The sequence below is a fragment of the Agrobacterium sp. M50-1 genome (genome assembly GCF_049843495.1).
GTDB lineage: Bacteria > Pseudomonadota > Alphaproteobacteria > Rhizobiales > Rhizobiaceae > Agrobacterium > Agrobacterium radiobacter.
In genome coordinates, this window is record NZ_JBBHZH010000004.1 from 56,865 (window position 1) to 167,835 (window position 110,971).

Annotated in this window: 110 protein-coding genes (2 of these 110 only partly in view); 61 read left to right on the forward strand and 49 right to left on the reverse strand. The window is 60.5% G+C overall.

What is annotated here, in order from left to right:
• On the reverse strand, positions 1 to 1,015 hold the 5' portion of the coding sequence (locus WDZ78_RS10675; RefSeq protein WP_425672999.1) for a monovalent cation:proton antiporter-2 (CPA2) family protein. 815 nt of this gene lie to the left of the window's left edge; only the first 1,015 of its 1,830 coding nucleotides appear in the window; it begins with the start codon at positions 1,013 to 1,015; the stop codon falls past the left edge of the window.
• 116 nt (positions 1,016 to 1,131) lie between these two features.
• Between WDZ78_RS10675 and WDZ78_RS10680 the strand changes: the two genes are divergently transcribed.
• From WDZ78_RS10680 to lpxK, 6 genes are all read left to right on the forward strand, one after another.
• Positions 1,132 to 2,478, forward strand: a complete 1,347-nt coding sequence (locus WDZ78_RS10680; protein WP_026363681.1) for a TldD/PmbA family protein — start codon at positions 1,132 to 1,134, stop codon at positions 2,476 to 2,478.
• 93 nt (positions 2,479 to 2,571) lie between these two features.
• Positions 2,572 to 3,378, forward strand: a complete 807-nt coding sequence (locus tag WDZ78_RS10685; RefSeq protein WP_425673000.1) for a 3'(2'),5'-bisphosphate nucleotidase CysQ — start codon at positions 2,572 to 2,574, stop codon at positions 3,376 to 3,378.
• Positions 3,379 to 3,439: 61 nt separating this feature from the next.
• Complete coding sequence (locus WDZ78_RS10690; RefSeq protein ID WP_003503155.1) at positions 3,440 to 3,679, forward strand: DUF4170 domain-containing protein; 240 nt, start codon at positions 3,440 to 3,442, stop codon at positions 3,677 to 3,679.
• 215 nt (positions 3,680 to 3,894) lie between these two features.
• Positions 3,895 to 5,217 carry a lipid IV(A) 3-deoxy-D-manno-octulosonic acid transferase gene (gene waaA, locus WDZ78_RS10695; RefSeq protein WP_020010543.1) on the forward strand — a complete coding sequence of 441 codons (1,323 nt, stop codon included), beginning with the start codon at positions 3,895 to 3,897 and terminating at the stop codon, positions 5,215 to 5,217.
• The gene (locus WDZ78_RS10700; RefSeq protein ID WP_020010544.1) at positions 5,211 to 5,948 is read left to right on the forward strand and encodes an HAD family hydrolase; all 738 of its coding nucleotides are present in this window, start codon (positions 5,211 to 5,213) and stop codon (positions 5,946 to 5,948) included. Before waaA ends, WDZ78_RS10700 begins: the two co-directional genes overlap by 7 nt.
• Positions 5,949 to 6,096: 148 nt before the next feature.
• Positions 6,097 to 7,143, forward strand: a complete 1,047-nt coding sequence (gene lpxK / locus WDZ78_RS10705; RefSeq protein WP_425673001.1) for a tetraacyldisaccharide 4'-kinase — start codon at positions 6,097 to 6,099, stop codon at positions 7,141 to 7,143.
• A 211-nt stretch (positions 7,144 to 7,354) separates the two neighbouring features.
• Here lpxK and WDZ78_RS10710 read toward each other — a convergent pair whose 3' ends face one another.
• A complete protein-coding gene (locus WDZ78_RS10710) occupies positions 7,355 to 7,576 on the reverse strand; it encodes a DUF2093 domain-containing protein (protein ID WP_425673002.1) in 222 nt (73 codons plus the stop codon).
• Positions 7,577 to 7,727: 151 nt separating this feature from the next.
• The gene (gene mutL / locus WDZ78_RS10715; protein WP_026363682.1) at positions 7,728 to 9,560 is read right to left on the reverse strand and encodes a DNA mismatch repair endonuclease MutL; all 1,833 of its coding nucleotides are present in this window, start codon (positions 9,558 to 9,560) and stop codon (positions 7,728 to 7,730) included.
• 410 nt (positions 9,561 to 9,970) lie between these two features.
• Here mutL and WDZ78_RS10720 point away from each other — a divergent pair, with 410 nt between their 5' ends.
• Positions 9,971 to 11,590 carry a response regulator gene (locus tag WDZ78_RS10720; protein ID WP_425673270.1) on the forward strand — a complete coding sequence of 540 codons (1,620 nt, stop codon included), beginning with the start codon at positions 9,971 to 9,973 and terminating at the stop codon, positions 11,588 to 11,590.
• A gap of 86 nt (positions 11,591 to 11,676) precedes the next feature.
• Entirely contained in the window at positions 11,677 to 13,029 is a 1,353-nt protein-coding gene (locus WDZ78_RS10725; RefSeq protein ID WP_003503140.1) for a putative bifunctional diguanylate cyclase/phosphodiesterase, read from the forward strand.
• Positions 13,030 to 13,134: 105 nt separating this feature from the next.
• Here the strand turns inward: WDZ78_RS10725 and WDZ78_RS10730 are convergent, their stop codons facing one another.
• From WDZ78_RS10730 to WDZ78_RS10745, 4 genes are read right to left on the reverse strand one after another with little or no spacing between them, the layout of a single operon-like run.
• Positions 13,135 to 14,022, reverse strand: coding sequence for an SMP-30/gluconolactonase/LRE family protein (locus tag WDZ78_RS10730; protein WP_425673003.1), 888 nt, complete (start codon positions 14,020 to 14,022; stop codon positions 13,135 to 13,137).
• A 4-nt stretch (positions 14,023 to 14,026) separates the two neighbouring features.
• Positions 14,027 to 14,656: a 2-dehydro-3-deoxy-6-phosphogalactonate aldolase gene (locus tag WDZ78_RS10735; RefSeq protein WP_425673004.1), complete on the reverse strand. Its 630-nt coding sequence runs from the start codon at positions 14,654 to 14,656 to the stop codon at positions 14,027 to 14,029.
• 14 nt (positions 14,657 to 14,670) lie between these two features.
• Entirely contained in the window at positions 14,671 to 15,585 is a 915-nt protein-coding gene (locus WDZ78_RS10740) for a 2-dehydro-3-deoxygalactonokinase (RefSeq protein WP_425673005.1), read from the reverse strand.
• Positions 15,585 to 16,367, reverse strand: coding sequence for an SDR family NAD(P)-dependent oxidoreductase (locus WDZ78_RS10745; protein WP_425673272.1), 783 nt, complete (start codon positions 16,365 to 16,367; stop codon positions 15,585 to 15,587). The genes WDZ78_RS10740 and WDZ78_RS10745 overlap by 1 nt, the downstream gene beginning before the upstream one ends.
• Positions 16,368 to 16,439: 72 nt before the next feature.
• Here WDZ78_RS10745 and WDZ78_RS10750 point away from each other — a divergent pair, with 72 nt between their 5' ends.
• The 13 genes from WDZ78_RS10750 to WDZ78_RS10810 all read left to right on the forward strand — a co-directional run bounded on the left by WDZ78_RS10750 (position 16,440) and on the right by WDZ78_RS10810 (position 30,530).
• A complete protein-coding gene (locus WDZ78_RS10750; RefSeq protein WP_425673006.1) occupies positions 16,440 to 17,309 on the forward strand; it encodes an IclR family transcriptional regulator in 870 nt (289 codons plus the stop codon).
• Between the two features lie 212 nt (positions 17,310 to 17,521).
• A complete protein-coding gene (locus WDZ78_RS10755) occupies positions 17,522 to 18,262 on the forward strand; it encodes a helix-turn-helix transcriptional regulator (RefSeq protein WP_020010554.1) in 741 nt (246 codons plus the stop codon).
• Positions 18,263 to 18,340: 78 nt separating this feature from the next.
• On the forward strand, positions 18,341 to 19,564 hold the full coding sequence (locus WDZ78_RS10760; protein ID WP_026363685.1) for a CmpA/NrtA family ABC transporter substrate-binding protein: 1,224 nt from the start codon (positions 18,341 to 18,343) through the stop codon (positions 19,562 to 19,564).
• Positions 19,565 to 19,684: 120 nt separating this feature from the next.
• Positions 19,685 to 20,815, forward strand: a complete 1,131-nt coding sequence (locus WDZ78_RS10765; RefSeq protein ID WP_425673007.1) for an Mrp/NBP35 family ATP-binding protein — start codon at positions 19,685 to 19,687, stop codon at positions 20,813 to 20,815.
• Between the two features lie 336 nt (positions 20,816 to 21,151).
• The gene (locus WDZ78_RS10770) at positions 21,152 to 22,129 is read left to right on the forward strand and encodes a magnesium transporter CorA family protein (protein ID WP_425673008.1); all 978 of its coding nucleotides are present in this window, start codon (positions 21,152 to 21,154) and stop codon (positions 22,127 to 22,129) included.
• A 15-nt stretch (positions 22,130 to 22,144) separates the two neighbouring features.
• On the forward strand, positions 22,145 to 24,064 hold the full coding sequence (locus WDZ78_RS10775) for a potassium transporter Kup (protein ID WP_425673009.1): 1,920 nt from the start codon (positions 22,145 to 22,147) through the stop codon (positions 24,062 to 24,064).
• A 280-nt stretch (positions 24,065 to 24,344) separates the two neighbouring features.
• Positions 24,345 to 25,508, forward strand: a complete 1,164-nt coding sequence (locus tag WDZ78_RS10780; protein WP_425673010.1) for a cell wall hydrolase — start codon at positions 24,345 to 24,347, stop codon at positions 25,506 to 25,508.
• A 270-nt stretch (positions 25,509 to 25,778) separates the two neighbouring features.
• Entirely contained in the window at positions 25,779 to 26,144 is a 366-nt protein-coding gene (locus WDZ78_RS10785) for an AtpZ/AtpI family protein (protein WP_020010559.1), read from the forward strand.
• A 60-nt stretch (positions 26,145 to 26,204) separates the two neighbouring features.
• Positions 26,205 to 26,954: a F0F1 ATP synthase subunit A gene (locus tag WDZ78_RS10790; RefSeq protein WP_003503121.1), complete on the forward strand. Its 750-nt coding sequence runs from the start codon at positions 26,205 to 26,207 to the stop codon at positions 26,952 to 26,954.
• A 72-nt stretch (positions 26,955 to 27,026) separates the two neighbouring features.
• Positions 27,027 to 27,254: a F0F1 ATP synthase subunit C gene (locus WDZ78_RS10795; RefSeq protein WP_003494147.1), complete on the forward strand. Its 228-nt coding sequence runs from the start codon at positions 27,027 to 27,029 to the stop codon at positions 27,252 to 27,254.
• 80 nt (positions 27,255 to 27,334) lie between these two features.
• A complete protein-coding gene (locus WDZ78_RS10800; protein ID WP_020010561.1) occupies positions 27,335 to 27,976 on the forward strand; it encodes a F0F1 ATP synthase subunit B in 642 nt (213 codons plus the stop codon).
• A gap of 1 nt (position 27,977) precedes the next feature.
• Entirely contained in the window at positions 27,978 to 28,463 is a 486-nt protein-coding gene (locus WDZ78_RS10805) for a F0F1 ATP synthase subunit B (RefSeq protein WP_425673011.1), read from the forward strand.
• A 345-nt stretch (positions 28,464 to 28,808) separates the two neighbouring features.
• Positions 28,809 to 30,530, forward strand: coding sequence for a hypothetical protein (locus tag WDZ78_RS10810; RefSeq protein ID WP_425673012.1), 1,722 nt, complete (start codon positions 28,809 to 28,811; stop codon positions 30,528 to 30,530).
• A gap of 98 nt (positions 30,531 to 30,628) precedes the next feature.
• Here WDZ78_RS10810 and WDZ78_RS10815 read toward each other — a convergent pair whose 3' ends face one another.
• On the reverse strand, positions 30,629 to 31,282 hold the full coding sequence (locus WDZ78_RS10815; protein WP_425673274.1) for a ribonuclease HII: 654 nt from the start codon (positions 31,280 to 31,282) through the stop codon (positions 30,629 to 30,631).
• Between the two features lie 449 nt (positions 31,283 to 31,731).
• Positions 31,732 to 32,889 (reverse strand): PA0069 family radical SAM protein, encoded by a 1,158-nt coding sequence (locus WDZ78_RS10820; protein ID WP_425673013.1) that lies wholly within the window; start codon positions 32,887 to 32,889, stop codon positions 31,732 to 31,734.
• A gap of 288 nt (positions 32,890 to 33,177) precedes the next feature.
• Here WDZ78_RS10820 and WDZ78_RS10825 point away from each other — a divergent pair, with 288 nt between their 5' ends.
• A complete protein-coding gene (locus WDZ78_RS10825; protein ID WP_026363689.1) occupies positions 33,178 to 33,696 on the forward strand; it encodes a glycosyl transferase in 519 nt (172 codons plus the stop codon).
• A gap of 10 nt (positions 33,697 to 33,706) precedes the next feature.
• On the opposite strand, the gene WDZ78_RS10830 is transcribed toward WDZ78_RS10825, so the two are convergent.
• From WDZ78_RS10830 to WDZ78_RS10840, 3 genes are all read right to left on the reverse strand, one after another.
• Positions 33,707 to 35,140 (reverse strand): FAD-binding oxidoreductase, encoded by a 1,434-nt coding sequence (locus WDZ78_RS10830; protein WP_425673014.1) that lies wholly within the window; start codon positions 35,138 to 35,140, stop codon positions 33,707 to 33,709.
• Between the two features lie 49 nt (positions 35,141 to 35,189).
• On the reverse strand, positions 35,190 to 36,167 hold the full coding sequence (locus WDZ78_RS10835; protein WP_026363691.1) for an L-threonylcarbamoyladenylate synthase: 978 nt from the start codon (positions 36,165 to 36,167) through the stop codon (positions 35,190 to 35,192).
• A gap of 145 nt (positions 36,168 to 36,312) precedes the next feature.
• Positions 36,313 to 36,921 carry a DUF6656 family protein gene (locus WDZ78_RS10840; RefSeq protein ID WP_020010570.1) on the reverse strand — a complete coding sequence of 203 codons (609 nt, stop codon included), beginning with the start codon at positions 36,919 to 36,921 and terminating at the stop codon, positions 36,313 to 36,315.
• A gap of 332 nt (positions 36,922 to 37,253) precedes the next feature.
• On the opposite strand from WDZ78_RS10840, the gene WDZ78_RS10845 reads away from it, so the two are divergent.
• The 4 genes from WDZ78_RS10845 (at position 37,254) to WDZ78_RS10860 (ending at position 40,983) form a co-directional block, all read left to right on the forward strand.
• The gene (locus WDZ78_RS10845) at positions 37,254 to 38,498 is read left to right on the forward strand and encodes an aromatic ring-hydroxylating oxygenase subunit alpha (RefSeq protein ID WP_026363692.1); all 1,245 of its coding nucleotides are present in this window, start codon (positions 37,254 to 37,256) and stop codon (positions 38,496 to 38,498) included.
• A 7-nt stretch (positions 38,499 to 38,505) separates the two neighbouring features.
• Positions 38,506 to 39,588, forward strand: a complete 1,083-nt coding sequence (locus tag WDZ78_RS10850) for a hybrid-cluster NAD(P)-dependent oxidoreductase (protein WP_020010572.1) — start codon at positions 38,506 to 38,508, stop codon at positions 39,586 to 39,588.
• Between the two features lie 183 nt (positions 39,589 to 39,771).
• Positions 39,772 to 40,239: a BA14K family protein gene (locus WDZ78_RS10855; RefSeq protein ID WP_026363693.1), complete on the forward strand. Its 468-nt coding sequence runs from the start codon at positions 39,772 to 39,774 to the stop codon at positions 40,237 to 40,239.
• A 225-nt stretch (positions 40,240 to 40,464) separates the two neighbouring features.
• A complete protein-coding gene (locus WDZ78_RS10860; protein WP_026363694.1) occupies positions 40,465 to 40,983 on the forward strand; it encodes a BA14K family protein in 519 nt (172 codons plus the stop codon).
• 58 nt (positions 40,984 to 41,041) lie between these two features.
• On the opposite strand, the gene WDZ78_RS10865 is transcribed toward WDZ78_RS10860, so the two are convergent.
• The gene (locus tag WDZ78_RS10865) at positions 41,042 to 42,037 is read right to left on the reverse strand and encodes a transporter (RefSeq protein ID WP_020010576.1); all 996 of its coding nucleotides are present in this window, start codon (positions 42,035 to 42,037) and stop codon (positions 41,042 to 41,044) included.
• 223 nt (positions 42,038 to 42,260) lie between these two features.
• On the opposite strand from WDZ78_RS10865, the gene WDZ78_RS10870 reads away from it, so the two are divergent.
• The 3 genes from WDZ78_RS10870 to WDZ78_RS10880 all read left to right on the forward strand — a co-directional run bounded on the left by WDZ78_RS10870 (position 42,261) and on the right by WDZ78_RS10880 (position 45,412).
• Entirely contained in the window at positions 42,261 to 44,045 is a 1,785-nt protein-coding gene (locus tag WDZ78_RS10870; RefSeq protein WP_020010577.1) for an acyl-CoA dehydrogenase, read from the forward strand.
• Between the two features lie 10 nt (positions 44,046 to 44,055).
• Complete coding sequence (locus tag WDZ78_RS10875) at positions 44,056 to 44,814, forward strand: crotonase/enoyl-CoA hydratase family protein (protein ID WP_425673017.1); 759 nt, start codon at positions 44,056 to 44,058, stop codon at positions 44,812 to 44,814.
• 274 nt (positions 44,815 to 45,088) lie between these two features.
• Positions 45,089 to 45,412: a hypothetical protein gene (locus tag WDZ78_RS10880; RefSeq protein ID WP_425673018.1), complete on the forward strand. Its 324-nt coding sequence runs from the start codon at positions 45,089 to 45,091 to the stop codon at positions 45,410 to 45,412.
• Positions 45,413 to 45,522: 110 nt separating this feature from the next.
• Here WDZ78_RS10880 and WDZ78_RS10885 read toward each other — a convergent pair whose 3' ends face one another.
• Both WDZ78_RS10885 and WDZ78_RS10890 read right to left on the reverse strand, forming a co-directional pair.
• Positions 45,523 to 46,773 carry a class I SAM-dependent RNA methyltransferase gene (locus WDZ78_RS10885; protein ID WP_425673019.1) on the reverse strand — a complete coding sequence of 417 codons (1,251 nt, stop codon included), beginning with the start codon at positions 46,771 to 46,773 and terminating at the stop codon, positions 45,523 to 45,525.
• Entirely contained in the window at positions 46,770 to 47,522 is a 753-nt protein-coding gene (locus WDZ78_RS10890) for a TlyA family RNA methyltransferase (RefSeq protein WP_425673020.1), read from the reverse strand. Before WDZ78_RS10890 ends, WDZ78_RS10885 begins: the two co-directional genes overlap by 4 nt.
• Before the next feature lie 273 nt (positions 47,523 to 47,795).
• On the opposite strand from WDZ78_RS10890, the gene WDZ78_RS10895 reads away from it, so the two are divergent.
• Positions 47,796 to 49,817, forward strand: coding sequence for a methyl-accepting chemotaxis protein (locus WDZ78_RS10895; RefSeq protein WP_425673022.1), 2,022 nt, complete (start codon positions 47,796 to 47,798; stop codon positions 49,815 to 49,817).
• Positions 49,818 to 50,002: 185 nt separating this feature from the next.
• Here WDZ78_RS10895 and WDZ78_RS10900 read toward each other — a convergent pair whose 3' ends face one another.
• Positions 50,003 to 50,965, reverse strand: coding sequence for a nucleoside recognition domain-containing protein (locus tag WDZ78_RS10900; RefSeq protein WP_425673023.1), 963 nt, complete (start codon positions 50,963 to 50,965; stop codon positions 50,003 to 50,005).
• Between the two features lie 119 nt (positions 50,966 to 51,084).
• Here WDZ78_RS10900 and WDZ78_RS10905 point away from each other — a divergent pair, with 119 nt between their 5' ends.
• Together WDZ78_RS10905 and WDZ78_RS10910 are read left to right on the forward strand one after the other, a co-directional pair.
• Positions 51,085 to 51,537 (forward strand): Lrp/AsnC family transcriptional regulator, encoded by a 453-nt coding sequence (locus tag WDZ78_RS10905; protein WP_060726071.1) that lies wholly within the window; start codon positions 51,085 to 51,087, stop codon positions 51,535 to 51,537.
• A gap of 90 nt (positions 51,538 to 51,627) precedes the next feature.
• Positions 51,628 to 52,011 (forward strand): ACT domain-containing protein, encoded by a 384-nt coding sequence (locus WDZ78_RS10910; RefSeq protein ID WP_425673024.1) that lies wholly within the window; start codon positions 51,628 to 51,630, stop codon positions 52,009 to 52,011.
• Here the strand turns inward: WDZ78_RS10910 and WDZ78_RS10915 are convergent.
• Positions 52,008 to 52,322, reverse strand: a complete 315-nt coding sequence (locus WDZ78_RS10915; protein WP_003503068.1) for a putative quinol monooxygenase — start codon at positions 52,320 to 52,322, stop codon at positions 52,008 to 52,010. The genes WDZ78_RS10910 and WDZ78_RS10915 overlap by 4 nt on opposite strands.
• Before the next feature lie 3 nt (positions 52,323 to 52,325).
• The gene (locus WDZ78_RS10920; protein ID WP_425673025.1) at positions 52,326 to 53,117 is read right to left on the reverse strand and encodes a helix-turn-helix domain-containing protein; all 792 of its coding nucleotides are present in this window, start codon (positions 53,115 to 53,117) and stop codon (positions 52,326 to 52,328) included.
• Between the two features lie 107 nt (positions 53,118 to 53,224).
• On the opposite strand from WDZ78_RS10920, the gene WDZ78_RS10925 reads away from it, so the two are divergent.
• Positions 53,225 to 53,587 (forward strand): nuclear transport factor 2 family protein, encoded by a 363-nt coding sequence (locus WDZ78_RS10925; protein WP_020010587.1) that lies wholly within the window; start codon positions 53,225 to 53,227, stop codon positions 53,585 to 53,587.
• A gap of 43 nt (positions 53,588 to 53,630) precedes the next feature.
• Here WDZ78_RS10925 and dxs read toward each other — a convergent pair whose 3' ends face one another.
• The 7 genes from dxs to WDZ78_RS10960 all read right to left on the reverse strand — a co-directional run bounded on the left by dxs (position 53,631) and on the right by WDZ78_RS10960 (position 59,967).
• Positions 53,631 to 55,550, reverse strand: coding sequence for a 1-deoxy-D-xylulose-5-phosphate synthase (dxs, locus tag WDZ78_RS10930; protein WP_425673026.1), 1,920 nt, complete (start codon positions 55,548 to 55,550; stop codon positions 53,631 to 53,633).
• A 98-nt stretch (positions 55,551 to 55,648) separates the two neighbouring features.
• A complete protein-coding gene (locus tag WDZ78_RS10935; protein ID WP_425673027.1) occupies positions 55,649 to 56,572 on the reverse strand; it encodes a pirin family protein in 924 nt (307 codons plus the stop codon).
• A 299-nt stretch (positions 56,573 to 56,871) separates the two neighbouring features.
• The gene (locus tag WDZ78_RS10940) at positions 56,872 to 57,126 is read right to left on the reverse strand and encodes an exodeoxyribonuclease VII small subunit (RefSeq protein WP_003503059.1); all 255 of its coding nucleotides are present in this window, start codon (positions 57,124 to 57,126) and stop codon (positions 56,872 to 56,874) included.
• A 2-nt stretch (positions 57,127 to 57,128) separates the two neighbouring features.
• On the reverse strand, positions 57,129 to 58,064 hold the full coding sequence (locus WDZ78_RS10945; RefSeq protein ID WP_425673028.1) for a histone deacetylase family protein: 936 nt from the start codon (positions 58,062 to 58,064) through the stop codon (positions 57,129 to 57,131).
• Between the two features lie 25 nt (positions 58,065 to 58,089).
• Positions 58,090 to 58,653, reverse strand: a complete 564-nt coding sequence (locus tag WDZ78_RS10950; protein ID WP_003494206.1) for a biotin transporter BioY — start codon at positions 58,651 to 58,653, stop codon at positions 58,090 to 58,092.
• Between the two features lie 31 nt (positions 58,654 to 58,684).
• Complete coding sequence (locus WDZ78_RS10955) at positions 58,685 to 59,290, reverse strand: CbiQ family ECF transporter T component (protein WP_425673029.1); 606 nt, start codon at positions 59,288 to 59,290, stop codon at positions 58,685 to 58,687.
• Complete coding sequence (locus tag WDZ78_RS10960; RefSeq protein WP_425673030.1) at positions 59,287 to 59,967, reverse strand: energy-coupling factor ABC transporter ATP-binding protein; 681 nt, start codon at positions 59,965 to 59,967, stop codon at positions 59,287 to 59,289. Before WDZ78_RS10960 ends, WDZ78_RS10955 begins: the two co-directional genes overlap by 4 nt.
• A gap of 113 nt (positions 59,968 to 60,080) precedes the next feature.
• On the opposite strand from WDZ78_RS10960, the gene WDZ78_RS10965 reads away from it, so the two are divergent.
• Complete coding sequence (locus WDZ78_RS10965) at positions 60,081 to 61,277, forward strand: winged helix-turn-helix domain-containing protein (RefSeq protein ID WP_216330854.1); 1,197 nt, start codon at positions 60,081 to 60,083, stop codon at positions 61,275 to 61,277.
• Between the two features lie 271 nt (positions 61,278 to 61,548).
• On the opposite strand, the gene ribB is transcribed toward WDZ78_RS10965, so the two are convergent.
• The 3 genes from ribB to WDZ78_RS10980 are packed head-to-tail and all read right to left on the reverse strand — an operon-like array spanning position 61,549 to position 64,123.
• Complete coding sequence (ribB, locus tag WDZ78_RS10970) at positions 61,549 to 62,649, reverse strand: 3,4-dihydroxy-2-butanone-4-phosphate synthase (protein ID WP_425673031.1); 1,101 nt, start codon at positions 62,647 to 62,649, stop codon at positions 61,549 to 61,551.
• A gap of 11 nt (positions 62,650 to 62,660) precedes the next feature.
• A complete protein-coding gene (gene aroC, locus WDZ78_RS10975; protein ID WP_425673033.1) occupies positions 62,661 to 63,758 on the reverse strand; it encodes a chorismate synthase in 1,098 nt (365 codons plus the stop codon).
• 5 nt (positions 63,759 to 63,763) lie between these two features.
• Positions 63,764 to 64,123, reverse strand: a complete 360-nt coding sequence (locus WDZ78_RS10980; RefSeq protein WP_425673034.1) for a hypothetical protein — start codon at positions 64,121 to 64,123, stop codon at positions 63,764 to 63,766.
• An 83-nt stretch (positions 64,124 to 64,206) separates the two neighbouring features.
• Here WDZ78_RS10980 and WDZ78_RS10985 point away from each other — a divergent pair, with 83 nt between their 5' ends.
• Positions 64,207 to 64,467 carry a DUF1344 domain-containing protein gene (locus tag WDZ78_RS10985; protein ID WP_425673035.1) on the forward strand — a complete coding sequence of 87 codons (261 nt, stop codon included), beginning with the start codon at positions 64,207 to 64,209 and terminating at the stop codon, positions 64,465 to 64,467.
• Between the two features lie 288 nt (positions 64,468 to 64,755).
• On the opposite strand, the gene WDZ78_RS10990 is transcribed toward WDZ78_RS10985, so the two are convergent.
• From WDZ78_RS10990 to WDZ78_RS11005, 4 genes are all read right to left on the reverse strand, one after another.
• Positions 64,756 to 65,349: a histidine phosphatase family protein gene (locus WDZ78_RS10990; protein ID WP_425673036.1), complete on the reverse strand. Its 594-nt coding sequence runs from the start codon at positions 65,347 to 65,349 to the stop codon at positions 64,756 to 64,758.
• A 29-nt stretch (positions 65,350 to 65,378) separates the two neighbouring features.
• A complete protein-coding gene (gene fabI / locus WDZ78_RS10995; protein ID WP_003509163.1) occupies positions 65,379 to 66,197 on the reverse strand; it encodes an enoyl-ACP reductase FabI in 819 nt (272 codons plus the stop codon).
• Positions 66,198 to 66,328: 131 nt separating this feature from the next.
• Positions 66,329 to 67,441 (reverse strand): DnaJ C-terminal domain-containing protein, encoded by a 1,113-nt coding sequence (locus WDZ78_RS11000; protein ID WP_425673037.1) that lies wholly within the window; start codon positions 67,439 to 67,441, stop codon positions 66,329 to 66,331.
• A gap of 212 nt (positions 67,442 to 67,653) precedes the next feature.
• On the reverse strand, positions 67,654 to 68,103 hold the full coding sequence (locus WDZ78_RS11005) for an RT0821/Lpp0805 family surface protein (RefSeq protein ID WP_026363698.1): 450 nt from the start codon (positions 68,101 to 68,103) through the stop codon (positions 67,654 to 67,656).
• 56 nt (positions 68,104 to 68,159) lie between these two features.
• Between WDZ78_RS11005 and pdxH the strand changes: the two genes are divergently transcribed.
• Entirely contained in the window at positions 68,160 to 68,780 is a 621-nt protein-coding gene (gene pdxH / locus WDZ78_RS11010; protein WP_020010602.1) for a pyridoxamine 5'-phosphate oxidase, read from the forward strand.
• A 30-nt stretch (positions 68,781 to 68,810) separates the two neighbouring features.
• Here pdxH and WDZ78_RS11015 read toward each other — a convergent pair whose 3' ends face one another.
• On the reverse strand, positions 68,811 to 69,590 hold the full coding sequence (locus WDZ78_RS11015; RefSeq protein ID WP_425673038.1) for a TSUP family transporter: 780 nt from the start codon (positions 69,588 to 69,590) through the stop codon (positions 68,811 to 68,813).
• Between the two features lie 154 nt (positions 69,591 to 69,744).
• On the opposite strand from WDZ78_RS11015, the gene WDZ78_RS11020 reads away from it, so the two are divergent.
• Positions 69,745 to 70,050 (forward strand): MazG nucleotide pyrophosphohydrolase domain-containing protein, encoded by a 306-nt coding sequence (locus WDZ78_RS11020; protein WP_020010604.1) that lies wholly within the window; start codon positions 69,745 to 69,747, stop codon positions 70,048 to 70,050.
• A gap of 53 nt (positions 70,051 to 70,103) precedes the next feature.
• On the opposite strand, the gene WDZ78_RS11025 is transcribed toward WDZ78_RS11020, so the two are convergent.
• From WDZ78_RS11025 to WDZ78_RS11045, 5 genes are all read right to left on the reverse strand, one after another.
• A complete protein-coding gene (locus WDZ78_RS11025; protein ID WP_020010605.1) occupies positions 70,104 to 70,481 on the reverse strand; it encodes a hypothetical protein in 378 nt (125 codons plus the stop codon).
• A gap of 142 nt (positions 70,482 to 70,623) precedes the next feature.
• Entirely contained in the window at positions 70,624 to 71,289 is a 666-nt protein-coding gene (locus tag WDZ78_RS11030) for an HAD family hydrolase (RefSeq protein WP_425673039.1), read from the reverse strand.
• Between the two features lie 3 nt (positions 71,290 to 71,292).
• Complete coding sequence (locus WDZ78_RS11035; RefSeq protein ID WP_020010607.1) at positions 71,293 to 71,730, reverse strand: bleomycin resistance protein; 438 nt, start codon at positions 71,728 to 71,730, stop codon at positions 71,293 to 71,295.
• A gap of 228 nt (positions 71,731 to 71,958) precedes the next feature.
• A complete protein-coding gene (gene tldD / locus WDZ78_RS11040; protein WP_425673040.1) occupies positions 71,959 to 73,374 on the reverse strand; it encodes a metalloprotease TldD in 1,416 nt (471 codons plus the stop codon).
• Positions 73,375 to 73,455: 81 nt separating this feature from the next.
• The gene (locus tag WDZ78_RS11045) at positions 73,456 to 73,980 is read right to left on the reverse strand and encodes an invasion associated locus B family protein (protein ID WP_003521101.1); all 525 of its coding nucleotides are present in this window, start codon (positions 73,978 to 73,980) and stop codon (positions 73,456 to 73,458) included.
• 431 nt (positions 73,981 to 74,411) lie between these two features.
• On the opposite strand from WDZ78_RS11045, the gene coxB reads away from it, so the two are divergent.
• The 12 genes from coxB (at position 74,412) to WDZ78_RS11105 (ending at position 84,499) form a co-directional block, all read left to right on the forward strand.
• Positions 74,412 to 75,275 carry a cytochrome c oxidase subunit II gene (coxB, locus tag WDZ78_RS11050; RefSeq protein ID WP_003509143.1) on the forward strand — a complete coding sequence of 288 codons (864 nt, stop codon included), beginning with the start codon at positions 74,412 to 74,414 and terminating at the stop codon, positions 75,273 to 75,275.
• A 17-nt stretch (positions 75,276 to 75,292) separates the two neighbouring features.
• On the forward strand, positions 75,293 to 76,993 hold the full coding sequence (ctaD, locus tag WDZ78_RS11055) for a cytochrome c oxidase subunit I (protein ID WP_425673041.1): 1,701 nt from the start codon (positions 75,293 to 75,295) through the stop codon (positions 76,991 to 76,993).
• Between the two features lie 394 nt (positions 76,994 to 77,387).
• A complete protein-coding gene (locus tag WDZ78_RS11060; protein WP_026363699.1) occupies positions 77,388 to 78,341 on the forward strand; it encodes a heme o synthase in 954 nt (317 codons plus the stop codon).
• Positions 78,341 to 78,472 carry a hypothetical protein gene (locus WDZ78_RS11065; protein WP_003509137.1) on the forward strand — a complete coding sequence of 44 codons (132 nt, stop codon included), beginning with the start codon at positions 78,341 to 78,343 and terminating at the stop codon, positions 78,470 to 78,472. Before WDZ78_RS11060 ends, WDZ78_RS11065 begins: the two co-directional genes overlap by 1 nt.
• Before the next feature lie 29 nt (positions 78,473 to 78,501).
• Positions 78,502 to 79,119, forward strand: coding sequence for a cytochrome c oxidase assembly protein (locus tag WDZ78_RS11070; protein WP_020010612.1), 618 nt, complete (start codon positions 78,502 to 78,504; stop codon positions 79,117 to 79,119).
• 61 nt (positions 79,120 to 79,180) lie between these two features.
• Positions 79,181 to 80,056, forward strand: coding sequence for a cytochrome c oxidase subunit 3 (locus tag WDZ78_RS11075; RefSeq protein ID WP_003509131.1), 876 nt, complete (start codon positions 79,181 to 79,183; stop codon positions 80,054 to 80,056).
• A 240-nt stretch (positions 80,057 to 80,296) separates the two neighbouring features.
• On the forward strand, positions 80,297 to 80,683 hold the full coding sequence (locus WDZ78_RS11080) for a DUF983 domain-containing protein (protein ID WP_425673043.1): 387 nt from the start codon (positions 80,297 to 80,299) through the stop codon (positions 80,681 to 80,683).
• A 10-nt stretch (positions 80,684 to 80,693) separates the two neighbouring features.
• Positions 80,694 to 81,428 (forward strand): SURF1 family protein, encoded by a 735-nt coding sequence (locus tag WDZ78_RS11085; protein WP_425673276.1) that lies wholly within the window; start codon positions 80,694 to 80,696, stop codon positions 81,426 to 81,428.
• A gap of 75 nt (positions 81,429 to 81,503) precedes the next feature.
• Positions 81,504 to 82,550 carry a 4-hydroxy-3-methylbut-2-enyl diphosphate reductase gene (gene ispH / locus WDZ78_RS11090; RefSeq protein ID WP_425673044.1) on the forward strand — a complete coding sequence of 349 codons (1,047 nt, stop codon included), beginning with the start codon at positions 81,504 to 81,506 and terminating at the stop codon, positions 82,548 to 82,550.
• 89 nt (positions 82,551 to 82,639) lie between these two features.
• Positions 82,640 to 83,608 (forward strand): homoserine kinase, encoded by a 969-nt coding sequence (locus WDZ78_RS11095; RefSeq protein ID WP_425673046.1) that lies wholly within the window; start codon positions 82,640 to 82,642, stop codon positions 83,606 to 83,608.
• A complete protein-coding gene (rnhA, locus tag WDZ78_RS11100) occupies positions 83,605 to 84,045 on the forward strand; it encodes a ribonuclease HI (RefSeq protein ID WP_020010617.1) in 441 nt (146 codons plus the stop codon). The genes WDZ78_RS11095 and rnhA overlap by 4 nt, the downstream gene beginning before the upstream one ends.
• Positions 84,046 to 84,190: 145 nt before the next feature.
• Positions 84,191 to 84,499 carry a Dabb family protein gene (locus WDZ78_RS11105; RefSeq protein ID WP_003494265.1) on the forward strand — a complete coding sequence of 103 codons (309 nt, stop codon included), beginning with the start codon at positions 84,191 to 84,193 and terminating at the stop codon, positions 84,497 to 84,499.
• A gap of 147 nt (positions 84,500 to 84,646) precedes the next feature.
• On the opposite strand, the gene WDZ78_RS11110 is transcribed toward WDZ78_RS11105, so the two are convergent.
• Both WDZ78_RS11110 and WDZ78_RS11115 read right to left on the reverse strand, forming a co-directional pair.
• Positions 84,647 to 85,132, reverse strand: a complete 486-nt coding sequence (locus tag WDZ78_RS11110) for a peroxiredoxin (protein WP_003509120.1) — start codon at positions 85,130 to 85,132, stop codon at positions 84,647 to 84,649.
• Positions 85,133 to 85,231: 99 nt separating this feature from the next.
• Positions 85,232 to 86,080, reverse strand: coding sequence for a protein-disulfide reductase DsbD domain-containing protein (locus WDZ78_RS11115; RefSeq protein ID WP_425673047.1), 849 nt, complete (start codon positions 86,078 to 86,080; stop codon positions 85,232 to 85,234).
• Positions 86,081 to 86,241: 161 nt separating this feature from the next.
• Between WDZ78_RS11115 and WDZ78_RS11120 the strand changes: the two genes are divergently transcribed.
• The 3 genes from WDZ78_RS11120 (at position 86,242) to WDZ78_RS11130 (ending at position 88,409) form a co-directional block, all read left to right on the forward strand.
• Complete coding sequence (locus WDZ78_RS11120) at positions 86,242 to 86,847, forward strand: YqgE/AlgH family protein (protein WP_003521117.1); 606 nt, start codon at positions 86,242 to 86,244, stop codon at positions 86,845 to 86,847.
• 107 nt (positions 86,848 to 86,954) lie between these two features.
• Positions 86,955 to 87,146 carry a CsbD family protein gene (locus WDZ78_RS11125; RefSeq protein ID WP_003509115.1) on the forward strand — a complete coding sequence of 64 codons (192 nt, stop codon included), beginning with the start codon at positions 86,955 to 86,957 and terminating at the stop codon, positions 87,144 to 87,146.
• A gap of 168 nt (positions 87,147 to 87,314) precedes the next feature.
• Entirely contained in the window at positions 87,315 to 88,409 is a 1,095-nt protein-coding gene (locus tag WDZ78_RS11130) for a zinc-binding metallopeptidase family protein (RefSeq protein WP_020010619.1), read from the forward strand.
• A 196-nt stretch (positions 88,410 to 88,605) separates the two neighbouring features.
• On the opposite strand, the gene WDZ78_RS11135 is transcribed toward WDZ78_RS11130, so the two are convergent.
• From WDZ78_RS11135 to thrC, 4 genes are all read right to left on the reverse strand, one after another.
• Positions 88,606 to 91,521 (reverse strand): EAL domain-containing protein, encoded by a 2,916-nt coding sequence (locus WDZ78_RS11135; RefSeq protein WP_020010620.1) that lies wholly within the window; start codon positions 91,519 to 91,521, stop codon positions 88,606 to 88,608.
• Complete coding sequence (locus WDZ78_RS11140; protein ID WP_020010621.1) at positions 91,518 to 92,117, reverse strand: GNAT family N-acetyltransferase; 600 nt, start codon at positions 92,115 to 92,117, stop codon at positions 91,518 to 91,520. The genes WDZ78_RS11135 and WDZ78_RS11140 overlap by 4 nt, the downstream gene beginning before the upstream one ends.
• 93 nt (positions 92,118 to 92,210) lie before the next feature.
• Positions 92,211 to 93,509 carry a M16 family metallopeptidase gene (locus tag WDZ78_RS11145; protein ID WP_020812170.1) on the reverse strand — a complete coding sequence of 433 codons (1,299 nt, stop codon included), beginning with the start codon at positions 93,507 to 93,509 and terminating at the stop codon, positions 92,211 to 92,213.
• A gap of 21 nt (positions 93,510 to 93,530) precedes the next feature.
• The gene (gene thrC / locus WDZ78_RS11150) at positions 93,531 to 94,928 is read right to left on the reverse strand and encodes a threonine synthase (protein ID WP_020010623.1); all 1,398 of its coding nucleotides are present in this window, start codon (positions 94,926 to 94,928) and stop codon (positions 93,531 to 93,533) included.
• 263 nt (positions 94,929 to 95,191) lie between these two features.
• On the opposite strand from thrC, the gene WDZ78_RS11155 reads away from it, so the two are divergent.
• Positions 95,192 to 95,731 (forward strand): hypothetical protein, encoded by a 540-nt coding sequence (locus WDZ78_RS11155; protein ID WP_003509103.1) that lies wholly within the window; start codon positions 95,192 to 95,194, stop codon positions 95,729 to 95,731.
• Between the two features lie 193 nt (positions 95,732 to 95,924).
• Here the strand turns inward: WDZ78_RS11155 and WDZ78_RS11160 are convergent, their stop codons facing one another.
• Complete coding sequence (locus WDZ78_RS11160) at positions 95,925 to 96,614, reverse strand: HAD family hydrolase (RefSeq protein ID WP_003509098.1); 690 nt, start codon at positions 96,612 to 96,614, stop codon at positions 95,925 to 95,927.
• Positions 96,615 to 96,832: 218 nt separating this feature from the next.
• Between WDZ78_RS11160 and WDZ78_RS11165 the strand changes: the two genes are divergently transcribed.
• Together WDZ78_RS11165 and WDZ78_RS11170 are read left to right on the forward strand one after the other, a co-directional pair.
• Positions 96,833 to 97,513 (forward strand): GntR family transcriptional regulator, encoded by a 681-nt coding sequence (locus WDZ78_RS11165; RefSeq protein ID WP_003509096.1) that lies wholly within the window; start codon positions 96,833 to 96,835, stop codon positions 97,511 to 97,513.
• A gap of 45 nt (positions 97,514 to 97,558) precedes the next feature.
• A complete protein-coding gene (locus WDZ78_RS11170) occupies positions 97,559 to 98,035 on the forward strand; it encodes a DUF1284 domain-containing protein (protein ID WP_425673278.1) in 477 nt (158 codons plus the stop codon).
• A 171-nt stretch (positions 98,036 to 98,206) separates the two neighbouring features.
• Here WDZ78_RS11170 and WDZ78_RS11175 read toward each other — a convergent pair whose 3' ends face one another.
• Positions 98,207 to 99,307, reverse strand: a complete 1,101-nt coding sequence (locus tag WDZ78_RS11175) for a hypothetical protein (RefSeq protein WP_425673048.1) — start codon at positions 99,305 to 99,307, stop codon at positions 98,207 to 98,209.
• A gap of 237 nt (positions 99,308 to 99,544) precedes the next feature.
• On the opposite strand from WDZ78_RS11175, the gene WDZ78_RS11180 reads away from it, so the two are divergent.
• Positions 99,545 to 100,690 carry a site-specific DNA-methyltransferase gene (locus tag WDZ78_RS11180; RefSeq protein WP_020010628.1) on the forward strand — a complete coding sequence of 382 codons (1,146 nt, stop codon included), beginning with the start codon at positions 99,545 to 99,547 and terminating at the stop codon, positions 100,688 to 100,690.
• A gap of 331 nt (positions 100,691 to 101,021) precedes the next feature.
• Here WDZ78_RS11180 and WDZ78_RS11185 read toward each other — a convergent pair whose 3' ends face one another.
• Both WDZ78_RS11185 and mutY read right to left on the reverse strand, forming a co-directional pair.
• Entirely contained in the window at positions 101,022 to 101,636 is a 615-nt protein-coding gene (locus tag WDZ78_RS11185; protein ID WP_425673049.1) for an HAD family hydrolase, read from the reverse strand.
• The gene (gene mutY / locus WDZ78_RS11190; protein WP_425673050.1) at positions 101,633 to 102,745 is read right to left on the reverse strand and encodes an A/G-specific adenine glycosylase; all 1,113 of its coding nucleotides are present in this window, start codon (positions 102,743 to 102,745) and stop codon (positions 101,633 to 101,635) included. Before mutY ends, WDZ78_RS11185 begins: the two co-directional genes overlap by 4 nt.
• Before the next feature lie 76 nt (positions 102,746 to 102,821).
• Between mutY and WDZ78_RS11195 the strand changes: the two genes are divergently transcribed.
• The 4 genes from WDZ78_RS11195 (at position 102,822) to WDZ78_RS11210 (ending at position 108,247) form a co-directional block, all read left to right on the forward strand.
• Positions 102,822 to 103,334, forward strand: a complete 513-nt coding sequence (locus tag WDZ78_RS11195; protein WP_244559862.1) for a hypothetical protein — start codon at positions 102,822 to 102,824, stop codon at positions 103,332 to 103,334.
• Between the two features lie 30 nt (positions 103,335 to 103,364).
• Positions 103,365 to 103,886 (forward strand): DUF721 domain-containing protein, encoded by a 522-nt coding sequence (locus WDZ78_RS11200; RefSeq protein WP_020010635.1) that lies wholly within the window; start codon positions 103,365 to 103,367, stop codon positions 103,884 to 103,886.
• Between the two features lie 128 nt (positions 103,887 to 104,014).
• The gene (locus WDZ78_RS11205; protein ID WP_020010636.1) at positions 104,015 to 104,695 is read left to right on the forward strand and encodes a DsbA family protein; all 681 of its coding nucleotides are present in this window, start codon (positions 104,015 to 104,017) and stop codon (positions 104,693 to 104,695) included.
• 84 nt (positions 104,696 to 104,779) lie between these two features.
• Positions 104,780 to 108,247 carry a chromosome segregation SMC family protein gene (locus tag WDZ78_RS11210; RefSeq protein WP_425673053.1) on the forward strand — a complete coding sequence of 1,156 codons (3,468 nt, stop codon included), beginning with the start codon at positions 104,780 to 104,782 and terminating at the stop codon, positions 108,245 to 108,247.
• Positions 108,248 to 108,733: 486 nt separating this feature from the next.
• Here WDZ78_RS11210 and WDZ78_RS11215 read toward each other — a convergent pair whose 3' ends face one another.
• Positions 108,734 to 109,711, reverse strand: a complete 978-nt coding sequence (locus tag WDZ78_RS11215; RefSeq protein ID WP_425673054.1) for a VOC family protein — start codon at positions 109,709 to 109,711, stop codon at positions 108,734 to 108,736.
• Between the two features lie 228 nt (positions 109,712 to 109,939).
• On the opposite strand from WDZ78_RS11215, the gene ppdK reads away from it, so the two are divergent.
• Positions 109,940 to 110,971 carry the 5' portion of a pyruvate, phosphate dikinase gene (gene ppdK / locus WDZ78_RS11220; RefSeq protein WP_425673055.1) on the forward strand. It continues 1,695 nt past the right edge of the window, so the window shows 1,032 of its 2,727 coding nt (coding positions 1-1,032); it begins with the start codon at positions 109,940 to 109,942; the stop codon falls past the right edge of the window.

Consider the following 110,971-nt stretch of genomic DNA (forward strand, 5'->3'; position numbering starts at 1 on the left):
ATTCGCCGCCCTGCGCCAGAAGCAGCGCAATCCGGCTTGATGCATAACGCGAAGAGCCGGCGATGCGGCAGAGGCCATAGATCAGGGCAGCCTTCACCGCCATCATCGCCGGCACGGCGATCAGAATGAGGACGATGTGCTCATAAACGATATGGATGTGCAGCGACATGCCGACGGCCATGAAGAACAGCGCCAGAAACAGGCCGCGAAATGGCTCGATATCGGCCTCCAGCTCATGGCGATAGGAAGATTCCGACAGCATCAGCCCCGCAAGCAGCGCACCCATGCCCATGGAAAGCCCGACCATCTCCATGATGGCGGCAGCACCGATGACGACAAAAAGGGCGGCCGCGATCATCACCTCACGCGCACCCGTGCGGGCGATGATCTGGAACATCGGCGTGAGCAGGTAACGCCCGGCCAGCACCATGCCCGCCACAGCAACGACGGAGGCGACGAGATCGGACACCATCGAATCCGTCGGCACATCCGGGCGGTTGGAAAGAATGGTGACGAGGGCGAGAAGCGGCACGATGGCAAGGTCCTGAAACAGCAGGATAGAGAAGGACCGGTTGCCGTGCCGCGTGTTCATGTCGCCGTCATCGGCAAGGATTTGCAGCGCAAAGGCGGTGGAGGAAAGCGCAAGACCGAAACCCGCAACCACGCTTCCCCGCCAGTCGATCAGCCCCGCCCACCATGCAACGGCCGCCAGCACGCTGCCGGTCACCAGCACCTGCGCCAGCCCGAGGCCTAAAATATCGCGCCGCATCTGCCAGATGCGTGAAGGCTTGAGTTCAAGGCCGATGATGAAGAGCAGGAAAACGACGCCCAGTTCCGAGACGTTGAAGATGTCCTTCGCATCCGTGACCAGATGCAGGAACGGGCCGATGATGATGCCGGCGACCAGATAACCGAGCACGGTGCCAAGCCCGAGCTTGCGGAAAACGGAGGCCGCAATGACCGCGCCGGCCAGAAGCAGCAATGGTTCGGAAAAGAGAGCGTCGTGCTCGGTCATGCGGGCGGACTTTCGAATAGGGTGGCGACAATACCGTCCGAATGGAGAAAGCGGCGTTTCGCCCTTGATGCGGGGTTGCTGGCACAATAAATGGAACAGGAATGAAAGGCCAACTCATGTCCTCAGAAATAGATTCTTCCAAACTTCTCGATCGCGCCAGCGAACTTGTCGATCTTGCCCGTGCCGCCGGCGCGGATGAGGCGGATGCCGTTGTCGTCCGCTCCCGCTCGCAGTCGGTCGGCGTGCGGCTCGGCAAGGTGGAAAGCACCGAATCCTCCGAAAGTGACGATTTTTCCCTGCGCGTCTTCGTTGGCCGCCGGGTGGCGAGCGTTTCGGCCAATCCCGGCTTTGACCTGAAGACGCTGGCGGAACGGGCCGTCGCCATGGCCAAGGTCTCGCCGGAAGATCCCTTTGCCTGCCTGGCGGACAAGGAGCGGCTTGCGACGTCCTACGACGATCTCGAGCTTTTCGATGCGACCGAAGTCTCGGCCGATCAGCTGCGTGAGGCAGCCCTTGCGTCGGAAGAGGCAGCGCTTGCGGTCAAGGGCGTCAGCAATTCCTCCGGCGCCGGCGCATCAAGCGGCATGGGCGGCCTCGTCCTCGCTACGTCACACGGTTTTTCCGGCAGCTATATGGGCAGCCGCTTCAGCCGCTCCGTCAGCGTCATCGCCGGCGAAGGCACCAAGATGGAGCGCGACTACGATTTCGACAGCCGCCTCTATTATGCCGATCTCGATGCGGCCGAGGAAATCGGTCGCCGCGCCGGTGAAAAAGTCGTGCGGCGTGTCGGCCCGCGTCAGGTCGATACCGGCAGCAACATCACGGTGGTTTTCGATCCACGCATCGCCCGCGGTTTCGTCGGCGCGATCGCCGGCGCGATCAACGGTGCTTCGGTCGCCCGCAAGACCAGCTTTCTGCGCGATAAAATGGGTCAGCAGGTTCTAAAAAAGGGTCTTTATCTCACCGACGACCCGCAGATCGTGCGCGGCCCGTCCTCGCGTCCCTTTGATGGCGAGGGTGTTCGCGGCGAGAAGATGACGATGATCGAGGACGGGGTGCTGAAGCACTGGTTCCTCTCCACCTCGGCGGCGCGCGAACTTGGCCTTGAAACCAACGGTCGCGGCGTGCGCGGCGGCACGGCGGTTTCGCCGGCTTCTACCAATCTCGCGCTGGAGCCGGGCGATCTCTCGCCGGAGGACTTGCTGAGGCAGGTCGGAACCGGCTTTTACGTCACCGAGCTGATCGGCCACGGCGCCAACATGATCACGGGTGAGTATAGCTGCGGCGCCAGCGGTTTCTGGATCGAGAATGGCGAAAAGACCTTCGCGGTTTCCGAGGTCACCATCGCCTCGAACCTGAAGGACATGTTCATGCGGGTCACGCCGGCCAATGATATTGACCGCAAATACGGCGTCGCGGCCCCGACGCTTGCCATTGAAGGCATGACGATCGCGGGCAAGTGAGGCGGCCTGCGGGTTGTTTTCGCCGGCGCTTTATGTGCAAGTGCGAAGAGAAAAACGGGCGCGCCGTTTGAGGCGCGCGGAAAAGACGGCAAAATGAACGATATGGCTGAGGCCCGCTGGGCCTCCGATCTGAGGCTGGTCCTTGAAGCCGCCCGCAAGGCGGGCGAGACGGCCCTCGGTTTCTTCCGCAAGGATCCCGAGGTCTGGTGGAAAAATGGCGGGCTTTCGCCGGTCAGCGCGGCCGACTACGCCGCCAATGAAATCCTCGAAACCATCCTGCGCTCCGCCCGGCCGGATTATGGCTGGCTTTCCGAAGAGACGGATGACGATACCGACAGGCTGTCCCGTTCCACGGTCTTCGTCGTTGATCCCATTGACGGCACCCGCGCCTTCATCGGCGGGCGGGATACATGGTGCGTCAGCGTTGCGGTGGTGCATGAGGGCCGACCGGTGGTCGCGGCGCTCGTCGCACCGGCGCTTGCCGAGGAGTTTACCGCATTTGAAGGCGGTGAAGCTCTGAAGAACGGGTCGCCCGTTTTTGCCGCGCGCGAAAATGCCGGCATCTTCCATCTGGCGGCGCCCGAAGACGTGATCACGCATCTGCCGGAAGGGGTGCGGGGCAGCGTCAAGCGCATTCCGCACGTGCCCTCTCTCGCCTACAGGCTGGCGATGGTGGCGGATGGCCGCATTGATGGAACGCTGGTCAAGGCCAACTCGCACGAGTGGGATCTGGCCGCCGCTGACCTCATTCTGGAGAAGGCGGGCGGTCGTCTGGTCGGGCTTGATGGAAAACCTCTGATGTATAATCGCCGGCAGGTTAACCACCCCGCATTGTGCGCTGCAGCAGATTATGCGCTGCCTGCACTTTTGAAAGCGTTTTCACATCTGTCTGACAGTTGACGTTTGCCGGGAAATCCCGCAGATGAAGGCCTCTCTCAGCGTTTAAGAAAGAGACTAAGACATGACGGAATCTGGCAAACCGAAACAGCTGCTGCACCTCGTATTCGGCGGCGAACTTGAAAACCTTCAGGATGTTCAGTTCCGGGATTTGAACGCGCTCGATATCGTCGGCATCTATCCGGACTATGCTTCCGCGCTGACCGCATGGAAGTCCAAGGCGCAAATGACTGTTGATAACGCCCATATGCGTTATTTTATCGTGCATATGCACCGTCTTCTCAATCCGGACGATAAAATTTGAGTCCTTTTGCCCTTGCGTTGTAATACTATTGGGTGAAAGCGAGCTTTCCCGTGATTCCTGCGCGAGCGGCGCAGGCCGGGAATGCCGGGGCGAGAAAATGTGATCGCGCTTTCGTTTCCGATGACAAAAAATGACGCAATTTGAGAAGAAGTAGGCGGCGATAACAACCAGAACAGGGGCAGGGCATTGCGCGGAATGATCAAGGGCAGAATGTCATGAGCAGCCGTCTCGCACGTTTCGCTCTTTCCGGTTACCGCATTGCCGGTATCGCCGCTTACCCGTTCGCCAAGCCCTATCTTTCCTATCGGGCAGCGAAGGGCAAGGAAGACAAGCGCCGCCGGCTCGAACGTTTCGGTTATGCGAGCGCCGAGCGCCCGCGCGGGCCGCTCGTCTGGTTCCATGCCGCAAGTGTCGGTGAAACGCTTGCCCTCATCCCGCTGATCCGTGAAATCCGCAAGCGCGATATCTTCGTGCTTCTGACCACCGGCACCGTCACGTCGGCCGAGTTGACCCGCACCCGGCTTGGCGATGACGTGATCCACCAATATGTGCCGCTCGACATCAAGATCGCGGTCAATCGCTTCCTCACCTATTGGGCGCCGGATGCCGCCATAACGGCGGAATCGGAAATCTGGCCGGTGACGATGATGGAGCTGGAGCGCCGGCACATTCCGCAGATCCGTGTCAATGCGCGTCTCTCCGACCGTTCCTTTGACCGCTGGAAAGCCCGGCATGATATTGCGGAATCGCTGTTTTCCAAGCTGGCGCTGGTGGTTGCGCAGTCCGATCTCGATGCCGAACGTTTCCGCGATCTCGGCTCATGGCCGGTGGTGATTTCGGGCAATCTCAAGGGCGATACCGACCCGCCGCCCTGTGACGAGGCGCTTTTGGAGCACTATCGCAAGCAGGTCGGCAATCGCAAGACATGGGCCGCCATCTCCACCTTCGACGGCGAGGAGAAGGCTGCCGCCACCGTTCATGCGGCGATCAAGTCGCGCAACGGCCAACTGACCATCATCGTGCCGCGCCATCCCGAGCGCGGCGATGATGTGGAAGCCATGCTGAAAGGCATGGGGCTTACCGTGGCGCGTCGCAGCCGCAATGACGTGATCACGCCGGAAACCGATATTTTCCTTGGCGATTCCATCGGTGAAATGGGGCTTTACCTGCGGCTGACCGAACTTGCCTTCGTCGGCCGGTCACTGACGGCCGAAGGCGGGCAGAACCCGCTGGAGCCGGCGATGCTCGGCTGCGCCGTCCTGTCAGGCGCGCATGTGCAGAATTTCCGCGAAGCCTATCAGAAGCTGATCCGCGCCGGCGGCGGGCGTATCATCCGCGATGTCGAGATGTTGGCCAAGGCGGTGCATTACCTCTTGGTCAATGACAATGAGCGTTACAAGATGATCGATGCCGGCAACCGGGTCATTCAGGATATGCGCGGCGCTCTTTCTTCCACCGTCAAGGCGCTGGAGCCCTATATCAACCCGCTCACCGTTTCCGCCAAGCTGCAACCGCGGAGCGCCATCGGTTCATGGTAGCGGATATCGAACTCAACGCGGCGCAATCGATCGCCGCAGTCCTTTTCGACAAGGACGGAACGCTTTTAGGCTATGACGCCAGCTGGGGACCGGTGAACCGCGAACTTGCGGCCATCGCGGCCAATGGCGATCCCGTTCTCGCTGACCGGCTTCTCTCCGCCTGCGGCATGGACCCCGTTACCGGTCATGTGGTGCCGGACAGCCTTCTGGCCGCCGGCAATACGGCGGAAATCGCCGCCGGTCTGGTTGCCGCCGGCTCGCCCTGCGATGTCGGGGAGCTGACGGCGCGCCTCGACCGGTTGTTTACCGAGGCTGCGGATAAATCCGTGCCGGTGACCGATCTCAAGGCATTTTTCGCAAGGCTGAAGGCGCGGGGCTACAAGCTCGGCATCGCCTCCAGCGACAATGAAAACTCCATCCGCCAGACCGCCATCCGCTTCGGTTTCGAAAACGACGTCGATTTCGTCGCGGGATATGACAGCGGTTACGGCACCAAGCCGCAGCCCGGCATGGTGCTGGGCTTCTGCGAGGCGATCGGCTTTCCACCCGAACGCGTGGCTGTTGTCGGCGACAATAACCACGATCTGCATATGGCGAAAAATGCCGGTGCCGGTCTGCGGATCGCCGTTCTGACCGGAACAGGCTCGCGCGAGAGCCTTGGCGCGGATGCCGATTATTGTTTCGATGACATTACCGCGCTCGAAGCGCTTTTGCCGGAACGGGCTCTCTGAACCCGGTGGGGTTTCCGCCGGGTCCGGTGTCGCCCCGTGGAACCGTCTAATCCATTTTTGCAATTTACGGTTTTTTCTGGCAAACAACCTCCTGACATGTGACAGGCGAACGGAATGCCGTGGGCGACGCGGCCGGGAGCGGGAATAGATGGTTTCTGAAGCGCCGCCGTTCTGGTGGCAGAAAGCGGGCTGGCAGGCGTGGCTCCTGTCACCTTTCTCGCTTCTTTACGGCAAGGTTGCCGGCCGGCGGATGCGAACGGCAAAAAGGGCAAGCGTTCCCGTTCCGGTTATCTGCATCGGCAACTTCACCGTGGGTGGGGCCGGCAAGACGCCGACGGCGATGGCAATTGCGAGAGCCGCCGTTGCAAAAGGCCTGAAACCCGGATTTCTCAGCCGCGGTTATGGCGGCACGCTTGACGTTACCACCCTTGTCGATCCCGGACAGCACCGCTCCGCCGATGTCGGCGATGAGCCGCTGCTCCTGGCGCGCGAGGCCGTCACGGTCATCTCCCGCAAGCGGGTGGAAGGCGCACACCGGCTGGTGAAGGAAGGCGTCGATCTCATCATCATGGATGATGGTTTCCAGAGCGCGCGCCTGACGCTGGATTATGCGCTTGTTGTCATCGATACGATGCGCGGCATCGGCAATGGCCATCTCGTGCCGGGCGGTCCGGTAAGAGCGCCGCTTGCCGAACAGATGCGGCATATGACCGGGCTCCTGAAGGTCGGCAATGGCCATGCGGCCGACGCGCTGGTCAGGCAGGCGGCAAAGGCTGCCAAACCCGTCTTCGTTGCGGCGATCACGCCGCAGGAGCCGCAGGATTTCAGGGGAAGGCGCGTGCTGGCCTATGCGGGCATCGCCGACCCGGCCAAGTTTTATCGAACCGTCGAGGCGCTCGGCGGCGACATCGTGCTGCAGCGCTCTTTCCCGGATCACCACCACTTCAGCGATGACGAGATCGCCGATCTTCTGCAGGACGCCGGTAAAGAGAAGCTGCAACTGGTGACCACGGCCAAGGATGCGGTGCGGCTCAACGGCCACCACGGCCGGGCGGAAGAATTGCTGTGGAACAGCCTGCTGATCGAAATCGACATGGTGTTCGACGACCCCAATGCCGCCGCGACCATTATCGATACGGCGGTAGGGAACTGCCGCGCGCGTTTGCTGCGGGAAAATGCACGAACGTCGGTTTAGAGGGTGATGGCAAAGTGCGAAAACCTCTCCTCCGTCATGCTCGGGCCTGTCCCGAGCATCTGCGGCCTATCGATTTTACGATAGGTGATTGGATCCTCGGGACAGGCCCGAGGATGACGCCGGGTGTTGAAGGCGTTTGCAGTCTTTTGGAATTTTTCCCGGACGAAAACCGCTATGTATTTACTGGAAATACTCTGCGCGCCGTTCCCGCTTACACCGGCAAATTACCAGCCTTCTTTTCGGCCTCCAGCGAAGCCGCCGCATCCACATAGGCTTCCTGCCTCGCTACGCTCCAGTAGCGCAGCTCATCAACCGGGATTGTCTTGCCTGTCGTGGCGCAGATGACATGCGAGCCGGTCTGGACGATGCGGAAGTCACCGTCGAGATATTCGATGACGGCGAGGCGGTTGCCGCCTCCTTCAAATCTGTTCATCCGTTTTCGTCTCCTGCTCTGTCCTGTCAGGGCACCCAGTCCGAAACGGCGTAGCGTTTTCCTGAACAATGCGGATGCTCCAGTATCCTGAATTTATATAGGCCGGCGCGGCGCAAGGCCAGCCCCGCCTGCTTGCGGCTGGATGAAGGCGTCAGCTGCGGCCGAAGAGCCGTTCTATATCGGAAAGTTTCAGTTCGATATAGGTCGGACGGCCATGATTGCACTGGCCCGAGCCCGGCGTGTTTTCCATCTGCCGCAGAAGCGCGTTCATCTCTTCCGGCCGCATGCGCCGGCCGGAGCGCACCGAGCCGTGGCAGGCCATGGTGGCCGCGACATATTCCAGCTTGTTGGCAAGCGTGGAGGCGGCGTCCCATTCGGCGATCTCGTCGGCGAGCTGACGCACCAGCCCCTGCACATTGACTTCGCCCAGCATGGCGGGCGTTTCCCGGACGGCGACCGCGCCCGGTCCGAAACGTTCGATGACGAGCCCCAGCGCATCGAACCCGGCGGCGTGATCCATCAACCGGTCGCAATCCTCTTCCGGCAAATCGATGATTTCAGGGATGAGCAGCACCTGCGACGGCGGACGCCGGGAATGCAGGGCATTGCGCATTTCCTCGAACACCAGCCGCTCATGCGCGGCATGCTGGTCGACGATGACAAGGCCGTTTTCCGTCTGCGCGATGATGTAGTTCTCGTGCAGCTGCGCCCGCGCAGCTCCGAGCGGGTAAAGCACGGGTTCCGGCGAGGGGCTCGCGGCGGTCTCGTAAATCTCCCGAGGCTCGGTCCGCGCCGTCGGCATGGTGATATCGGAAAAGCGCGACTGCACCGCCTCGGCAAATTGCATGTCCCCGGAAACCGCAAGCGGTCGCGAAGGCGAGGTGGCGGCGGACCATGGCGCGGCGGCTGCCATGGAAGGCGAGGGTCGAAGGCCGGAGGGGCTGTAGCCGGGGCGGAAGGCGTTCATCATCTGGCTCGCACCCGTCGTTGCGGCCCTGTCGCCGTCGCGCGTCAGCGCCTGCCGGATCGCGCCGACAATCAGCCCGCGAATGAGGCCGGGATCGCGAAAACGCACGTCGGATTTCGCCGGATGCACGTTCACATCCACAAAGGCGGGGTCGAGCGTGATGGACAGCACCGCGACCGGATACCGCCCATGCGGCACGGTTTCGGCATAAGCGCCGCGAATGGCGGATAAAAGCAGTTTGTCCTGCACCGGGCGGCCGTTGACGAAGACATATTGATGCGCCGAGTTGCCGCGATTGAAGGTCGGAACACCGGCAAAACCGGAGAGCGTCACGTCCTCGCGCCCGGCATCGATCTCGATGGCGTTGTCCTTGAACTCGGCGCCCAGAATCTGCGCCATGCGGGCCAGATGATCATCGCCGGTCGAAGGAATTTCGAGCGTCGAACGGTCCGTGCCTGATAACACGAAACGGATATGCGGGAAGGCGATCGCCATGCGCTTGACGACTTCGGTGATCGCGGCCGCCTCGGCCCGTTCCGTCTTCAGGAATTTCAGCCGCGCTGGGGTGGCGAAAAACAGGTCGCGCACCTCGACGATTGTACCGGCATTCGAGGCGGCGGGCCGGACATCGGACACCTTGCCGCCGGTGACGGATATCACCGAACCCTGTTCAGCGCCCTGTTGCCGGCTGGTAATCGTCAGCTTGGCGACAGAGCCGATGGAGGGCAACGCCTCCCCACGAAACCCGAGCGTGCGGATATCATCCAGCGTATCGGAAATTTTCGAGGTGCAGTGACGCCTGACCGCAAGCTCCAGATCGGCAGGTGACATGCCGGAACCGTTATCGGTAATCCGCACCAGTCCCTTGCCGCCGCCCGCCGTGGCGATCTCGATCCGGGTCGCGCCCGCGTCGATGGCGTTTTCCACCAGTTCCTTCGTGGCGCTGGAGGGTCTTTCGATGACCTCACCGGCGGCGATCTGGTTGATAAGGGTTTCTGAAAGCTGCTTGATGGCCATGATTGTCATTTTCGCGGATTCGCTACGGCTTCGAAAGCAAAAAACTCGGGCTACGGAAATTTGCACATGTTTTACGGTCCCTTGGGCATTTGATCATTTCCGTCAACATGGCGCTAAGCGTTAATCCGCCTTTAATCGGCCTTGATTATGGTGAGGCGGCTTGAAATGACCGCAGGAACGGGGGCCGCCTTCGCCGGGTGGCGTGTGACGTCGACTATGGGTGAGCGTCATCTTCCCCTCAAGACTGCTTCAAGTTGCAAACCCTGATGTCTCTTTTGCGGAATTTTTCGTTTCATCCCGGCATTTGCCCTGGACGATTCCACTAGAAACATAAGCCTGACCCCTGAAAAACAGGCGGGAGTTTGCAGTTGAGTGATTTGGCGTCCTCTGGCGCGGGCGTTCATACGGTGATGCTTGATGCCCTTTGCGACGCGCTTGGCGCGGCGATCGTCGTTTACGACCGTAATGATCACATTATTTTCGCAAGCCGGAAACTCCTCAGCTTTTTTCCGCTGGAAGAGGCCGTCATCGGCCCGGGCGCGCGGCTGCGCGACTATCTGAGCGCGCTTTACGATTGTTATCTGCTCGAGGCGGAAAGCCTCTCCGCCAATGCCCGCCCGCTCGGCCGGGAGGAATGGATCGGCGAGCGGCTGGCACTGCACTGGAAGGAAAGATCGGAAAAAACCGAACGGCTGAAGGGAGAGCGCTTCCTGCGCTTCGTCATGAACCGCCTGCCGTCCGGCCTCGGCATCAGCGTGGTTGCGGATATTTCCGAACAGAAGAAACGTGAAGAGCAATGGCGCATCGATCTCGAGCGCGTGCAGCTCATCGAGGATATTCTCGACAATCTGCCATTTCCCGTCTTCGTCAAGGATCGGAACATGGCCTATGCCGCTGTCAACAAATCCGCCTGCGCCCTTGTTGAGACAAGTCCCGAGAGCATTCTTGGCCGGACCGTTTTCGATCTCCACTCGCGCAAGGTTGCCGGACGGATCGATATCGCCGATCGTATGGTGCTGGATAGCGGCACGCCGACTGTCATCCCCGAAAGGGTGCGGCGTCTTAGTGGCGAAGAGGTGCTGACCATCACCCGTAAGCAGCGTGTGGGCAGGCCCGGCCGGTATTTTCTGGTGACGACGATGGAGGACGTGACCGCTCTTGCCACCATCGATGCCAATGGCATGCCCGTCATTCCCTCGCTCGAACATGTTCCTTTCGTGGCCTCCATCTATGGCAAGGACGAGGAAACGGACAATCGCGGCGGGGTTTTAAAGAGCAAGGCGGTGCTGGTCGTCTCTGAAAACGGGCGTTTTGCGGAAGCCGCCGGTCGTCTTTTGACCGCGGGCGGCATGGACCATGCAGCGGTGAAGAGCGAGGACGAGCAGCGTGCATTCATCGATGTTGCTGCTTCCGCCGGTGTGAGCATCGATGTGGTCGTTGTCGACGCCCAGATGAGCGTTGCATGCCTCGATATTGCCGCCGCGCATGATCTGCCCGTCGTTACCATCGAGGAAGAGGAGATAGACGCTTCCCTGCTGCATTATCTTGCCGCCGGGTTGAAATCCTCCCCGAAGGAGAAAGCCGCTGACGAGGACTGGGAGATCATGACGGAGGATCTGCCTGAAATACTCAAGACCGGCGGCGTCTGCGAGATACTTCTCGTCGAGGACAACAGGGTCAACCAGATCGTCTTTTCGCAGATACTCGAAGGCCTGGGGCTTTCCTGGCGGCTCGCCACCTCGGGCGAGGAGGCGCTGCGCCTCTTCGCTGAACAGCCGCCTTCCGCCGTCCTGCTCGACACGACGCTGGGCGATATCGACGGCTTCGAGGTCGCCCGACGCATGCGCGGCCTGGGCGGCGAGAAACACATTCCCATCGTCGGCGTCATCACCCACGCATTCGAGGGCGATCTCGACAAGTGCCAAGCCTCCGGCATGGACGACATGCTGCTGAAACCCGTCAGCCCTGACATGGTCGAGGCGGTTTTCCTGCGGCTTTTCGGCAAGGACGCCTTGCGACTGCAGGCCTGAAATTGCCATTGCCGGGAGGCTATGGCTTTTTTAATACTTGCCCTGCATTGTGAGCGCGGTCGACACAGGATTCACGAGATGCAGGAATGAAACGGGCAGAGCCGCAATCGTTGCAGGTCAGCCAGAACGAGTTGCAGGCGATGGCCTACAGCGACCCGCTGACGGGGCTCGGCAACCGCTACCGTCTGCGGGACAAGATTCGCATGCTTGCCAGCGAGCGCTCCAGCGATCCCGCTCCCTTCACGGTCGGCATTGCCAATATAGACGGCTTCAAACCCATCAACGATCTTTTCGGCGTGCAGGCGGGCGATGAAATCCTCTGCCAGGTCGCGCACCGGCTGAAGGCCTGCATTCCCGATGGCGCGGTCGTGACGCGTCATGACGGTGACGAATTCGCCTTCGTGCTGCCGCTGGTGTTCGAGCGCACCGGAGCGGAGCGCATCGGTAACATGATCAAGGACGTGCTTTCCGCCCCTTATGATCTCGGCGACCGCAACGTCCGGCTTTCTTCCTCCTTCGGTTTCGCCATCTATCCCTTCGCCGGCGATGAATTCGAGGATTTGCTGAAAAGCGCCGAGACGGCGCTCTACCGGTCCAAGAGACGTGGCCGCGGCCAGATCACGGTTTATTCGCGCGAGATCGCGCAGGAGATGAAGCGCGCCACGCAGCTGGAACAGGCGCTCAGAAACGCCATCATTACAGATGCCATCGATGTGCATTTCCAGCCCATCGTCAGGCTGGAAGAGGCGAAGGTCATCGGTTTCGAGGCGCTGGCTCGCTGGAACGATCCGGACCTCGGTTTCGTATCGCCCGCCGTTTTTGTGCCGCTCGCCGAAGAGCGCGGTTTCATCGATGCGCTGTCGGAAGCGCTGCTTAGAAAGGCGGCGGAAGCGGCCCTGTTCTGGCCGCGTGAACTCTTTCTGTCCTTCAATCTCTCTTCCGCGCAATTGATGGACCCCAGCACGGCGGACAATATTCTGTCCATCCTCTCGCGTGTCGGCCTCGATCCGCATCGGCTGGAGCTTGAAATCACCGAAACGGCCGTCATGACGTCTGCCGATACCGCGCAGCGCATCATCAGCGAGTTGCAGAGCGCCGGCGTTCGCATTTCGCTTGACGATTTCGGAACCGGCCAGTCCAGCCTCGGCCGCCTGCGGGATTTCACCTTCGACAAGGTGAAGATCGACCGCGCCTTCGTGTCGCGCATCAGCAGCGACCGCCCTTCCGAACATATCATCAAGGCCATCGTCGCCATGTGCGAAGGGCTCGATCTTGAAGTCGTGGCCGAGGGAATAGAAGAACGGGCGGAAGAGGAAAAGCTGCGTGCGCTCGGCTGCGCCATGGGGCAGGGGTACTTCTACGGCCGCCCCGCCGATGCCGCGGCGACCCAGCGATATCTGCACGAGAATTACCGCGAGATATTGTCGGATATTTCCTGAGACAGAGCGGTCTGGCCGCGGCTGCAAGGCGGCGGACGCAATCTCCACCTTCCCTCATTCCTGTGACAAGCGCAGGAATGAGGAGAGTGCGGTGTGTGCCGCGTCTCAGAGCCTGTAAAGCGGCTCGAACCGGCCCTTGACCTCAACCCCAAGCTCGAACGTCAACCCATGCTGCGGATTGGCGGCAAGGGCGTCTTCATCAAGATGTTCGCGCGCCGAGGTGACGAGAAGGCGCGATGCGTCGGGGCCGATGAAGGCCGGGCAGGTCGTCTGTTTGCCGGGTACTTCATATCGGGCGATGTGGTTGCCGTCCGTATCGTAACGATCCACCGCACCCTCGCCCCAGCGGGCGTTCCAGATATGCCCTTCGGCATCGCAGACGGATCCGTCCACGCCGCCTTTGACCCCAGTGGAATCGATGAAGACTTCCGCCTTGCCGGAGGGCAGGCCGGTCCCGGCGTCAAGCGGCACCCGCATCAGTTTGTTCACCTTGGTATCGACGTAGTATCCCGTCGCGCCATCGGGCGAGAAGCAGATCGAATTCGGAATGCTGATCTCGGCAAACAGCTTCGTCACGATGCCTTTGGAAACATGGTAGATGCTGCCCGCGCCGATTTCCGCCTTGCGGCCCATGGTGCCGATCCACAGCGCGCCGGACGGGTGCATGCGCCCGTCATTGGAGCGGTTGCCGGGCAGGTCCTTTTCCAGCTCCGCATGCAGGGTCAGCACGCCGGTGGCCGTATCACGCAGGAAAAGTCCGTCATCGGAGGCGATCAGCTGCCTGCTGTCGCTGACCTTGGCGAGCGCGCTGCCCATGAAGGGCAGGGCGTGCACGGTCTTGCGGCCGGAGGCGAGATGCAGCTCGTGCAGTTCCCGCTCGAGAATATTGAACCACCAGGCGGTGCCGGTCGCAGGGTCGAAGGTCGGGCCTTCGCCGAGCAGCATCGGCGTCTCGTCCAGAACACGTCCGGCAAAGGGAAAAACAGTCGCCAAGCTCTTATCCTCCGATGGCTGCGTCATAGGCTGAAAGTGTGACAATGGCGCGTTCGCGCACCTCCGCCGCCGTCATGCCCGGCTTGTAAAGGCTGGTTCCGAGACCGAAAGCGGTAATGCCGGCCGAGGTATATTCGGCGAAATTCCTGTCCGAGACGCCGCCGACGGCGGCAATGACCAGATCCTTCGGCAGGATCGTCCTGATGGCATTGATGCCCGCGGGGCCGATGATGCTGGCGGGGAAAAATTTAAGCCCGGTCGCCCCGGCCTTCGCGGCCACCAGCGCTTCGGTGGGGGTCAGAACACCCGGCATCGTCACCATGCCCTTGACGCGGGCGGCGACGATCACATCGGCATCGGCATTGGGGCTCACCATCAGCTTGCCGCCGGCCGCATCCAGCGAGGCGACGTCTTCCACGCTGAGAACTGTGCCCGCGCCGATCAGGCAATCGGCGGGCGCCATCTTGGCGGCGATCTCGATTGAGCGGAACGGATCGGGCGAATTGAGCGGGATCTCAATGGCGCGGAAGCCGGTTTCGATCAGCGCGCCGACGACGCCTTCGGTTTCCTCGGGCTTCAGACCGCGCAGGATGGCGATCAGCGGATATTTGATTGAAGGGAAGGGAATACGCATGATGTCTCTTTATCCTATGGCCAGATGGCATTTGCAGCGGCGAGCAATCCGCGCCGCACGGCCTCGTCGGCGTCGATGACCGTATATTGAATCTCGAGGGCTGCGAAGGCGCCCTCATAAAGCGCGCCGAGCGCACCGGAGCCGATCAGCACCACGGGCGTCTCCCGCCGTGCCGTCGAATGCGCACCCGCGATTTCCAGCCCGATCATGATGCCGGAGAGCTTGGCCTTGGCGTCGGTGGCGGTAAGCCCGTGCAGCAATTGCCCGGAGCGCAGGGTGAAAAGGCGATTGGTCGCAAGCGCGGGATGGGCGTAAATATCGCGCACCGCCGCCGTGAAAGCGTCATGTGCGCCGGTGAAGGCTTCGGCCTCGGCCACCGCATGGGAAAGTATCGTCTGCTTCGAGACGACTTCGAAGAGTTCACCGGTCATGAAAGTGGCAAAGCCCGTCACGCCGCCGTCCTTGACGGTCACCCATTTGGAATGGGTGCCGGGCATGCAGACGAGTTTTTCACCGGCGTCCGAAGAAGCGAGAGCGCCGAGCAATTGCGTTTCCTCGCCGCGCATCACGTCGGGCGCGTTTTTATCCCGCTGCGCCAGCCCCGGCAGAATGCGCACATCCCGCACCTGGCCCGGCACGCGAACCGCGCCATCGAGAACCGCCGAAAGCGATGCCGGCACGTCGATATAACCCGCTTCGACCCAGCCTTGCCGCGCGCCCGCCATGCCGCAGACGAGAACCGGCAAATCTTCCGGCGCGCCGATGGCGTCCAGATGCGATTGCAATACGTCGGCAAAACCGGTCCGCATGGCGGTGGTCATGCCTTCCGCGCTTCGGCGCTCCGCCAGCACCGCGCCCGATCGGCTCATGAGCCAGAGCCGGAAACTGGTCGTACCCCAGTCGACGGCGATGAAAGCGGGTTCAGACATTATAGAAGGCCTCCGTCTACGATTATGGATTGCGCCGTGATGGCGCTTGATGCCGATGATGCGAGAAACAGGCACGGACCCGCCAGATCGGCGGCGACGAGCGTGCGTTTCAGGCATTGCCGCGCCGTGGTGGCGCTAATGCTCTCATCCGTCAGCCATAGCTCCTTCTGCCGCTCCGTCACGATCATGCCGGGCAGCAGCGTGTTGACGCGGATGTTTTCCGGCCCCAGCCGGCCGGCGAGGCTTTTTGTCAGCCCGATGATACCGGCCTTGGCCGCCGCATAGGACGGCAGCTCGCCCATGTTGAGCAGAAACGAGATGGACGAAAAATTGACGATGGACGCGTCCTTCGCCTGCCGGAGATGGGGAAGTGCGGCCTGAACGGTGAAGAACATCTGCTTGAGATTGACCGCCTGATTGGCGTCCCAATAGGCTTCGGTCACCGTTTCTATATCATGACGATCGTCCCAGGCGGCGTTGTTGACCAGCACCCTGATGCCGCCGGTGGCCAAGGACGCCGCCTCCACCGTCTTTCCGATCGCCGCGATATCGCGAAGGTCGGTTTTGAAGAAGTGGACCGGATGCTGCGCCGTTGTCGCAAGCCGCTTTACGAGCGCCAAGCTAGGCTCTTCGGCAATGTCGATGAACGAAACCTTCGCTCCCTGCATCGCGAAGGCTTCCACCAGCGATGCCCCTATGCCGGAACCGCCGCCGGTTACAAGCACGCCCGCATCCTTTAGGTCCGGAAATTGGGCTTGCGTCATTGGCGTCATCTCGTCCATTGAAAGGCTTGATTGTTCCATTATTTGGAACTAGATTTTACTAAATGGAATTATTCTCTTGGCGTCACGCTTATGTCAAGGCAGATGACGGTGGATGTTGCCATGCCCGACAATAAAAAACCCAATGGGCAAAAGCCTGAAACGGTTCCGATGCCGCAACGGAAAGCCGGAGTTGAGACGGGCACGCTTGGCAAGGCTGTCTCGCTGCTGGAACTGATCGCCTTTGCCGACAAGCCGATGCGCTTTACCGATGTGGTCGAAGCCTGCGGCCAGCCGCGCGGCACGGTTCACCGCCAGCTCGCCCATCTCGTCGCCGAAGGCCTTGTCGATCACGCTGCCGATCAGACCTATGCCGTGGGGCTGAGGCTGCTGCAACTGGCCGCGAAAGCCTGGAGCGGCAACGACCTGCGCAGCATCGCGGCCCCACATCTGGCAGCGTTGCAGGAAATGACGCAGGAATCCGTACATCTCGCCGTGTTGAACGGCAGGCAGGTGACCTATCTCGACAAGATGGAGGGGCAGCACACATTGCGCATGCATTCGCAGGTCGGCAAAACCTCACCGGTCTATTGCACGGGGGTGGGCAAGGCGGCGCTGTCGCTGCTCGCCGGTGATGAACTGGCGGCGCTGACTGCGGAACTCGATTTTCATCGCTTCACGGAAAACACGATCACGACGACGGACGCGCTGATGGCTGACGTGGCGACCATTCGCGACAATGGCTACGGTTTCGACCTTCAGGAGCACGAGATCGGGATTCATTGCGTTGCCGCACCGGTCCGGGCGCCCGGGCGCAATTTTCGCGCGGCGATCTCCGTCACCGGTCCGGCCTATCGTGTGGATGTGGAACAGCTTCGCAAATGGGCCCCTCTGGTGCGCGAGACTGCCGATAGAATTTCCGATGATCTTGCCTGCAGATTATCCCCGGTTGCGGATGGTTGAGGAAAACACGGGGGCGCAGATAGGGGGATTTTCCCTGATGGAAGCGCGGGGACACGTCCATACAGATGCATTTGATATTATTTTCGACTATTCTGAATTAAGTTTTCAACTTTTGTTTGCATGAATCATTTTGGTGAGTAACATCCGCAACAATTTCCGGGCAAAGGCGGGCCTTTGCGGCGGCATTTTCTCATTCTCGAAGAACAGCTTTGATGCAGAAAACAGAGACGGCCGCCGTTCAGTCGATTGGTGTTGATTGCGTTCGCGAGATCGCCGATCTCAACACGCAATTCGATATATTCCGGTTTCTGAAGCGGCTGACGGAGGCCTGGGAATTCAGGGCTTTCATGGTGCTCGACCTGTCCTCGGAAGTGGCGAGCGAACTGTCGCAATATACTGTCATCACCAGCTGGCCGGCCGAGCTTTTGCAGCGCTACGATGAAGAGGGCATGCTGCAGACCAGCCTGGTGATGGCGCAGTTAAAAAAATCGACCGTCCCCTTTTCCGTCTCGATGGATTTTCTGGCCAGAGGCGAGGGAGAAACCGCCAAGAAAACCGTGATCAACCTTTTCGAACGTTTCGAGATGATCAATTCGGTATGGTTTCCCGTTCACGACATCACCATGCGACGCGGCGCGGTCTCGTTTTCAGGCAACAAGGCAGCTCTGCCCGCCAGCCGGCTTGCCGAGCTCTTCTACATTTCCAGCCATGTCTTTGCCCGGCTATCTGAAATACGACGCCTCGATCTCAGGGTTCCCGAAACTTTGAGCGAGCGGGAGATCGACTGTCTGAACTGGACCGCCGCCGGCAAGACCAGCGCTGAAATTGCGGAAATCATGATGCTGTCGGAACATACCATCAATCATTACCTGAACCGCGCGACGAAAAAACTCGACACGGTCAACCGCACCCAGGCTGTCGCCAAAGCGCTGCGGGTTGGCCTGATAAAATAGCGAAACCGTAATTTTATCATTGTGATAAAGCGCTTCCTGGGCGATCCTCCTTTCGAATCACCGGAAAGGAGAAATCGTTTGCCGGAACGGCATAGGGTAAAAGCGGGATTTTCTCCGACTATCGACTGCGCCGTGCTGATAGCCGCTGCCGAAAAAGGCTTTGCTGCCGATGAGGGCATAGAACTCGAACTTTTCCGAAAACAGTCCGCGCGCGCCGTGCTTGCGGCGCTTGGCGAGGATGGCGTTCATGTCGCGCATCTGCCTGCTCCGGTTCCCGTTGGTTCCGCTGTTGGCCTGGATGACCTGCCGGCCGATATTGTCGGCGTTTTCACACTCTCCCTTGGCGGATCGGCAACGACCGTTTCACACGGATTTTACGACGAACTTTATCGCGAAGGACTGAAGCTGCCGGATCCGGCGGCTTTTGGGCGGGCCATGGCCCGTGTCTGCGCCGCACGCCGGGCGGCAGGTGGAACCCCGCCGGTCTTTGCGGTCGAGGATATTGTCTCCACGCCATTTTACGCCCTGCGTTATCTGCTCGGAAGCTGCGGCGTGCTGCTCGGCCGGGACATGGAAATCGTCGAAGCCCTGCCGAAGGCGATGCCATCGCTGCTGGAAAGCGGCAAGGTCGATGCGCTCTGTACCGCCGAACCGGCGGGCAGCGCCGTGGTGCTGGGCGGCGCCGGCCGTATCGTCACCACGGGCGCGCTGATCTGGCACAATGCGCCGGAAAAGATACTGGCCGTGAAGACGCGCTGGGCAGAGGAAAACGCCGCCCTTCTGGAAGGGCTGCTGCGGGCGCTTTATCGCGCCGGCGAATGGTGCGCCAACGCCGCCAACATAGAAGAACTGGCCGGCATCCTCGCCGCGCCTCAATATCTGGATGAGAACGGCGAATTCCTGCTGCCGGCGCTGACGGGCTATATTTCCACCTCGCAGCGGGACATGCAGCGCTTTCAGGAGTTTTTCGTGACGAGCGCCAAGGCCGCCAATTTCCCTTGGCAGAGCCAGGCCCTGTGGTTCTTCAGCCAGATGTTGCGCTGGGGCGAGGTTTCCGCCGATTACCGGCTCGATGCCGCCGTGGTGGAGGCCGCCCGCAACGCCTACCGGCCGGACATTTTCCGCAAGGCCATGAAGCCGCTTTTCGTGCCGGTGCCGGGTGCCAATCTGAAACTCGAAGGCACGTTGCGCGAGCCTGTTCATGTCGGCGCGTCGCGCACGGGTCTGGTGCTCGGGCCCGACTGTTTTTTCGACGGCCATGTTTTCGATCCTGAAACGCTGGCGATGGACGACGAAATCTGAAACGGCAGCGTTAAATCGTCGCGAATGCCTGACTGGCGCGCTTTGGCATTGGCGAAGCGCTCCGGCTTGTCTATGGATGGCACGCAATACCCCGGTCGGACGATGTAGCGGAGCAGGAATATGGCAGAGGTCAGCAAGAGCCAGGTGGAAAAGGCGCTGGAAGCGGTGATCTATCCCGGCAGCGGTAAGAGCATCATCGCACTCGGCATGGTCTCGGAAATCTTCATCGCCGATGCGAAGGCCTATTTCTCGATCACCGTACCGGCCGACAAGGCTGCGGAGATGGAGCCGCTGCGGCTTTCCGCGGAACAGGCGGCCAAAAGCGTTGAGGGCATCGTCGGCGCCGTCGTCGCGCTGACGGCCGATCGCAAGCCCGGCCAGCAGCAACCGGCGCCGGCGCGCCCCGCTGCCGCACCCGGCCGGCCGGCCACACAGCCCGGCTCGTCAAAGGTGGGCGTACCGGGCGTGCGGGCCATCATCGCCGTGGCCTCGGGCAAGGGCGGGGTGGGCAAGTCCACGACCGCGGTCAATCTGGCGCTCGGTCTCCAGTCGCTCGGCCTCAAGGTGGGCATGCTCGATGCCGATATTTACGGCCCTTCGCTGCCGCGATTGCTGAAAATTTCCGGCCGTCCGCAGCAGCAGGAAGACCGCATCATCCTGCCCATGGAAAATTATGGCCTGAAGGTCATGTCCATGGGCTTTCTGGTGGATGAGGAAGCGGCGATGATCTGGCGCGGGCCGATGGTGCAGTCGGCATTGATGCAGATGCTGCGCGAAGTCGCCTGGGGCGAACTGGATGTGCTGGTGCTGGACATGCCGCCCGGCACGGGCGATGCGCAGCTCACCATCGCCCAGCAGGTGCCGCTCGCCGGCGCGGTCATCGTCTCCACGCCGCAGGATCTGGCGCTAATCGATGCGCGCAAGGGCATCACCATGTTCCGCAAGGTGGAGGTGCCGCTGCTCGGCGTCATCGAGAATATGAGCTATTTCATCGCGCCCGATACCGGTGCGCGCTACGATATTTTCGGCCATGGCGGCGCGAAGGCGGAAGCGGAACGGATCGGCGTGCCTTTCCTCGGCGAAGTGCCGCTCACGATCTCCATCCGCGAAATGTCGGATGCCGGAACGCCTGTTGTCGCCGCCGAGCCTGATGGCCCGCAGGCTGCGATCTACCGCGATATCGCGCAAAAAGTCTGGGCGCGCATTGGTGCGAGCGAGCAAAAAGCGGCGCCGAGGATCGTTTTCGAATAATGCGTCAATTACAGGCGCAAAGCGGGCAGGCATCTGCCCGCTTTGAATAATCATTTGAAAACAGAAGATTAACCGGAAGTATCGGGCAGCATGTCAGGATTTGAACTCCAGAGATGCTTCGCCTGCAATGCTGTCGCGAAAAAATATTGCTTGATTGCATCTCGCTTTGGGCGCATACGCCTGCGCCGTTTGGCTCTTGGTCCATCGGGCTGGCGAGATTGTGAAATCCCGCCTGGTCCGGCGCTCCCTGAAGTGTCGTCCAAAGGTTTGCCGACCGCAAACAGGATATGTTAAGCAGCATTGCGGCAAGCCTGCGATGTGGAGCGGAGAAGCGGATTGATAAAAGCCTATCGCGCCAATTGCGAGGCGATCAGCCTGTCGGCAGTCGACGGCTCCGGACCGATTCCCGACGACATCGTCTGGGTCGATCTCGTCAATCCGGACAGGGCGGAAGAGCAGCATGTGGAAAAGCTGCTGGGCGTGGAACTGCCGACGCGCGAAGACCTGAAGGATATCGAGCCTTCCAGTCGTCTCTATATGGAAGACGCCAATGTCTTCATGACCGCATCTCTGGTGTGGAAGGCGGATTCGGATGATCCGCGCCTCACCGATGTCGCCTTCGTTCTGGTTGGCAAACGTCTGGTGACAATCCGTTATGCCGAGCCGAAATCGTTCCACCTTTTCATTGCCGCCATTACCCGCGCGCCGCACGAAATGCGCAGCGGCACGGCGCTGCTTTTGAAACTGCTCGAAACAATCGTCGACCGCACGGCGGAAATTCTTGAAAACTCGGTCGCCGGCATCGACAATCTCGCCGCCGACATTCTCGGCAGCCAGGCTCGTTCCAAACGCAAGGCGCCGCGCTATCTCGAAGACCGCCTGACCAATATCGCCGCCTATCACCGGCTGATCTCGAAGGTCCGCGTCAGCCTCGCATCGCTGGCGCGTCTGCAGACCTTCCTCTCCACCAGCGATCAGGCTCGCGAGGACAAGGGAGCGAGGGAACAGGGAAAGTCGATCGGGCGCGATATTCAATCGCTGAACGAACATGCCTCCTTCGTTTCCGGCAATCTGACCTTCCTGCTTGACGCCTCGCTCGGCATCATCAACATCGAGCAGAACGGCATCATCAAGATATTTTCGATTGCCTCGGTGGTGTTTTTGCCGCCCACGCTGGTAGCCTCGGTTTACGGAATGAACTTTCAACTCATGCCCGAGTTGAACTGGACGTTCGGTTATCCCCTGGCGCTTGTTATCATGCTGATGTCCGCAATCATCCCGTTTCTCTTTTTTCGTTGGAAGGGCTGGCTCTGAGGAGCCAGGATCATCATGTCCCAGATCGCTGACAAGGACGTTGCCGAGAAACCGGATGCCGATGACGAGCACAAGAACAAGGGGCTTTACGCCGCGATCCTTGGTTCGATTGGCGTCGTCTATGGCGATATCGGCACCAGCCCGCTTTACGCCTTTCGCGAAGCCCTGCGGCCCATCGCCTATGACGGGGTGACGCAGGAAGAAGTCATCGGCCTGACATCGCTGATGATCTGGTCTTTGACGATCATCGTCACCTTCAAATACATCACGCTGCTGCTGCGCGCCGACAATGACGGCGAAGGCGGCACGCTTTCGCTGCTGGCGCTGCTGATGAAGACGGCGGGCACCCACCGCAGCGTTCTCATCGTGCTCGGTCTCATCGGTGCGGCGCTGTTCCTCGGCGATGCCATGATCACCCCCGCACTATCGGTTCTTTCGGCAGTGGAAGGCCTGAAACTCGTCACGCCGGAGATGGACGAGTTCATCATTCCGATTTCCGTCGGCATTCTCATTGGCCTTTTCGCCATCCAGTCCCACGGCACGGGAACGGTGGCGAAGTTCTTCGGGCCGATCACCGCGGTCTGGTTCATCGTCATGGGTCTTGCAGGCCTCGTTCACATCGCCGATGATTTCAGCATTCTCTTTGCCTTCAACCCGTGGCATGCCGTCGAGTTTCTGGCGAATGAAGGCTTCTACGGCATTGTCGTGCTCGGCGCGGTCTTCCTGACGATAACAGGAGCGGAAGCGCTTTACGCCGATCTCGGCCATTTCGGCCGCCGCCCCATCCAGTGGGCGTGGTTCTGTCTGGTTTTCCCGGCATTGACGCTGAATTATCTGGGGCAGGGCGCGCTGGTGCTGAAAGACCCGGCGGCGATGTCCAATCCGTTCTATCTGATGTTCCCGCAATGGGCGATCCTGCCGGCCGTCATTCTGGCGACCGCCGCCACCATCATCGCCAGCCAGGCGGTCATAACAGGCGCGTTTTCGCTGGTGCGCCAGGCGATCCATCTCGGCTACCTGCCGCGCATGGAAATCCTCTTCACCTCGGAAACCAATACCGGGCAGATCTACCTGCCCGCCGTCAACACCATCCTGCTGTTCGGCGTCGTCGCGCTGGTGCTCACCTTCAAGAGTTCGGATGCGCTGGCCACCGCCTACGGTATTTCCGTCACCGGCGCGATGGTCGTCACCAGCCTGATGTTCTTCGAATTCGTGCGCAAGCGCTGGCAATGGTCGGTCTGGCTCGCGGTTGCGGTGCTGGCCCCGCTCTTGACGCTGGAACTGATTTTCCTCGGCGCGAACCTGCTGAAGATTCACGATGGCGGTTATGTGCCGGTGCTGCTGGCCATCGCCTTCACCATCATCATGACCACCTGGCAGCGCGGCTCGAAAATCCTCTTCGCCAAGACCCGCCGCGGCGATGTGCCGCTGAAAGCTTTCGTTGCTTCGGTGGAAAAGGAAAGCGCCCATGCGCCGGTGCGTGTGCCCGGCACCGCGATTTTCCTGACCGGCGATCCGGAAGCCGCGCCGGCGGCATTGCTGCACAATCTCAAGCATAACCACGTCCTGCACGACAAGAATGTCATCCTGACGATCCGCACCGAGGACCAGCCGCGCGTTCACCCCGAGGATCGTTACACGCTGACGAAACTGAGTGATCGTTTCGCCGTGGTCGAACTGCATTTCGGCTTCATGGAAACCCAGAACGTCACCCAGGCGCTCGGCTATCTGCGCCGTACGGGTTACAAGTTCGATATCATGTCCACCTCGTTTTATCTCGGCCGCCGCAAGTTGGTGCCGGATCCGAAATCGGGGATGCCGGGCTGGCAGAACCGCCTGTTCATAGCGCTTGCCGAAACGGCCGCCGATCCGTCCGATTATTTCCGCCTTCCGGCCAACCGTGTGGTGGAACTGGGCTCGCACGTCGTCGTCTGATGACGGGAGCACGCCTCTCGGCAATCTGAGACGCTCCTTCCTTGCGTCATTCCGGCTCAAGGCCGGAATGACGCGGTGGGGATGCCGTGCATGAAGCTGTGCGCGGTATTATGGAATCTGAAGCAACGCGACGCGCATTAGAATATGTTCACACATTAACGTGAAAGCGCGTCCGTGTGCGGCGTTAACCAAGCATCAAGGTTAATAAGAGATTCTCGAACACCTGTAGCAAATATGGTTGTCGGTGTTCGGAGTGCTGGTTTTGCGTTCGAAAAGAGTAATGCGTCGTCGGTCCCCCGTCTCCCTTCAGGGGTGGGCGTCAAAATGGACATCGCCCGTCGTCTTCGGCCTTGCCGCCTGGCTCGTTTTTCCATCCCTCGCCGCCCGTGCGGATCTGGCCTCGCTTCTGGCCGGGCTGGACAAAGGCGGGGAGCAATGGCGCATGGTGCTGACGGCATCTCCGGCAGGCTCCTTTCATAATGCCTCGCTGACTTTCGATGATGCCGCCGGGGAGGCCGCATTGCATGGCGGCGGCATGACCCTGCCCAATGGCAGCAAGGTCGCCTTTGTCACCAACAAGAAGGGCGAGGCAACGACGCCGGACAGCGAGCGCGTGAACCGCGCCGCCAAGAAGGGCCGCATCGTCGCAACCGAAATCATGCAGCCGCCCAAGGCCTTCACCGCCGGTTCCGTCCTGCAGCGCACCAGCATGCTGGATATCGAGCCGCTGAAACGCAAGGACCGCACGGCTTTCGTCAAGCCGAAGCGCGGCAAGGACGTGGAACTCGCCTCCTTCTATTTCCGTCGGGAAGAAAAGAAGGCGGACAAAAGCGTCTCGCCGATGCTTGCCGAACTCATCACCAACAGGACGCCGGATATTCTTGCCACGGCTTATGCGCCGGCCGAACCGGATTTTGCTCGCGAGTCGCCCTTCGACGCCATCCTCAAAAAGCCCGAGGCCGGTCGTTTCGTGCCGCAGATCGGCCAGGGCGATCACGCCTGGGCAGCCACCCCGCTGCCGGCCGCCGTGTTTTCCGCAGCCGAACAGCAATGCCTGGCATCCGGCATCTATTTCGAGGCGCGCGGAGAATCGGTGAAGGGACAGGCGGCGGTGGCGCAGGTCATCCTCAACCGCGTGCGCAACCCCGCTTATCCGAAAACCATCTGCGGCGTCGTTTATCAGAACAAGGACTGGCGCAACCGCTGCCAGTTTTCTTTCGCCTGCGACAATATCAAGGACCGGGTGAATTCCGAACGCCACTGGAAGATGGCGCGTGAGGTGGCCATGGCCACCACCGCCGGCAAAATCTGGTTGAACGAAGTGGGCTCCGCCACCCATTATCACGCCGTTTATGTGCGCCCCGCCTGGGGCAAGTCCATGAAGAAGGTCGGCAGGATCGGCCTGCACGTCTTTTACCGTACCTATGGTGGCGGCTGGAGCTGATACCACCGCCAATTTGTCGCATTTTGCGTGTCAAAAATGCCGATTCCCTGGGGAAACATCGCCGCTAAACCGCGATTTGATGTCAAGCTATTGTTTTTGCATGATTAATTTGTGCCAAAACAACCGCTCGCAGTGCCTTGACTAGAGAAGCCCCTAAAACTATGTTGCGCGCGACTTCAGAGCGGGCTGGAACAGGCTTAATCCGTCACCGTTTACAACTCCAAAGGGTTCTGGCATGGCTGGAACGGAGAAAATGGGTGGGATTTTAAGATGACTGGCAACCGTGACGATAGTCTGGACGAGCGTCGCAAGCGCCTTGCCGAAGAACTGGCAAAGGTGAAGGCGGAGGATGAGGCGGAAGTGAGGGCGGAGACCAACGCCGCGGAAAACCGGAAAGGTTTTGCGATGGCGGTGAAGCTCTCATCGGAGTTCATTTCGGCCATCGTGGTCGGCGCTATGCTGGGTTATCTTCTGGACTATTTTGCCGGCACGACGCCGTGGGGGATGATCGTTCTTCTTCTTCTCGGTTTCTGCGCAGGCGTATTGAATGTGTTGCGCTCGACCGGCGCGGTGGCCAAGCCGCCGCTGCTGGAAAAGGCGGACAGACAGGACGAGGGTGGAAAAGACGGCGTTTAAGCTGTTTTTTCTTGCAGTTGAGATGCCGCGACAGGCGGCGACAGGTAAAGAGGGCAGCCGGTGGCAAACGATCCGACCCATCAGTTCTTGGTGCAGCCGATCATTCCGATCGAAATTGGCGGCGTCGATTTTTCCTTCACCAATGCGTCGCTCTTCATGGTCGCGACCGTGGCTGCCGCTTCCGGTTTCCTTTATTTCGCAACGTCGAACCGCGGTCTGATCCCGACCCGCATGCAGTCCGTTGCTGAAATGTCCTACGAGTTCATCGCCTCCATGCTGCGCGAAGGCGCCGGCAAGAAGGGCATGGTGTTCTTCCCATTCGTGTTCTCGCTGTTCATGTTCGTGCTGACGGCGAACCTTCTTGGCATGTTCCCGTATTTCTTCACGGTCACCAGCCAGATCATCGTCACCTTCGCGCTTGCCTGCCTCGTCATCGGCACGGTCATCGTTTACGGTTTCTACAAGCACGGCCTGCACTTCTTCGGCATTTTCGCCCCCTCGGGCGTGCCGAAGGCGCTTTTGCCGCTTGTCGCGTCAATTGAAATGATTTCGTTCCTGTCGCGCCCGATCAGCCTTTCCGTTCGTCTTTTCGCGAACATGCTGGCCGGCCACATCACGCTCAAGGTTTTCGCAGGCTTCGTTGCCTCCATGGGTGCGCTTGGCGCGCTCGGCATCGGTGGCGCAGTTCTGCCGCTCATCATGACGGTCGCCATGACCGCTCTCGAATTTCTCGTTGCCTTCCTGCAGGCTTACGTCTTCGCGGTACTGACTTGCATGTACCTGAACGACGCCGTGCATGGTGGTCACTGAGAAGTAAAGTCGCTGGCCCCGGCAACGGGCGTCAAAAACAGCCGCAACAACCAATATCTCAAGGAGTCTCACATGGAAGCGGAAGCAGCAAAGTACATCGGCGCAGGTCTCGCATGCCTCGGCATGGCTGGTACGTCCCTCGCACTCGGCCGTATCTTCGGTGATTACCTGTCCGGCGCACTGCGCAACCCCTCTGCTGCCGACAGCCAGTTCGGCCGTCTGGTATTCGGCTTCGCCGTTACGGAAGCTCTGGGCATCTTCTCGCTGCTCGTTGCTCTCCTTCTCCTGTTCGCTGTTTAATATCAGCATCAGGTCTGGATCACGGCCCGCGACATAGCGTGCCGTGATCCTTCGCATTTGCAGTCCCCCTGGAGGTGAGCATGTTCGTGACCGAGGCTTATGCCCAGTCAGCACCGACCGTAGGTGAAACGCATACGGAAACTCCGGCTGTCGGCCAGCCGCAACCGGAAGCCACGCACACGGAAACCGGTGTGGCGCACGGCGCTGAACACGGCGCTTCCGGCGTATTCCCGCCGTTCGACCAGTCTACTTATGCATCGCAGGTTCTCTGGCTGGCGATTACGTTCGGCCTTTTCTACCTGCTCATGCAGAAGGTCATCGTTCCGCGCGTCGGCGGCATTCTCGAAAACCGTCATGGACGCATCGCACAGGATCTCGATGAAGCGGCACGCCTGAAAAGCGAAGCTGACGCTGCCGTCGAAACCTATGAAAAAGAACTCGCGGCAGCCCGCGCCAAGGCAAGCTCTATCGGCGCCGCGGCACGTGACGCCGCTAAAACGAAGGCCGATGCCGACCGCGCCGCCATCGAGGCCGGACTTGCTGAAAAGCTTGCCGCCGCCGAAAAGCGCATTGCCGGTATCAAGGAACAGGCTTTCGCCGATGTCGGCGCCATTGCCGAGGAAACCGCGACCGCGATCGTTGACCAGCTGGTCGGCGCCAAGGTCAAGGATACCGACGTCAAGGCCGCCATTGCAGCCGCTTCGACTGTGAAGGGAGCCTGATATGGCGTTTGATGCATCATTTTTCGCGCTCGTCGGTCTTGTTCTCTTCTTCGTCCTGATCGCCTATCTCAAGGTTCCGGGCATGCTCTCCAAGTCTCTGGACGAGCGCGCGCAGAACATTCAGGACGAGCTGGCCGAAGCCAAGCGTCTGCGCGAAGAGGCCCAGCACCTGCTGGCCGAATATCAGCGCAAGCGCAAGGAAGCCGAAGCCGAAGCCGCCGGCATCGTTGCCGCCGCCGAGCGTGAAGCCGCAGCGCTCACCGAAGAAGCCAAGCAGAAGACGGAAGAATTCGTCGCCCGCCGTACGGCTCTTTCGGAACAGAAGATCAAGCAGGCCGAAGAAGACGCCATCGGCGCCGTCCGCGCCGCCGCCGTCGACATCGCCATTGCCGCTTCCGAGAAGCTCATTGCCGAAAAAACCACGGTCGCCGCAAAAGCCAAGCTTTTCACGGCCACCATCAGCGACGTGAAGTCGAAGCTGAACTAAGTTCATCATCTGACTGTTCAAAACCCCTCCGGCCCGCCGCGAGGGGTTTTTTGTTTTGGGCTTTAGAGATAGGCATCGCGATGCGTCGCCTGGGCAATCATTGGTGGCCCCTTTTGCATTCCCAATACGCGTATATCCAGTTGCGCCTCCGCTTTGCGCCCTCATTCAGTCACTGACCTAATATTTCCATGCTCCCAACGCAGTCCTTCTGCTTGAAAGACCTCCGATAGGAGGGAAGCGAACTGGCGGAGTCTAGCAATCCGCTTGAAAAAGCGGCAAAAATTGGAATAGGTCGGTTATTATCTAAGTAAGCAGATTAAAATCTGAAATTGCATAGAGGTTCTCATGTTTAGCTTCTTTAAGAAAAAGGTTTGGCCTCCTAACAAGCAGAACCCTCCTTGGGGAAGCGCTGCGTCTATCTATGCCCATATCGCTACACATATTGATCCGGCAAGGCCGACAGGCTTGTCGGAAGAGGGTTATCGGCTTCCCGATGAGCCCGCCAGCAATCCGAATAAAATTTCATTCGCACCGGGTGCCATGGACGGAGTGATGAGCCATCATGGTGCTTCCAAACCGGAAGAGCAGATTGTCTCAGAACTATATGCGGCCTTGAAGCGAGCTACTGAAAATGCGTCAGAAAGCAACATAAGAGCCTTGTATTTACTGATCAAGGACGGCTCAGCCCTCGGCGTCATCGATCCACTTATCGAGAGAATTCGGCTTGAAAAGGCTTTGGACGCTGGCCGGCTGTACGAGATCGCGCATTGGTTCACGACACGCGCCGCTCACAGAGAGCCAGTGAAGTTCTCAATGGCATTGCTGGGCCTGTTACGGGGAAGCGATGACGCGTTGATTTTCCTGACGCTTGGTCGGCATGACGAGTTCACGCTTTATGCTGCAGTCGCAATCTCTGGTAACGATGGCTACGGCGAAAGAATGCTTTGGAAGTTGGCCAAGGCCGTTGAAGGATGGGGAAGAATTCACGCGGTTGAGCGGCTTGCCAACACAACGGACCCGGAAATCAAGGACTGGCTAATTCGTGAAGGCTATAGAAACGAAGTGATGTATGAATATCTGGCCTGTATTTGCGCCAGGGCCGGTGACCTCCACATTGCGCTCCAGGCGGATCGAATAGATGATGAACTGCTCAATTCAGCCTGCGAAATCGTCGATACCCTGATACTCGGCGATGGCGGACCGGCTGAAGGATTATCTCATTACGAACACGGTTGCGCGGTCGTTGGTGCACTGTTGGAGCATGGAAAAGGCAGATTTGATTCCATTTCGCACTATTCTTTCCTTTCCCGGCTTCGAGATTGGCTCGATGAGCATCAGTCCGGTGAAGGGAAATTGCAGCACGACTGGTCTGCTGACGCGGTAGATCGCATATCCGCAAGTCTCTCCGACCTACTCGGCAAAGAGCACTGGAAGCCAGCGATATCGAGCGCTCTGGAAGTCGGGGACAGGCAACTTTTTTGGAATGCAAGCAGGGTATGCCAGAAATTTGGCATCGATCCATGGCCTTACTTCTATGCTCGCACGGAAGCGGGCGAGGAATATTGGTGGGATTTGATGCGCAACTCCGATGTAGATCGCATTGATCAAGTCCTCGAGCTTGGCTTGAAGTGCATTCCACTCGATAAAATCGCGACAGGCCCTAGCGCAGAAATGGGCCTCGGCCCCGGATACTTAGCGCATGCCGCTTTAGACTTCATTTTACAGGATCTTGGAAAATTTCCTGGAAAGGGCTGGGCCTTTATTTCTGCGGGTCTGCAAAGCCCGGTAGTAAGAAACCGCAACATGTCAATTCGCGCTCTATCCGGTTGGGATCAAAAGGACTGGCCCCAAGAGGCCTTCGTTGCCTTAAATCGGCTGAAGGAATTTGAAACTGACGATGACCTACGACAGCGGATCGAAGACTTGTTAGCGGGAAAGAGATTTATTAGACTGCAGAAAGTACCATCAGAAACACTGGTTTCATATCCGAACCGAAATTCGACAACCCAGACGTCTCCGTCGAGCAGAGGTGTAAGCCAGACGAAGACAATGGGTCTGAAGTGGTAGTTGAGGTCGGCTAGTTCCTCCTCGACGCCCAAAACCCGAGCGTCGGACAGCGGCTCAATAACGGAAGTGAGGGCTTGACCTCCATTACTCCGCCGCAATCAGTCCCGCTTCAGCGGCCGAAAGCTCATCCGGTGCAGCGGGCAGGGGCCGTGGCTTTCGATGGCGCGCAGGTGGGCGGGTGTGCCGTAACCGGCATGGCCTTCGAAGCCATAGGAGGCATGCACCACACCCGCGCGCTCCATCATCCGGTCACGGGTTACCTTGGCGATGATCGAGGCGGCGGCGATGGAGAGGGAGCGGGAATCGCCCTTGATGACGGCCTTGGATTCGCAGGTAATACCCGGCGGCCGGTCGCGGCCGTCGGCCAGCACGAGGGCGGGGGAAATTTCGAGGCCGAGAACGGCGCGGCGCATGGCGTCGAGGCTGGCGCGCAGGATATTCATGCTGTCGATCAGGCCGGGACCTGAAGAGGCGACGGATACGATCGAGGTTTCCATGATCTGTATGAACAGGCTTTCCCGCTTCTGCTTGGTCAGCTTCTTGGAATCGTCCATCCCCTTGGGAATATTGTCCGGATCAAGAATGACGGCTGCCGCAACCACGGGGCCGGCCAAAGGTCCCCGGCCTGCCTCATCCGTGCCGGCGACGGGCCAGAGGCCCTTCTTTTTCGCTTCCAGCTCGAAGGAGAAGTCAGGGCCGGTTTCGGCAAGATCAAAAAGGGCAGGAGAATCGGGTGTGGCCGTGCGTTTCATGCGGCGAAACTGGCACACACACCCGATCTCCTGCAAGCCCCCGGAAGCGGGCGATGACAGGCATGGTGAGCCGGAGTCAAGGGGCGTGGCTCACCGTGCCCCGAAGGTCATCATGACCTTTGATCCTCCAGCGGGGCGGCGGAGGAAAAACGATCGCACGCGAGGCGGCGGCTCCGGGGGCGATGTCCGGCGGGCCAGGGAAAACCCGCCGGGCATTTCGTCGAGAGCAACAAGATGAGAAGGTTGCTCCCTATCGTTTTGAATTCCGTTTATTATAGGCTCACAGAGCCTCCGACTGTCGGCGAGTTATCCTTCATGCTCGACGTCATCCTTGGGCTTGAGCCGAGGATCCACTATCGCGCTCGGTTTAGATCCTCGGCTCAAGCCCGAGGATGACGTCGAGTTCAGTTCGGGCATTCATCATCTCTGTCACTTTCAGCGTTTGCTTCTCAAAGCAGCGACAATTGCACGCCTGCACCGCCCGGCGGCACGAAGAGATCGTCACGCAGGTGGATGCCGCGGCGGATGAGGCCAAGCCGTTTCGTCGCCATCTCGAAACGCCTGCCGATCTGCCAGGCATAGGGACCTGCGCCCTTCATGCGTTTTCCGAATTCCGCGTCATAATCCTTGCCGTCACGCATGGAGCGCACCAGCGACATGACATGGCGGTAACGGTCCGGATAGTTGCGCAGCAGCCAGTCGCGAAACAGCGGGCTCACCTCCAGCGGCAGGCGCAAAAGCACATAGGAAGCCTCGGTTGCGCCGGCGGCCTTGCCGGCCTCGAGAATGCGTTCGATCTCATGATCGTTGAGCGCCGGAATGACGGGCGCCATCATCACGGCCACGGGAATGCCGGCCTCGGTCAGCGCCTTGACGGCCTCCAGCCGCTTTTCAGGCGTAGCGGCGCGCGGCTCCATGTTGCGTGCGAGCTTGCGGTCCAGCGTCGTCACGGAAATGCCGACCTTGGCGAGACCCTTTTTGGCCATGGGCGCCAGAATGTCGATATCCCGCTTGATCAGCGCCGATTTGGTGACGATCGCGACGGGATGGTCGGCCTTGGCCAGCACTTCCAGTATCTGCCGCATGATGCGCCATTCGCGCTCGATCGGCTGATAAGGGTCGGTATTGGTCCCAATGGCGATCACCCTTGGCTTGTAGCCCGGTTTCGCCAGTTCCCTTTCCAGCAGCTTTGCCGCATCCGGTTTGGCGAAGAGCTTCGATTCGAAATCCAGACCGGCCGAAAGTCCCATATAGCTGTGTGTCGGCCTTGCGAAACAATAGATGCAGCCATGTTCGCAGCCGCGATAGGGATTGATGGAGCGATCGAACGGGATGTCGGGGGATTCATTCCGGGTGATGATGCTGCGCGGTTTTTCCACCTGCACCTCGGTGCGGAACTCCGGCATGTCTTCGAGCGTCTGCCAGCCATCATCGAAAACCTCGTGCTGCAAGGTCTCAAACCGCCCATCCGGATTGAGCCCGGCGCCACGGCCGCGACGACGGTCGATCTCGATGCGCAGGCCAGATGCATCGGCCAGCGCATTGGCAATGTCAGGCATATGGCTCGGCTGGAAGGCAGCCTGCCCAGAAAGCGTATGGTTTCTCATCTGGATGCTCCCAGGACGCCGCACGCCTTTCGAGGCACGCTCAACGCCCTAAACCGTTTCCGTTCGGGCAGGCGTTTAATCGCCTTCCGAATGATTAAATTCCTACATCAGGAATGAGAACATTACAAGAACAAAATTGCAGATTCAGCACGCGCGTCAGATGGGGGCAGTGACCTCGATATGCTTGACCACATCCTGCGGCCGCGTGATTTTCGGCATAAGCAGCCACGGATTTTACCGCGATCAGCACAGTGGCAATTTATTGTGCGATGCGTTAGAGCTATGCAGATGTTGACAGTCATAATGGAATGCCGGGATCACGAACCGGAACTGGCGCATACGCTGTCTGCGCTTGTCACCGGGGCCGTGGAAGGGCTTGTAAGTGATGTTGTGATTCTTGATCACGGTTCGCGCGATGGGTCGTCGCGCGTCGCCGATGCCGCCGGTTGCCGTTTTTATGGGCAATGGGACATCGAGGATGTCGTGAAGTCCGCGCGCGGCGGCTGGCTGCTTCTGATCGAGCCCGGCGCCCGCCCGCAGGCGGGCTGGATCGACGAGATTCTCGAATATGTGGCGATCTGCGCACAGCCAGCCCGCTTTTCGCCATCGCGATATCACCGGCGAAATGTCTTCAGCCGCGTTCTGCGCCGCGTTCCGCCATTGGAACACGGATATCTTCTGCCGAAGAAGCATGCCGTGTCGATTGCGAGATCGGGCATGAGCCTGACGCAATTTGTCGGCACGCAGAAACCGCGCCGGCTGAATGCGGAAATAGTGCCCGCCTGGGCGCTGCGCGCTTCGGCTTAAAGGGCGCGTCTTATCCGGCCAGAACCTTGCCGGGATTCATGATGCCGGCGGGGTCGAAAGCATGTTTGATGCGTCGCATCAGCTCCATTTCGATACCGGGGCGGATGGCGGCCAGTTCATCGCGCTTCAATTGCCCGATGCCGTGTTCGGCCGAAATGGAGCCGCCAAGCGACAGCACGATGCCATGCACGATCTCGTTCATGTCCCGCCAGCGGCCGAGGAATTCGGCCTTGTCGGCGCCGACAGGCTGGGAAATATTGTAATGGATGTTGCCGTCACCCAGATGGCCGAAGGCGCAGACGCGCGCGCCGGGGATGGCGGCGAGAACCGCCTTTTCCGCCGTGGCCATGAATTCCGGTATTTTCGAAACCGGAACTGAAACATCGTGCTTGATCGACCCGCCTTCGGGCTTCTGCGCATCCGACATGCTCTCACGCATATGCCAGAGCGCCTGCCGCTGCGCCTCCGATGCGGCGATCACGGCATCCTGAACCAGCCCGGCCTCAAAACCGCGCTCCAGCAGCGATTGCATCATCGTGTCCGCCGTCTCCGCCGAATCCGAGGTGGAGATATCGATGAGTGTGTACCAGTCGTGTGGCTGCTCCAGGGGATCGCGCACGCCGGGAATATGTCTGGCGGTGAATTCGACGCCGATTCGCGGCATGAGTTCGAAGCCGGTCAGCGCCGTGCCGCAGAGGTTTGAGGCCATTTCGAACAGCTTCAGCGCATCGTCGGTGGAGGAAAGGCCGGCAAAGGCCACCTGGTGGCCGAGCGGCTTCGGGAACAGCTTCAGCACCGCGCCGGTGATGACCCCCAGCGTGCCTTCGGAACCGATGAAGAGATCACGCAGATCGTAACCGGTGTTGTCCTTCTTCAGCCGGCGCAGCCCGTTCCAGATTTCACCTGTCGGCAGCACCACTTCGAGCCCGAGGCACAGCTGGCGCATATTGCCATAGGCGAGAACCGCCGTGCCGCCGGCATTGGTGGCGAGATTGCCGCCGATGCGGCAGGACCCTTGAGAGCCGAGCGACAAAGGGAACATGCGTTCCACCGTGTCGGCGGCCTTGTGGATGTCGTCGAGAATGCAGCCGGCATCGGCGACGATGATATTGGCGACCGGATCGATATCGCGGATGCGGTTCATGCGCTCAAGAGACAGGATGATGTCGGCGCCATCAGCGCGCGGCGTCTGGCCGCCCACAAGGCCGGTATTGCCGGTCTGCGGCACGATGGCAGCGCCGGTCTCGCTGGCGAGTTTCAGGATGGCCGAGACCTCTTCCACCGAACCGGGCTTGAGCAGCAGCGGTGAGGCGCCGCGATAAAGCCCGCGATTCTCCACCAGACGCGGCGCCATTTCCGCCGGGTCGCGCACCGCGTTCTTTTCGCCGACAATGGCGGTAAAGCGGTCAAGGATGTCGGAGGAGGGGATGGCGTTGGTCGTCATGGGCGGCGTCTCGCTGTCTTTTGAAACATGGGCGAAAGGGTGGTTGCCGTCAGCCTCGCGGCGCGGCGGCGCGGGAAAGGCGGTCGTTGATCGCCTCTCCGAGACCATGGGTGGGAATGGCGGTGATGGCGATGGTGTCCGCACCGCTTGCATCGGCGGCTTTCAGATAATCGAACAGATTGGCGGCGGCCTCGGCAAGATCGCCGGAGGGGCTGAGGTCAAGAACGGTGCGCGCGGCCTCTTCGCCTGATATGGCGATGCCGCCGAAGCGGATTAGCGCTTCGCCCGGCAGAACCGAGGTGGCGTGAAGGCGCACGGCGGCGCCCGGCGCATAATGCGAGGCCAGCATTCCCGGCGCTTCAATGGCGGCGGAGGCTTTTTTCGGCCGTTCGAGGCTTTTGCCCGCAACGCGTTCTATGTCCTCGGTGACGATGCCGCCGGGACGAAGCAGCCGCACCCGGCCATCCTCTTCCACCTTGACGATGGTGGATTCGACGCCGACGGAGGCTGCGCCGCCGTCGAGAATGAGATTGATCTTCTGGCCGAGATCCGCTTCCACATGGGCGGCACTTGTCGGGCTGATCTTGCCGGAACTATTGGCGCTGGGGGCGGCGAGCGGCCTGCCGAAGCGGCGGATGAGATCGCCGGCAAAACCCTGGGGCACACGAATGCCGACCGTATCGAGCCCGGCCGTCGCCAGCGAATGAATGTCGCTTGCCGGTTTCAGCGGTAGCACCAGTGTCAGCGGGCCGGGCCAGAAGGCCTCCGCGAGTTTCCGCGATATCGGGTCGAAAATCGCGTAACGCTCGGCCATGGAGATATCGGCCATGTGGCAGATCAGCGGGTTGAACTGCGGCCGGCCCTTGGTCTCGTAAATACGGGTTATGGCCGCCGGATTGGTGGCGTCGGCGGCAAGGCCATAAACGGTTTCCGTCGGCAGCGCGATGGGCCTGCCGTCCGCAAGCTCGGCAACGGATGCCTGCAGGGCGGTTTCCCGCTCGTTGTCTATATTGATATGACGCGCCATGATGCTGCCTTTCAGGGCGGTCAATAGCGTATTTCAGGGTGGAGTGGGAAGCGCTAATGCATGTCGCCCGAAAGTGGTCTGCGGTTTCGGGATAACGGCATGCATAAAACAAATAAAGATAAAGCGCCGCGGGCGCTTATCGCTTTTATATCGCCTTGATGATCCTGCGCATCTCCTCGGACCGCGCGCCAAGCATGAGCACGTTTTTCAGCGCCACGCGCGGATCGTGGGTCTGGAACAGCAGGCCGCCGCGATGCACGGAGGTGTCGACGGCGATTTCCTGATCCGGAAGCGCGCTGATGGCGACGGCGAAATACATACGCGAATAACGCGCATCGATATTTTCGAAGAAGTTCCCGGCCCCGCTCAGTTCGGCGAAGAAATTCGCGAAATAGAAGGACCAGAGCACATGGCGCTCGGCATCGAAACTCGTTTTCGCCGCCGTGACGTGGCAATAGCCGAGATGCGGGCGGTCATTGAGCAGATGGTGAAAAACCATCTTCGGGAAACGGATGGACTGGTGAAAGGCGTTGAGACGGTTGTGGGTGGCATCAGCGGCGGCTTCCAGCTTTCGCCCGGTCAGCGCAGCCACTTCATCATGACTGTAATAGACGCGTTCCCTCGGCAGCCAGCGCTCTTCATAACGGCTGATGCGCCCCGTCCGCAGGAAATCCGAATGCGCGGTCTTCGATCTTATCGGTGTGACCGAATGCCTGCTCGCATCGAAATAGCGTATGCGTGTCGCCTTCTCCACCGGAAGCGCCCTCGTTGCTGTCGATCCGGCAATATAGTTTAGGGCGCGTTAATACTCCGTTGCGTCGCGCCTCCCGTTTTTTAACGGGTGGGGAGTAAAGCGCGCGACATCGTGCGTCATATTGCGACGTCATTTCCGACATTGAATAGCTGTCGGATTTCCCAGCGGAATGGGCTGCGACGGCGAATTGCGCATGTCGCAATTTGTCGCCAATGCGGAAGCCGATGTCGCTGTTTGTGCTGCCGCAAATGACCGCCGGTGTTTAGATGAGCACATGCTTCCGCAACCCCGCAAATGGTGTCGGGCAGGGCGGTTTGATCGAGGATTTGGCCATGGAATTGCGTGATACCGTATTGCGCCAGCTGAAAAACCGCCGCGAAGGCTTCAGCCTGGAACAGCCCTTCTACACGGACCCGGATTATTTCAGGCTGGACATGGAAACGATCTGGTATCGCGACTGGCTGTTTGTCGGCCATGATTGCGAAGTGCAGAAGTCAGGCAGCTATTTCACCGTTCAGGTCGGGGCTTATTCCGTCGTCATCGTTCGCGGTCGCGATGGGCAGATCCGCGCCTTGCACAATTCCTGTCGCCACCGCGGCTCCCGCGTCTGCACCACGCAGAAGGGCCAGTCGGCGCGCCTTGTCTGTCCTTACCACCAGTGGACCTACGATCTCGACGGCAAGCTGCTCTTTGCACGTCACATGGGTGAAGAGTTCGACAAGGGCGATTTCGGCCTGAAGCCCGTCGCCTGCGAAACCGTCGCCGGTTACGTCTTCATCTGCCTTGCCGATCAGCCGGCGGATTTCGAGCCCATGCGCAAGGAAGTCGAGAGCTACATGGCTCCGCACCGCATCTGGGAAGCGAAGGTCGCGCATGAGAGCACGATCATCGAAAAGGGCAACTGGAAGCTCGTCTGGGAAAATAACCGCGAGTGCTACCATTGCGCCGCCAACCACCCGGAACTCTGCCGCACCTATCCCGAAAACCCGAGCGTGACGGGAACGGATGGCGGCGCGAGCGACCCCGAAATCGGCGGCCACTGGGCGCGCTGCGAGGCCGCCGGCCTGCCGAGTCGCTTCAAGATCGACCCGAAGGGCCAGTTCCGCGTCGCCCGCATGCCGCTGATCGGTGAAGCGGAAAGCTACACCATGTCTGGCAAGCGCGCCGTGCGCCGGCCGCTGTCTGACGATGTCAGCATCAGCCATATCGGCGCGCTGCTCCTTTTCCATTATCCGACGACATGGAACCATTTCCTCGGCGACCACACCATTTCCTTCCGCGTGCTGCCGCTCAGCGCCACGGAAACCATGGTCACCACCAAATGGCTGGTGCACAAGGATGCGGTTGAAGGCGTGGATTACGATCTTGAAGATCTCACCCACGTCTGGAACGAGACCAACGATCAGGACCGCCGCATCGTCGAGGAAAATGCCTTCGGCATTCGCTCGCCCGCCTATGAGCCCGGCCCCTATTCCATGGAGGATGAGGGCGGCGTGATGCAGTTCGTCAACTGGTATTCCGATTTCATGGTCGACCGGCTCTCCGGCGATAAGGCCCGGCTTTCTGCTGTAGCGTGATGCGAAGATGAATATGGTTGTGACCTACAAGCACATAGACGAGATGAAGCCGTGGAGCGACAAGCTCCAGCTGCTGGAATGCATTTCAGTGACGCCAGAGACCTCGGACGTCATGACGTTTCTGTTCCGCTCCGAGGACCAGAACTGGTTCCGGTATCTGCCGGGCCAGTTCGTCACGCTGGAATTGCCCGTGGGTGCGGAGCCGCTCTACCGCACCTACACCTTGTCCTCCAGCCCGTCTCGACCCTATGCGCTGTCGGTCACGGTCAAAGCGCAGGCCGCCAGCATCGGCACGCGCTGGATGTTCGACAATCTGAAGCCCGGCATGAAAATCCGGGCGCTCGGGCCGCTCGGCGACTTTTCCTACGTCAAGCATCCCGGCGACAAATATCTCTTCATTTCGGCGGGCTCCGGCGTCACGCCGATGATGTCGATGGTGCGCGACATGAGTGACCGCGCGCCGCAGAGCGATATTGCCTTCGTCAATTGTTCGCGCACACCCGGCGATATCGTCTTCCGTCACGAACTGGAATATCTCGCCCGTTTCATGCCGAACCTGTCGCTCGGCTTCATTGTCGAGAAATGTGGTCGCACCGACCTGTGGTCTGGCCTGAAGGGCATGGTCGACAAGGCAAAGATCGCGCTTCTGGCGCCTGATTTCATGGAGCGTACCGTCTTCTGTTGCGGGCCGGAACCGTTCATGGCCGCCGTCCGCTCCATGCTCGATGCATCCGGCTTCGATATGAGCCGTTACCATCAGGAAAGCTTCGCGCCGGCTGCGCCGGTCACCGTCGGTGAAAACGTCCTCACCGGTGCGGATGGCGAAGCGCTGTCGATGGTGGGTTTCACCCTTTCCGGCAAGGAAATGCCCTGCCAGCCCGGCCAGACGGTTCTGATGACCGCGCGCGCCGCCGGCGTCCGTATCGGTGCTGCCTGCGAATCCGGCATCTGCGGCACCTGCCGGGTGCTGAAGCTTTCGGGTGAGGTGGAGATGAACCACAATGGCGGCATTCTCGATGAGGAAATCGAGGAAGGCTATATTCTTGCCTGCTGCTCGCGGCCTCTGACTGACGTGAAGGTGGAAGCCTGATACGAGCAGGCGTTTCATTTTATCCGCCTTTCACCGGATAGTTGTCTGGAACCAAATTTCTCTAAACTCGTTTGCACGTCATCGAATTCTTTTCGGGCATAAAGGGGGCTGTCCCATATCTCCGACAAGAGCGACTGTGTGAAAAGGCGCGGTTCAACGCGTCTAAGCAAACGGAGGAAGATCATGATGAATTTCCGGACAACGAGTGTCGCCACGGCGATAGTCGTGTTCCTCACCAGCTTTACGCCATCGCAGGCGTTCCAGGCGCCAGTGCCGATGCCGAAGCCGGCGATCACGGCCGACAATAATGTTGTGCCGGTGCAGTACCGTGAATGGGACCGCAGAGGCGACCGCAGGTACGGCGACCGGATGTATCGCCCGCGCCCGCCGCGTGATGGATATTACAATGGTCACCGTGGTTATCGCGACCGCCGTCCGGGATATCGTTATCACAACGGTTACTGGTTCCCGCTTGCAGCCTTTGCCGCAGGCGCGATCATCGGCGGCGCGGTGCAGCAGCCGCGTCCGGCCTATGGCGGCAGCCATGTCGCGTGGTGTCAGAACCGCTGGCGCTCGTATCGCGCTTATGACAACAGCTACCAGCCCAATAGCGGTCCGCGCCGCATCTGTGTGTCGCCTTACAGCCGTTGATAGTGGTTTTCGAAAGCCCGGATTTTGATCCGGGCTTTTGCTTTCAGGCGGCCGGGCCGGGTAACTGAAGCGTGAATGGATCGTTAATGCTGGGTTCAGGCGAAAACGCCTAGCCTGCAACCGGTAATGTTCCGGCCAGAACCGACAAACTGGCTGAGTAAGAAGAAAAAGGTGTTATTATTCACGTCCAACGGCCTGTCGACCGTCGTGAATGGAGGAAGTCAGATGAGAGACTATATGAAGAATATCTTGGCTGTCGGTCTTTCTGCGATCGTGGTAGCAGGAGCGATTGTTCCGGCAGAAGCAGCGATGCCATTACCGATGGCGCCGAAGAGTGTCGAGACGGCGGGCAACGACGCCAGCAAGAATATCGTGAATGTTCAGTACTGGCGCGATCGTCGCGACTGGGATGGCGGACGTCGAGGCTGGTATGGCGGCCATCGCGGCTATCGTGATTACCGCCCGGGCTATCGCCACCATGACGGTTACTGGTTCCCGCTCGCAGCCTTTGCGACGGGTGCGATCATCGGCGGCGCGCTGTCGCAGCCGCGTGAAGTCTACCGTCCGGTTCCCGAATATCGTCCGCGTCCGGTCTATCGCGAATATCGTCCGGTCCGCCGCGGCGGTATGAGCCAGGCGCATGTGAACTGGTGCTATGGCCGCTATCGGTCCTACGATGCCTATAGCAACACGTTCCAGCCCTACCATGGCCCGCGTCAGCCCTGCTATTCGCCTTACAGCTGATAGAATGCCAGGCTGAAATTGACAGAGCCGTCCGGTTTCGACCGGGCGGCTTTTTGCGTTACAGGATTCGCGCGCGCTTCAGTACGAACCAGGCGAGTGCAACCGAAATCACGATGAAGATGCTGGCCGACAGCGTGCCGCCGGTGCCGACGGTAAACGGCAGTTCGTCCGTATTCATGCCGAAGAAACCGGTGACCAGCGATGGTGGCAGCAGGAATGCCGTCATCAGCGACAGGATATAGAGGTGCCGGTTGGTTTCGGACGAGAGTTTGGAATCGATTTCTTCGTGCAGCAGCCTTGCACGCTCCTGCAGGGCATAAACGTCATGATCGACAGCCTCAAGGCGACCCATCAGGCGTGAAGCGACATCCTCGAAACCATCAGGCATTTCGTCATCATCGGCAGCCGAGGCCCGTCGCATCAGGGTCAGTACGGTGCGCAGATGCCGATGCAGGCGAACCACCGTGCGGCGCAGCGGGGCAAGCCGCCGCCGTTCGTCGCGTGTCTCGCTGTCATAGACCAGATCCTCGATGGTGTTCAGTTCCTCCGTCGTCTCCATCACCAGATTGATGAGCGAGCGCTGGAATTCGGCGACGAGGCCTTCGAACACATGTGATGGCGTGAGATAGCGGTTGGAATTCTTGTCGACCGCCGCCTTCAGCCGGTCCACCGAATGCAGTGGCTGCAGGCGGGTGGTGATGATGAAACGGTCGCTAACCGCAAAATGCAGCCAGCCGAAATCGCGCGTTTCCTTGTCGAATTCCCGCTGGAAATCAACGAGCGTGCCATAGAGCGACTTTTCATCGACCACGATGGACGGATGTGTCTCATGGGTGGTGAGGCTTGCGCGCGCTGCCGGATCGAGACCGTCGATGGTCTCGAGAAAACCCGCCACGCGCTGATCGGCGAGATTGAGATGCAGCCAGAAAAAGCCTTCGCACTCGGCCATTTCGTGAAAGCCGGCATCGGGTGCAAGCCGGCGGCACGGGGCCGTGCCGGGGTGGAATTGATAGGCCCAGACAAGGCCCGGAATAACTGGCGTTATGAGATCCATCGTGGCAGTCCTGACCGGCTGGATGGGAGGAGGGAGGCGCCCGTCGTTCCGGTGTGGGAGCAGCGGCGTCATCGAGGCGACTTTCAGCGCATGCTGAGCAAATTCATATGACAGTTTTATAACAATCCCGTCGAAATGACGGGAATTTTCAAATTGACGTTTACGTAAAAATCATTTAGCCCGAAGCCAGTAGCAAGATGCCAGAGCTTCGGGAGGAGGCAGCATGTACAGCGCGCCGGTGGATGATATCGCCTTTACACTCAAACATGTAGCGGGTCTTGAAGACGCGCTTTCAAAGGGTGTGCTTGGCGATCTCGGTGAAGACCTCGTGGATGCCATTCTGCAGGAAGCTGGCCGTTTCGCCACGGAACAGGTCGCACCGCTTGCCGATATTGGCGACCGTCAGGGCGCGAAGCTCGCCGACGGCAAGGTGACGACGCCCGACGGTTGGGCCGATCTTTACCGCCGCTGGGCGGAAGCGGGCTGGAACAGCCTGACAGCGCCGGAGGAGTTCGGCGGCCAGAACCTGCCGCATATGCTGAATGTCGCAGCACTCGAAATGTGGAATTCCGGCTCCATGGCGTTCGCGCTGGCGCCGACGCTGACCATGGGCGCCGTCGAAGCTCTCGTCGCCCACGGCAGCAACGATCTCAAGCGTATCTATCTTCCGAAACTCGTTTCCGGTGAATGGACCGGCACCATGAACCTGACCGAGCCGCATGCGGGTTCGGATCTCGGGGTTCTGAAGACCCGGGCGGAGCGCAATGGTGACGGCGCCTACCGCATCTTCGGCCAGAAGATTTTCATCACCTGGGGCGAACACGACGCGGCTGACAACATCATCCACCTCGTTCTCGCACGCCTTCCGGATGCACCGGCCGGCACGCGCGGCATCTCGCTGTTCCTCGTTCCGAAATTCCTGCCTGATGAAAACGGTGCGCCGGGTGGCCGCAACGACCTTTTCTGCCATTCGCTGGAGCACAAGCTCGGCATTCATGGTTCGCCCACCTGCACGATGATCTTCGGCGATGGCAAATTCGGAGATGAAAAGGGTGCTCTCGGCTGGCTGGTCGGCGAAGAGAACAAGGGCCTCGCCTGCATGTTCACCATGATGAACAATGCCCGCCTTGCCGTCGGCATGCAGGGTGTTGCGATCTGCGAAGCGGCGACCCAGAAGGCGATCGAATACGCCCGGGAGCGCACGCAGGGCAAGGCGCCCGGCTGGCAGGGCTCCGGCATGAGCCCGATCATCGAACACCCTGATATCGCCAGAACGCTTCTGACGATGAAGGCGCTGACTCAAGGATCGCGGGCGATTTCCTTCAGCTGCGCGCACGCCATCGATATGGCGCATGCGAGCGAAGACGCCCGGCAGCGCGCTCACTGGCAGGAGCGCGCTGCCCTTCTGACCCCGATCGCCAAATCCTTCTCCACCGATGCCGGCGTCGATGTCGCCTCCATGGGCATTCAGGTGCATGGCGGCATGGGCTTCATCGAGGAAACCGGCGCGGCGCGTTATCTGCGCGATGCCCGCATCGCGCCGATCTACGAGGGCACCAACGGCATCCAGGCCATCGATCTGGTGCTGCGCAAGCTGCCGCTCTCCGAGGGTGCGCAGGTGCGCGGTTTCATCGCCGAACTGCGCGAGATCGCCGCCCGGACAGCCGCGTCGAACCGCGATGATCTTGGTGAGACCGCCCGTTATCTTGAAGCCAGCCTCAACGATCTGGAAACGGCGACGGATTGGCTGCTGGAGCGCATCAAGGCAGGCGAAACCGAAACGGCACTCGCGGGCGCGACACCCTATCAGCGTCTTTTCGGTCTGGCGCTGACAGGCGCTTATCTCGCCAAGGGCGCATTGGTCTCTGTTGATGATGGCAGGGGTGGACATCGCGCCGCACTTTGCCGCTTTGCGGCGGAAAACCTGCTGGCGGAAACGGCAGCGCTGAAGGATCGCGTCATATCAGGCGCGGCAAGCCTTGCCGCCGCCCGCACCGTGTTGGCTTGAGGAGGCTCATATGTCGGACGATCACATTCTCGTCGAGCGGGTGGGCCATGCGCCGGAGGTTCTGACTATCCGCTTCAACCGGCCGGACAAGAAAAACGCCATTACCGATGCCATGTATATGCGCATGGCCGAGGCGTTGCAGGCCGCCAATTCGGACCCGGACATCCGCGTCGTTGCGTTTTTCGGCACGGAAGGCTGCTTTTCCGCCGGTAACGACATGGCCGATTTCCTGGCCTTCGCCATGTCCGGCGGCAAGGGCAAACTCGCAGCCTTGGAACTTCTGAAAGCGCTCGTCGCCTTCGACAAGCCAATGGTATCCGGCGTGGACGGGCTCGCCATCGGCATCGGCACGACGCTGAACCTGCATTGTGACCTGACGGTCGCTTCCAACCGCAGCCTGTTCAAGACGCCCTTCGTGGATCTGGCGCTGGTGCCGGAAGCGGCTTCCAGCCTGCTTGTGCCGAAACTCATGGGCCACCAGCGCGCCTTTGCGCTGCTTGCCATGGGCGAGGGTTTTTCCGCCGAGCAGGCATTGCAGGCCGGGATGATCTGGAAAGTCGTCGCATCAGAACATGTCGAAACCGAAACGCTGGCGCTCGCCACCCGGCTTGCCGCCAAACCACAGCAGGCGCTGAAGATCGCCCGCGATCTGGTTCGCGGAAACCCGGCCGATATTCTCGCCCGCATCGAAGAGGAAGGCCGCCATTTCATCGCGCAGCTGCAAAGTGCTGAAGCGCGGGCTGCTTTCGAGGCATTCATGCGTCGCTGAGTGCCGCGGGAATCGGGAAGCCTGCCGCTTGTTTCTTCTCCCCGCCGGGGAGAAGTCCGCGGCAGCGGGATGAGGGGGCGAGGGTAAAGATATTAGGCAACTTAGCCCCCTCATCCGACCCTTCGGGCCACCTTCTCCCCGGCGGGGAGAAGAAGCCGGCGGCATCGTCGGAAGTTTGAAGCCACTGTGCTTGCGAAGGCGGATTATGTATGGTCGATCAAATCGGTCCGACCAAGACCGGATCGTACAAGCTCTACGCCCGAAAGCCACCCGCATGCGTCACGTCGTTTTCGCCCTGTCCGTCTTCCTCTGCGCCGCCACTGTCACCGAAGCGGCGGCGATAACGCGCCCTCCGGCGGTTTCCGCCGGCATTGTCATTCTGGCGCAATCTGTCATTACCGAAGACGATGGCTCGGATTATTATTCCGGCCGCAATCGCGACCGCCAGCGCCGTGCGCGTTTCGTCTGCGTCATCACCCCGCCGGAGAGCGCCAATCGCCGCCGGCCCTATGTCTGCCCGCTGGAACGGGGGCGTGTGGGTGGGGCTTGCCGCTGCTCGGGTGTGGTCGGCAACGGCACGGTCGATACCGCCTGGTAATAGTAATCCCTCCGCCCTTATTCCTGTGACAGCACAGGAATGAGGGGGTGCAGTCGCAGGCATATGAAGCGCTGCGTCAGCTTCGCTGAGCGGCTCTGCGTCCGGATTGCTTATTTCTCCAGCGTCGCCACCGCTTCCACATGCGGCGACCACAGGAATTGGTCAACCGGCGTGACGCGGGTGATGCGATAGCCGCCCTCGGTCAGGATGGCGAGATCGCGCGCCAGCGTCAGCGGATTGCAGCTCACGGCAACGATCTTCTTCACCGTGCTGCGGGCCAGTTCCTTGCACTGGAATTCCGCACCGGCGCGCGGCGGATCGAACACGACTGCATCGTAATTCTTCAGTTCGCTTGTCATCAGCGGCCGGCGGAAGAGATCGCGCTTCTCGACGCTGACCGGCTTCAGGCCCTGCGTGTTGCGGGCGGCGAAATCCAGTGCCTTCAACGGCTTGTCTTCCGCTTCCACCGCATGAACTCTGCCGACGCGCGCAAGCCGCAGCGCAAAGGTGCCGGAACCGCAGAACAGATCGGCAATGCGTTTGGATTTGCCGATATGGGCAAGCACCAGCTCGGCCATGGCGTCTTCCGCCTGCTTCGTCGCCTGCGTGAAACCGCCGGCCGGCGGCGAAACGGGAACACCGCCGAATTCGATGATCGGCTTCTGCGGTTCGATCAGGATTTCGCCGGCAAGCGAGACGCGGGCAATGCCGCGCATGGCCAGCACTGTTTCCGTGAGCGTGCGCCGCTGCTTGTCATTGACCAACTTGATGCCCTCGACCGAAATATCGAGACCGGAGAGTGTTTCGAGAACGGTGATGCGGAACGGCTCGGCATTCGCCACCATGGAAAGACCGATGGCGCGGATGGCATCCAGTCGCGAGACGATGCCGGGCGAGGTAACGGGACATTCCTCGATGGCGACGATGTGATGGCTGTTCGCCTGGCTGAAACCGAGCAGCAGGCCCTTTTCCGTCTTGCGGGCGGAAAACACCGCGCGGCGGCGTTCGCCGGGGCGACAGATGACAAGATCGTCCACATCAGGCGTCAGGCCCTTCGACTTCAGCGCCGAAACCACCAGCTCGCGCTTGTAGGCATGGTAAGGCTGATCGGAAAGATGCTGCAGCGAACAGCCGCCGCAGGTGCCGTTCTTGCCATCGGGACCGAAGTGGCGGCAGGCCGGTTCACGGCGCTGCGCCGAGGCTTCCGTTATCGACATGACAGTGCCGTGATCCTTGACCTTGGCGATGGCGACCGTTTCACCGGGCAGCGCGAAGGGCACATAGACCGGGCCGTCGGGACAGTGCGCGATGCCGTCGCCCTGCGCGCCGAGGCTCTTGATGGTGACGGTCTGTGTACTCATGGCTTTTCGCCTCCGAGAAGAAATTCGATATTGCCGTCGCCGCCGGAAATCGGCGAGGGAATGAGGCCGAGACTTTTCCAGCCCATGTCCTCCGTCAGCCAGCGCTCCAGTTCGGCCGCCACGGCGGGCGCGGTGTCCGGCTCCTTCAGAAGCCCGGCCTTGCTGATGGCGTCGCGCCCCGCCTCGAATTGCGGCTTCACCAGCAGGACAGCCAGAGCGCCTGATCCAGCAAGCTCAAGTGCCGGGGCAAGTGCGAGCTTCAGCGAAATGAAGGACACGTCTGAGACGATGAAACCGATGGCCCGGTGATCGATATCCTCTGCCGTCAGGTAGCGCGCATTCAGCCCTTCCAGATTGGTCACACGCGGATCGTTCTCGATCCTTGGATGCATCTGCCCGTGCCCGACATCGATGGCGGTCACGTGTTTAGCACCACGATGAAGCAGCACCTCGGTAAAACCGCCAGTCGAAGCGCCGACATCAAGACAGTCATGGCCCTTCGGATCGAGCCGGAAATGATCGAGCGCGGCTGTCAGCTTGAGGGCGGCGCGGGAGACGTAAGCCTGCGCGGGATCGCTGATGGCGATCTCGGCATTGCCGGCGACGGTCTGGCTCGGTTTGGTGGCGGTCTTGCCGTTGACGCTCACGGTGCCGCGCGCAATCGCGTCGCGCGCACGCGAGCGGCTGGCAAAGTGGCCGAGCGACACAAGAAGCTGGTCAAGCCGTTCATTTTCAGATGTTTTGGACATGGTTCCGTGTCAATGACCGCCAAACTCCGCCGATGCAAGCGATTTATCGCCGAGACGGGCCGGTGAGGCCCGCTGCCGGCCATAATGGCGATATTGCACCGCAAAGTCAGAATGTTCGATTAATCCAATATAAAGGCTTGTATAGCACTTTGTGCGCAAGGCCCGTGCGGCCACCGGAACCTGCCATGACGGCGCCTCCTCCCATCCACAAAATTGCGACCGTTGCAGCGCAGACGCTTGCTTCGAGGCATCGGGTCGCCGAGAGAGTTTGCGATGTCGCTGAAAAATCTCCCCATCAATCTGAAGCTCATAGCCACCTTCTGTGCCTTGATGAGCGTGTGCCTGCTCGCTTCCGCGGTCGTATTCTGGCAGACGCTGGGGAGCGAGCGTGTCACGATCGAAAACAACCGTACCAAGGATATCATCCAGGCCGTGGATGGCGCGACGGCAGCCATGCTGGAACAGGCCGTCAATCAGCGTGGCTTCCTGCTGTTCCGCAGCGACAGCACCTATAACGATGTATTCGCCCAGCGCGACCTGATGCTGAAGAAGCTCGATGAGGCCCGCGCGCTGGCCGTCGGCCGGCCGGACATTCTGACATCCATCGACGACATGCAGAAATCCGCCACCGTGTTCTTCAAGGAACTGGCGGAACCGCAGATCGCCGCACGCAAGACGACCGAAGCGCCGATTTCCGAAATCATCGAAATCGGCCGCAATCAGGCCAAGGGCCAGCTCGATGGCTTCCGCGCCTCCGCCGCCAAGATCAAGGAGCAGTTGAACGGCCTGTCCGCCGCTTACGCGGCAGAACAGCAGGCAGCCGCACTGAACCTGAAATATGCGCTTCTGGGTGGCGGCGCGGTTGCCGGTCTTCTGGCCGTTGCCCTCATCTGGGCGCTGTCGCGCTCCATCGTCACGCCCATCGTCGGCATGACGGCGGCGATGAGCCGGCTCGCCGATGGCGATCTGACGACGGAAGTTCCGGCCACGGATCGTGGCGACGAAGTCGGCAAGATGGCGAAGGCCGTTCTGGTCTTCAAGGAAGCCGGGCTGGAAAAATCCCGCCTTGCCGGCGAGACCGATCGCATGCGCTCCGCGACAGAGGCTGAACGCCGCCGCAACGAGGAAGAAAAGGCCAAGGACGAAGCCGCCAGCGCCTTCGCCAGCGCCGAACTTGGCAAGGGCCTTGCCGCTCTTGCTGATGGCGATCTTTCTTATCGTATTGAAACGCCCTTTGTGCCTGCCATCGATCCGGTGCGCCTCAATTTCAACAGCGCTGTCGACAAGCTGCAGCAGGCGCTCCAAACCGTTGGCGAGAACGCTGCCGCCATCAATTCCGGCGCTTCGGAAATGCTCTCCGCTGCCGACGATCTGTCGCGCCGCACCGAGCAGCAGGCTGCCTCCATCGAGGAAACCGCTGCCGCACTGGAAGAAGTCACCACCACCGTGCGCGACAGCGCCCGCGGCGCGGAAGATGCCGGCAATCTGGTCCAGCGCGCCCGCGCCGGTGCGGAAAAGTCCGGCGTCGTGGTCCGCAAGGCAGTCGCCGCCATGCGCGAAATCGAGAAATCCTCGGGCGAAATCGGCAACATCATCGGTGTCATCGACGATATCGCCTTCCAGACCAACCTTTTGGCGCTGAATGCCGGCGTGGAAGCCGCCCGCGCCGGTGATGCCGGCAAGGGTTTTGCGGTGGTTGCGCAGGAAGTCCGCGAACTCGCCCAGCGTTCCGCCAATGCCGCCAAGGAAATCAAGACGCTGATCGGCGCTTCCAGCCGGCAGGTGGAAAACGGCGTCAATCTCGTCGATGAAACCGGCAAGGCGCTGGACCTCATCGTGGCGGAAGTCGAAGAGATCAATGCCCATGTCAGCGCCATCGTCGTTGCTTCCCGCGAACAGGCAACCGGCCTGCAGGAAATCAACACGGCCGTAAACACCATGGATCAGGGCACGCAGCAGAATGCCGCCATGGTGGAACAGCAGACCGCCGCCAGCCATTCTCTGGCCCGCGAAGCGGAAGCGCTGAACAGCCTGCTCGGCCAGTTCAGGATGGGTGGCGCTCGTGCTGCCGTTGCGAGCGCCGGCGGCTATTCCGCGCCGCGCCAGTCTTCGGCAAAGCCTGCCTTCCAGTCAGCACCGGCCGCACCGGTCCGCAAGGCTCCGGTAAAATCGGCCTCCGCAACCGCAAGGCCCGTCGCTTCGCCGGCCCGTGCGCTTGGCCAGAGCCTCGCCCGCGCCTTCGGTGGCGCTGCCGAAGCGCCGGCCGCGAAGGATCAGGACTGGACGGAGTTCTGAGCCGAGCTTTTACACTGTACCTATGAATTGGGGGGCCGAAAGGCCCCCTTTTTGCGTCGGCGTTTTCAGACGGGTAGCGTCGCTTAGAGTTTTTTCGCTTTTCTTCGAATCGCGAAAACACTCTAACTCTTTGTTTTGGCGCATTTCCTGACGGAAAACCGGGGTCCACTTTTCCTGGAAATGCTCTATGTGCTCTGTAGCCGGAACATCCGTGCAAAGAACAGCTCATCCGACAGGCGGTGAAGCAGGGCGGCAATGACGGCGGTTGCGGCAACAGCAAAAACGAGGCGTCCGGCCAGAACGCTGTAGACATCCGCGCCTAGCGACATCACCACGAGCGTGTCTTCAATCACGCTATGGGCAAAACCCATGAACACGCAGGACAGAAACACCTGACGCGGTGATATTGTCCCCGATTGCGCCTCGCGGATCAGGAAACCCGCGCCGTAGGAAATGCCGAGGAACAATCCGATGGCGGTGAGATGTTCGGCCTCGCCGCGAATGCCCGCAAGACGCAGCAGGGGCGAAAGCGCTTTCATCATCAGCGCCAGCAGGCCTGTCAGCCTGAGAATCTCAAGGCAAAAGGAAAGGGCAAGCAGGATGACAAGCATCCAGACCATGGTTTCACCGAGACCGAGGAAATAGGCGGTCCATTCAGGCGTGGCGCTCATCGCAATCCAGGCAGGGCTTACCGGGCCTGACAACCATCCCGTCGTTTCCAGAAGCTGGTGCAGGAGAAAGGCATAGAGCAATCCGCCGCCGACGCGCAGCCCCGTGGTGACGATCATGCCGGGGCCCGCCTTTTCAATGATCTTCTGTTCGATGGGCAGGCCATGGGCGAACAGGATGAGCGCCGAAAAAACGGTGATATCGGCAACGGTCAGCGACGATGCGGGCACAAGCGTGAAGATGAGCGGCACGGCACCCCATATGCCGACCAGCATCGCGGTCAGCCAGGCAAGACCGAGTTCCGGCGGCAGGCCGATGAGGTTCATGACCGGCGCAAAGGCAGGCGCCACCGCCTCGATCGCGCCCATCCTCGACAATAGCTCGGTCAGAATGGCGATTGGAACCGTGATCCGCACAAGCACCCAGTAGATTGCAAGCGTTTCCCGCGTTTTTTGCCAGACGGGCAGGAAAAGTGACATGTGAAGGCTCCCTGAAGATTGTTCCCATCACTAATCCCGGCCCGTTCGCATTTGTGGTCAAAGATTGCAGTTTCATGCAATTTTATTGCAAATATGTTAGCCGGCGATATGCTGCCGGCATGGACAGGATCGACAGGAAACTTCTGAACCTCTTGCAGGGCGACGCCTCGCGCACCAATGTGGATATGGCCGATGAGGTCGGGCTGTCCCCGTCCAGTTGCCTGCGCCGCCTGCAGCGGCTGCGCAAGTCGGGCGTGATCGATCGCATCGTGGCGATCCTTAATCCCGCAAAGGCGGGGCGGGTGATCAAGGCTCTGGTGACGGTGGAGCTGAAATTGCACGGCGAGCAGCATATGCGCCGCTTTCTGGATATTGCCAGCGCCGAAGAGGCCGTATCGCAGGCCTATGCCGTCACCGGCGCATCCGATGTCGTGCTGATGCTGCGCCTGCGGGATATGGAAGAGTTCGATGCCCTGTGCGACCGGTTGTTCCGCGACCAGCACAATGTGGCGCGCTTTTTCACCATGGTCGTTATCAAGACGGCGAAAGAAGAAACGGCCATCAGGCTTTGAAACTGATGGCATTGCATCAGGGGGAAGCGTTTAATCATCCCCTTTAACCCAAAGAAAGCCGTGTCTGGCTTTCGGGAAGGCAGTTTTCAGATGACGCCTCGCGTTAAGTTAAGACTTCTGGATGGCGCCTATGGCGTGGCCCGGCTCCATGCCGATGCATCCATTCCAGCCTGGGCCGATGGCGCAGGTTTTCTCAGCATCAGCCGGACCGATGACGAGCTTTCCGTCGTCTGCCGCCAGGAGCGAATCCCTGATGATGTTCAGGCCGATACCGGATGGAACTGTCTCAAACTTCAGGGTCCGTTCGCCTTTGATGAGACGGGCATCGTTCTCTCGGTGATCGAACCGCTATCGACCAACGACATAGGGATATTCGTGGTTTCGACTTTCGATGGCGATCACCTGCTGGTGAAATCGAAGGATCTGGAGAAAGCGCGCGAGCTGCTGGCAAATGCAGGACATTCACTCGTCTAGGATTTGTGAGCATGATCCGCGCGCATGGGGTGCCAGACGGAAATATCGCGCGGGGCATCCAGAAGATCGGGCAGGGCGTCGTGCCATGCCTGCCGATAGGGGCGGTGGATCTGAACGTCGATGACGTCCTGATGGTCGCTCCAGGTCTCATGCAGCAGGAAGCGGTTCTCGTTCTCGCCATCCCGGTGCAGGGTTGCGTTCACGAAGGTCTTTTCGTGCCGCATGGCGTCGAGCAGCGCATTCAGCAATTCGAGAAAGCGGTCACGCTGGCCGGGACGGACCTGGAAGCCGATGAGATAGGTGGTGTGCATGCTCTACTCCTTGGCGCCTTGCATCAGTGCTTCGCGGGTTGCCGCGTCGGCGGGGTAAAAACATTCCAGCACGAGTTCGGACAGCGTGACATCAGTCGCCGTTCCGAAAACCGTGGTGGTTGAAATGAAGCTCAGTATTGTGCCCGAAGAGGGATCACGGAGCTGGAGCGGTATGGCCAGAGGATCGGCTCCTGCATGGCGCGAGGCCTTCGGCGCGGGATAGGCCGCAAGCTCCGCATGCAGCCGGGAAAGCACCTCGTCTCCCGTTTCCTCGACCTGACGGCGCAGGCGTTCCAGCAGGTGATGACGCCATTCGGCGAGATTGACGATGCGCGAACTCAAGCCCTGCGGATGCAGGCTCAGCCTCAAGGCGTTGAGCGGCGGGCGAAGCAGCTCTTCGGAAACATCGGCCAGAAGCGACGTGATCGCCCCATTGGCGAGAACGACGTTCCAGTGCCGGTCAACGGCAAGGGCGGGGAAGGGCATATGTCCGTGCACCACGGTTTCGACGGCCTGCCGGGCCGCCGCCATATCGGGCGCCTCCATCGGTCGCTCGGAATGGATAGGAGCATAACCCGCCGCCAGCATCAGCCGGTTGGCGGCGCGGGCGGGCATCGAAAGCTGCTCCGCCAGTTTCGCGAGCATGTCGCGGCTGGGGGATGATCGCCCGCTTTCCACGAAACTCAGGTGGCGCGCCGATATGTCCGCCTCTATCGCCAGATCGAGCTGGCTCAACCTGCGGCGGGCACGCCATTCCTTCAGCACTTGTCCGACTTGTTCTTGATGATGTGTCATGCCCCGCAGCCTAGCAGAAGGTATCGGCAATGCGATTACCTCTGAGGTAATTGTTTCGCTTCCCGGCACCCGGCATGTTTGGGCCGTCAACCACAAGGAGCGCAATCATGACGCAGCATCTCGCAATCGCCGAAACCTATCTCGCGGTTTGGAACGAGGAGGACAATGAACGCCGCAGGCATCTCGTCGGTCAGGCGTGGGCAGAAAATACGCGCTATGTCGATCCGCTGATGCAGGGCGAAGGGCAGCAGGGGATTGCCGCAATGATCGAGGCGGCGCGGCAGAAATTTCCGGGATATCGTTTCGTGCTCACAGGCACCCCGGATGGCCACGGCAATTTCACCCGTTTCTCATGGCGTCTCATTTCGCCTGACGGAGACGATGTCGCTGGCGGAACCGATGTCGTCAGCCTGAATGCCGAGGGGCGGATCGAAAATGTCGTCGGTTTTCTCGATGGCGCTGCATCATGAGGCAGAGGCGGGGGTAGCCCCGCCTCCTGTCCCGGCAATGCTGTCAGCCGGCGAAACCGACGCCGGCCTGACGCTGGCCGAGCGCATTGAACACGGTGGAAACGATGCCGGCCCGGTCGAGGCCGGCATTGGCATACATGGTCTCGGGCTTGGCCTGCTCCACCCACTGGTCGGGCAGGGTCAGCGTCCGGACCTTGGGGCCATGGTCGAGCAATCCGGCGCTCGCCATGAAATGCAGCACATGTGCGCCGAAACCGCCGACGGAGCCTTCCTCTATCGTCACCAGAACCTCGTGGTGGCTGGCCAGCTGGCGGATGAGATCGAGATCAAGCGGCTTGGCGAAGCGCGCATCGGCAACCGTGGTCGAAAGGCCGGCTGCATCCAGATCTTCGGCAGCCGCCAGGCATTCCGCAAGGCGCGTGCCGAAGGAGAGGAGCGCGACCTTGGTGCCTTCCTTGACGATACGGCCCTTGCCGATCTCAAGAATCTCGCCACGCGCCGGCATCTCGACGCCCACACCTTCACCGCGCGGATAACGGAAGGAAATCGGGCCTTCGTCATAGGCTGCCGCCGTGCGTACCATATGTTTCAGTTCGGCCTCGTCGGCCGCCGCCATCACCACCATGCCTGGCAGGGTGGCGAGGAAGGTGGTGTCGAAGGAGCCGGCATGGGTCGGCCCGTCAGCACCGACAAAACCGGCGCGGTCGATGGGGAAGCGCACCGGCAGGCTCTGGATGGCCACGTCATGCACCAGCTGGTCGTAACCGCGTTGCAGGAAGGTGGAATAAAGCGCGCAGAACGGCTTGTAGCCGTCAGCCGCAAGCCCCGCCGCGAAGGTGACAGCGTGCTGTTCGGCAATTCCGACATCGAAGGTGCGGGACGGGAAAAGCCCGGCCATCTTGTCGAGGCCGGTACCATTCGGCATGGCGGCGGTGACGCCGATGATCTTGTCGTCGAGGGTCGCTTCCTGGATCAGCGCTTCGGCAAAGACGCTGGTATAGCTCGGCGCATTCGGCTTGGCTTTCGCCTGCGCGCCGGTGATGACGTCGAACTTGTTGACGCCGTGATATTTGTCCGCAGCCGCTTCCGCCGGCGCATAACCCTTGCCCTTCTGCGTCACCACATGGATGAGGACGGGGCCTTTCTGGTTGTCGCGCACATTGCGCAGAACAGGCAGCAGGTGGTCGAAGGAATGGCCGTCGATCGGGCCGATGTGATAGAAACCGAGCTCCTCGAACAGCGTACCGCCGGTCACATAACCACGCGCATGGGTCACGGCGCGGGTAATGGCGCGGTCGATGGTCTTGCCGAGATAGGCGGTGAGTTTCTTGCCGAAATCGCGAAAGCCCATATAGGTGCGGCCGGAGGCAAGACGCGCGAGATAGGCGCTCATCGCGCCCGTCGGCGGCGCAATCGACATGTCGTTGTCGTTGAGGATGACGATCAGCCGCGCATCGAGCGCGCCGGCATTGTTGAGCGCCTCAAACGCCATGCCGGCTGACATGGAGCCGTCGCCGATGACGGCGATGACCTTGCGGTCGCTTTCATCCAGCCCCGCCGCCACCGCCATGCCGAGACCGGCGGAAATGGAGGTGGAGGAATGGCCGGCGCCGAAATCGTCATATTCGCTTTCGGCCCGACGCGTGAAACCGGAAAGGCCGCCTTCCTGGCGCAGCGTGCGGATGCGCTCGCGCCGGCCTGTCAGGATCTTATGCGGATAACATTGATGGCCGACATCGAAGATCAGTCGGTCTTCCGGCGTGTTGAACACCTTGTGGATGGCAATCGTCAATTCCACCACGCCGAGGCCCGCGCCCAGATGGCCACCGGTTTTCGACACCGCGTCAATCATCTCGTCGCGCAATTCCCGTGCCAGTTCCGGCAGGTCGCGATCGTCGATCTCCTTGAGATCGGAGGGGAAATTCACCCGGTCGAGCAGTGGAGTCTGTGGCATTCCGGTCAATCGTTCGGCCTTTTCTTGTCGTCAGCAGGGCGTGCCGGAGCGTCTTTCACGTCGAAAGCCGACGGCTCGTGCTGCATGTCGTACACTTCTATAGAATTTCAACCTTCCGGCAAAGGGACAAACTCTTCTTCGTCGCCGGGAACGATGTCGAAGCGTCCGGTTCTCCACTCCTGTTTGGCCTGCTCTATGCGTTCTTTTGATGACGAAACGAAGTTCCACCAGATGTAGCGACGCTGATTGAGCGCCGCCCCGCCGAAGATCATGATGTGACAGCCATTGCTGCCGGCCTGAAGCGTGATGTCGTCGCCGGGCCGGAAGACGAGCAGCTGGTCGGCGGCGAAGATATCGCCGGCCACATCGAGCGAACCGGAGAGAATATAGATCGCCCGCTCCTCATGATCGGCGGAGAAGGGAAATTTCACGCCCGGCTCCAGCGTCAGATCAACGTAAAGCGTATCGGTAAAGGCCGAAACGGGAGAGGTAAGGCCTTCAAATTCGCCGATTACCACCCGGCCGGACGCGCCCCTGATATTGATAAGCGGCATGTCCTCCTTCGCCGTATGGGCAAAGGCCGGGGCGATTTCTTCCATGTTGTCTGGCAGAGCAAGCCAGGTCTGCAGGCCGGACATGGAAAGCGGATGGCCACGCAGGTTTTCCGGCGTGCGTTCCGAATGCACTATGCCACGCCCGGCCGTCATCAGGTTGATGTCGCCGGGGCGGATGACAAGCTCGGTGCCAAGGCTGTCGCGATGTTTGATTTCGCCGTCGAACAGATAGGTAACGGTGGAAAGCCCGATATGCGGATGCGGCTTCACATCCAGCGCTTCACCCGCCTTCAGGATCGCCGGGCCCATGCGGTCGAAAAAGATGAAGGGGCCGACAAGACGCCGCTGCCGCGTCGGCAGCGCCCGACGAACCGCAAAGCCGCCAATATCGCTGGTGCGCGGAATGATGAGATTTTCGATGGCGTCGCAGGCAAAGGCATCACCCGCGACGGGATCGTTACCGGGAAAAAAGGACATCGCACGCTCCTCGTTTTGTCTGGCGGGAGTTTAGCATAACCGAGGGGGAGGGGAGCATCGCGATATCGAACGCAGCGTCAACGATCCTTGTTAACACGACATTGTGAGAACACCTTACGGCCGGAGAAAATTTTCAAACCTCTCCTCCGTCATCCTCGGGCTTGTCCCGAGGATCTAAACACGTCAATAAAATCAATGCATTGCAGATCCTCGGGACAAGCCCGAGGATGACGTCGAGTGTTTGAATCGGGACGTGGCTACCCTATCGAATCACGTCCGAACGCTCCCGCTGAACGCAGTCACTCCCCGTCCAGCGGCTCCACACCCTGCGGCTTGCCCGCACGATCGAGGCGAATCTTCTCGATTCGCTTTTCGGCGGCGTTCAGCAGCGTCTCGCAATGTTTCTTCAGGGCTTCGCCGCGCTCGTAAATGGCGATGGATTCGTCCAGCGCCACATCCCCGCGTTCCAGGCGTGCGACAATGCTTTCCAGCTCGGCGACGGCTTTTTCGAAGGAATAACCGCTGACATCGGCTGTGTTGGCATTTTCCGTCATGTTCAACCCTTCATCATTCTCAAAATATGCATGGCCGCCGATTCCGCCAGCCCTTCCAGATCATAACCGCCTTCAAGCAGGCTGACGACCCGGTTCGAGGCGTATTTGTCCGCCATTTCCAGAAGCCGCCCCGTCGCCCAGTCGAAATCCTCTCCCACCAGATTGATCTGCGCCAGGGGATCGCGGTGGTGCGCATCGAAACCGGCGGAGATGATGATGAGATCAGGCGAAAAATCCGCAATCGCCGGCAGGACGCGCGATTTGAAGGCCTCGCGAAAATACTCGCTGCCGGTATTGGGCGAAAGCGGAGCGTTGACCACATTGTTCTTCACGCCGGTTTCATTTTTATCGCCGCTCCACGGATAGAGCGGCATCTGGTGGGTGGAACAGAACAGCACGGAGGTGTCGTTCCAGAAAATATCCTGTGTGCCGTTGCCGTGATGCACATCCCAGTCGATGATGGCGACGCGCTCCGCCCCATGCACCTTCTGCGCATGGCGGGCGGCAATTGCCGCATTGTTGAAGAGACAAAAGCCCATGGCCTTGGCGGTTTCAGCATGGTGCCCGGGCGGGCGGGCGGCGACGAAGACATTGTCGGCGACACCCGTAAAGACGTCGTCCACCGCCGCCATCGCAGCACCGATGCCGGTCAGCGCCGCCTGCAGGCTTTTCGGCGAGACATAGGTGTCGGCCTCTATGCGGTTGATCTCGCCATCCTCTTCGGGAATCTGGCGCATGACGGCAAGCAGATGCTCCTCCGGATGCGCCAGAAGCACGGCGTCCTCATTGGCCTGCGGCGCTTGCTTCCGTTCAAGGCGCTCGAAATTCGGATGTTCGAGCGCGATGTTCAGCGACCGCAGCCGATCCGGCCGCTCGGGGTGGCCTTCCGGCGTGATGTGTTCAAGGAAGATCGGATGTTCGTAAAGACGGGTCGCCATTCTTTTCCTCCCGGAGAAAGCTAGCTCAGGCGCGCTGCGGCAGAAGCGGATAACCCGCCATCACGGCGCGGCCGGCAAGAGCGGCAAGCACGGCCTTCAGCGCATCGCCGGGAATGAAGGCGAGTGAACCCATGAAAGCCTTTTCGAAACCAAGCCCGACGACCAGCGCCAGATAGGTGATGCCGAAAGCATAAAGCACGACCACGCCGCCGATCAGGCTGGCGATGAAGAAACCGATGCCCTGCGCCAGAGCCGACTGGCCACGGTTGACGAGTTTTTCCGAGAGAGTGCCGGTGACGAAAACCGCTGCGATCCAGCCGATCAGGAAGCCCGTGGTCGGCGTGGTGAAGATGGAAAGGCCGCCGCGTCCGCCCGAGAGCACCGGCAGGCCGATGGCGGCAATCAGGATGGTCAGGAGAACCGCCAGCGTGCCGCGCTTTGCGCCCAGCACGACACCGGCCAGCATGACGCCAAGCGACTGTGCGGTGATCGGCACTGGAATGAAACCGAGCGTGATCGGCGGCAGAAGCCCGAGTGCGATGATGATGGCGGAAAACAGCGAAATCAGCACAAGGTCGCGGGTCGTCATGGCTCGGAAACTCCGGATGGTTATCTGGCCGTCAGCTTTGGCCTCTGAAACCGCGCGCGTCAATGGCGTCGGCAATGGCATCGGCATCCTTCAACGTCATAATCACCAGCGGCACGATGATGGTGGCCATCCGCACCGGCAGGCCGCGCGCCCGGTGCGCATCGCGCACCGCATGGTAACGGTTGACGATTTCAGGCACGAACCGCACGACGAGCCCGACGGCAAGCCCGATATCGGCGGCCTTGACCAGCCCCAGCCTTTCCAGCGGTGCGGCGGCAAGCGCAATTTCGTCCATGAATTGCGAAATGCTGACGGTCATGGTGACGGCGGTGGCGAGAAGCGCCAGTGCTGTCAGCCGCAAAAGATTGACGCTGGCATCATGGGCCGGAAGCAGCAGATAGCTGAAGGCGGCAACGAGCAGAATGGTCAGCATCACCGGGCGCAGCCGCAGGCCGATCTCCCGCAAGGGCAGCCGCGTCTGGCGCAAAATGGCGGCGGCCAGAACCACGGCGCATCCCAGCAAAATCAGGTCTCGGGTAGGGAACAGCGCGATGCTGAAGACCATCAGCGTCAAGAGCTTGAGGCGTGGAGGGACGCGATAGAGCCAGCCAGTGCCTTCGACATGCAGCGATTTCATCGCGATGCCACCTCCAGATAGCGCGCCACCGCCTCTTCGGGGTCGGCATCGGCAACCAGCGCACCCTCGTGGAAGACCAGCACGCGGTCGAAGCCGGCAAGCAGCGGCAGATCGTGGGTGATGACAACAAGCGCCTGCGACAGCGCCGCCATGGTTTTTTCAACGATAGTGCGGTTTTTCAGATCAAGCTGGTTGGTCGGTTCATCGAGAATGAGGATTTGCGGATCGGTGACCAGAAGGGCGGCAAGCGCTGCAAGCTGCAGTTCTCCGCCGGAAAGCTCATGCGCGCGCCGCTCTTCCAGATGGGGAATGCCGAGCCGGGAAAGCACGGCCTTCACCCGGTTTTCGGTCTCCGCCCTACCGATGCCGAGCCGCTTGAGACCGAAGGCGACATCGTCGCGCACGATCGGCAGGATGATCTGGTTCTGCGGATTCTGGAAGATGAAGCCGACCGTCTGCAAGACCGCTTTGGCGTCGCTCACGGTGTCGAGACCGTTTACCGAAACCTTGCCTGCACTCGGCTTGTTCAGCCCGTTGATCAGCCGGGCAAAGGTGGTCTTGCCGGAACCATTGAGGCCGATCACGCCGATGCGCCGTTCCGTCAATGTCACAGACAGCGGCTGCAGGGCCTGCCGGCCCTCGAAAGCGACACCGGCGGCATCGAAACGGATTTCCAAGCTTACATCCTCGCGCTCGTTTTCCGGTTCTATACCCCGTCATCAACAGAAGTGAAACAAGGAACAAAAAAAGAACATTGCAATCCTGAAAAAGCCGTCATACCTTCTGCACCATGACGATCAAGGTTTCGAACGAAGCGGCAAGGCGGATTTTTCTGGCGCGGCAGGGGCTTTCCTCGCCGCCCGGCAAGGCGCTTTCCAAGGACGGGCTGCTGCAGCTCATCACCGATATCGGTTTTGTGCAGGTGGACAGCATCGGCACGGTGGAGCGCGCCCACCACCAGATCATCTTTTCCCGCAACCAGACCTACAGACGCGAGCACCTGACCACGCTCTTGGAAAAGGACCGGGCGCTGTTCGAGCACTGGACGCATGACGCCTCCATCGTGCCGACGGAATTTTACCCCTATTGGAAACACCGCTTCCGCCGCCGCGAGCCGATCATTCAGGAACGCTGGCGCAAATGGCATGGCGAGGGTTTCGATGCGGCTTTTGCCGAGACGCTGGAGCGCATTGCCGCCACGGGTCCGGTTCTGGCGCGGGAGTTGAAGGAGGAGGGGCATCAGTCCGGCGGCTGGTGGAACTGGCATCCTTCCAAGACAGCGCTCGAATATCTGTGGCATACCGGCAAGCTCGCCATATCCGGCCGCGTCAATTTCCAGAAGGTCTATGATCTGGCGGAGCGGGTCATTCCCGGCGAGCACCACGAAAGCGAAGTGGAGCACGCGCAATTCGTCGACTGGGCCTGCCGGCAGGCGCTCACCCGGCTGGGCTTTGCCACCCATGGCGAAATTGCTGCCTTTTTCGATCTCGTTACCCCGCAGGAGGCGAGGGACTGGGTCAAGAACCATCGCGACGAACTGTGCGAGGTCTCGCTTCTCGCAAGCGATGGCGGCGCTGCCCGCCCGTCCTATGCCTTTGCGGATTTCAGCGCCGATGTCTCCGACCTGCCGGAACCGTCGTCCCGCGTCCGTGTGCTGAGCCCCTTCGATCCGCTTTTGCGCGACCGCAACCGCACGGAGCGGCTGTTCGGCTTTTATTACCGCATCGAGGTCTTCGTGCCCGAGCCGAAGCGGCAATATGGCTATTACGTTTTCCCGCTTCTGGAAGGAGACCGGCTGATCGGCCGCATCGACATGAAGGCGGATCGCAAGCGCGGCACGCTGGATGTGCGCCGCCTGTGGCTGGAGCCGGGCGTGCGCGCCTCGGCTGGACGGCTGGAGAAGCTCGACGCGGAACTGGTGAGGCTGGCGAAGTTTACCGGGGTTGAGAGTGTGAATTACCTGGAGGGTTGGCGGGAGGAAAACTGAGGTCTTTCCCTCGGGTGATTTCTAGACGGGGCACGCAGACACGACGTTGCTGATCCGTGATGCCGGATTGTCGCGCGGCGTTGCGGCATATTTCTTCTCCCCGCCGGGGAGAAGGTGGCCCGAAGGGTCGGATGAGGGGGCAACGGCAAAGATATGCGGAGAACTTGCCCCCTCATCCCGCTGCCGCGGACTTCTCCCCGACGGGGAGAAGAAACGAGCGGAACCCGCTCGCCTCACGATAGCCCTGTGAAGCTAGGCAAAAGCCCCCAAATCAGCAGATATCCGTCGCCGAAATCTTGATGCCGAAACCTTCGAGGCCGACGTAATGGCGTTCGCGCGTCGTCAGCAGCTTGATCGAACTGATGCCGAGGTCCTTCAGGATCTGCGCGCCGAGGCCGATTTCCAGCCACTCATTTTCGCGGGAGCGGGCCTGTGCATGCGCCTCGTCCGGATCGCGTGACTTGCGTCGTCCGGCCACCTGGCCGACACCGACGGAGCCTTCGCGCAGATAGACGATGACACCTCTGCCTTCCTCGGCGATCTTCTGCATATAGTGCCGCACCGGCTGGCGGTCGCCGAACACGTCGTCGGCGACATTTTCCGGGTGCAGACGAACGGGAATATCGACACCGTCCCTGATATCGCCGAAAATCACCGCCATATGCTGCATCCGGTCCCAGGGCAGGGAGTAGGTCTGCGCCTTGGCCGGCCCGAAAGGCGTTTCGATGGTGAAGGAAGATTCCATCTCCACCAGCGTTTCCTTGCGCTGGCGATAGGCGATCAGATCGGCGACGGACACCTGCTTCAGCTTGTGTTTTTCCGCAAAGGCGGTGACCTGCGGTCCGCGCGTCACGGTGCCGTCATCATTGACGAGTTCGCAGATGACACCGATGGGCGGCAGGCCCGCAAGCTTGCAGAGATCGACCGCCGCTTCGGTATGGCCGGAGCGCATCAGGACGCCACCTTCACGGGCAATCAGCGGGAAGATGTGGCCCGGCCGGGTAAAATCGGCAGCCCCGACATTGGGATTGGCGAGATTGCGCACGGTTAGCGTCCGGTCATCGGCGGAAATGCCCGTCGTGGTGCCGTGCTTGAAATCGACGCTGACGGTGAAGGCCGTCGTGTGCGCGCTATCATTTTCCGCCACCATGGCGTTGAGGTTCAGCCGCTTGGCTTCTTCGCGCGGCATGGGCGCGCAGACGATGCCGGAGGTGTGGCGCACGATGAAAGCCATCTTTTCCGCCGTGCAATGCACCGCCGAAATGATCAGATCGCCTTCATTCTCTCGGTCGTCATCATCGGTCACGACGACGATTTCGCCTGCTTCGAAAGCGCGAATGGCGTCGACAACGCGTTTTTGGTCATAGGCCATGGCGGTCCCCCTTATTTCAGCCGGCCGGTCTGGCCGCGGTCTCGCAGATAATGGTCGGCAACGGTGCAGGCGATCATCGCTTCGCCGATCGGCACGGCGCGGATGCCGACGCAGGGGTCATGGCGCCCCTTGGTGCGCACATCGACATTATTGCCGTCGGTATCGATGGACAGGCGCTCCGTCAGAATGGAGGAGGTGGGCTTGATGGCAAAGCGCGCGATGACAGGTTCACCGGTCGCGATGCCACCCAGAATGCCGCCGGCATGGTTGGAGAGGAAGATCGGCTTGCCGTCATTGCCCATGCGCATCTCATCGGCATTTTCCTCGCCGGAAAGCTCGGCGGAGGCGAAACCTTCGCCGATCTCCACACCCTTGACGGCGTTGATCGACATCAGGTTTGAGGCGATATCCTGGTCGAGTTTGGCATAAATGGGGGCGCCAATACCGGCCGGAACGCCCTCCGCCACCACTTCGATAACGGCGCCGATGGAGGAGCCGGCCTTGCGGATGCCGTCGAGATAGTCTTCCCACACCGGCACCATGGCTGCATCCGGGCAGAAGAACGGGTTCTGATCGACCTGATCCCAATCCCAGTTGTCGCGGTTGATCCTGTGCTTGCCGATCTGCACCAGCGCGCCGCGCACATTGAGGCTCGGCACCACCTTGCGGGCGATTGCGCCGGCGGCGACACGCGCCGCCGTTTCGCGGGCGGAGGAGCGTCCACCGCCGCGATAATCGCGAATGCCGTATTTCAGGTCATAGGTGAAGTCGGCATGGCCGGGACGGAAACGCTTGGCGATCTCGCCGTAATCCTTGGAACGCTGGTCGGTATTCTCGATCAGCATCGAAATCGGCGTGCCTGTTGTTATCATCGTCTCGCCGTCCTCATCCAGCATCACGCCGGAGAGAACCTTGACGATGTCATCTTCGCGCCGCTGGGTCACGAAGCGGCTCTGGCCGGGTTTGCGCTTGTCCATCCAGTGCTGCACCTCGGCAAGGGTGAAGCGGATGCCGGGCGGGCAGCCATCCACCACGCAGCCAAGTGCCGGCCCATGGCTTTCTCCCCAGGTGGTAACACGGAAAAGATGACCGAAACTGTTATGCGACATAGTTCTCAAAACCGGAAAACAGGGCGCCTGTGGACAGCGCCGTTTGAAACAAGCGGATTTGTCTTAGTGGAAAATCCGGGCAAGGCAAAAGCCTTTCTTTCACGGCAAGCCCGATAAGGAGGTGACGCACCGTCCACGGCGGCGCGGCCGGGGCCAGAACGGCGTGTTTCATCAGCAAATGGATCGTATCGCCTGATTGATTCGCGGGAAGACGAGGTTTTTCCGGGATGACGAAAATGTAAAAGCGCCGTCGTTTTCCACGCTAATCCCGAGTTTTCCAATATTGCCGGGAAATGCAGTGTAAAAATCACTAACGGCTTGAACGCGATCCCAAATCCGTTCATCAATTGGGCCGAAAATGTCATGGTTGCGGGCAATTTCCGCCACATTCGAAAGGCAATTCTTCATGCATGTAAGGTTTTCACGCAAATCCACGAAAGCTAGATCGATGCGTATGATGATTGCCGCCCTTCTGGCCGCCGCCAACCTCCTGATGCCCATCAACAGCTTCGCGCAGAGCGTCGACGTGGAAGGCACGATCAGCAAGATCGATGCCAATGGGCTGAGCATTACGCTCAACGACGGCAAGACCTATCGCGTGCCGGAAGAGTTCAATTTCGAAGGTCTGAAAGCGGGCGTGAAGGTCGTGGTTTTCTACACGGAAGTGGATGGGAAACGAGTGGTCGACGATCTTCAGGTCGTTGAGTAAGACTGCGATCGCGGCTTTGCCTGTGACGGGGCGATTCTTCCCTCTGCCATTACGCTAAAACGCCCGTTGAGAAACGAGCGTTTGCATCCGTTTCTTCTCCCCGCCGGGGAGAAGTCCGCGGCAGCGGGATGAGGGGGCAAGGGTCGTGAGTTACGGCAACGTTGCCCCCTCATCCGACCCTTCGGGCCACCTTCTCCCCGGCGGGGAGAAGAAACGAGAGGCGGCCACTGAGCCAAATATACCAGCGTCTCGAGGGCAATGACGCAGAGGATTACGCTCTGTGATCCCTCACCAAATCCACTCCGCACTATTCCTGTCCATCTCGACTTTCAAAATCCGGTCCTGCGGGATTTGCGTCCGTGAGGCCTCGTCCTTGTCCATGCCTGACACCAACCGGAAGATGGAGCGGATCACGCCGCCATGGCAGACGCATACCGTCGGAACCTCAACGGAGGAAAGCCATGCGCCGATGCGCCAGGAGAGGATTTCATAGCTTTCGGCATCCTGGCCGGGGGGAATGAAATCCCACTTGTTGGCCTTGCGCGCCTTCACCCGGTCCGGGAACTCTTTTTTCAGCTCCGGCAGGGTTTGCCCTTCCCAGTCGCCGAAGGAAACTTCGATCAGGCGGTCGTCGGTGCGATAGGCGAGCGGATCGAGGCCCATCGCCGCGCGCATCAGTTCCATGGTCTCGCGCGTGCGCCCGAGCGGGCTTGCCACATAATCGAAGTCCGTGGCCTGTTCTCCCAGCAGATGCGCGAGGAGTTTGCCGTTGCCGACCGCCTGCTGGCGGCCGAAATCGTTGAGCGGAATGTCTTTCTGGCCCTGAAGCCGGCGTATCGCATTCCAGTCCGTTTGTCCGTGCCGGATCACATAGACGAGCAAGGCGATACCCCGTTTCAAACTTCGCAGGCTTAGTCCTTCACCACCGAGATGTCAGGCGCATCCACGGCCTTCATGCCGATGGTGTGGTAACCGGAATCGACATGGTGGATTTCGCCGGTCACGCCGGTGGAAAGGTCGGACAGCAGGTAGAGCGCCGACTTGCCGACTTCCTCGATGGAAACGGTGCGCTTCAGCGGCGCATTATATTCGTTCCACTTCAGAATATAGCGGAAATCGCCGATGCCGGAAGCCGCAAGCGTCTTGATCGGGCCGGCGGAAACGGCGTTGACGCGGATGCCGCGGTTGCCGAGGTCGACAGCGAGATAACGCACGCTGGCCTCAAGGGCAGCCTTGGCCACGCCCATCACGTTGTAATTCGGCATGACCTTCTCGGCGCCGTAATAGGTCAGCGTGATGATCGAGCCGCCATCATTCATGATCGGTTCCGCGCGCTTGGCGACGGCCGCCAGCGAGAACACGGAAATGTCCATGGTGCGGTTGAAGTTGTCGCGGCTGGTATCGAGGTAACGGCCGGTCAGCTCGTCCTTGTCGGAAAAGGCGATGGCGTGCACGACGAAGTCGATCTTGCCCCAGTGCTTTTCCAGCCCGGCAAAAACCGCATCGATCGTCTCGAGATCGGTCACGTCACAGTGTCCGGCCATGAAGGCGCCAAGTTCCTGCGCCAGCGGCTCGACGCGCTTCTTCAATGCGTCGCCCTGCCAGGTGAGTGCGATTTCCGCGCCTGCGTCTGCGCAAGCCTTGGCAATGCCCCAAGCGATGGAACGATTATTGGCGACACCCATGATGAGGCCGCGTTTGCCAGCCATAAGACCGGATGCCTGAGCCATTTTGTGCTCCCTAATACTTTTGATCGGTCCTGCCTATGGCATAGGCTGCAATCCTGTTCAAGATTGTCAAAGATCATCAACTGTTAGGGAACGTAACAAAGGGTGCGTTGTCCCGGCTATTCGCAAAACTTTCACAAATAAAGGCCTTCGCGCATGTGCCGCATCAGGTCGGTCACCTTCTCATCCGGCTTTTCGAGCAGGACGATGCGCAATTCGATGACGAGATCGCCCTGTCCACCCTTGCCGTCGGCAAGGCCCTTGCCGGCGAGGCGCAGCACACGGTCCGAACCGGACCAGGCCGGAATGGTGATGTTTTCCTCGCCGAGCGGTGTCGCGACTTTCGTTTCACACCCCAGAACCGCGTCGCTGAGCGATATCGGCAGCGTTGTGTGAATATCGAAACCACGAAGGGAAAACGCGTCCTCACGTGCGGTCAGCAATGTCACGGCAAGATCGCCGCGGGCCATGTTGGGAAGCTTCAGCCCCTGTCCCTTCAGCCGCACCACATGCCCGTCCGTCATGCCGGCTTCGAGCTGGAAGCGAACGTCGCGTTCGTCGGCAAGCGGCACGGTAATCCACTTGTGCTCCAGCAGATCGGCGACCGTGACGGTGGCTTCCGCGGTAATATCAGGCGCCTTTTCGGGGGCCGGCTGCGGGGTGCGGAACCGGCGCACGAGAGCATTGAAGAGATTGACGGCAAGTGAGGCGGGCGCGGTCCGGTCATCGCCAGCGCCGGGCGTGGTCTCGCCGGCCGCAGGCATATCGCCTTTTGCGGCGCTCGCGGCAGCCTTTGCCGCTTCCGCAGCCTGCTGCACCTTGGGATCGTTCTGCGCCTCGGCGCCAAAAATCCGCTCGACGATGTCTTCGGCGGTTTCCGCCTTGGCGTCGGTTTTCTGGCCGGTCTGCGCCCGGTTGCGGGCATCGGCGCGGGCCAGTTCCTCCATCAGCTTTTCAGCCGCCTTGGCGCGCTCGGCGGCCTCGCGCGCGGCTTCCCGCTGCTGCATGATGGTTTCGCCGCGCTGTTTCTTCTCGGCCGCCCTGCGGGCCTGATCGTAGAGATCGCGCTTTTTGGGATCCTTGAGAAGATCATACGCCTGGCCGATCTCGGCGAATCGCGCCGAGGCATCGGGATCGTCGCGATTGGCGTCCGGATGGACGGTTTTCGCCTTCGTGCGCCAGGCGGCCTTGATTTCCTCGTGGCGGGCGTCACGTTTTACGCCGAGGATCGAATACGGATCGCGCATGCGAAACACCAGTTTACGTTGGCTCAGGCGCTGCCGCCCTTCATGGCGCAATCCTGAAACTAACCCCTCCGAAAAGGGCTGCCCGCGATCATTCGCCTGCACGCCCTCTGTCTAATCAACGTCGACTGTTGCAATAAGTTGCTAATCACTCCTTTACGGAGGAAGCGCGCCGCACTCAGGCCGGCTCTATTCCCTGTGGAAGGGTAAACAGATTATTTCTGCTCGAAGCGGGTCAGCAGCCATTCGCCGGTTTCCGACAGGCAGGCCTGTCCGGCATAGCTCGCAACACCCTCGAAGGAGTGACGCGTCGTTTTGAAATCGCGGCAGACGAAGCCGCTCGATTTGTCTTCGTGAATGGCGGTGACGACGCCGGCGCTGCCGGTGGCCGCATTGGCCCAGGGCAGCGGCTGGTCGGCGAGCTTGGCGAGATCGGCCGAGGTTACCGCATTGCGGATCGTCGCATCGTCCGTCTGCGGCGCATTGTTCGGCTGGTTGGGGACGGAGGCCGTGGAAAGTGAGCGGTCGACTTTGTCGCCGCCGAACAGATCGAGGCTGACGCAGCCGCTCAGCACCACGAGCATTGACACGACGGCGGAAACTTCCGCTACCGACGAAAGGAGGCCCTTTGTTCGACTGTTCGACTTTGCTATGACGGTCACCATCTTTCACCAGAGATCATCTCTGGGGTCCAAATCAGCTCGGGAGCATTTTAGTCAATATGTCGGAAACGGGGTTAACATCCAGTGACTTCACGGAAGAAAATGAACCGTTCACGCTTTTTGCCGAATGGCTGAAGGACGCAACGGCTTCCGAAATCAACGATCCGAACGCGGTGGCACTTGCCACCGTGGACGAAAATGGCCTGCCGAATGTGCGCATGGTGCTGCTGAAAGGCGTCGATGATCGCGGCTTTGTTTTCTACACGAATTTCGAAAGCCAGAAGGGCCGTGAGATCCTTGGTCAGAAAAAAGCGGCCATGTGTTTCCACTGGAAAAGTCTCCGCCGGCAGGTGCGCCTGCGCGGCGAGGTGGAGATCGTGAGTGATGAGGAGGCGGATGTCTACTACGCCTCGCGCCCGCGCGGCAGCCGCATCGGCGCCTGGGCGTCCAAGCAGTCTCGGCCGCTGGAAGGCCGTTTCGCGCTGGAAAAGGCTGTGGCGGAATATACCGCCAGATATGCCATCGGCGATATTCCGCGCCCGTCCCACTGGTCTGGTTTCCGCATTCGCCCGCTCAGCATCGAATTCTGGCACGACCGCAAGTTCCGCCTGCACGACCGCATCGAATTCCGCCGCGAGACGCCTGATGGTGCATGGTCCAAGGTTCGCATGTATCCGTAACCGCCCTGAGGGCAGGCCATCGCGGCCTGCCTATTTCAGCAGCGAATCAAACAGCGGCAGGCCGATGACGGCGGAAATGGCGATCAGCCCATAGCAGATGCGCCGGAACGATGCTTCGTCGGCAAGCCCGTGCAGCCGCGCCCCGGCATAAAGACCCGCGCCGTAAAAAGGCAATGCCAGCAGGAAAAACACGAAGACATCAACGGTGAACAGGCCGCCGACAAAATAGCTGGCGATGGAAAACACCGTGGAAACCGCGAAATAAAGAATGACATTGGCGCGCACGAAAGCGCCTTTCAGCGCTCCGCCCAGCCAATAGGCGACGACGGGCGGACCGCCCAGTTGTGCAGCCCCCGAAAACAGCCCGGCCAGAAGCCCGGTGAAGAGGGTGAGCGGCGTTTTCGGCCGGCCGCTGTAACGCCAGCCGGACACCAGAAATAAGAGCAGCACCACGACCACGCCGGAGATGAGCCAGCGCAGGGTCAATGGATCACCCTTGGAAAGCAGCAGGGTTCCAACCGGTACGCCAACAAAGGCGCCGGCCGCCATGATGAAGACCTCGCGCCGGTCCGCCATGCGAAAGGCGGGCGGTATCATGCCGAGCGTCAGGACGCCGTCCACCACCAACAGCACCGCCGAGGCGATACGCGGCCCGACGATGGCGCTGGCAAGCGGGATAAAGATGAGCGCCGCCCCAAAGCCGGAAAAACCGCGGGCAAGGCCGGCAAGAAACGCGGCTCCCGCAAACATGGCGAGCAGCGCCGGACTATGCGCGGTGACGAGTGACGACAGGAAGTCGAGGTGGGACATGGGTGATGGCACGTTTGTTCGAATATCTTTTCTCTATCTCGCTTGCATGCGCATGTCCCGGAAATTTCCGTTCATGGCTGCATGACGCACTGACGGGTCGACGCGGTCAGAGAATCATGGTTAGAGTTGTAGTGCGTGAACAAAGGATGAACAAATGTTTTCTGACATGATGCGTCGGTTTGACGAGGCTTCGCAAAAATATGCCGCTGAAAACGGAATATTCCGCGATCCGGACTGGTACATGCTGAAGCTTCAGGAAGAGGTTGGCGAGATGACGCAGGCCTGGAATCGGCTGACAGGACGGGCGCGCGTTAAGGGCAGGAACAAAGAGGAGATGAAGCGGGATCTGGCCGACGAAACCGCCGATCTCCTCGGCCATGTGCTGTTGCTGGCCTATTATAACGGTCTCGATATCGAGGGATCGATCGAGCGTAAGTGGCGTTTCAAGCCGGGAGCCTGACGACCGGCCGAACGGCGGCTTGATCCTTCGGGTATCTCACCGCTTTGATACAGCTAGGAGAAAGCGACGATAAAGAACAGGATCGCAAGAGCCGCAGCCACAGGCGTCATCACCAGCCGCTCCGGGCGGCTTTTCGACATGGCGTTCAATCCAACGCTCACTGCCAGATAACAGGCGATGATCCAGATGCCGGGTTCGATCCAGCCGGATGGCCAGACGTCCACATAGCCCGTCTTTTGCAGCGGAAAGGACGCGAAAAAGGCATAAATGAGTGGAGCCGCCGCGCTGGCAATTCTTTGCCGGACCGGCAATAGCCGGTGCGCGCCGCCCCAGGCAAGGCGACCGAAGGGCGCGCCGGCTGCAAGCGCGATCTGGAATACGCACAGAACCAGCAGTATCAGCGTCGCGAGCGACACGGCAACAGGCGGCATGATCACCCCGGTTATGAATACGCCGACAAAGGCGCTCGACCTATAGCGGCATTCAAGCCGGCATGTGCTTCATCATGACGCCAAATGGCTAAGGACATGTGACGGCCGCCCGCGCTTTCAGCCCGCCCGATTTTCATCTCAATCAGGCCTTTGCCTTTTGCAGAAGGCTTGCCACGGCGTGAAGGTCGCTTGCAACGGCTATGCACTTCTCCCGCATTTCCTCGGTCGGCGGCGCGACATCGGGCACCATGATCGTCAACATGCCCGCCGATGTGGCCGAGCGTACGCCTGAATAGGAATCCTCCAGCGCAAGGCAGCGGCCCGGATCGAGCGAAAGACGCCGGGCTGCGGTCAGATAGGGCATGGGCGCGGGTTTGGGTTCGGTATAGTCGCCGCGTGCGACGATGGTGTCGAAACGTCTGAGAAGATCGTGGGGGCCGAGATGGCGCGTCACCGAATCGTGCCGCGACGAGGTGGCGATGGCGCGGCGGATATCGAGCCGGTCGAGAAGATCGAGAATGTCGATGACGCCCGGTTTCAGCGCCACGCCATCAGCCATCATCACACCGAGGTGCCGGAGCCAGGCGTCGCGGAAGCTGTCGATCGGAAAATCCGCGCCATAATCGGCAAAGATGGTGCCGGTAATGACATCCCACGGGCTGCCGCACACCTTCTGGTAGGTTTCGACCTTCATGCCATGGCCGCCTTCATCCGAGGCCGCCAGAAATGAATCGCGATAAAGCGTCTCGCTCTCGATCAGCAATCCGTCCATGTCGAACACCACGGCGTGCGGAAGAAAGGGCAACATGGCTTAACCGAACCGGAAAGGGCGTTCGCCGAGGCTCTCGAAAGGGCGGATCAGGTAACCATCGGGATCGGCGACGATGAATTGCCGGTTGCCCACTTCGACCGTGCCGCGCCTGTACCATTTTTCCTCCAGCGGCATGACGAGGTCGATTGAGGATCGCTCCAGCCGGAAAAGAATGGGTTGCAGGGAGGGAACGGCGAGCTGCAGGTTCATGCCGCGGCCGAGCGGAAATTCAAGCGCGGCATTATCAGTCACGAATGTCCGGGTTGCGCCGATCTGGTCGATCATCAGCTGGGCATCCCCCAGCGCCAGATAGGTAAAGCCCTCTTCGGGGCGCTCATAGACCACATGAAAACCGATCAGGTCGCAATAAAAGGCGCGGCTTTTCTGCCAGTCGCTGACGGAAAGTTCAGGAACGAGGGCATTTCGTATGATGGTCATGGTCTCCTTTGCCGCGCAGGCCCGGGATGGGAGATGGCCTGCGGCAGGGGCTGATCTTACCGTCTTCCCGGCTGCACGCCAGAGGAAACCTCATCATGGCAGCCATGTGTGAGGCTGCGGGCTGAGATTGTCGCGGCAGGCTCAGCCTCCGGTGTCCCGCAATTTTCCTCCGGTCATTCCTGTGCCCGTCACAGGAACCCAGCCGACCCAAGTTCCCGGGCGTGAGATTTACGCTTTCGTACCGCCGACGGTGATCTGATCCATGCGCAGATGCGGCTGACCGACGCCGACAGGCACCCATTGTCCGGCCTTGCCGCAATTGCCGATGCCGGTGTCGAGTTTGGAATCATTGCCGATCATCGAGACACGCTTCATCGCGTCCGGTCCGTTGCCGATCAGCATTGCACCCTTGACCGGCGCGCCGATCCTGCCGTTCTCGATGAGATAGGCCTCGGTGCAGCCGAACACGAACTTGCCCGAGGTGATGTCCACCTGTCCGCCGCCGAAGGAAACGGCATAGATACCCTTTTTGACCGAGGCGATGATCTCTTCCGGCGTCTTGTCGCCTGATAGCATGTAGGTATTGGTCATGCGCGGCATCGGCACATAGGCATAACCCTGCCGGCGGCCGTTGCCGGTGGGCGTCGCACCCATCAGCCGGGCGTTCTGCCGGTCCTGCATGTAGCCGACCAGCCTGCCGTTCTCGATCAGCACATTATATCCCGATGGCGTGCCCTCGTCGTCGATCGTCAGCGAGCCGCGGCGGCTGTCGATGGTGCCGTCATCCACCACGGTCACGCCGGGCGCGGCGACCATTTCGCCCATCAGGCCGGCAAAGGCCGAGGTCTTCTTGCGGTTGAAGTCGCCTTCGAGGCCATGGCCCACCGCCTCGTGCAGCATCACGCCCGGCCAGCCGGAGCCAAGCACCACATCCATTGTGCCGGCCGGCGCATCGATGGCGGTGAGATTGACGAGCGCCTGACGCAGCGCCTCATCCGCGCCGCGCTGCCAGTTTTCCGTGGTGATGAAATCGCCAAAGCCGACGCGGCCGCCAATGCCGTAGGAGCCGCTTTCCTGCCGGTCGCCTTCACCCGCAACGACGGAGATGTTGATGCGCGTCATCGGCCTGATATCGCTGACGCGATGACCATCGGCGCGCAGGATGTCCACCACCTGCCAGCTCGCGGAAATGGTCGCCGTCACCTGCCGGACATTCGGGTCCTTGTCGCGCAGATAGGCGTCGATATCGGTGAGAAGTTTCACCTTCTCCTCGAAACTCGGGCTGCCGATCGGGTTCTCGTCGCCATAGAGCTTTTTGTTGGTGCGCTGCGGTGCTGCGGCGTAGGAGCCGGAATAACCTCTTGTCACCGCATCCACCGCATCCGACGCGCGCTTCAGTGCGCTTTGAGAAAGCTCGCCCGCATGGGCATAACCCACCGTTTCGCCGGCAACGGCGCGCAGGCCGAAACCCTGATCGGTATTGAAGGAGCCGCCCTTCAGCCGGCCATTGTCGAAGGTCAGCGATTCGGCCTGGGCATGTTCGATGAAGAGTTCGCCATCGTCAGCGCCGGCGAGCGCCTCGCCGACGAGCTTGCGCAATTGCGTTTCGTCGCAATCGAAGAGTTTTACAAGATCGTCGGTCATGGGAGGCTCCAGTCATTATCGTTCATGACCGATTTAGGCACTGGAGCCGGCGGACGCAAGGCTGTCGCGTAATGGCAGGCGTCAGGGAAGCGCGTCGTAGCCCTCGGCAAAGCCGGAAAGCTCGATCGGAATACCCACGCGATCCTGATCAACGGCTTCGCGCAGCGCAAAAACCGCATTCTTGCCGGCGCGCAGAACCTTCAGCAGCTCATCATCAATATCCACTTCCACATAGCAGCCTTCGGAGAAGCAGCGGGTGAAATAGGCGCGGCCGATATTATTATTGTCGATATAAAGCTCCATGCCATCCTTCAAAAGCACGCCGAGCGGCGCGAGGATGCGCAGGATGCGCGACTTGCGGTCGGCGGTCTTCAGCACCACCACCGAAAGGCCGACTTCCGGGCGGTCATCGGCAATCACGTTTTGCATGAGGGCGCATTGTTCTTCGGATGCACCCGCCGGCTTGTCGCAGATGACAGACCATGCGCCATGCGTCGACTTCGGCGTGCCGGGCGGCTGCTGTTGCGCCAGCGCTGCGGCAGCGGGGGCGATGATGGCAAGACCGGCGGCGGCAAGAAAAGTGCGCGCGAGCGGGGAAAGACGCATGGATACCTCTGGGATTCGAATCAGTGCGGCTATTTTGACGCCATAATCCGGAAAAAAAAGCCTCAGGGCTTCAATTCCAGCGGAGTTGGGCGGAAATAGGACCTGACCGCCTGTATGGGCGTCTGATTTGCCCGGCACGTCATTCGTTATCCGGCGGTCAACCGGCTGGGAGACGGGGCTTTGTCGCATTTGGGCTGTTCGAAATCGCGTTCGGCGGGGCAGCTCAGACACAGGGTGCGGGAAAGTCGCCCATGGATTGATCAATGGCAAAATTGGGGCGCATCCGTGTCCCGACGCATATTGCGGCAGAGGACAAACTGTGGTTTGAAGTTAGTACCATTAGCATGGATTCTGCGTCTGTGATTGATCTAGATCAGACGCGTGAGGGAGAGGGTACCGTGAGGAATAGGATTTACGCAGCACTGGCGGGGATGACCTGTCTGCTCACGGCTGTCGGCGCCCACGCCGATCAGCCGGTGCATTGGCAAATGGGCATGCAGGAGGCCGCCACGCCGATCATGCACGAAATACGCTGGTTCGAACAATATACGCTCTGGTTCATTGTTCCGGTTACGCTTTTCGTTCTTGCGCTGCTCATCATCGTTGCCTTGAAATTCCGCGCCGCGAAAAATCCGGTGGCTTCCAAGACCAGCCATAATACGGCGATCGAGGTTGTCTGGACGCTGGCGCCGGTTCTCATTCTCCTGTTCCTCGCTTTCCCCTCGTTCAATCTTCTGAACGCGCAGCTGACCCAGCCGGAAAACCCGGACCTGACGCTGAAGGCGACCGCCACGCAATGGCTGTGGAGCTATGAATATGCCGCCGCAGAGGGCGCCGAGCCGCTCTCCTTCGACAGCTATCTGCTGAAAGAGCAGGATCGCGCTGCTGCGGGCAAGGAGGACAAGGCCCGCTATCCGCGTCTTCTTGCGGTAGACAATGAAATGGTCGTTCCTGTCGGCAAGACCGTTCGCCTTCTGGTGACGGCGGCTCCGACGGATGTCATCCACGCCTTCGCCATGCCCGCTTTCGGCGTCAAGATCGACGCCGTTCCGGGCCGCCTCAACGAAACATGGTTCAAGCCGGAGAAGGAAGGCCTCTATTATGGCCAATGTTCCGAGCTTTGCGGCAAGGACCACGCCTTCATGCCGATCGCCATTCGGGTGGTTTCCGAACAGCAGTACAACGCCTGGCACGCCGCCGCCGCTTCAGACCTGAACGGCGCGAACCGGGCGCTGATGGCCTCCGTCGACGGCGCTCCGCGCACCGTTGACGTTGCCGCCAACGAAGCCAACTGAGACCTGGAGTGACGACAATGGCTGGACCTTCCGCACACGACGATCATCACTCGCATGGTCAATCCGCACATGACGATCATTCGCATGATGCGCATCATTCCCATACGCCGGGCTTTTTCGCCCGCTGGTTCCTGTCCACCAACCATAAGGACATCGGCACGCTCTACCTGATCTTCGCCATCATGGCGGGCATCATCGGCGGCGGTCTGTCGGTCGTCATGCGCATGGAACTGCAGGAGCCGGGCATCCAGATCTTCCACGGTCTGGCCTCCATGGTTTACGGCTTCGAGGGCGACGCTGCCATCGACGGCGGCAAGCACATGTTCAACGTGTTCACGACAGCGCACGCGCTCATCATGATCTTCTTCATGGTCATGCCGGCGATGATCGGCGGTTTCGCCAACTGGATGATCCCGATCATGATCGGCGCTCCTGACATGGCTTTCCCGCGCCTCAACAATATTTCCTTCTGGCTGATCGTCCCGGCCTTCATCCTGCTGCTCCTGTCGCTCTTCGTCGAAGGTCCGGCGGGTGCTTACGGCGTCGGCGGCGGCTGGACCATGTATCCGCCGCTATCGACCAGCGGCATGCCCGGACCGGCGGTGGATCTTGCGATCTTCTCGCTGCACGTTGCCGGCGCATCCTCGATCCTCGGCGCGATCAACTTCATCACCACCATCCTGAACATGCGCGCTCCGGGCATGACGCTGCACAAGATGCCGCTGTTTGCCTGGTCGGTTCTGGTCACCGCATTCCTGCTGCTGCTTTCCCTGCCGGTTCTGGCGGGCGGCATCACCATGCTTCTGACCGATCGCAACTTCGGCACGGCATTCTTCTCGCCGGAAGGCGGCGGTGATCCGATCCTCTACCAGCACCTGTTCTGGTTCTTCGGTCACCCGGAAGTGTACATCCTGATCCTGCCCGGCTTCGGCATCATCAGCCACATCGTGTCCACCTTCTCCAAGAAGCCAGTCTTCGGTTACCTCGGCATGGCTTACGCCATGGTCGCCATCGGCGCCGTCGGCTTCATCGTCTGGGCCCACCACATGTATACGGTCGGCCTGTCGCTCGAAGCGCAGCGTTATTTCGTCTTCGCCACCATGGTCATCGCGGTGCCGACGGGTATCAAGATCTTCTCGTGGATCGCGACCATGTGGGGCGGTTCGCTGACCTTCTCGACCCCGATGGTCTGGGCGATCGGCTTCATCTTCCTGTTCACCGTCGGTGGCGTCACCGGCGTGCAGCTCGCCAATGCCGGTCTCGACCGTTCGCTGCACGACACCTATTACGTCGTCGCCCACTTCCACTACGTGCTGTCGCTCGGTGCGGTCTTCGCGATTTTCGCCGGCTGGTATTACTGGTTCCCGAAGATCACCGGCTACATGTACAGCGAGTTCATCGGCAAGCTGCATTTCTGGGTCATGTTCGTCGGCGTGAACCTGATCTTCTTCCCGCAGCACTTCCTTGGTCTCGCCGGCATGCCGCGCCGCTACATCGATTATCCCGATGCCTATGCCGGCTGGAACATGGTGTCTTCCTACGGTTCCTATATCTCGGCCGTCGCCGTGGGTATCTTCCTCTTCGGCGTCTGGGAAGCCTTCGCCAAGAAGCGGATCGCCGGCAACAATCCCTGGGGTGAGGGTGCGACCACGCTCGAATGGCAGCTGTCTTCGCCGCCGCCTTACCACCAGTGGGAACAGCTGCCGCGCATTCGCTGATGCGCGGCCGGAAGGCGCGGGCAGGGCTCGCGAATTCCGGACGCTCAGAACAAGGAACGGTGCGGCCTTGGCCAGCGCCGTTTCCTTGAGGCGGAAATGCCCGTTGCCGCGTGACATTTTGTCCAAGCGAAGCATATCGTCCGACATGATACATGCCCCGGACATGATAAATGCCAAGTCTGGCCTTTATGTATGAGCAGCGCAGACGAATGGCGGGATGGGCGCGGTCACAGGCCGGGCAAATGAATGGTATCGGTTCTTCCGGATGCCGCCCATTCCGGAACGTTCGGACCAATGAATTGACGCATCGCGCATGCCGGAAATCACATTCGTTTTTCGGGCCGGTGCAGGGGGTGTCGCGACAGGCGGCGCCTGAAGGAAAACAGGACAGGAAATGAGCATTATCGACAATCGCGACATGCTGGGCGTGAAGGGCTCCGAACTTTCGGAAGCCGGCGCGCGCGATTATTTCGAATTGCTGAAGCCGCGCGTCATGTCGCTCGTCGTCTTCACGGCCTTTGCCGGCCTCGTGCTGGCGCCGGGCGAAATCAACCCGGTGCTCGGTATCATCGCCATTCTCTGCATCGCCGTCGGCGCCGGCGCGTCCGGCGCGCTCAACATGTGGTACGATGCCGATATCGACGCCGTGATGAGCCGCACCGCCAAGCGGCCGATCCCGTCGGGCCGTATCGCGCCGCGCGAGGCCTTGGCATTCGGGTTGACGCTGTCGGCCTTCTCCGTCGTCATTCTCGGTCTTGCGGTCAACTGGTTCTCGGCCGGCCTGCTCGCCTTCACCATCTTCTTTTACGCCGTCGTCTATACGATGTGGCTGAAGCGCTCGACGCCGCAGAACATCGTCATCGGCGGCGCCGCCGGCGCTTTCCCGCCCATGCTCGGCTGGGCCTGCGTCACCGGCGGCGTTTCGCTTGACAGCATCATCCTGTTCCTCATCATCTTCCTGTGGACCCCGGCGCATTTCTGGGCGCTGGCGCTCTTCAAGATGCGGGATTACGGCGCTGTCGGCATTCCGATGATGCCGAATGTGGCTGGCGAACGCTCCACCAAGAACCAGATGATCGTTTACGCGGTACTGACGGCTGCGGCGGCCGTTGCGCCTTATTTCACCGGTCTGGCGAGCGCCGGTTACGGTATTTTCGCAGCGGTGCTGAGCGCAATCTTCGTATACTGTTCGCTCGATGTCCGGCGCATGCCTGAGGGCGACGAGAAAATGCTGCCGGCCAAGAAGATGTTCGCCTATTCGGTGCTTTATCTTTTCGCCATCTTCTCCGGCCTTCTGGCCGATCATTTCGCGCCGGCCCTCAAGGCCGTCATGTCGGGAGTCCTGTGATGGAAACGGTGGAACTGAGCGCAGCTCAGAAAAAATCGAGACGCGGGCGCAATATTGCGCTCGGTGTTTTGCTCGCCGGCCTTGTGGTGCTGTTCTACGTCATCACCATCATCAAGATCGGCTCGCACTGACGGGCTGATTGAGGGGAGAGGAGGAGGAGATGGCAAATATGGAAACGCAGGCGGCAGCGACCGGCAGGCAGAAGGTGAGCAATCGCTCCATTCTCGTGCTCTGTCTGGTGTTTTTCTGCGCCATGATCGGCATGGCCTATGCCGCCGTGCCGCTCTACACCCTGTTCTGCCGCGTCACCGGCTATAACGGCACGACCCAGCGCGTCGAGCAATATTCCGACGTCATTCTCGACAAGACCATCAACGTCACCTTCGACGCGAATACGTCGAACGGCCTCAACTGGGATTTCCAGCCGGTCGACAGGAAGGTCACGCCGAAGATCGGCGAAACGGTGCAGGTGACTTTCAAGGCGACGAACCGTTCACCCGTGGCGACCACGGGCACGGCGGTCTTCAACGTCACGCCGATGGAGGCCGGGGCCTATTTCAACAAGGTGGAGTGTTTCTGCTTCACCGAAACGACGCTGCAGCCGGGTGAAACGCTGGAAATGCCAGTGGTATTTTTCGTCGATCCTGACATCGCCACGGCGCGTGAGACCAAGAGCATTCATACGTTAACGCTGTCCTATACGTTTTATCCGGCCAAAACCGAAAAACCGGTTGCGTCCTTGCCGGTAAAAACTGAATCTGGCGAAAGCAAATTGTGAGAGGAGATCTGGCCTTTTGCTTAAGGCCGGATCAGGGAAGAGATACCAGGGGATTGTCGCAATGGCAGATACGCATCAGAAGAACCACGATTACCACATCATCGATCCAAGCCCCTGGCCGCTTCTGGCCTCGATCGGCGCCTTCATCCTGACATTTGGCGGCGTCTGCTACATGCGTTACCTGTCGGGCGGCTCCTTCAAGCTGTTCGGCGCGGAACTCGCCAATCCCTGGCTGTTCTATATCGGTCTCGTCATCGTGCTCTACACCATGTATGCGTGGTGGGCGGATACGATCAAGGAAGCCAATGAGGGCAGCCATACCCGCGTCGTTTCGCTTCACCTGCGCTACGGCATGATCATGTTCATCGCCTCCGAGGTGATGTTCTTCGTGGCCTGGTTCTGGGCCTATTTCGACGCCAGCCTCTTCCCGCACGAAGCCATTCAGGCGTCCCGCCTCGAATATACCGGCGGGCAATGGCCGCCAAAGGGTATCGAGGTCATCGATCCCTGGCATCTGCCGCTTTACAACACCGTCATCCTGCTTCTGTCGGGCACCTGCGTCACCTGGGCCCACCATTCCCTGCTGCACAATGACCGCAAGGGCCTGATCACTGGTCTGGTGCTGACAGTCGCACTCGGCATCCTGTTCTCCACCGTGCAGGTTTACGAATACATGCACGCGCCGTTCGACTTCAAGAATTCGATCTATGGCGCGACCTTCTTCATGGCCACCGGTTTCCACGGTTTCCACGTCTTCGTCGGCACGGTCTTCCTGCTTGTCTGCCTGTTCCGCGCCATTGCCGGCGGTTTCACACCCAAGCAGCATTTCGGTTTCGAAGCCGCTGCCTGGTACTGGCATTTCGTTGACGTCGTCTGGCTGTTCCTGTTCTTCGCCATCTATATCTGGGGCGGCTGGGGTGCGCCGGTGCACGGCTGATTGCACCGATAATGGCGGGGCGGCAATCGCCGCCCTGATGTCCAGGCGAGCTTCCCGCACGCCCGGCGCCATTCTTGGGCTCGACCCGAGAATCCAGATCGGTGGTGTGCAAATCCTCGGGTCACGCCCGGGGATGACGGAGGAGGGAGCCTCCGTCGACACTTCACGGGCGGCGGTTGCTGCCCTCGTGCCTGAACCCCTCTCCAGCAGGGCGGTTTGCAGGCGGAAGCGGGAGGTCATATGTCCGAATCCGGAAACGGCAATTTTGCGCCGGTCGATCCCATCAAGGTCGGGCTTAAAGGCTGCTGCCCGCGTTGCGGCAACGGCAGGCTGTTCGATGGTTTTCTGACCATAAAGCCCGCCTGCAGCGCCTGCGGGCTGGACTACGGTTTTGCCGATGCGGGTGATGGCCCGGCCGTTTTCGTCATGCTGATCGTGGGTTTTCTGGTCGTCGGGCTGGCGCTCTGGGTCGATCAGCGTTTTGCGCCGCCCGTCTGGGTGCATGTCATGCTGTGGTTGCCGTTTACGGTAATTGTCTCCCTGGTGCTGCTGCGCAAGCTGAAAGGGATCATGATTGCGCTGCAATATAGGAACAATGCAAGCGAAGGCAGGCTTGATCGTGAATGACGTTTCCCACATGAAGGCGGCGGAAAGGCGCGTCTGGTTTGCCGCACCGCTGGTGCTGCTGGCGCTTGCCATTCTTCTCGGGCTCGGAACCTGGCAGGTGAAGCGGCTCTATTGGAAAGAGGCGCTGATGGCCGATATCGAGGAGCGCCGCAGCGCAAATCCGGTGACGCTTGCCGATATCGAGGCGATAGCAAAAAGCGGCGGCGATATCGAATATCGCAAGGTCAACCTTTCCGGCACCTTCGATCATGCCCATGAGCGGCATTTCTTCGCCACCCATCAGGGCCGAACCGGTTATTATATCTATACGCCGCTGACGCTTGCGGACGGCCGCATTCTCTTCGTCAATCGCGGCTTCGTGCCTTTCGAGATGAAAGAGCCTGCGAAAAGGCCCGACGGGCAGGTAACGGGCGAGGTGACTATAACAGGGCTGGCGCGCGCGCCGCTCGTTGCAAAGCCATCGTCGCTGCTGCCTGATAATGATATCGCCAGGAATATCTTCTACTGGAAAGATCTGGCGGCCATGGCTTCCAGCGCCGAAATTCCGTCCGAGCGGTTGGTCAATCTCTTCGTGGATGCCGATGCCGCGCCTAATCCGGGTGGCTGGCCTGAGGGCGGCGTAACACTGATAGATTTGCCCAACAATCACCTGCAATATGCGATAACGTGGTATGGCTTGGCGGCGGCCCTTGTCATCGTCGCCGGTTTTGCCTATTTCCGGAACGGCAAGGCGCAGGGTGAATAAAGCGCGCCGCGTCCGGTAGGGCAGTTGATCGGGCAAGACCACGGTGCCGGCCAAGGAGCTGGCCAAGGAGCTGGAATGAACATCGCCGTTTCCAAACCCCCTTTGACGATAAGGCTGTGCGGACCGCGCGGCTTTTGCGCGGGCGTGGACCGGGCGATCCAGATCGTCGTGCTGGCGCTGAAAGCCTATGGCGCGCCCGTCTATGTCCGGCACGAAATCGTGCATAACCGTTATGTGGTGGAGGGGCTGGAGGCCAAGGGTGCGGTTTTCGTCGAGGAGTTGCATGAAATTCCTGCCGAGCATCGCGAGCAGCCCGTGGTCTTCTCGGCCCACGGCGTGCCGAAGTCAGTGCCTGAGGATGCGCAGGCGCGTAACCTGTTTTATCTCGATGCCACTTGCCCGCTCGTCTCCAAGGTCCACAAGCAGGCCATGCGCCACCAGCGGCTCGGCCGCCATGTGGTGCTGATCGGCCATGCCGGCCATCCTGAGGTCATCGGCACCATGGGCCAGCTTCCCGAAGGTACTGTCTCGCTGATCGAGACGGTGGAGGATGCCGGCCGTTACGAACCGCTGGACCATGAAAATCTCGGCTTCGTCACCCAGACCACATTGTCGGTTGATGACACCGCCGGTGTCATCGCGAAGCTGCAGGAACGTTTCCCGGCCATTCAGGCGCCCGCCGCCGACAGCATCTGTTACGCAACCACCAATCGTCAGGATGCGGTGAAGCAGGCGGCCCCCGGCTGCGACCTCTTCATTGTCGTCGGTGCACCCAATTCCTCCAATTCCAAGCGGCTGGTGGAAGTGGCGCTGCGCGCCGGCGCCAAGCGCTCGGTGCTGGTGCAGCGTGCCTCGGAAATCGACTGGGATGAAATTGGCGATATCAGCACCGTCGGCCTTTCGGCCGGTGCTTCCGCACCTGAGGTTATCGTCGACGAGATCATCGAGGCCTTCAAGGCGCGTTTCGACACGACGCTTGATCTTGCCGTAACGGTTGAGGAAACGGAGCATTTCCTCGTCAATCGCGAGCTGCGCAGCATTGAGCTGACGACCGATGACATGGCCTTCGTCAACGGCAATGCCAGCAATGCGCTGCCGCCGAAAACCGCCGCCGGCATTTAAGGCCGGACGATGCTGGCTGTGGGCGTTTTCCGTCCCACAGGCGTCATTCATCGAGATTTCCATTCCATCCTTCACCAAGAGATTTGAAATTGGCAGTTTATACTGATATCAGCGAAGATGATCTGAGGAATTTCCTCACGCAGTACGACGTCGGCAGTCTCACCTCCTATAAGGGCATTGCCGAGGGCGTCGAAAACTCCAATTTCCTGCTGCATACCACCAAGGATCCGCTGATCCTGACGCTTTATGAAAAGCGCGTGGAGAAAAACGATCTGCCCTTCTTCCTGGGCCTCATGCAGCATCTGGCCGCCAAGGGCCTGTCCTGCCCCTTGCCGCTGCCGCGCAGGGATGGCGAATTGCTGGGAGAATTGTCGGGCCGGCCGGCGGCGCTGATTTCCTTCCTTGAAGGCATGTGGCTGAGAAAGCCGGAGGCGAAACATTGCCGGGAAGTCGGCAAGGCGCTCGCCGCCATGCATCTGGCCGGTGAAGGCTTCGAGATCAAGCGTCCGAATGCGCTCTCCGTCGAAGGCTGGAAGGTGCTTTGGGACAAGTCCGAAGCGCGCGCCGACGAGGTGGAGAAGGGCCTGAAAGACGAGATTCGCCCCGAGATCGATTATCTCGCCGCCCATTGGCCGAAAGATCTGCCGGCCGGCGTCATCCATGCCGATCTGTTTCAGGACAATGTGTTTTTCCTCGGCGACGAACTGTCCGGCCTGATCGACTTTTATTTCGCCTGCAATGACCTGCTCGCTTATGACGTGTCGATCTGCCTCAATGCCTGGTGCTTCGAGAAGGATGGCGCTTACAACGTCACCAAGGGCAAGGCGCTGCTGGAAGGCTATCAGTCGGTGCGTCCGCTGAGTGAAGCGGAACTGGACGCGCTGCCGCTTCTGGCGCGCGGTTCGGCGCTGCGTTTCTTCCTGACGCGGCTTTACGACTGGCTGACGACGCCCGAGGGCGCGCTGGTGGTGAAGAAGGACCCGCTGGAATATCTGCGCAAACTGCGGTTCCACCGTTCCATTGCCAATGTCGCCGAATACGGGCTGGCGGGCGAATGAAACATGTCGATATTTTCACCGATGGCGCCTGCTCCGGCAATCCCGGTCCGGGCGGCTGGGGCGCCGTGCTGCGTTACGGCGAGGTGGAGAAGGAACTCTGCGGCGGCGAGGCCGAGACCACCAATAACCGCATGGAATTGATGGCGGCGATTTCGGCGCTCAATGCGCTGAAGAGCCCCTGCGAGGTCGATCTTTATACCGACAGCGCCTATGTCAAGGACGGCATTACCAAATGGATTTTCGGCTGGAAAAAGAAAGGCTGGAAGACAGCCGATAACAAGCCGGTCAAGAATGTCGAGCTATGGCAGGCGCTGGAAGCGGCGCAGCAACGCCACAAGGTCACCCTGCACTGGGTCAAGGGCCATGCGGGCCATCCTGAAAACGAACGCGCCGATGAACTGGCGCGAAAGGGCATGGAGCCCTTCAAACGGCGGTAATGGAAGCCTGCTCTATTTTGGGTCGGCGAAAAATGGAGCCGACTTGATCTCGGGCCCCATTATACGGGGTTGTGAAAACCGAAACCCGACCTATCTTGTCGTCAAGGGGTGCTCCGGTGGTGCCCAACGGAGGAGAGAAATCCGGATGATCCTGCATTGTGTATTTTTACGCTTCAAGGCCGCAACGGCGTCTTCTGAAAAACAGGCAATATTCGAGGCGATCGCTGCCCTGAAGGATGTCATCCCCGGCATCATCGATGTGAAATATGGTCAGAATGTCTCGCCCGAAGGGCTGAATGGCGGTTTTGTCGATGGTTTCATCGTGACGCTGGAAAGCCCGGAGGCTCGCGACGACTATCTCGCCCATCCGCAGCATATGGAAGTGGGGGAGCGTCTCGTGTCGCTCACCGATGGCGGTCTCGCCGGGCTTCTGGTGTTTGATATGAATGTTTGAGAGAGCGGCTTCTCGTCGCTCTCTTCCGTCATGCTCGGGCTTATCCCGAGCATCTGCAACGTGTCGATTGAATTGGACGTGATTAGATCCTCGGCACAGGGCCGAGGATGACGTCTTATCTAGGGCCAAGAGGCCTTCTTCTTAATGTCAAAGCTGCTCGATCATCGCCGCAGCGGCAGAGACCGTTGCCTGGCCGGGGTTCTCTTCAACGTTGAGCGACTTCACCACGCCGTCTTCCACCAGCATCGAATAACGCTTGGAGCGCACGCCAAGGCCGCCGCCGGACAGGTCGGCATCGAGGCCGAGCGCCTTGGTGAAGGACGCATCCCAGTCGGCGAGGAAGTGAATTTTGCCCTGACCGCCTGATGATTGCGCCCATGCGCCCATGACGTGCCAGTCATTGACGGCGACGACGGCGATATCGTCCACGCCCTTGGAAAGAATGGCGTCGCGGTTTTCGAGATAGCCCGGCAGATGGTTCAGCGAGCAGGTGGGGGTGAAAGCGCCGGGAACGGCGAAGAGAACCACCTTCTTGCCACCGAAGAGCGCGTCCGTGGTGGTTTCCACCGGGCCGTCGGCCGTCTTTTCCTTGAAGGTTGCGGAAGGCAGTTTTTCGCCGATCTTGATGGTCATGTCCGTGCTCCTGTAGCCGTTCGGTTCGCGCGACTATAGAGCACGGAAATGAAATCTGTCATGCGGTTTTCGAGTTAAATTCCGACGCAAAAACGCCGCTCACGGCTTCGGGAAATTCAGCACGGTCTCCATGGCCCGGTCGCCTGACTTGACCAGAATGGGCCAGCTGTTGCCCGGCACCTGATAGGTTTTCGGCAGGCCCTTGATGTTCATGTAGAAGGAGAGCTTGCGCTTGTCGCGCACCAGGTTCTGCGGCTCGTAATAGGCAAAACCGGAGGGACCGGCGATGAATATTTCGGTCTCCTTCGGCGCGTTTTCCGGAAGCTGCAACTGCACGCCGAGCATGGTCTTGTCGGGCGTGATGTGGAAATCGATCACCTTGAAGTCGTCGGACGCCGCCTCGGGCAGCGTTTCGCGCGCCTCTTCGAGAAGGCGGCGTTCCTCGCTGTCATCATCACCCGCATTGCCGCGGTCGATGGAGAACTTCGCCTCGAAGGGAATGCAGATATTCTGGCACACGCCGATGAAGGCGGTGAGGTCTATCTTCCCGCTCGCTGCCGGGTCGGCGGCTTTCAGCTGAAAGGGAAGGCTGACGGCGTGGTCATAGCCTATATCGGTGATGTCGCCGTTTTCGATCAGCTTCGGAACCGGATAAGCCATGGTGGTGAGGGTGACGCCGCTTGCCGGGTCGGGTGTGATCTGCGGCGGTATGCCTGCTTCGCCCGGTTCGCGCCAATAGGTAATCCAGCCGTCCTTCGGCTCGATCTGCAGCACGCCGCGCACCACGCCGTCCGCATCCATGGCAAGGCTTGCCACGCGCATCAGGCCGCCCTCGCTTCTGGCCCAGTCGGTAATTTCGGCCTGGGCGGCTTGCACGCCGCCAAGGAGGGCGGCAAATGCGGCCGCGAGACGAAGATGTGAAAATCGAAAGAATATCCTGACGCTCATGCTTCCCGTCTAACCCAACATCGCCCGACGGACCAGTTACGAATTCGTGCGGTTCATCATTTTCGGTTGATTGATCGGGCGCGATGCCGCATCCTGTCCTTTGTCGAAGTGCGAACGCCGTTTTCCGTTGAGCGACGGAATTCGGTCTGCTGGAGGCGCCGGTGAGCTTTTCAACCCTGATGGACAAACGCGAACGTGGCTTTCTCGATGGCCAGTTCCTCATCGCGATGCCGGGGCTGGACGACGGCAATTTTGCCCGTTCGGTGATCTATATCTGCGCCCATTCGGACGCCGGGGCCATGGGTTTCATCATCAACCGGCCGCAGCAGATCACGTTTACGGATATTCTGCTGCATCTGAAGCTGGTGGATAGCAACGATGCCATCATGCTGCCCAACCGCACCCGCGAATTTCCGATCCAGTGCGGCGGCCCGGTGGAATCCGGCCGGGGGTTTGTGCTGCATTCGGATGATTACCTCAGCGAATCAAGCATTCCGGTCAGCGATGACATTTCGCTCACCGCAACGCTTGATATCGTCCGCGCCATTTCCAACGGCCGCGGCCCGCAAAGGGCGACCATGATGCTCGGTTATGCCGGCTGGGGTCCGGGCCAGCTGGAAAACGAGATCGCCAATAATGGCTGGCTGAATTGCCCCGCTGCGGAAGAGCTGATCTTCGACCGTGGACTGGACAATAAATACGAGCGGGCGCTGGCCCTGATGGGCGTCGATGCGCGCATGCTCTCCACGGATGCCGGGCACGCCTGAGCCCCAGCAGAATTCCTGCCCCTTTCGGCTGGAACCAAATCCTGACCCCTGACGTTACCCACCCGGAAAGCCGGACAGACAGTACGGCTAAACTAGGGAGCAGTAATATGGGTAGCACATCTGACAAGATCGCCGGTAAAGCCAATGAAGTTGCTGGCAAGGTGAAGAAGAGCGTCGGCGAAGCGACGGGCAATAATGAATTGCGCGCCAAGGGTGCCGCCCAGGAAACCAAGGGCAAGGTTCAGAGCTCCGTCGGCAAGGCGAAGGACGCCGTCAAGGGCGCCGTCGACCGCATGTAATTCTGCATGAAACATTGCGCCTCTCCCACGATGCGGCGCATGGAGCGCATGTGTTATCGCACATGCGCTCTTGTCATGTGAGGGCCATGACGACCGGGCCGCTACGCCTGCGCCTTCACATCTTATCTCTGCTTTTCTTTCACCCGTCCCATCGCAAGGGTTTCATACATGAAGCTTTTCTCCTGCGCATCCTGCGGCCAGCCTGTCCATTTCGACAATCGCTTCTGTGTCTCCTGCGGCCATCGTCTGGCTTTCGTGCCGGAGCGGCTTTCCATGGAAGCGCTGGCGCCTGCGGGTGAACCGAACTGGCAGATCGTCGCCCAGCCGGAAAAGCAGGTGCGGTTTTGCGCCAATGAGGTGAATGATATCTGCAACTGGTCTGTGCCGGCGGAAAGCGCCAATGCCTTTTGCCCGGCCTGCAGCCACAATCGCCTGGTGCCTGATATGGCCACAGAGCAGGGGATTGGACAATGGCACCGCATCAGCCAGGCGCAGCGGCACCTGTTTTATTCGATCCTGCGGCTTGGCCTGCCGCATCCCAATCGTGATGCTGACCCCGCAGGCGGCCTCGTCTTCGACTTTCTGGTGGATGAGGTGGCGCTCGATGGTTCCGTCATTCCCGCCATGACCGGCCACGACGAAGGCCTGATCGCCATCCGCGCGGCCGAGGCCGATGACGCGACGCGCGAACAGGTGCGCGCCAACATGAACGAGCCATACCGCACCATGCTTGGCCACTTCCGCCACGAGGTCGGGCACTTCATCTGGAACAAGCTGGTGCGGGACGAAAACCGGCTGGAGGCCTGCCGCGCCGTCTTTGGTGACGAGCGCGAGGATTATGGCGCCGCCCTGCAACGCAATTATGATGGCGGGCCGCGCCGCGACTGGCAGGAGAATTTCATCAGTTCCTATGCCTCGGTCCACCCCTGGGAGGATTTCGCCGAATGTTTCGCCCATTATCTGCATATCGTCGATACGCTCGAAACCGCACGCGCCTTCGGTGTGGCGATCGATCCTGACGGGCACGAGGAAATGGCGGCGGAAGTGACGTTCGATCCCTATAAGGCCCGCAGCGCCGCGCAGCTGGTGAAAGCCTGGATCCCGCTCAGCGTCGCCATCAATTCCATCCAGCGCAGCATGGGGGAGGCGGACCTTTATCCCTTCGTGCTGACGCCGCCGGTGGTGGCGAAGATGGAGTTCATTCACGACCTCCTGCATGGGAAGGTGGCGGCGGATGCGCAGCCGGTGATGATGGTTCAGTAAATAGTCGGCGTGCAGGTTGAAAATCCGAGACGTTCCGGGGAGCATTAGCCCTCTCCGTCGTCATCCTCTGGCTTGTCCCGAGGATCTGCCGTCGGTGGTTTTAGCATGCGTGATTAGATCCTCGGGACAAGCCCGAGGATGACGTGGAATTTGAGGAGGAGACTGCGCCCCCTCGCTTCCATGTACGCAATACCCCTTACGATGCCCGCTTCGTCGGCTGGAACCGCTCCCGCAGAAGCTTCAGCGCCGCATCGCCGGAAACCGGTGTGCCGAACAGGAAGCTCTGGCCGAAATGGCAGTTCATGCGGGCCAGTTCGGCCGCATCCTCGGGTGTTTCGATACCTTCCGCCACCACCTGCATGTCGAGCGCGCGCGCCATGGCGATGACGGAGCGCAGCAGAACGTTGCGCTTGTCGCTGGTATTGGCCACCAGCGCCTTGTCGAGCTTGATGGTGTCGAAGGGGAAGCGGGTGAGATAGGCAAGCGACGAATAGCCGGTGCCGAAATCATCCATGGCGAGGCTTAAGCCCGTTTCCTTTAGCTTGGAAAGCACCAGCCGCGCCTGTTCCGGATTTTCCATGACGACCGATTCCGTCAGCTCCAGCTTCAGCTGCTGCGGATTGCAGCGCGTGCGGGTCAGCATGCCGCGCACGTCGTTGTACAATTCGTTGTTCAGCAATTGCGCGCTGGAAATATTGACGGAGATGAAGATCGGCATCTTCTCTATGGCGTGCTGCCAGTCCATCAGATCGGTGGCAGCCCGTTCCAGCGCGAACATGCCGAGAGGCTCGATCAGGCCGGAGGCCTCTGCAATCGGAATGAATTCGCTCGGAGGGATATTGCCGCGCTTGGGGTGTTCCCATCGCATCAGCGCTTCGAAACCGGCCAGCTCGCCATCGTCAAGCTTGACGATCGGCTGGTAGGCCAGCGACAGCTCCTTGCGCTCGATGGCGCGGCGAAGATCGCTTTCCATCTGCAGGCGGTCGGTGCCTGAGGTGCGGAAGGCGGGGCGGAACGGCTCGACGCGGTTGCCGCCGGCGCGCTTGGCGCGATACATTGCGAGTTCCGCATCGCTGAGCAGTCCGGCCGCACTTTCCTGCTGGTCGATCCATGAAACGAGGCCGATCGAGGCGGTGAGGATGATTTCGCGATTGGCGAAATTGATCGGCACCATGATCGCCTTGTTCACCGCATCGGCAAAATCGGCCACACGCTGCGGATCGCGCTCGGAGGTGAGGATCAGGCCGAACTCATCACCGCCGAGGCGCGCCAGCGTATCCTGCGGTTTCAAAAGGCGGCGAAGACGCCGTGTCAGCGCGATAAGGATATTGTCGCCGGCGGCAATGCCGAGCGTATCGTTGACGAGCTTGTAGCGGTCGATATCGATCGCCATCACGGTCGGGCGCACGCCCTCGCTGTCGGGCGACAGGTTGAGGATCGATTGCAGGCGGTCGAGGAAGACCTGCCGGTTCGGAAGCCCGGTCAGATTGTCGTTCATCGCATCCTGCAACAGCCGCTCCACCGAATTCTTCTGCTCGGTAATATCGGTGATGGTGCCGACGCAGCGGATGATTTCGCCGTTGGAGCCGAGAACCGGACGGGCGCGGATTTGCAGCCAGTGGAAATGCCCGTCTTCGGCGCGAATGCGGAATTCGTGGTTGAGGCGGCCCTTGCGATGGTCGAGCAGCACGTCGAGCGTCGCCTTGAACCGGTCGCGATCGTCAGGATGCAGGCGCGGCAGCCAGTTGCGTGCAGCGCCGTGCATGGCGCCGGGTTCCAGCCCCAGCCGGTTGGAAATATCGGGCGTGGTGACGATGCGGTCACGGGTCACGTCCCAGTCCCACACGGTATCGCCGCTGCCCGTGAGCGCCAGCGATTGACGCTCGAGGTCGGAGAAAAGACCCTGTTGATAGGCGCTGCCGGCAAAGGCGTGCTGGATGACGGTAAAGCCGATCAGAAGCACGATCAGCACCAGCCCGCCGCCGAGTGCGGGCTGCACGATGTCGTTGTCCAATTGTCCCGTCACCGTCAGCCAGCTGCCGAACAGCCAGACGAGGATGAGCGCCCAGGACGGAACGAGCAGGATCGCACGGTCGTAACGGTTAAAGCCGAGATAGATGATGAGCGCGATGCCGGCCGTTGCGGTGAGCGCGAAGGACACGCGCGCGATGCCCGACGCGACCGATGGATCATAGATCGCGACGCCAAACAGCAGCGCCAGACCCACCACCCAGGCAAAAGTCGCGTAACCCAGATGCGCGTGCCAGCGATTGAGATTGAGATAGGTGAAGAGGAAGACCACAAAGCTGGAGGCGAGCGCCACTTCCGCGCCCGCCCTCCATATTCGCTGATCGCTTGATGTGACGGTTATGAGCTTTTCAAGGAAGCCGAAATCGACGCAGATATAGGCAAGCACCGCCCAGGCAAGTGCGGCCGAGGCCGGCAGGACGGAGGTTCCCTTGACCACGAAGAGAATGGTCAAGAGCACGGCGAGCAGGCCGGCAATGCCGAGCACGATGCCGCGATAAAGCGTAAACGCGTTGATCGTGTCCTTGTAGGCCTCCGGCTCCCACAGATAAAGTTGTGGCAGCTGCGGCGTGGAAAGCTCGGCGACGAAGGTGATGACGGAGCCGGGGTTGAGCGTGATGCGGAAGACGTCGGCATCCGGGCTCGGCTGCCGGTCAAGCGCAAAGCCTTCACTCGGGGTAATCGCCATGATGCGCTGCGAGCCGAGATCGGGCCAGAACAGCTTGGAATTGACGAGGCGGAAATGCGGCGCGACGATCACGCGCTCCAGCTGCTCTTCGGAGACGTTGGCGAGCGCAAACACCGCCCAGTCGCCCTGGTGATCGGTGGAACTGGCGCGCACCTCGATACGGCGGCGGATGCCGTCGGGGCCCGGCGCGGTCGAAACCTGAAAGGCTTCGCCCTGATTGGCGTAGATATCCGTGGTGGCCGTCAGATCGAGCGCCGTGTCGTCACGGGAAATCTTCACCGGCTCAAAAGCAAAGGAATGGGAAGCAAAAAGCAGGAACAGCAGGAAAAACGGCGCAGCCAGCGCGATTGCCGCCAGACGTTTCGCAAGGCACGGCGCAGAGTGATTGTAGGTCATGTATCGTACTTCGTTCCGCCGGAGCTTTGCTTGTCGGCAAGAAGGGAAAACATCATATGATCCCGCCATTGGCCATTGATTTTCAGATATTCCCGCAAGAGACCTTCCCGCTGGAACCCGGCGTTTTCGAGAAGCCGGATGCTTTTGAAGTTTTCCGGAATACAGGCTGCCTCGATACGGTGCAACTGAAGTCCGTTAAAGATGTATGGTATTACCAATTTTAATGCGGCAGACATATGGCCTTGCGCGGCGTGGCGCTCGCCGATCCAGTATCCGATCATACAGCTTTGCGCCGCACCCCGGCGGATGTATCCGATGGTGATACCGCCCACCAGCAGCGTCTCTTTTTCAAACAGCAGGAAGGAGACTGCGGTGCCGGAGGAAAACTCCTGGCCGTTGCGCACCACGCGCATGCGGAAGGCGCCCTCCGTCAGTTCGTCCGGGCGCCAGGTCGGCTCCCAGGGCTGGAGAAACTGACGGCTTTCCGAACGCAGCACATGCCATTGCTTGAAATCGCTGTAGCGCGGCAGTCTGAGAAGGTGATTGGCGCTGCGCAGTTCGGGCGTGTCGCTATGTCGGGAAAGAAAACGCAGCATTCACGATCCCTGTGCGGCAGACATCGCCATCCGCAAGCGGGATGGCGAAAAAGGTGAGCGGACTTCGCCTTTAGATCCCGCCCTCATATCGGTTTATCCGTTCGCCTTTATCCTTGCGGGCTGCTGCGCGGAAAGCGCGGCAGTGATGTCGGAAAGAGGCGGCAGATGTTCGAGCGGGCCAATTGCAGACAATGTCGGAACTGTATCGAAAAACAGCCGTCCTGCAAGATCGGTCAGGCGCGCGCGGGTGATGTCGCCCAGCCGTTCCATCATCTCCTCATTGGGGATGGGCCGGCCGTAAAGCATCATCTGCCGGGCGATCTGTCCGGCGCGGGCGGCCGGGCTTTCCTGGCCCATCAGCAATTGGGCGCGGATCTGCGCGCGAGCACGGTCGATTTCCTCCTGGTGGATGACCTGAGAGGACTTGCGCAGCTCCTCGACAATGACGGGCACCAGTTCCGGCAGGTCGTTGCCGCCGGTGGCCGCATGGACGCCGAAGATGCCGGTATCGGAAAAACCCCAATGAAAGGCGTAGACCGAATAGCACAGGCCGCGATATTCGCGCACTTCCTGGAACAGGCGGGAAGACATGCCGCCGCCAAGGATGTTGGCGAGGATCTGCGAGCAATAGAAGTCGCGGGCGTGATAGGCCTTGCCTTCGAAGCCGAGAAGCACCTGCGCGTCCATGAGGTCGCGGGTCTCGCGGATTTCACCGCCGGTATAGATTGCCTTTTCCATGACCGGTGTTGCCGCCGGCAGCTGCGGCAGCGAGGCGAAACGCTCTTCCACCTGCTTCACGAAGCTTTCGTGGTCGACAGCACCTGCCGCCACGACGAAAATGCGGTCCGTCGTGTAGTTGCGGGCGAGATAATGCCTGATCTGGCCTGTCGTGAAGGATTGAACGGTTTCCGGCGTGCCGAGGATCGGGCGGCCGATGGTCTGGTCGCGATAGGCGACGCCGGAGAAATTGTCGAAGATCACGTCGTCGGGCGTGTCGGTCGCTGCACCGATCTCCTGCAGGATGACGTTTTTCTCCCGCTCCAGCTCTTCTTCGTCAAACAGCGATTCCGTCAGGATGTCGGCAAGGATATCGACGGCGAGGGGGACGTGGTCTTTCAGGACGCGGGCGTAGTAGGAGGTGGTTTCCGTTGATGTCGCGGCGTTGACTTCGCCGCCGACATTTTCAATCTCTTCGGCGATCTGGCGGGCGGTGCGGCGCGCCGTACCCTTGAAAGCCATATGTTCGAGAAGATGAGCGATGCCGTGTTCGGCAGTCGTCTCGTTGCGGGATCCGGATTTGATCCACACCCCAAGAGCGACGCTTTCGAGATGCGGCATTTTTTCCGTGACAACGGTCAACCCGGACGAAAGCCGGGTCACATTAACTCTCATACTCAACGTCTTTCCGCGTCTCTATTTGCCGGCGCGTGCATGGCTGCCGATGAAGGTTTCCACGGCTTTCAGCTCTGCATCCAGAATGTCGAAACGCTCCTCCCGGTTCATAATGTCAGCTAACCATACTGGAAGCGCAGGCTCGATTGCGCAAGCGGATTTTACAGCGGCCGGGAATTTAGCCGGATGGGCGGTCGACAGGACAACCATAGGGCTTCCCGCTTTTTCGTGCTTTTCCGCCACGAAAACACCGGTCGCGGTATGCGGATCGATGAGGTAGCCGGTTTTCTCAAGCGTGTCGCGGATCGTTGCCGCCACCTGCTTTTCGGTGGCGCGGCCGGCGCGGAAATCCTTCTTGATGAATTTCAGCGCATGCGGCGGAATTTCAAATGCGCCGGACTGCTTGAGGCCGTCCATTGATGCCTTTACCGCAGAGGAATCACGGCCATAGGCTTCAAATAGCAGCCGTTCGAAATTCGAGGAAATCTGGATGTCCATCGAGGGCGAGGTGGTGGGCTTGACGCCGCGCATCTCGTAACGGCCGGTCTTCAGCGTGCGCGCCAGAATGTCGTTGTCATTGGTGGCGATGACGAGCTTGTCGATCGGCAGGCCCATCTTCTTGGCGACGTAACCCGCGAAAATATCACCGAAATTGCCTGTCGGAACGGTGAAGGAAACCTTTCGGTCGGGACCGCCGAGCGAAAGCGACGCGGTGAAATAATAAACCACCTGCGCCATGATGCGCGCCCAGTTGATGGAATTGACGCCGGAAAGCTTCACGCCGTCGCGGAACTTCACGTCGTTGAACATCTCCTTCACCAGCGTCTGGCAATCGTCGAAATTGCCGTTGATCGCCAGCGCATGCACGTTGGAAGCGGTCGACGTCGTCATCTGGCGCTGCTGCACCGGCGAGACCTTGCCGTTCGGGAAAAGAATGAAGATGTCGGTGCGCTCACGCCCGGCAAAGGCGTCGATCGCCGCACCGCCCGTGTCGCCCGATGTGGCGCCGACAATGGTGGCGCGCTCGCCGCGCTCGGAAAGCGTATAGTCCATCAGGCGGGCGAGAAGCTGCATCGCCACATCCTTGAAGGCGAGCGTGGTGCCGTGGAAAAGCTCCAGCACGAAAGTGTTAGGGCCGGTCTGCGTCAGCGGCACGACGGCGGGATGGCGGAAGGTCGCATAGGCGTCATCGATCATCGCCTTGAACTTGTCGGCCGGAATTTCGCCGCCGGTGAAGCGGTAGAGAACCTCGAAGGCGACATCCTGATAGGACTTGCCGCGCAGGTTGCGGATTTCCTTCTTCGACATGGAAGGCCATTTGCGCGGAACATAAAGCCCGCCGTCACGGCCAAGGCCCGCCAGAAGCGCGTCGCAAAAACCAAGCGAAGGGGCCGCACCCCTGGTCGATACATATTCCACGAGATAGTCCCTTATCCACTACCGATTGATCGGCGTCTTTTCCGCAGCACCTTACCGGAATGAGGCGATTGGGCAGCTAATGAAGGGCTTTTTTGAAAATTCAAGCAAAACCGAACATGCCAATCGATTTTTTCCGGCGTCGCTGCTATAGACCATCGCCAACCTGCGTGAAAGGTCAATAAACAGCGTCTCCGGTTCTGTTCCGGGACAATGGAGAGGGATTTAGAAGAGTGTCAGGGAATTTCTTGCGTTTGTCCGCCGCGATGTCGCTTCTCGCCGTTGTTGCAGGATGCAATTCCTCCAACCCGTCGGACTCGCTTGCCGTCAACCCGCCGGCGGCGCAGGCCAATGCGGTCACCCCGGTGGTGCAGGCCAACTGCCCGACGGTCACGGTTCTAGACGCCAACGCCGTGCATCGCGTCTATGCCGGCGGCGCAAAGGATGATCCGCAGAAACTCGCCTATCAGGTCTCGCTGTCAGACACGACGCGCTCCTGCACGGCCAATGAGTCGACGCTGACGGTGAACGTGCTGGCCCAGGGCCGCCTGGTTCCCGGCCCGATGGCCAAGCCCGGTCGCGTCACCGTGCCGATCCGCGTGACGGTGAAGGACGGCGACGGCGAGATTTTCGGCGAAACGACCAACTTCGCCATCGATCTGCCCGCAGGCGGGGCCGGCACCCAGTTCATCTTCAACAACGACCATGTCGCCATCCCCAACGGACCGGGCGGCGCGCCGCGGTCTGTCAGCGTTTATATCGGCTTTGCCGAGCAGGGCGCGAAGGCCAAGACCAAGCGCCGGTGATCTGACGGGCGAAATGTAAAAACCGGAGGCTGCTCTGCCGTCTCCGGTCACATCGCGGACAACCACTCCTCAAACGCGACGTCATCCTCGGGCTTGACCCGAGGATCCAAACACGCATCGTCAAATCAAACCGCTGCAGATGCTCGGTACAGGCCCGAGCATGACGAAGTGGCGTTTGTGAAAAGGCCAGAGATTAAAAAGCGCCTTCCCACTCCGCCATCGCCGCAATCACGGCCGGCAGGTCCTGCATGCGTGAGATCACCGTTTCGGCGCCCGCATCGGTCAGCCGGTCGGCGTGGCTCGGATAGGTGTGGGATGCGCCGGTGAAGCCCACGACCCGCATGCCGGCCGCTCTTGCGCCATGGATGCCGTGCACGGAATCCTCGACCACGACCACGCGGTCAGGGGAAACGCCGAACTGGGCCGCGCCATGCAGGAAGATATCCGGTTTCGGCTTCACGCGGTCGGCCCCGAGGTCCTTGGCGGAATAGATATGCGGCGCGAAATAGGGCTTGAGGCCCACCTTCGTCAGCATCATGTCGAGGCGGTGGCTCGAGGAGTTCGAGCAGATGCAGCGTGGCGTGGTCAGACGCGACAGCGCGAATTTCACGCCCTCGATGATCTTCACATCGCGTTCCAGGCGCATGTCGAGCAGCTTTTCGGACTTGTCGAGCAGCGAGGCGGAGAGCGGAATGCTGGCTTCACTTTCCACCTGCAAAAGAATGTTCTTCCAGGTCATGCCGGCGAAACGCTCGCCCATTTCCTCGACGGAGATCGGATAACCGGCCTCGGTCAAGAGGCGGGATTCTACCTGCGCCGCGATGATTTCGGAATCGACCAGAACGCCGTCGCAGTCGAAAATAATGAGGTCGAAGCCGCTCATGGGCGCTCCCTGTATCGGATTTGTTTGGAAGAAAATGATGCCGGGCTTTTAGACCATGTCTGAGCCAAGCTCAACCGGTTCACCCGCAAGGGTCGGTCCCGTCAGGCTCATGGCTGGCAGGGATGCGGCAATTGAGCGGTTTCGAATATTCGGCGTTGCGCCATGCGATGGCGCAAAAACCGCTACACACGGCCGCGCCATATGCGTTATGGGATGTTATGCCCAAGACAGTGAAAAACGCGCCCGAAGACACCATTGCAGCACGCATCAGCCGCACGCTTGCCGACCGTATCGTTCGCGGGGAGCTGTCGCCGGGCGAACGCCTGAGGCAGGATCACATCGCCGCCGAATTCGGCGCGTCGCATGTGCCGGTGCGCGAGGCGTTCCGCCGGCTGGAAGCGCAGGGGCTGGCGGCCAGCATTCCGCGCCGGGGTGTCCGGGTGGCGGATTTCGGCCTTGACGATGTGCGCGAGGTGGCGGAAATGCGCGCCGCCCTTGAGGTTCTGGCGTTGCGCCACGCCATCCCAAACATGACGCCTGCCATTCTCGATCAGGCGGAAGCCGCAACGCTCGAAGGCGATAGCGCCGTTGATGTGCAGCATTGGGAGGAGGCCAATCGCCGCTTCCACCGTCTCATCACCGCGCCCTGCAACATGCCGCGCCTGATGGAGGCGATCGACGGCCTGCACGCGGCAAGCGCGCGCTTCCTGTTTTCCGCCTGGCGGGCCGGCTGGGAACGCCGCACCGATACCGACCACCGGGCCATCATCGATGCGCTGCGCGGCGGCCGCGCCGAGGAGGCGGTGCGTATTCTGGACGGACATGTGCAATGGATTGGCCGCAAGGCCATCCGCACCTCGTCCGGCTCGGTGCGCGACGCCTTCGCCATCGTCGGATAGGGTGGGCCCTTGACCGTCCGTCTCCGGCCCCACCACCTTCTCTGCATGCTCACTTATGTGGGCAAGGGCTATACGTCAGGCTTCGTCGAGAATTACGACCGCGTCGCCGTCCGCCTGAATGCCGGCGAGGAAGATATCGAACTGGTGGATGGCCCGGACGATATCTGTGAGGGCCTGCTCTGTGAAAGCCATGCCCACTGTTTTAACGAAGGCGTGGTGCAGCGGGACGAGATGGCCCGCCTTTCGGTCTCGGCGCTTTTGGGCGAGACGCTGACCGCCGGCAAGCGGCTGCAGGCGACACCGGACTTTCTTGTAAAGATACGTGTGGCTTTCGCTGCCGGCGAGATCAGGCAGGCCTGTCGCGGCTGCCAGTGGATAAGGCTGTGCGACCGTATCGCGGCGTCAGGGTTTGCGGGTGTGAAAATCGGCGAGCCGTTACCAACCGTGGCTAAGGATGCGGCGCGTTTTTCGAAGCATCCGATGCTCAGGCCCAAATATGGGTCGCCTGGCCGGAAACACTGATGACGTTTCCTCCATCCTCATTCCTGTGCTTGTCACAGGAATCCAGCCAGCCCAAGTCTTTGGGCTGAAAGAACTCTTCCCGTCGCGCAGACGCACGTCGGCTGGATCCGTGTGACAAGCACAGGGATGAGGGAGGGAGGCGGAATGAGGAGAGGGGCCGCGCCGTGCCGATTACTCCGGCACACTCGTCTCGGTTCTCTCGGCGGCCTTGACCGTCGCCTTGATCTCCTTCGGTTCGCGGCCGGATTTTTTGTCGTAGCTCACCTTCACCGAATAATCGCCGGGATGCAGGGTTTCCTGATGCTGCGTGCCGTAACGGCCGGAAATTTCCTTCTGCGTGCCCTGAAGATCCCTGGTCGTTTCGACGATATCGATCCGTTCGGCACCGGGGGCCTTGATTGCGAGAACACCCGCATCGAGATCGATTGTAATTTCGGTTCGTTTTCCGGCCGTCACGGTGAATGGCTGTTCCACCGTCACCTTGCCGAGACGGGCGCGCATGACGAAATCACCGGCGGGCATTTCCATCATTTTGCCGGTGCCGTAAATGCCGTTGATCGTCTCACGCGTGCCATCCAGCGTCTCCTTGGCTGACATCGCTTCGAAACGGATATCGTCCGTTTCCACCGCCCTGCCGCCTTGCGCATAGACGGCCTTCGCGATCACCACGCCGCTCGGAATGACCAGTTCGTGGCTGATCTTTTCGCCTGCCTTGATGGCCAGTTTCTCCTCAGCCCGCGCCGGGCCGATGCGGCCGGTGAGGAGGACTTCGCCCGCGGGCACGAAGACAGTGTTCTGGCCGTAGACGCTATCCTTGAAATCATCCCTGGTGATTTCGGTTTTCGCCTGCGTTTCCACATCGCCGCCCGGGCTGCGTTTCGGCACGACCGTCAATTCCGCCGCATCGAAATTCACCCTCGGCCTCGCAACACCTCCATCCTTCACCTCGAAGGACACTTCGCGGGTCACATTGCCCAGCGCCGCCACGCCGACATATTTGCCCGCCGGCAGCTTCGCCTCGAAGGTCGCGTCGTACGAACCGCCGGCATTGTCGTCGGTGCGGCCGCCGGAGCGGTCTGCCTTGTAGAAATCCCAACGCACCTTGTCGCTGTTACCGAGCGAGGGGCCGCCATCGAACAAAACCGCATCGGTGATGACGTTATATTGCGGGGCCGGTTGCTGCGCCTGAGAGGGCGTCGGCAGCGCCGTTGCGAAAAGCGCGGCGCAAGCGACATTCATGGAAAAAGAAGCCATTTTCATCACGGACCCCATTGCGGATTACCCCCTGCCATAATGGCTCTTCCCGCCGCGCCGACATGCGGAGACAGGAGAACCCATTGTGCACAACGTTTTTGCCCGACTTCGGGTTCCCCCGCCGGCCGCCGCAAATCGCGCCTGCGTGCCGCGACAGCCATTTATTTCGCATTTTCCGTGACTTGTTCAGGCTTTGATAACCATCTTCGGTAACCATAAGCATCAGTAGAGAGTAAGCGTATGGAGCGAGTACCAATGGCAGCAGTTTTTCCGCTGGCCGATTTTCGGCGTGCCGGTTTTGATCGTGCGGGCGAGAGTGACGCCTGGAAAGACAGCATCATCAAAGGTGATTGTGTCGCTGCCTTGGATGCCCTCCCGAGCCAGTCGGTGGACGCGATTTTCGCCGATCCGCCCTATAATCTCCAGCTTGGCGGCACGCTGCACCGGCCCGACCAGTCGCTGGTCGATGCGGTCGATGACGAATGGGACCAGTTCGCCTCCTTCGAGGCCTATGACGCCTTCACCCGCGCCTGGCTGCTCGCCTGCCGCCGCGTGCTGAAACCGAATGGCACCATCTGGGTCATCGGCTCCTACCACAATATCTTCCGCGTCGGCTCCATGCTTCAGAACCTCGATTTCTGGATCCTCAACGATATCGTCTGGCGCAAGACCAACCCCATGCCGAATTTCAAGGGCCGCCGTTTCCAGAACGCCCACGAGACCATGATCTGGGCCAGCCGCGATCCGAAAGCCAAGAACTACACCTTCAACTACGATGCGCTGAAGGCCTCCAATGACGACGTGCAGATGCGTTCCGACTGGCTGTTCCCGATCTGCAGCGGCCATGAGCGCCTGAAGGGCGACGACGGCAAGAAGGTGCATCCGACCCAGAAGCCGGAAGCCCTGCTGGCGCGCATCATCATGGCCTCCACCAAGCCGGGTGATATCGTGCTCGACCCGTTCTTCGGTTCCGGCACCACGGGTGCCGTTGCAAAACGCCTCGGCCGTCACTTCGTCGGCATCGAGCGCGAACAGGATTACATCGACGCGGCATCGGCCCGCATCGCCGCCGTCGAGCCGCTCGGCAAGGCGGAACTGACGGTCATGACCGGCAAGAAGGCCGAGCCGCGCGTTGCCTTCAACACGCTGGTGGAAAGCGGTCTCGTCCGTCCCGGCCAGGTGCTGACCGATGCCAAGCGCCGTTATAGCGCCATTATTCGTGCGGATGGTACGATTGCATCCGGTGGGACCGCCGGCTCCATTCACCGCCTCGGCGCGAAGGTGCAGGGTCTCGACGCGTGCAACGGATGGACGTTCTGGCACTTCGAGGACGGCGACGCGCTGAAGCCGATCGACGATCTCCGGACAATCATCCGCAGTGAACTGGCAAAGGCCGAATAGTCAAGGGTCCCAAAGACCGAAGGCAACGATCCACCGCCCGCCCTTGTCAGAATACGTCTCTGTCCGGTTTAGTACCTTCAGTCCCGGATGGAGAACGACCAACGCCCGGCACTTCGGTGTCGGGCGTTGGTATTTTCGAGTATCTTATTTTAGTCAGACAAGTTTCGCGCAAGAGACGAGCAATACTGTCTCAAATCAGAGCAGTGGTTGTGAAAATCCAGTCAGGATAAATCACAAAAAACATTGCGTCCGATGCCGCTTGCGGCAGGACTGGCGCAGGCCGGAGACCGCCATTTCCGCCTGCGCCAATTTCTTTTCCCGATCTGGGAATTTATTGGACTTCCACCCCATAGGCCCGCAAATCCTGCCTCAGCTTTTCCGCGCCGGTGAAGTGCACCGCCTGCCAGCCCGCCGCCTTCGCGCCTTCGACATTGGCGAGCGTATCGTCGATGAAGATGCTTGCGGCGGGGTTGAGGCCGAATTCCTTGGCGTGCAGGTCGTAGATCGCCACATCAGGCTTCAACAGCTTCACGTCACCGGAGACCGTCACGCCGCGCGGCAAAGTGAGGAAGGGGAACATTTTCTGCGCCTCGCGGAAGGTGTCGGAGGCGAAGTTGGTCAGCATCGTCACGTCGTGGCCGCTGTCGATCAGGGCAACCATGATCGCGACGCTGTCATCGTAGGAATGCGAGACCATCTCATGCCAGAACTTGCGGAAGGCGCGAATGTGTTCTTCCCGCTCGGGGAAGCGTTCCACCAGCAGCGCTTCGGCATCCTCCCAGCGGCGTCCGCGATCCTGTTCGAGGTTCCAGTCATGGGTGCAGACATTCTCGAAGAACCATTGGCGCTCGTCGGCATCGGGAATGAGACGGCTATAGGGAATATGCGGATCGTAATGGATCAGCACCTTGCCGATGTCGAATACGATATGCTCAATCTTGGTCATCGAAATTTCCTGCGTTCATCGAATGCGGATGGAATAGCTTGGGCGATGACTTTTTTCATCACCGTTGGCAGCGCCTGCGCGTCAAGATTTGTAACCGGCTCCCACCATCCGTCATCCGGGCGGCTTTGAAGGCCGTCCGGCGCCTGCGCGCGATAGACGGTGAGCCACAGTTCGAAATGGGTGAAGACATGCACGATGACGCCCGCCGCCTGCCAGCCGGCGGCAAAGGGCGCATGGCTCGCCTCCGTGCCGCCATCCATGCGCGCGGTCCATGCGGTGGTCGGCACCTCGGTCATGCCGCCGAGAAGCCCGCTTTCGATGCGCCGCCGGAGCAGGATTTCGCCGCTCGCATTCACCGCCACGAAGGCGGCCCCTAGCCGCACCGGCTTTGCCTTCTTGGCGGCCTTGACCGGAAACCGCTCCGGCTCGTCATGGGCAAGCGCAAGACAGTGGCCGTTGAAGGGACAGAGCGCGCAGGCTGGCCGTTTCGGCGTGCAGATCGTCGCGCCAAGGTCCATCATCGCCTGGGCAAAATCGCCGGGCCGATCAGGGGGCGTAAGCTCGGCCACCTTCGCTTTCATCGCCGGTTTGGAGCCGGGCAGGGGAGCATCGATGGCGAAAAGGCGGGAGATGACGCGCTCGACATTGCCGTCCATGACAGCCGCCTGCCGGTTAAACGCGATGGCAGCGACAGCCGCGGAGGTATAATCGCCGATGCCGGGAAGCTTCTTCAGGCCTTCTTCCGTATCCGGAAAGACGCCGCCATGTTCATTCGCCACGGCTTCCGCGCATTTCTTCAGGTTGCGGGCGCGGGCGTAATAACCAAGCCCCGCCCATGCGGCCATCACATCTTCCACCGGTGCTGCCGCCAGATCGCCGACGCTCGGCCATGCGGCGAGGAACTTCAGGAAATAGGGCTTCACCGCCTGCACGGTCGTCTGCTGCAGCATGACCTCGGAGAGCCAGACATGATAGGGATCGGCGCGTTTTCCCTGTGCCGCCCTGGCGGGAGACGTGCGCCACGGCAACTCGCGATGGTGGCGGTCATACCATGCGAGAAGTCGTTCTGCCGTTGGATGTGATAGGTCTTGGCGAGCATATGTGTTCATTGCCGCTGAACATAGTCGCGACGCGGCAATCTGCAACAGGGCGCGACTGCGGCGAAGTGGAAAATCGCGTCCGGCGATGAATACCGTCGACACCCGTCGTCCAATTTCGAAGAAAGGAAAACCGATGCCGAACGCGCCTCTCGATATGATACCCCAGCCACTCCTGTCCGTTATCGGAGTTCTGCTTTCCCTCTACATTATCGGGCGGCTGCTGAACCATCTTGGCCGTATGTATTTCGGGCTGGAAAACGGCGTGGCTTTTGTGGTGGCGCGCGTGATCCGCGAAATTGGCGAACTGGAGAAAATGCGCTCGAAGCCCTCGCGGCGCTTTCGCATGTTTGAATCTGGTTTCTGGGCGCTTTTTTGTCACGTCCTGTGGATATACATGTTTGTCGTCTTGGCATGCATGTTGGTGATCGCCCTTATGTCGGATAAGCCCGGGATGGCGCATCTGAAGATTTTGGCGGTGGCCTATTTCCTCTTTGGATGTTTGGTGGCGCGAATGATAAGCTTGGGCGCCCGCAGGGACTGGCGGCGATTCCGTGCGCTCCTGCGCGGTGAAGGAGATGACGATGGCGCGATCGTTTGAGGCCGGTTTTTCGCCTCTGCCGAGGAAAGCATGAAAAAACCTGCAAATTCGTTCCGCAAGGGCGTCGTACAGATCGCCGAAGTCGCCAATGGCATCATGGATCCGGTCCTGTCGAAACGGGCGGGCATCAACACGGCGCTGCTCGGCTCGTGGGATGAGATCGCCGGCGATGACTTTGCCGATTGCACGCGGCCGGAGAAAATCACCTGGCCGCGCCGCGACGAGGGGCCGGATCGCGGCGGTTACCAGCCGGGCGTGCTGACCATCGCCTGCGAAGGTGCGCGCGCCCTGTTTCTCACCCATGCGCAGGGCGAGCTCATTGCCCGTATCAACGGCTTTTTCGGCTTTCCAGCGGTGCGCCAGATCAGGATAGTGCAGAAACCGGTCTCCCAGACCATTAACCGTCGGCGCAAACCGCAGCCCCTGCGTGGCGATGCGGCAAAACGTCTCGACGATATGATGGAGGGCATCGAGAGCGAGGCGCTTCGCAAGGCAGTGGAGAGGCTCGGCACGGCGGTCTTGCAGAAGAAGCCTGGGGGCCGGACGATTTGATCGGTCCGGTTGTCCTTGACTGGTCACAATTCTTTGACAAGAAGAGTCCAAAACCCCGCTTGTGATGAACAGGCCGTCGCTATATCGGAATCAACGGACAATAGAGTCTATTACCAACAGGTGCTTTCATGCATTTTCCCGAACTGACCATTTCCCGTCGCAGCCTGCTTGGCGGCGTTGCTCTTGCTGCCATTGCCACGGCCCTGCCGTTTGCCTTCACGCCCGGCGTTGCCGAGGCGCAGGAACTGCCTGAATCCACCGGTGACGTGGATATGGCTGCGGTGATGAAGCCCGGCCCGCTGCCGGAAGCGGCGCTCGGCGATGCCAACGCACCCGTCAAGATCGTCGAATATATGTCGATGACCTGCCCGCATTGCGCCAATTTCCACAACAAGACCTTCGAAGAAATCAAGAAGAAGTACATCGATACCGGCAAGGTTTATTTCGTGCTGCGCGAATTCCCGTTCGATCCGCGCGCCGCTGCCGCCTTCATGCTGGCGCGCTGCGCACCGGAAGGACAGTATTTCCCCTTCGTTTCCATGCTGTTCAAGCAGCAGCAGAGCTGGGCTGTCGCGCAGGATGCACGCGCCGCCCTGCTGCAAATGTCGAAAATGGCCGGTTTCTCACAGGAGTCTTTCGAGGCCTGCTTGACGAACCAGAAACTTCTGGATGATGTGAACGCAACGATGCAACGCGGTGCGACGGAATTCGGCGTCAACTCCACGCCGACTTTCATCATCAACGGCAAGAAATACGCAGGAGACATGTCGGTTGAATCCATGTCGGCTGTCATCGACAAGCTGCTCTGATCGCCGAAGCCTTAAAGGAACGGGCGGCGGATATTTCCGTTCGCCCGTTTTTTATTGCCGTTTTTCTGTCTGGAGCATGGCGGCATGAAGTTTAACAAGCTCCGGGTCGTCGGTTTCAAGTCCTTCGTCGAACCCTCCGAATTCATCATCGAGCCGGGCCTGACCGGCGTTGTCGGCCCGAACGGCTGCGGCAAGTCCAATCTGGTCGAAGCGCTGCGCTGGGTGATGGGCGAAAACTCCTACAAGAACATGCGCGCATCCGGCATGGATGATGTCATTTTCTCCGGTTCCGGCAACCGCCCGGCCAGAAACACCGCCGAAGTCGGCCTCTATCTCGACAATTCCGACCGTACCGCGCCTGCCGCCTTCAACGATGCCGATGAAATTCAGGTGACACGCCGCATCGAGCGTGAAAACGGCTCGGTCTACCGCATCAATGGCAAGGAGGCGCGCGCCAAGGACGTGCAGCTTTTGTTTGCTGATGCCTCCACCGGCGCGCGTTCGCCCTCCATGGTGGGGCAGGGGCGTATCGGCGAACTCATCAACGCCAAACCGCAGGCCCGCCGCCAGCTTCTGGAAGAGGCGGCCGGCATCTCCGGCCTGCATTCGCGCCGCCACGAGGCCGAGCTCCGCCTGCGCGCCGCCGAGACCAATCTGGAGCGGCTGGAGGATGTGACCGCCCAGCTGGAAAGCCAGATCGAAAGCCTGAAACGGCAGGCGCGGCAGGCCAACCGCTTCAAGATGCTGTCAGCCGATATCCGCGCCCGCGAAGCGACCCTGTTGCATATTCGCTGGGTAGAGGCGAAGGAAGCCGAGGGCGAGGCAGAAAGCGCGCTCAATCAGGCCACCAACATCGTCGCCGAAAAGGCTCAAGGCCAGATGGAAGCGGCCAAGCAGCAAGGCATCGCCAGCCTGAAGCTGCCGGAACTGCGCGAAGATGAAGCGCGGGTGGCCGCCGCCCTGCAACGCCTGCAGATTGCTCGCACCCAGCTGGATGATGAGGCAAACCGCCTGCTGCGCCGCCGCGACGAGCTGGCGCGCCGTCTCTCGCAGCTTGGTGAGGATATCGTCCGCGAGGAACGTCTTGTTTCGGACAATGCGCAAATCCTTGCACGGCTCGATGAGGAAGAGGCCGAACTCCTCGAAATCCTTTCCGATTCCGGCCGCCATGCCGAGGAGATGCGCGAAGCTTTCGAAACCGCCGCTATCAAACTGGCCGAAAGCGAAGCCGTCTTTACCGCAATCACCGCCGAGCGGGCCGAAGCGTCCGCCGAGCGTCAGCAATTGGAGCGGACGATCCGCGATCTTTCCGATCGTAAGCTGAGGCTGGAACGGCAGTCGCAGGAGGCCTCCGCCGAGATCGAGGCCATCGATGAAAAACTCTCCGGCCTTCCCGATCCTTCGGAACGGCGGGAAGCTGTCGAGGCGGCAGAGATTGCGGTCGAGGATGCCCTGATCGTCGCTGACGAAGCCGAGGCCGCTGTCGCCGAGGCGCGTTCCGCCGAAGCGCTGGCGCGCGGGCCTCTGGAAACGGCGAAAAACCGGCTGAACGCGCTCGATACGGAAGCACGCACCATCACCAAAATTCTTGCCTCCAGCGCCGCCGCCAATGGCAGCTTCACGCCGGTGGCGGAAGAAATGACGGTGGAGCGTGGCTTTGAAGCGGCGTTGGGTGCCGCCCTCGGCGACGATCTCGAAAGCCCGCTTGATGCCGCCGCCCCCGCCTATTGGGCCGGCAATGGTGACGGGGCGGGTGATCCCGCCTTGCCGCAGGGCGTGACGCCGCTGCTCGATTACGCCCAGGCGCCAGCGGCTCTCCGGCGCGCGCTTGCACAGATCGGCGTCGTCTCCGGCACGGCGGAAGCCCAGAGACTACTGCCATCACTCAAGGTCGGCCAGCGGCTGGTGACGCGCGAAGGCGCGCTGTTCCGCTGGGACGGCCATATCGCCAGCGCCGATGCGCCGGGTGCTGCAGCACTTCGCCTGTCGCAGAAGAACCGTCTCGCGGAAATCGAAGCTGAACTGGATGAGGCCCGCTCCATTCTGGAAGAGGCCGAAGACCAGCTTGCCGCCAGAACCGAGGACATAAGAAGCAGCGAGTTGCGGCTTTCGGAAGTGCGTGACAGAAGCCGGCTTGCGACCCGCCAGCTTGCCGAGGCGCGCGAGGCGCTGACATCAGCCGAAAGGGCTTCCGGCGATCTTCTGCGCCGCCGGGATATCGTCTCGGAAGCGCTGAACCAGATCGGCGCGCAGATCGACGAGATCGCCGTTCAGGAAGAAAACGCCCGCATCGAAATGGAGGACGCGCCTGATCTTTCCGTGCTCGATCTCCGCCTGCGCGAAAGCCAGCTGGAAGTCGCGACCGACCGTGGCCTTCTGGCGGAAGCCCGTGCCCGCCACGAAGGCGTGAGCCGCGAGGCGGAAAGCCGTCAGCGCAGAATTCAGGCGATAGGGCAGGAGCGTTCCACCTGGCAGTCGCGTGCGGCAAGCGCCGCCGACCATATCGCCACGCTGCGCGAGCGCGAGGAAGAGGCGCGCGAGGAAATCGCCGAGCTGGACATAGCGCCCGAGGAATTCGACGAGAAACGCCGCAACCTCCTCAACGAACTGCAGAAGACCGAAGACGCCCGCCGCGAAGCCGCCGACCGGCTGGCCGAGGCGGAAAACCTGCAGCGCGCCGCCGACCGGGTGGCTGCAACGGCGCTTTCCGAACTGGCCGAAGCCCGCGAAAAGCGTGGCCGTGCCGAGGAGCGGCTGGTCTCCGCCCGCGAGAAGCGGCAGGAAACCGAACACCGTATCCGCGAAACGCTGAATACCGAGCCGCATATGGCGTTTCGCCTGACGGGCCTTGGTCCTGACCAGCCGAAGCCTGACATTCGTGATGTCGAACGCGATCTCGACCGGCTGAAGATCGAGCGGGAGCGGCTTGGCGCCGTCAACCTGCGCGCCGAGGAAGAGCAGGCCGAGCTCTCGGCCAAGCTCGCGGCGCTCATCAAGGAACGGGACGACATCATCGATGCCGTTCGCAAGCTGCGCGCCGGCATCCAGAACCTCAACCGCGAAGGCCGCGAACGGCTGATTGCCGCCTTCGATGTGGTCAATTCGCAGTTCCAGCGGCTGTTCACCCATCTTTTCGGCGGCGGCACGGCGGAATTGCAGCTGATCGAATCCGATGATCCGCTGGAGGCAGGGCTGGAAATCCTCGCCCGTCCGCCCGGCAAGAAACCGCAGACCATGACGCTATTGTCAGGCGGCGAACAGGCGCTGACGGCGATGGCGCTGATCTTCGCGGTTTTCCTCACCAATCCCGCGCCGATCTGCGTGCTGGACGAAGTGGATGCGCCGCTCGACGACCACAATGTCGAGCGTTACTGCAACCTGATGGACGAGATGGTGGCTTCCACGGAAACCCGCTTCGTCATCATCACCCACAATCCCATCACCATGGCGCGCATGAACCGCCTGTTCGGCGTCACCATGGCCGAACAGGGCGTCTCGCAACTGGTGTCGGTGGATTTGCAGACCGCCGAACAGCTGCGCGAAGCCGTCTGAGGCGGTTTTCCGGGATTCAATTTCCAGTTTTGCTCAATGTGAATTTATCTTGCCGTATCACCCATTCGGGTGAGCGACATCACGCGGCATTTTGCTATGTTTTTCGCAAGAGCCAAAGGTTCTCTCCAGACCCCACCATCCGGTTTCCTGTACCGGATGGAATGCCTTGCGAGGCCGCTGCCGTGGCCTCGCAAGGCTTTCTTTTCCGGGTTCACAGAGTGAGATGGCTGTATGGCTGGTAATCGTTTCCGGGGTGCAAACCTCCTCCGTCATACCGGCCTTGAGCCGGTATCCAACCAGCCCAAGTCCTTGGGCTGAAAAGACTCTTACCGTTGCGCAGACGCATGTCGGCTGGATTCCGGCTCAGGGCCGGAATGACGGAAGGAGGAGACGCAGCGAATCCCTGTAAACACTTGGCCTGCTGCAACTGCCAATGGCGCAGTTTGCGAATTTCTCCACGCATGATGCATGGAGGCCTACCATCACTCACCCCGGCACCAGCCGCAGCCGCGTGCCCCAGGGGTCGATCGCTTCCACGACATTGTTCTCCATCTCCACCAGCACGTAACCGGCCGCCCGCAGCCGCGTTTTTTGCGCCTCGAGATCGGCGGGATTGCGAATGGTGAGAGAAAACCAGTCGAGGCCGGTTTCCATGGCGTTGCGTTCCTTCGCGCCGCGGCTGTTCCATATATTCACCGCCAGATGATGGTGATAACCGCCGGAAGAGAGAAAAGAGGCGTCCGAGCGCGCATCCTGCGTCGGTCGCAGGCCGATGGCCTGTTCATAAAAGGCGCGGGCGGTGGCGATTTCGCCAACCCGCAGGTGAACGTGTCCGATGCGCATCCCCGCTGGGGCTGTCTCATAATCGCTTCTTTTGGTGTCGGTCAGCTTCACGAGGTCATCGATATCGAGCTGTTCGGTGCCCATTTTCACCACGCTGCCGCTCCAGACCCAGGTGTCCTTCGGCCGGTCGCTATAAACCTCGATGCCGTTGCCTTCGGGATCGTTGAGATAGATCGCCTCGCTGACATTGTGATCGGCAAAACCTGACAGCGGCACCTGCTTCAGCGCCGCATGCACCAGCCAGCGCGCTAGATCCTTGCGGGAGGGCATCAGATAGGCGATGTGGAACAGGCCGGCGGAGGTGGGGCTTTCGAAATCCGCGGCCGGCTTGTGGACGAGATCGAGCAGCGAAACAGTGCCGATGCCGAGCGTCACGCCTCTCGCCGTGCGTTCCACCTCGTTCATGCCGAGAACCGAACGGTAATAATCGATCATCGCGTCGAGTTCGCGCACCCGAATTGCGGCCTGGCCGATATGCATCGGCGTCGTCAGCGCAAAGGGAAGGGCAGAGGCGGCACCTGCGACGGGTACTGCGCCTTCCGCTCTGAGCGCCCCGGCAAGCGCGCTGGCGGCGCAGGAAATTCCGGCAAATTTAAGCGTATGGCGGCGGGTAAATTGCATGAATAATCTCTTTGTCGGCGATTTGAATGGCTTAGGCAACACTCCGTTTCAGCGCACTACACGAATGCGTCAATCATGGCGTTATTCGGCCTTTGCGGCAATTCTGGCGCGCAATTTGCCGCAATTATGCTGCACTGCGATGTAAACTGCGCGTTGCGGCGTTCCCAACATGCCGGCAATGCTGTAGATGATAGAAAAATGACAACGCTTCTGGGTGGAGAGCGTGGAATGAAAAAATGGGTTTATACCTTCGGCAACGGTGCTGCCGAAGGCAGGGCAGGTGACGTTGCGATATTGGGCGGCAAGGGCGCGAACCTTGCCGAAATGGCAAGTCTCGGCCTTCCCGTCCCCCCGGGCCTCACCATCATAACCGATGCCTGCGCCCTTTATCACAAGAATGGCCACGATCTTCCCGAGGACCTGAAGCTGCAGGTCATGGCCGGCCTGCACGGCATGGAAACCGTGACCGGCAAGACCTTCGGCGGCAGCCAGTCGCCGCTGCTCATCTCCGTCCGTTCCGGCGCGCGCGCTTCCATGCCGGGGATGATGGATACCGTTCTGAACCTTGGTCTCAACGACCGCACGGTCGAAGCGCTCGGCCATGATGCGGGCGACGCCCGTTTCGCATGGGACAGCTATCGTCGTTTCATCCAGATGTATGGCGATGTCGTCATGGGCCTCGACCATGAGCTGTTCGAGGAAATTCTCGAAGACGAAAAAGGCCGCCTCGGCCATGAATACGATACCGACATGTCGGCGGTCGAATGGCAGCACGTCGTTTCGCTCTACAAAAAGCTGATCGAGGATGAACTGGGCGAGGCCTTCCCGCAGGACTGTCATGTCCAGCTCTGGGGCGCGATCGGTGCCGTTTTTGCCAGCTGGACCAACCACCGCGCCGTGACCTACCGGCACCTGCACAATATTCCGGGTGATTGGGGCACGGCCGTCAACGTGCAGGCCATGGTCTTCGGCAATCTCGGCTCGTCCTCGGCAACCGGCGTCGCCTTCACCCGCAACCCTTCCACCGGCGAGGCGGAGCTTTACGGCGAGTTCCTCGTCAATGCCCAGGGTGAAGATGTGGTCGCTGGCATCCGCACGCCGCAATCCATCACCGAGGCCGCACGTCTGGCCTCCGGCTCCGACAAGCCTTCGATGGAAAAGCTGATGCCGGAGGCGTTCAGTGAATTCCTGGCGATCTGCAAGCGGCTGGAAAACCATTATCGCGACATGCAGGATCTGGAATTCACCATCGAGCGCGGC

What these genes read in the sequence shown, in the direction of transcription:
- WDZ78_RS10680 (WP_026363681.1), top strand. Translation starts at nt 1,132, where the DNA reads ATGTCCTCAGAAATAGATTCTTCCAAACTTCTCGATCGCGCCAGCGAA.
- WDZ78_RS10685 (WP_425673000.1), top strand. Translation starts at nt 2,572, where the DNA reads ATGAACGATATGGCTGAGGCCCGCTGGGCCTCCGATCTGAGGCTGGTC.
- WDZ78_RS10690 (WP_003503155.1), top strand. Translation starts at nt 3,440, where the DNA reads ATGACGGAATCTGGCAAACCGAAACAGCTGCTGCACCTCGTATTCGGC.
- waaA (WP_020010543.1), top strand. Translation starts at nt 3,895, where the DNA reads ATGAGCAGCCGTCTCGCACGTTTCGCTCTTTCCGGTTACCGCATTGCC.
- WDZ78_RS10700 (WP_020010544.1), top strand. Translation starts at nt 5,211, where the DNA reads ATGGTAGCGGATATCGAACTCAACGCGGCGCAATCGATCGCCGCAGTC.
- lpxK (WP_425673001.1), top strand. Translation starts at nt 6,097, where the DNA reads ATGGTTTCTGAAGCGCCGCCGTTCTGGTGGCAGAAAGCGGGCTGGCAG.
- WDZ78_RS10710 (WP_425673002.1), bottom strand. Translation starts at nt 7,576, where the DNA reads ATGAACAGATTTGAAGGAGGCGGCAACCGCCTCGCCGTCATCGAATAT.
- mutL (WP_026363682.1), bottom strand. Translation starts at nt 9,560, where the DNA reads ATGGCCATCAAGCAGCTTTCAGAAACCCTTATCAACCAGATCGCCGCC.
- WDZ78_RS10720 (WP_425673270.1), top strand. Translation starts at nt 9,971, where the DNA reads ATGCTTGATGCCCTTTGCGACGCGCTTGGCGCGGCGATCGTCGTTTAC.
- WDZ78_RS10725 (WP_003503140.1), top strand. Translation starts at nt 11,677, where the DNA reads ATGAAACGGGCAGAGCCGCAATCGTTGCAGGTCAGCCAGAACGAGTTG.
- WDZ78_RS10735 (WP_425673004.1), bottom strand. Translation starts at nt 14,656, where the DNA reads ATGCGTATTCCCTTCCCTTCAATCAAATATCCGCTGATCGCCATCCTG.
- WDZ78_RS10740 (WP_425673005.1), bottom strand. Translation starts at nt 15,585, where the DNA reads ATGTCTGAACCCGCTTTCATCGCCGTCGACTGGGGTACGACCAGTTTC.
- WDZ78_RS10745 (WP_425673272.1), bottom strand. Translation starts at nt 16,367, where the DNA reads ATGGACGAGATGACGCCAATGACGCAAGCCCAATTTCCGGACCTAAAG.
- WDZ78_RS10750 (WP_425673006.1), top strand. Translation starts at nt 16,440, where the DNA reads ATGTCAAGGCAGATGACGGTGGATGTTGCCATGCCCGACAATAAAAAA.
- WDZ78_RS10755 (WP_020010554.1), top strand. Translation starts at nt 17,522, where the DNA reads ATGCAGAAAACAGAGACGGCCGCCGTTCAGTCGATTGGTGTTGATTGC.
- WDZ78_RS10765 (WP_425673007.1), top strand. Translation starts at nt 19,685, where the DNA reads ATGGCAGAGGTCAGCAAGAGCCAGGTGGAAAAGGCGCTGGAAGCGGTG.
- WDZ78_RS10775 (WP_425673009.1), top strand. Translation starts at nt 22,145, where the DNA reads ATGTCCCAGATCGCTGACAAGGACGTTGCCGAGAAACCGGATGCCGAT.
- WDZ78_RS10780 (WP_425673010.1), top strand. Translation starts at nt 24,345, where the DNA reads ATGCGTCGTCGGTCCCCCGTCTCCCTTCAGGGGTGGGCGTCAAAATGG.
- WDZ78_RS10785 (WP_020010559.1), top strand. Translation starts at nt 25,779, where the DNA reads ATGACTGGCAACCGTGACGATAGTCTGGACGAGCGTCGCAAGCGCCTT.
- WDZ78_RS10795 (WP_003494147.1), top strand. Translation starts at nt 27,027, where the DNA reads ATGGAAGCGGAAGCAGCAAAGTACATCGGCGCAGGTCTCGCATGCCTC.
- WDZ78_RS10800 (WP_020010561.1), top strand. Translation starts at nt 27,335, where the DNA reads ATGTTCGTGACCGAGGCTTATGCCCAGTCAGCACCGACCGTAGGTGAA.
- WDZ78_RS10805 (WP_425673011.1), top strand. Translation starts at nt 27,978, where the DNA reads ATGGCGTTTGATGCATCATTTTTCGCGCTCGTCGGTCTTGTTCTCTTC.
- WDZ78_RS10810 (WP_425673012.1), top strand. Translation starts at nt 28,809, where the DNA reads ATGTTTAGCTTCTTTAAGAAAAAGGTTTGGCCTCCTAACAAGCAGAAC.
- WDZ78_RS10815 (WP_425673274.1), bottom strand. Translation starts at nt 31,282, where the DNA reads ATGAAACGCACGGCCACACCCGATTCTCCTGCCCTTTTTGATCTTGCC.
- WDZ78_RS10820 (WP_425673013.1), bottom strand. Translation starts at nt 32,889, where the DNA reads ATGAGAAACCATACGCTTTCTGGGCAGGCTGCCTTCCAGCCGAGCCAT.
- WDZ78_RS10825 (WP_026363689.1), top strand. Translation starts at nt 33,178, where the DNA reads ATGTTGACAGTCATAATGGAATGCCGGGATCACGAACCGGAACTGGCG.
- WDZ78_RS10830 (WP_425673014.1), bottom strand. Translation starts at nt 35,140, where the DNA reads ATGACGACCAACGCCATCCCCTCCTCCGACATCCTTGACCGCTTTACC.
- WDZ78_RS10835 (WP_026363691.1), bottom strand. Translation starts at nt 36,167, where the DNA reads ATGGCGCGTCATATCAATATAGACAACGAGCGGGAAACCGCCCTGCAG.
- WDZ78_RS10845 (WP_026363692.1), top strand. Translation starts at nt 37,254, where the DNA reads ATGGAATTGCGTGATACCGTATTGCGCCAGCTGAAAAACCGCCGCGAA.
- WDZ78_RS10850 (WP_020010572.1), top strand. Translation starts at nt 38,506, where the DNA reads ATGAATATGGTTGTGACCTACAAGCACATAGACGAGATGAAGCCGTGG.
- WDZ78_RS10855 (WP_026363693.1), top strand. Translation starts at nt 39,772, where the DNA reads ATGATGAATTTCCGGACAACGAGTGTCGCCACGGCGATAGTCGTGTTC.
- WDZ78_RS10860 (WP_026363694.1), top strand. Translation starts at nt 40,465, where the DNA reads ATGAGAGACTATATGAAGAATATCTTGGCTGTCGGTCTTTCTGCGATC.
- WDZ78_RS10865 (WP_020010576.1), bottom strand. Translation starts at nt 42,037, where the DNA reads ATGGATCTCATAACGCCAGTTATTCCGGGCCTTGTCTGGGCCTATCAA.
- WDZ78_RS10870 (WP_020010577.1), top strand. Translation starts at nt 42,261, where the DNA reads ATGTACAGCGCGCCGGTGGATGATATCGCCTTTACACTCAAACATGTA.
- WDZ78_RS10875 (WP_425673017.1), top strand. Translation starts at nt 44,056, where the DNA reads ATGTCGGACGATCACATTCTCGTCGAGCGGGTGGGCCATGCGCCGGAG.
- WDZ78_RS10880 (WP_425673018.1), top strand. Translation starts at nt 45,089, where the DNA reads ATGCGTCACGTCGTTTTCGCCCTGTCCGTCTTCCTCTGCGCCGCCACT.
- WDZ78_RS10885 (WP_425673019.1), bottom strand. Translation starts at nt 46,773, where the DNA reads ATGAGTACACAGACCGTCACCATCAAGAGCCTCGGCGCGCAGGGCGAC.
- WDZ78_RS10890 (WP_425673020.1), bottom strand. Translation starts at nt 47,522, where the DNA reads ATGTCCAAAACATCTGAAAATGAACGGCTTGACCAGCTTCTTGTGTCG.
- WDZ78_RS10895 (WP_425673022.1), top strand. Translation starts at nt 47,796, where the DNA reads ATGTCGCTGAAAAATCTCCCCATCAATCTGAAGCTCATAGCCACCTTC.
- WDZ78_RS10900 (WP_425673023.1), bottom strand. Translation starts at nt 50,965, where the DNA reads ATGTCACTTTTCCTGCCCGTCTGGCAAAAAACGCGGGAAACGCTTGCA.
- WDZ78_RS10905 (WP_060726071.1), top strand. Translation starts at nt 51,085, where the DNA reads ATGGACAGGATCGACAGGAAACTTCTGAACCTCTTGCAGGGCGACGCC.
- WDZ78_RS10910 (WP_425673024.1), top strand. Translation starts at nt 51,628, where the DNA reads ATGACGCCTCGCGTTAAGTTAAGACTTCTGGATGGCGCCTATGGCGTG.
- WDZ78_RS10915 (WP_003503068.1), bottom strand. Translation starts at nt 52,322, where the DNA reads ATGCACACCACCTATCTCATCGGCTTCCAGGTCCGTCCCGGCCAGCGT.
- WDZ78_RS10920 (WP_425673025.1), bottom strand. Translation starts at nt 53,117, where the DNA reads ATGACACATCATCAAGAACAAGTCGGACAAGTGCTGAAGGAATGGCGT.
- WDZ78_RS10925 (WP_020010587.1), top strand. Translation starts at nt 53,225, where the DNA reads ATGACGCAGCATCTCGCAATCGCCGAAACCTATCTCGCGGTTTGGAAC.
- WDZ78_RS10935 (WP_425673027.1), bottom strand. Translation starts at nt 56,572, where the DNA reads ATGTCCTTTTTTCCCGGTAACGATCCCGTCGCGGGTGATGCCTTTGCC.
- WDZ78_RS10940 (WP_003503059.1), bottom strand. Translation starts at nt 57,126, where the DNA reads ATGACGGAAAATGCCAACACAGCCGATGTCAGCGGTTATTCCTTCGAA.
- WDZ78_RS10945 (WP_425673028.1), bottom strand. Translation starts at nt 58,064, where the DNA reads ATGGCGACCCGTCTTTACGAACATCCGATCTTCCTTGAACACATCACG.
- WDZ78_RS10950 (WP_003494206.1), bottom strand. Translation starts at nt 58,653, where the DNA reads ATGACGACCCGCGACCTTGTGCTGATTTCGCTGTTTTCCGCCATCATC.
- WDZ78_RS10955 (WP_425673029.1), bottom strand. Translation starts at nt 59,290, where the DNA reads ATGAAATCGCTGCATGTCGAAGGCACTGGCTGGCTCTATCGCGTCCCT.
- WDZ78_RS10965 (WP_216330854.1), top strand. Translation starts at nt 60,081, where the DNA reads ATGACGATCAAGGTTTCGAACGAAGCGGCAAGGCGGATTTTTCTGGCG.
- ribB (WP_425673031.1), bottom strand. Translation starts at nt 62,649, where the DNA reads ATGGCCTATGACCAAAAACGCGTTGTCGACGCCATTCGCGCTTTCGAA.
- aroC (WP_425673033.1), bottom strand. Translation starts at nt 63,758, where the DNA reads ATGTCGCATAACAGTTTCGGTCATCTTTTCCGTGTTACCACCTGGGGA.
- WDZ78_RS10980 (WP_425673034.1), bottom strand. Translation starts at nt 64,123, where the DNA reads ATGACATTTTCGGCCCAATTGATGAACGGATTTGGGATCGCGTTCAAG.
- WDZ78_RS10985 (WP_425673035.1), top strand. Translation starts at nt 64,207, where the DNA reads ATGCGTATGATGATTGCCGCCCTTCTGGCCGCCGCCAACCTCCTGATG.
- fabI (WP_003509163.1), bottom strand. Translation starts at nt 66,197, where the DNA reads ATGGCTCAGGCATCCGGTCTTATGGCTGGCAAACGCGGCCTCATCATG.
- WDZ78_RS11000 (WP_425673037.1), bottom strand. Translation starts at nt 67,441, where the DNA reads ATGCGCGATCCGTATTCGATCCTCGGCGTAAAACGTGACGCCCGCCAC.
- WDZ78_RS11005 (WP_026363698.1), bottom strand. Translation starts at nt 68,103, where the DNA reads ATGGTGACCGTCATAGCAAAGTCGAACAGTCGAACAAAGGGCCTCCTT.
- pdxH (WP_020010602.1), top strand. Translation starts at nt 68,160, where the DNA reads ATGTCGGAAACGGGGTTAACATCCAGTGACTTCACGGAAGAAAATGAA.
- WDZ78_RS11015 (WP_425673038.1), bottom strand. Translation starts at nt 69,590, where the DNA reads ATGTCCCACCTCGACTTCCTGTCGTCACTCGTCACCGCGCATAGTCCG.
- WDZ78_RS11020 (WP_020010604.1), top strand. Translation starts at nt 69,745, where the DNA reads ATGTTTTCTGACATGATGCGTCGGTTTGACGAGGCTTCGCAAAAATAT.
- WDZ78_RS11025 (WP_020010605.1), bottom strand. Translation starts at nt 70,481, where the DNA reads ATGCCGCCTGTTGCCGTGTCGCTCGCGACGCTGATACTGCTGGTTCTG.
- WDZ78_RS11030 (WP_425673039.1), bottom strand. Translation starts at nt 71,289, where the DNA reads ATGTTGCCCTTTCTTCCGCACGCCGTGGTGTTCGACATGGACGGATTG.
- WDZ78_RS11035 (WP_020010607.1), bottom strand. Translation starts at nt 71,730, where the DNA reads ATGACCATCATACGAAATGCCCTCGTTCCTGAACTTTCCGTCAGCGAC.
- tldD (WP_425673040.1), bottom strand. Translation starts at nt 73,374, where the DNA reads ATGACCGACGATCTTGTAAAACTCTTCGATTGCGACGAAACGCAATTG.
- WDZ78_RS11045 (WP_003521101.1), bottom strand. Translation starts at nt 73,980, where the DNA reads ATGCGTCTTTCCCCGCTCGCGCGCACTTTTCTTGCCGCCGCCGGTCTT.
- coxB (WP_003509143.1), top strand. Translation starts at nt 74,412, where the DNA reads ATGACCTGTCTGCTCACGGCTGTCGGCGCCCACGCCGATCAGCCGGTG.
- ctaD (WP_425673041.1), top strand. Translation starts at nt 75,293, where the DNA reads ATGGCTGGACCTTCCGCACACGACGATCATCACTCGCATGGTCAATCC.
- WDZ78_RS11060 (WP_026363699.1), top strand. Translation starts at nt 77,388, where the DNA reads ATGAGCATTATCGACAATCGCGACATGCTGGGCGTGAAGGGCTCCGAA.
- WDZ78_RS11065 (WP_003509137.1), top strand. Translation starts at nt 78,341, where the DNA reads ATGGAAACGGTGGAACTGAGCGCAGCTCAGAAAAAATCGAGACGCGGG.
- WDZ78_RS11070 (WP_020010612.1), top strand. Translation starts at nt 78,502, where the DNA reads ATGGCAAATATGGAAACGCAGGCGGCAGCGACCGGCAGGCAGAAGGTG.
- WDZ78_RS11075 (WP_003509131.1), top strand. Translation starts at nt 79,181, where the DNA reads ATGGCAGATACGCATCAGAAGAACCACGATTACCACATCATCGATCCA.
- WDZ78_RS11080 (WP_425673043.1), top strand. Translation starts at nt 80,297, where the DNA reads ATGTCCGAATCCGGAAACGGCAATTTTGCGCCGGTCGATCCCATCAAG.
- WDZ78_RS11085 (WP_425673276.1), top strand. Translation starts at nt 80,694, where the DNA reads ATGAAGGCGGCGGAAAGGCGCGTCTGGTTTGCCGCACCGCTGGTGCTG.
- ispH (WP_425673044.1), top strand. Translation starts at nt 81,504, where the DNA reads ATGAACATCGCCGTTTCCAAACCCCCTTTGACGATAAGGCTGTGCGGA.
- rnhA (WP_020010617.1), top strand. Translation starts at nt 83,605, where the DNA reads ATGAAACATGTCGATATTTTCACCGATGGCGCCTGCTCCGGCAATCCC.
- WDZ78_RS11105 (WP_003494265.1), top strand. Translation starts at nt 84,191, where the DNA reads ATGATCCTGCATTGTGTATTTTTACGCTTCAAGGCCGCAACGGCGTCT.
- WDZ78_RS11110 (WP_003509120.1), bottom strand. Translation starts at nt 85,132, where the DNA reads ATGACCATCAAGATCGGCGAAAAACTGCCTTCCGCAACCTTCAAGGAA.
- WDZ78_RS11115 (WP_425673047.1), bottom strand. Translation starts at nt 86,080, where the DNA reads ATGAGCGTCAGGATATTCTTTCGATTTTCACATCTTCGTCTCGCGGCC.
- WDZ78_RS11125 (WP_003509115.1), top strand. Translation starts at nt 86,955, where the DNA reads ATGGGTAGCACATCTGACAAGATCGCCGGTAAAGCCAATGAAGTTGCT.
- WDZ78_RS11130 (WP_020010619.1), top strand. Translation starts at nt 87,315, where the DNA reads ATGAAGCTTTTCTCCTGCGCATCCTGCGGCCAGCCTGTCCATTTCGAC.
- WDZ78_RS11135 (WP_020010620.1), bottom strand. Translation starts at nt 91,521, where the DNA reads ATGACCTACAATCACTCTGCGCCGTGCCTTGCGAAACGTCTGGCGGCA.
- WDZ78_RS11140 (WP_020010621.1), bottom strand. Translation starts at nt 92,117, where the DNA reads ATGCTGCGTTTTCTTTCCCGACATAGCGACACGCCCGAACTGCGCAGC.
- WDZ78_RS11145 (WP_020812170.1), bottom strand. Translation starts at nt 93,509, where the DNA reads ATGAGAGTTAATGTGACCCGGCTTTCGTCCGGGTTGACCGTTGTCACG.
- WDZ78_RS11155 (WP_003509103.1), top strand. Translation starts at nt 95,192, where the DNA reads ATGTCGCTTCTCGCCGTTGTTGCAGGATGCAATTCCTCCAACCCGTCG.
- WDZ78_RS11160 (WP_003509098.1), bottom strand. Translation starts at nt 96,614, where the DNA reads ATGAGCGGCTTCGACCTCATTATTTTCGACTGCGACGGCGTTCTGGTC.
- WDZ78_RS11165 (WP_003509096.1), top strand. Translation starts at nt 96,833, where the DNA reads ATGCCCAAGACAGTGAAAAACGCGCCCGAAGACACCATTGCAGCACGC.
- WDZ78_RS11170 (WP_425673278.1), top strand. Translation starts at nt 97,559, where the DNA reads ATGCTCACTTATGTGGGCAAGGGCTATACGTCAGGCTTCGTCGAGAAT.
- WDZ78_RS11175 (WP_425673048.1), bottom strand. Translation starts at nt 99,307, where the DNA reads ATGGGGTCCGTGATGAAAATGGCTTCTTTTTCCATGAATGTCGCTTGC.
- WDZ78_RS11180 (WP_020010628.1), top strand. Translation starts at nt 99,545, where the DNA reads ATGGCAGCAGTTTTTCCGCTGGCCGATTTTCGGCGTGCCGGTTTTGAT.
- WDZ78_RS11185 (WP_425673049.1), bottom strand. Translation starts at nt 101,636, where the DNA reads ATGACCAAGATTGAGCATATCGTATTCGACATCGGCAAGGTGCTGATC.
- mutY (WP_425673050.1), bottom strand. Translation starts at nt 102,745, where the DNA reads ATGAACACATATGCTCGCCAAGACCTATCACATCCAACGGCAGAACGA.
- WDZ78_RS11195 (WP_244559862.1), top strand. Translation starts at nt 102,822, where the DNA reads ATGAATACCGTCGACACCCGTCGTCCAATTTCGAAGAAAGGAAAACCG.
- WDZ78_RS11200 (WP_020010635.1), top strand. Translation starts at nt 103,365, where the DNA reads ATGAAAAAACCTGCAAATTCGTTCCGCAAGGGCGTCGTACAGATCGCC.
- WDZ78_RS11205 (WP_020010636.1), top strand. Translation starts at nt 104,015, where the DNA reads ATGCATTTTCCCGAACTGACCATTTCCCGTCGCAGCCTGCTTGGCGGC.
- WDZ78_RS11210 (WP_425673053.1), top strand. Translation starts at nt 104,780, where the DNA reads ATGAAGTTTAACAAGCTCCGGGTCGTCGGTTTCAAGTCCTTCGTCGAA.
- WDZ78_RS11215 (WP_425673054.1), bottom strand. Translation starts at nt 109,711, where the DNA reads ATGCAATTTACCCGCCGCCATACGCTTAAATTTGCCGGAATTTCCTGC.